Source organism: Bradyrhizobium denitrificans (assembly GCF_013179005.1).
Lineage (GTDB): Bacteria > Pseudomonadota > Alphaproteobacteria > Rhizobiales > Xanthobacteraceae > Bradyrhizobium > Bradyrhizobium denitrificans.
Genome location: NZ_JABFDP010000013.1, coordinates 57,672 through 173,014, shown reverse-complemented (window position 1 = coordinate 173,014; position 115,343 = coordinate 57,672). Strand labels below are relative to the sequence as shown.

Genomic DNA, 115,343 nt, shown 5'->3' with positions numbered 1-115,343 from the left:
GCGAGCGTCTCGCGGATCATCACCTGGTTGGCGCAGATCATGCGCTGGGTGTTGATCACGGCCTTCGGATTGCCGGTCGAGCCCGAGGTGAGCAGGAATTTTGCGATCGTGTCCGGACCGATCTTGTCGTGGACGGCGTCGAGGCCGGCAAACAGCGGCGAGGCGATCAGATCGGCGAGCATCGTGATCTTGCGGCCCGGCACCGACCCGAACGACGCCACGATCTCGGTGCCCTCAGGCACGTTGGCAATGAGCGCGTCCGCGAACTTGTCGGCGTCGTCGACGAAGACGAGGCCCGGCGTCAGCAGCTTCATCAGATAAGCGAGCTTGCCGTAGTCGCGCGATACCAGCGAATAGGCCGGTGACACCGGGCAGAACGGCACGCCGGCATAGAGCGAGCCGAACGCGACCAGGGCATGGTCGATCGAATTGCCCGACAGAATCATCACCGGCCGGTCGGGCGACAGGCCGCGCGCGAGCAGCCCCGACGCGATGTGCCGGCTCGCCGCCAGCAGCGTGGCGTAGCTCAGCTCGCGCCAGCCTTCCGGCCCGACGCGCTCGGCCATGAACACGCGCTGTGGCGTGGTCTTTGCGAAGTGATGCAGCCGGTCCGTAATCCGCAGCGGATAGTCGCCGAGCGGCTGCGTCGGCCGGAGATAGATGGTGCCGTCGTCGCGGCGCTCGACGTTGACGACGGGATCGTTGAACGAGATGGCGCGCAACGGATGAACACTGGCGCTCCGCGCCGTGCTGTCCGTCCCCCCCTGTGTGATTGTTTTTGTTTGCGCGGTCATGTCACGTCGGCTTCACTTTGGCTGTCTTGTGATCGAGGAAGGCGCGAATGCGGCGCTTGGCCTCCTGATCGCTCTGCGCGACGGTGGCCATCAGCGATTCCATCAGCAGACCGGTCTGCGGGTTGGCCTCCGCAATCATCGGCAATGCCTGCAGCACCGCGAAATTCGTCAGCGGCGCGTTGCTCGCAATCTTGCCAGCGAGCTCCATCGCCTTGGTCATCGATGCGCCCGCTTCGACCAGATATTGCGCGAAGCCGTAGGACGAACCTTCGGTCGCCGAGTAGACGCGGCCGGTGAGCATCATGTCCATCATGCGGGCGACGCCGATCAGGCGCGGCAGCCGCACCGAGCCACCGCCGCCGACGAAGATGCCGCGCTGGCCCTCGGGCAGTGCGAAATAGGCGGACGGCTCAGCGACGCGGATATGAGCGGCACAAGCGAGTTCGAGACCGCCGCCGATGACCGCCCCTTTCAGCGCGGCGATCACGGGCACGCGGCAATATTGGATGCGGTCGAACACGCGATGCCACATCTGCGAATGCACGAGGCCCTCGGTAGCGTCGCGCTCGCGCAGCTCGGAAAGATCCAGGCCGGAGGAGAAATTGTCGCCGAGGCCGTGGATGACGACGACGCGAACGTCGTCCGGCAGACCGGCAAAGCAGTCGCCGATGGCGAGGATGATGCCATCATTCAGCGCGTTGCGCTTGGCGGGGCGATTCAGCCCGATCGTCAGGACGGCGCCCTGCTGTTCGATCTGCAGCAGCGACGGATCCCCCGCAGGCGTGGCGGTGTCGGCGTTTCCCATGGGCTCTATTGTGTCCTATCCAGAATAGTTATGTTTTATAACGATCTTGCCAGGAGTCAATAAGCGGGCTCCGATATCATGTTGTGCAATGCAAAAAGAGCGGCGCCGGAATGAACTACGCGATGCGACGCGCGGCGCATCGTACGGCGCAACCGCGCAAAGGCAAATGACATGATCGGGCGTTCCCGCGGCAAAATCACGCCCGGGACGGGCCGAGATCGGCCCGCATCACGTGCCAAGGGCGCAGGCAGGGCCAGGCGCCGACTGACGCCGTCGTCGTCGTCCGCCTACTAACAACAACACAGGCGGCAGCAGGTGCGGCCGGACCGACGCGGCTTTCGGACATGAATGGCGGGCAACATCGCATTCAGCATGGCTTCAAAGCGCGCAAGGTAGAACGTCACCACACTTCCCAATGGAGGGGATCATGGTTTCGCTGAAGAAATCTATCGCAGGCGGCATCGCCGCGCTCGCTGTGACTGCAACCCTGTTCGCCGGCGCGGCGCCAGCGCAGGCCCATGACGGCCGCAATGCGGCGCTGATCGGCGGCCTGGTTGTCGGAGCCCTCATCGGTGGCGCGCTGGCATCGGACGCGCAGGCGTATGAGCCCGCCCCGGTCTATCGCTCCCAATACCACTACCAGCCGCGATACCAATACCGGTCCCACTATCGCGACGCGGCGTATGACGGCTACGGCGACGAGGGCTACCGTTACGTGCCGGCTCACCGCTATCGCAATTGCGACCACGGCTACCGCAGGGCGTCGGATTGGGACGACGAGGATTAGTTCGACGTCTCACCGGTATTCGAGCAACCCGATCGTCTTGCTCAACGCCACGGCGCCCCCCCAAGCTCCGCTCTCGTCCCTGCGCTCGCTGGGACGACAGCAGGGGATTGAGTCACATCTCACAGCCACACCGTCATTGCGAGGAGCGCAGCGACGAAGCGATCCAGAATCCCGCCCACAGCCCTGGATTGCTTCGCTGCGCTCGCAATGACGGAGTTTGTCGCAACGGCGCGGCCTACAACACCACGTGCACGTCGACGATCACGCGATCCGGATGCCGCGCAGCGGAGCCGACAAAGATGTGCTCCATCAGCCAGCGATACTTGTCGTGGCCGGTCTCGAAGCGTGGCTGGGTCCGGAAGTAGATCAGCTTGGGATCGACGGGCTCGCCGCGCTTGAGCTTCTGCAGCAGATCGACCGGTCCGAAGCGAATGCCGCGGTTCTCGACATAGATGGTCGCGCCATCATCCGTTTCCAAGGCGTATTTCGCCTCCAGGTCGATCAGCTCGTTGGGGCGGATGACCTGGAAGTCGGCGCCCAAATTGCAAATCCTGCCGCTGACGCCCTCGCCGCTCAGGCCCGGGCCCTTCACCTCGCCGCCATGGATCGGGATGATCCGGCGCACGCCGACGCCGGTCTCGCCAGCGCTGGTGACGTCGCCGACCATCACGGTGAGGGTGAAAACATACTTCGTGTCGAGAACGGGCGCGGTCATCGGTTCATCATCTGTTGCGGCAGCCAGGTGGCGAGCAGCGGGAAGGCGATCAGGATCACCAGCCGGATCAGATCGGTCGCGACGAAGGGCAGCACGCCCTTGAAGATGGTGGAGAACGAGACATCCTTCACCACGCTCTTGATCACGAATACGTTCATGCCGACCGGCGGGTGGATCAGGCCGAGCTCGACGGTCATCACGATGATGACGCCGAACCAGATCGGATCGAATCCGAGATGCGAGATCACCGGAAAGATGATCGGCACAGTCAGGATGATCATCGCCATGGCGTCCATCAGGCAGCCGAGCACCAGATACATCACCATGATCAGCGCCAGCACGCCGTAGGGCCCGAGGCCGAGGCCGGTGAGGAACTCCGTCACCTTCTGCGGCGTCTGCGTCACCGTGAGGAAGTAGCCGAAGATCAGCGCGCCGATCAGCACCGTGAACACGGCCGCCGCCGTGCGTGTCGCCTGCAGCAGCGAGGCCAGGATCTTGTCCTTGTCGAGCCGACCGGTGAACAGGCCGATCAGGAAGGCGCCGGTGGCGCCGACGCCGCCGGCTTCCGTCGGCGTGAAGCGCGGCAGGAACGGCAGACCGTAGAGGCCGCCGATCACGAACAGGAACAGCAGCACTGGCGCCCAGATACCCTTCAGCCCCTTGATGCGCTCGCGCCACGGCAGCGCCTCACCCTTGGGAAGGAAGTCCGGCCTGACGCGCCCGATCACCGTGATGGTGACCATGTACATGGTCATCGCCAGGAGCCCCGGGATGATACCGGCAATGAACAGCTTGCCGATGTCCTGCTCGGTGATGATGCCATACACCGCGAGCACCGTGGAGGGCGGCAGCATCGCCCCTAACGTGCCGCCGGCGGCGATGACGCCGGTGGCGAAGGATTGCGGATAGCCGAAGCGGCGCATCTCCGGATAGGCCACCGCCGAGAAGGTCGCGGCGGTCGCCACCGACGAGCCGCAGATCGCGGCAAAGCCGCCGCAGGCGGCCACCGTGGCGATGCCGAGGCCGCCCCGCAAATGGCCGACAAAGCCGTTGGCAGCGCGAAACAGCTCGCGGCTCATGCCGGAGTTGGACACGAACGTTCCCATCAGCAGGAACATCGGGATCACGCCGAAGGTGTAGTCCGTGACCGTGCGCATCGAGGTCTGGCCGACCAGCTTCAGAGCCGCCGTGCCGTTGACGAGGTAGGCGAAGCCGGAGACGCCGACGAGCCCCATCGCCATGCCGACGGGCACGCGCAACAGCATCAGGGCAAACAGCGCGACGAAGCCGATGATTGCGACCGCATCCGTGCTCATGCGGCACTACTCCGTGGGCTTGACGTGAGGGTCATGAATCTCCTCGGGATGGAAGATCAGGCGATAGGTCCGGATGGCGATCAGGAGCACAGCCGAGACGTCACCGATCCAGGCGATGGCGAAGAACGGCCAGGTCGGCATGTGCAGGTCGTAGGTGAGGACGTTGTCCTCATAGGTGCCGCGCACCTTGTCGAACAGGGTCCAGGTCTGCACCGTCACGACGAACAGCAGCACCAGGGTGGCAAAGATGTCGATCCAGCGCTGGTAGCGCGGGCCGACATTGCCCCAGATGAGATCCACGGTGATGTGGGTGCCGCGATACGATGTCGCAGCGATGCCCCAGAAGATCAGGATGCCGAGCAGCATGCGCCCGATGTCGAAGGAATCCGGGATCGAATAGTTCAGCGTGTTTCGCAGCAAGACCGACAGGAAGATGTCGAGCGCGACGATGCCGACGAAGAACGCGGCGATCCACTCGATGCCGTCGATGATCCGGTCCATGAAGGCGCGCTGCATGGCGTCCCCGTTCTAACAATTCAGGTTTGCATCTCGAAGATGTGGAGCGAGTTGCTGCGCAGCGCGCGTTGGCCCGGCCTCTCCCCGCCTGCGGGGAGAGGCCGGATTGCATCGTCAGATGCGACCCGGGTGAAGGGGGCGCTCCGCACGGTCTGTGCGCTTGGCTGCCCCTCCCCCCGACCCTCTCCCCGTGAAGAACGGGGAGAGGGAGCGCACCGTCCGCCGCGCAACAGTTTGGCTATCGAAGACTCTACTGCGCCAGCGCGTTGTACTTGGCGAGTGAAGCTTTCAGCTCGGTCATGGCGGCATCGGCGTCGATGCCGGTCTTCTTGACGCCGTCGGCCCAGGTCTTGAACAGCGGCTCGGAGGCCTTCTTCCAGGCTGCGGTCTGTTCCGGCGTCAGCTTGTAGACCTCCTGGCCGGCTTCGGCCTTGATCTTGTCCACGCCCGCATCCTCGAACTTGCCCCAGGGCTCGCCGACCCGCCCCGCGGCCTCGGTGTTGCAATTGTCGTCGATCGCCTTCTTCTGCGCCGCCGACATCTGGTTGTACTTGTCCTTGTTCATGACGAAGACAAAGGTCGTCACGTACATCGGCGCGTCGATGTGGAATTTCGTGACCTTGTCGACGCCGAACAGCACCAGCGAGCCGGCCGGAAAAAACACGCCGTCGGCAACGCCGCGCTCGATGATATCGCGCACTTCGGGCGCGGATGACTGCACATTGGTGCCACCGAGCTGCGTCACGAAATTCGCGATGGTGGCATCCGCCGGGCGGATCTTCATGCCCTTGAGGTCCTCGGGCAGCGTGACCTTCTTGGTCCGCGTATGCAGCGAGGACGGCGTGTGGACGAAGGCCAGGCAGTACTTGACGTCCTTCATCTCCTTCTCGGCATATTTGCGGTACCATGCATCGAGGCCTTCGGAGCCGCCTTTGGCGTCGGAGATCAGGAACGGCAGCTCGCCGGCGCCGATGATCGGGAAACGGCCGGGCTGATAGCCGGGGTTCACATAAGTGACATCAGCGATGCCGTCGCGGGCCATGTCGTAATGGTCGAAGGCCTTGCCGAGCTGCTGCGCCGGGAACACCTTGCCCTTGATGGTGCCCCCCGAGGCCTTTTCGACCGACGCGGCCCAATCCTCCAGCGCCTTCTGCAGCGGATGGCTGGCCGGGACCCAATGCGAGATCTTCAGATCGAACGTCTTGTCCTGCGCGAGCGCGGGGGTGACACCGGCAGCCAGCGCCAACGCCAGAAGCGTCTTCCTCATCGAGATCGTCTCCTTCCATCGGTGGGCCTTCGAGGACCCTTTGCTTCATTGTTATAGCATATAAACATCATTGCAAGCGTGACGGCACACCTGCCATCGCTGCACGCCGCAATGCGCGCGCCCATCGCTTCGGTTGCGCCAAGTATGACAGACCAAAGTCGAAGACGCACGGCATTTCATTAACACGTTAAGGATCTGTCGTGCACCCGAAATTGCACGGTCCGACCATCACAGGACGAAATTGCCGCATCGGAGGGCTGGGCGCCTGCGACATCGTGCGGGGTCCGTCAGAGCGTCTGAGATGCACCGTTTCAAACGCAGGTGCAAAAGACGTTTGAAACTTTGTAGGCGGTGCAAAACGCGCGCTGATGTCGTTGACTGTGGGACATCGCCAGCCATCACTGAGACCCGCATGAGCAGCATTCCCGCCGGCTTCGAACCGCATTTTCGCAAGAGCCCGTTCACCGATCCCTGGGAGCCGCTCTACGCCAAGAAGACCGACAAAGCCGTCATCCTCGGCCTGCGGCTCGCGACGCCGCACACCAATTCGCGCGGGCTGATCCACGGCGGCCTGATCGCCTCGCTCGCGGACAATGCGATGGGCTACAGTTGCGCTCAGGCGCTCGGCTGGGAGGTGTCGCTGGTCACGATCAATCTCGCCGTCGATTACATCGGCAGCGCCGGGATCGGGCAGTGGCTGAGCGTCGAGAGCGACGTGATCAAGAGCGGACGCACCATATGCTTCGCGCAGAGCCTGGTGCTGGCCGATGACACGGTCATCGCGCGCGCGAACGCGACCTTCCGCCTGGTGCCGAAGCCGGCGTGACGCCGTCAGCCGAACCGCCAGTCACAGGTCGTGGCGATCAGGTCGATGAAGGCGCGCACCTTGGCCGAGAGCAGGCGGGAGCTCGGAAACACGATGTGGATGGGGACCGGGGGCGGCTCATATTTCGCCAGCACCCGCTTGAGACGGTCGCCGCGCAAGCCGTCGGCCGCCTGATAGGCCATCACGCGGGTCACGCCGCCGCCCGCCTCGGCATATTGGATCGCGGTGTCGGCATTGTTGGTGACCAGCCGCGGGCTGACCGCGATCCGAAGCTCCTTGCCGTCCTTTGCGAAGCGCCAATCATCGGCAGCGCCGAATTGGATGGTTTGGTGCTTGGCGAGCGCCTCGGGCGTCCGTGGCTCGCCATGATCCTTGAAGTAGGCAGGCGCGCCGACGACAACGCGACGCATGCTGCCGACCTGGCGGGCCACCAGCGAGGAATCGCCGAGATGGCCGATGCGCACCGCACAATCGACGCCGTCCTCCACCAGATTGACCTGGCGATCCTCAAGACGCAACTCGGCGGCGACCTCGGCATAGCGGCTCAGATAGGCCGCCATGACGGGACCGACATGGAGCCGGCCGAAGCCGACCGGGGCCGAAACCACCAGCCGTCCAGCCGGCTGCAGGCGCTCGCTCTCGGCGGCGAGTTCCGCCTCCTCCAGATCGGCCAGGATGCGCCTGGTCCGCTCGAGATAGCGCCGGCCGGCATCGGTCAGCGTCACCGAGCGCGTCGTGCGCTGCAGCAGCCGGACGCCGAGATGCGTTTCGAGCGCGGCGATCAGGCGTGTCACCGCCGAGGGCGACAGCTTCAGCCGCCGCGCCGCCGGCGCAAAGCCGTTCAGATCGGCCACCGTGACGAAGGCCTGCATGGCGTCGATGCGATCCATCCGATCATTGCAGCATCTGCAATGATCCAGTGTCAACCCGCCTGATTATTTCCGACGCCAAGCGGGACCATATTGGCGGGACGGCGGCAGCCATTGCCGCATCGACAAGGAGTCATTGCCATGACCCAGACCGCCACCCGGACGTCCGCCGACGTCATGTTCTCACCGGCCGTCAAGGCGATCCAGGCCCGCAAGGGATCGCGCGAGAGCTATGCCCGTGTCGCGGAGACGCGCGGCTTTCGCCGCGAGGTCGACGCTGATCTCGCCGACCGTCTCGCCGAGGCCACCAGCTTCTATCTCGCCACCGCCTCGGCCGACGGCCAGCCCTACATCCAGCATCGCGGCGGGCCAAAGGGCTTTCTCAAGGTGCTGGACAGCCGGACGCTGGCGTTCGCCGACTTCAGCGGCAACCGGCAATACATCACGCAGGGCAATCTGTCGGAGAACCCACGCGCCTATATTTTCCTGATGGACTACGCGCATCGCCGTCGCGTCAAGATCTGGGGCACGGCCCGCGTCGTCGAGGACGATGCCGCGCTGACAGAGTCGCTGATGCCTGCGGGCTACAGAGCGCGTCCGGAGCAGGTGATCCTGTTCACGATCGAGGCCTGGGACACCAACTGCCCGCAACACATCCCGCAGAAGTTCGATGCGGCCGATGTCGCGGAGGCGATTGCCGTCCGCGACACCCGCATCGCCGAGCTCGAAGCCGAGCTGGCGCGATTGAAGGGCGAGCCCCGACCCGCCGTCTAGCTCAGGCGGCCTGCTGCGCGCGCCCCCAATCGAACTCCGGAAAATACTGCACCATCATGCGGTCGGCATAGGCGACGAGATTGCCAAAGGTCTCGGTGCGGCGGCGAAGCTCGGAGTCGAAGAATGGCGTGAGGATGCCGGCGATGACCGCAAATGCCGTCGCGTCGGTGCCGCAGGGACGATCGCCCATCAGATAGGGCCGGTCGCCGAGCTGCACCGACAGCGCCCGCAGCGAGCGCGCAGCGAGATCGACGTCCTCGTCCGGCGCATGGCGGCCGAGCCCGGAAATCAGATAGTTCTCGGCGACGCGAAACTGCGCGTCCTCGCGCAGCTTCTCGCGCTTGTCCGCCGGCACACCGTCGAAGAAATGCGCGGGACCCTTGGCGAAGTTCACCGGGTCGACCCAACGCGCGCCGACCAGCGCGAAATAGAGATGATGCTCGATCATGCGCTCGAACGCCCAGGCCTGCGCCCGCGCGCGCACATCGAGGCCGGAATCGAAATCGAAACCATAGCGGTGCTCGATATGCGCACGAATGAAGGTCGAATCGGCGATCAGCTCACCGGCATCGTCGATGAAGGGCAGCTGGCCCTTGGGCGAGGCCGGCGGCATCGCGCGCTGCTTCCGAAAAGCGAGGCCCGCCATCGTCAGCTGGACCTCCGTCTTGGTGACGAAGGGGCTGATCTCCGGCAGGCCGAAGCCCGCGCCCAAACCAAACAGCGTGATCATGACAGCACTCCCGACTTCCTGAGCAGACGCCGGAGGCTACGAACATGCTGCTGCCACCATGGTGTCAGCAGCGGCAGTAGCGTGGTGGCAAGGCCAAGGCCATAAAGCATCATCATCGACATCACCCCTTCAATCTCGTTGTTGGCCCGGTATAAGGACAGGCTGCTGCCAGCATCCTGTCAGCATCGGCGGGGTGATCGCTTCCGCAGGACACACCATGAGACGCGCCGACCGGCTGTTCCAGATCATCCAGGTGCTGAGACGCACGCGGCGTCCGCTGACGGCGGATGCGATCGCGGCCGAGCTGGAGACCTCGAAGCGCACGATCTATCGCGACATCGCCACGCTGATCGGCCAGCGCGTGCCGATCCGCGGCGAGGCGGGCATGGGCTACATCCTGGAAAAGGGTTTCGATCTGCCGCCATTGATGCTGACGCCCGACGAGATCGAGGCCGCCGTGCTCGGCGCGCAATGGGTGGCGGTCAATGCCGATCCGGTGCTGGCGCGCGCGGCGGAGGACCTGATGGCGAAGATCGCCGACACCGTGCCGGAGCGGCTGCGGCCGTTCGTGCTGGAGCCGGCGAGCCGGGCGCCGCGGCCCTGGAGCCGCGAGCCGGATCGCATCGACATGTCACGCACGCGGTCGCAAATTCACGAGGGCCGCAAGATCAGGCTCCGCTATCGCGACGAGCAGGGCCGCGACAGCGAGCGGGTGATCTGGCCGATCGCGATCGGCTATCATGACGCGGTCCGCATCCTCGCCGCGTGGTGCGAACTGCGCCACGACTTCCGCAGCTTCCGCACCGACCGCGTGGTCGAGGCGGACTATCTCGACGACAAATACCCCGAGCGCCGCGAAGCGTTGCGCGCCAAATGGCGGCGCAGCCTGGTGTGGGAGGTTCCCAAGGATGTCTGAACAACCGTCCAATCAGACTGACGCCAGCTCTTGTCAGAGCTGTGGCGCCTGCTGCGCCTATTCGTCGAACTGGCCGCGCTTCACAATCGAGGAGGATGCAGCGCTCGATCTGATTCCGGCCGAGCTGGTCAATGAGCGGCTGTCGGGAATGCGCTGCGAGGACGATCGCTGCTGCGCCCTCGACGGCGAGATCGCGCAAGCGGTTACCTGCCGGATCTACGCGATCCGTCCGGAGGTCTGCCGGACCTGCATGCCGGGGGACGCTGAATGCGCCATGGCGCGGCGCAAATTCGGCCTGCCTGACCTGACCTGACCTGACCTGACAATCGGCTCAGGTTGTGACGGGCGCAAGCTCGTCATCGAGCTCGTCGTCGAGTGGCGCGACAGGCGACAATGGCATGGTCGACAGGGAGATCGGCTTGCGGCTGGACAGCGGGGCTGACCGCCCGCTCTTGCGGGATTGGGCGTAGAGCGCCGCGCCGACGCGTCCGCCAGCATCCGACAGATCCTGCTCGCTGCAGCTGGAGGCGATCGCCAGCGCCAGCGAATGCAGATGGGCGCGACGGTAACAGAATAGCGCCAGCATCGCCCTCACATCGGCCGACACGCTCTCGACCAGAGCGGGCAGCCCGTTCTCGTCCGCGCGGTAGAGCGCGCCAAGAAGCTCATCGCCGACCGGGCAGTCGTCGCTGTCGAAGGCATTACGGCTGGCAAACATTGCTCGATCCTCTTGCCGAGAGGATGCGACGCGAATCGCTAACGTCTGGTTAACCATGTTGGAGAACGGAGATCAGGCCGTCAGCCACCGCCCCAGTCGGCAAGGCGAAGGGGGACTCGGCGACGTCAGCCGTTGGCCGCCATGAAGATCGACAGTCCGAAGCCGGTCAGATGATGCAGCGCCTGGTCAACGCCGATCAAAGTCCAGAACCAGGGATGCTCGATGGTCACGCCGCAGCGCGACGAGCAGATGCCCTTGAGGCGATCGACGGTGATGTGAATGGCGAAGTCGACCACCGCGACGAACCAGAACTTCGGCGCCACGATCAGGATCAGCACCATGGCGACCGCAAGGTGGATCAGGCAGTGCACCAGGAGCGGCAGCGCCCAGCCCTTCCGCTGGTCCTTGCCATAGGCCATCCACGCATTTTGCAGAACGAAATCAGCAATGACGTGCTTGAAAGTGAGCAGCAGCATCCAGCCGACCAGCGCACCAACCGGAACCTGCGACGACAAAGAGGGTAAAGACAAAGCTGACGCTCTCGCTACGACTAACCTTGCACGCACCGGGAACTGGAGGCGTTCAGCGCAATCTGTTGAGAAAACCCGGCCAATTCGACGCGTATGGAACGTTTATGACATCTCCGCCGCCGAATTGCACGCGAAAGGGAACCGCAATTCGCACTCCGCTACCCTTCTCAACCCTCGTGCGAAGGATAAGGTTACCGCCCGCTCGCCAAAGCAGATGCTCGCAGAGCGCACGCGCGGCACTCACTGCCGAACTCACTCCGCCGCGTGGCTGTTCGCTTCGACCGAGAGCGCCTGAACGCGGATCTGCGCGATCGCGCGCTTCAGAGCCGCTTGGCGCGGATCCGGCATCGCCGCTGCGCGCGCTTCCGCGATGGCAGCGGCGAGGTCCGAGATCGGTAGCACGCCGTCGAAGGTCGGCTTGACGAGGCCGTCGATGATCGCATGCCAATCCGCAAGGCCCTGGCGATAGCCGTCGCCCTGTCCTTGGATCATGGTTGCTGTCTCGATCACAGCGCTCGCCGCAGCAGGCTGCTTGTCCAGCGCACGCGCGATCATGTGGAGCCACCGCTCGGCCCAGACGCGCTCCTCGGCATAGCGCACCGACTGCAACCGCCAGCGCCGCAGCCCCGCCATCATACGCAGGCGACGCACCGCGAGACGCGACCGGGTCGAGAACCGGACCTTGAGCCGGCGCCGCCCCAGCCATCCGATCTGCTCGAATCCCGTGAGCAGCGAATCGGCAAGCGCCTGTGGCAGCACGCCGATCAGTTCGTCGAGCCGGAACCGCCGGAGATCATCGCCGTCGCGGCCGCGGATCGCCCGCCCCGCCTCCAGTTCGGCCAATCTGAGCTGGGCGATGCGGATCGGATCCTCATAGGCCATGCGTGCGGCCAGGAGCTGTGCGATTCGGCACAGCGCGGCGGCATCGACGTTCGATCGGCGCACAAAGCGCTGGAGGCGATCAACATAAAGCTGGGCGTAACGCGCGCCCTGATAGTCCATCAGCAGATGAATGCCGTCGCTGACGGCGGCAGCGGCGGCGTCCGGCAGGCCAGCCGGCAGGAAAGGCGGCTCGCCATCCGCGTCGCCGATGATGTCGGCAAACAAATATCGCAGCGAGGACCGGACACTTTCCACGGCTGTCAGCGCTCCCCGGTCACGCCGATTTGGCGACCACCGCCGGTGCGGCAGATTGCTGCGCCAGCCGCCGCTCCAGGGTCTCGATGTTCTGGAACAGCCGGGCGCTGGCCAATCGCAGGAAATAGAACGCGAAGGCGGGGTTCTGGACGTAGAGCTGCTCAACCTGATCGTAGGATACCGACAGCACGAGCCCGCCTTCGACGCATTCCAGCGTCTGCGTGCGCGTATTGGACGGCGATATCATGCCGAACTCGCCCACAATCGCCCCGACCGGCAGCTCGATTCCGGATTCAACCAGACGGAAGCGGCCACTGACGATGTAGTACATGCTGTCAGCCTTCTCGTCCTTGTAGAACAGCACCTCACCGCTCGCGCATTTGCGTTCGGTCATGAAGGGCTTCAGCCACTCCATGGACAGGTCGCTGTTGACCGACTGCTTCACGTCGCGAACCAGCTGCAGCATCTGGTGCAGGCGATAGCTGTTGAGCGGCAGCAGCACCCCGTGCAGCACCAGCACGGGATAATTGTGCATCGGCAACGCCGTCGCGATCAGTACGACATTGGTCAGGATGGCAAAGACCCGCAGCGGGATCATCGTCCGCATCGACAGCGTCGCGACCACGAAGATCGACGCGAAGAGGCTGCCTGCGGCGCCTGCATGTTCGACCAGGTGAGAGGTATCCATCGGGATCAACCAGACTCTTGGATGCAGGAGGACGGGCGAGTTGGTTCCGGCCTCCATGGCGAATTTAGCGTGTCAATGCCCACTTGTGATATACGGCGAACAGACGACGTTTGAACCGGTATTCGAGTCAGGACGAAAAAATTCCCACCGCCGATGCTGGCGTGAGGTCGGCCTCCCCCGGCCGAGCCCCTGGCATCGTTGACCGGCCTTCCCTGCTGAGAGCACTTTGCCGCCATGTCCCCGCAGTGCTCGATCCGCGACAGGCGCCCACCGCCGATGGCCTAACCGCAGCCCATCCTGGGCTTGAAGGCCCGCTTTGCCGTGACGACCGGACGACAGACACAGACGACACCTGGCGCGGGCGAGGTCCCTGGCCGTTGCGCTCGGAATGATCGGCCATGGTCCGGCTGACAGTGGACTCCCGCCGGTCGCTGGATCATCGCCCTGCCCTGGAAATGCCCTGCTGTTTTGTCGTCCAACGGGCTGCCGGGGTTCACCAGGCCGCCCGGATCAGCCGTCTCGCGGCGTGTCTCGGGTCTGGGCACGGCCTGCTCGACACGATCTCCGGGGTCGCCGCACCGGTGGTACTCGGCTGAGGCGTGCCCCACGTCGCGGATGGCTGTTCGCGGAGACCGGGATCGCCAAGATCGTCCCCGGCGATCCCCGCCCGCGGCGGGGCTCGTCGTGGAATCATGCTCACTCGTGTCGGTGCTCGCGGCTTTCCTGATGGTGCGGCGGCGCGATTCCTCCGCGCTGTGGTGGGCCGTGGTGACCGGGGCCACGACAGGTCTGGCGACCTGCTGCCGGTCCTGCCGCTGGTCCCGGTCGTCGCCGCCATGCTGATGATCTCGGGCCTCGGCAGCTTCGGTTGAGGACCGCCATTCTCGCTCTGGCGCGCCACCCGGATCTATTGCAGAGCATCGACGCCGAAGACCAACGCCGCGCCATGGAGCACAGGACATGACCCACCAACGGACCGAGGAAGCCGCGGAGGCGCCGAGCACGCCGGTGCTGACCATCGATGGTGCGCGCGCCACGATCCGGCTCAATCGCCCCCGACATCTCAACCGTCTGCAGCCGGAAGATCTCGGTGCCCTGATCGCCCTGTTCGATCGCGTCGAAGCCGATCCCAGCCTGCGCGTCCTCGTCCTGACCGGCACAGGACGCGCCTTCAGCGCCGGCTACGACCTTGGCGCGATCGGTGGCGCAGCCGAGACGAGCCCAGCCGGCGGCACGGGCCCGTCCTTCGAGAGCGTCGTCGATCGGCTGGAGGATCTGGCCCTGCCGACGATCTGCCGGCTCAATGGCGGGGTCTATGGCGGATCGACCGACCTGGCGCTGGCATGCGATTTTCGCATCGGGATCGACGCGGCCGAGATGTTCATGCCGGCCGCGCGGCTCGGGCTGCACTACTACCCGAACGGCATCAAGCGCTACGTCTCCCGGCTCGGCATCGACAACGCCAAGCGCCTCTTCCTCACGGCAGAGAAGATCGGCGCGGCGGAGATGCTGCGCATCGGCTATCTCACCAGCATGGTCGCAAGCGACGCGCTCGATGCGGAGGTTGGCCGCTTAGCAACGCTGCTGGCCGCGAATGCCCCGCTCGCGATGCGCGGCATGAAGCGAGCTATCAACGACTTTGCCCGCGGGACCCTCGACGAGGCGGCAGCCCGCCGCAGACACCAGGACAGCATGGAAGGAGAAGAAATAAAGGAGGGAATGAAATCGTTTGCAGAGAAGAGAAGGCCACGATTCTGAGCGCAATGTACTCGCAGACCTTCTGCATTTTGCATGCATCCTACTGTATCCAGACGGTGTGCTGACACACGTTCAACGAACTATCGCAACAAAGCTCCAATTTGCGGTTGACAGCCTTTTGCGCGCGGCTAGCTTGGCTTCGGGCGGAGACTTTCACATGCAAGTGATAGATGCATATTGGGGGCGACGTGCTCTGGACTATGTCGATGCGATCGAAGCATCGAAGACCAGCGCAAGCGTGCTCTCCCAATTCGAGAAGATGATCGGCGACCTGGGTTTCCACGCTTACATCATGGCCGGCGTGCCGGCCCCCGGGCAGTCGCTGCAGCATACGATCCTGGCCAATGGCTGGCCGAGCGAATGGTTCGACCTGTATGCCCGAGAGCAGTTCCACCGCTACGATCCTATACCGCGGCACTGCCTCTCGACTCTGAATCCATTCGCATGGTCGGAAGCGCCCTATGACCGCAACGATGAGCCGGGGGCGCATGAGGTGATGACGCGTGCGCGCGACTTCCGATTGAACGAAGGCTTCTGCGTGCCCATCCACTATGACGATGCGGTTGGCGCGGTCAGCCTTGCGGGCGAGCGGCCCAATCTCGCGCCGGATGCCCGAGGCGCGCTCCACCTGATCAGCATCTTTACCCATTCGAGGCTCCGCGCCCTCGCGCGTGCAACGTCGGGGGGGCAGAGCCGGCGCCTGTCAAGGATCGAAGCCGAAGTGCTGAGCTGGGCAGCGCGTGGCAAGACAGCGTGGGAAACCGCACGCATCCTCGGTGTGTCGGAGCGGAACGTTCGCTGGCATCTCGAAGAAGCCCAGCGCAAGCTGGAGACCAAGAACAAGACGGCGACTGTTGCGACCGCCCTTGTCAACGGCGAGATCACGATCTGATCTGGCGTTTTTGCCACTGGAACAATCATTGGACATCGGCAATCTGCAGGCCCCAACCGCTCCAGACGACCGGGGGTTTCAATGCCTGAGATTCATGTCGTTCGCAGAGATAATCGCGCGCTCTACGAGAAATACTTTGATCCATACTACCGGCTGCGTCACGAGATCTATGTCAAGCAACGCAAATGGATGGCGCTCGATCGTCCGGACGGGCGCGAGATCGATCAATTCGACACCGAAGATTCGGTCTATCTGTTCTGTATCGACAAGGGCCAACTGATCGGCTCGATGCGCGCGGTGCCGACAATGGTGCCGACGCTGATGAGCGACATCTTTCCCTATCTCAATCTGCGCGGACCGATCCAGCGCCCGGACGTCTATGAGCTGTCGCGCATCTTTGTCATCCCCGAACGCCGTGGCGAGCATGCCGGCCCACGGATTGATCTGCTGCTGCTCACCGCGATCATGGAATATGGCATCTCGATCGGGCTGACCGGTTTTTCGATCGTCCTCGAAACCTGGTGGCTGCCCCGCTTCGAAAAATGCGGCTGGAAGGCGAAGCCCTTGGGAGTGCCGCATATGATGGACGGCATGGCCGTCATGGCCGTCCTTGTCGATTGCGATGAGAGCACCTGGAAGTCGCTGTGCAGCCAGATCGGCCTCACCCGTCCGACCCTGACCTGGCAGGGACTCGAAGGCGTCAGCCGCCAGGCCCTGCCGGATATCTTTCTTCATCTTCCGCCAGCCTTTCAGCCAGCGCAATGAGTTGTTCACGGTGCCGCGTCAGCCTCAGCTTGTGGAAGGCCTTCAGGAGACGGTGACCTAGGATCGTCGCCTCATCCACCTCCAGGGCGTAAAGGTTGGACGGCGTGTTCATAGAATCCATAGCTGACACTTCAGGTTTTGAGCCGTGACTGAACCTTCAATCGAGAAGATCATTGAGCGTCTGCAATTTTGCATTGTCGACGCTCGCGCGATGCAACTCAAAATGTTAGAAAGGATTTTGTCAATATCGTTGCTGGAGGCCCATGAACTCAAGGAAAAATGTTCGCCCCCGTCAACCAACACCAACAATTAGCGGCTCGCAGCCAAGTTTCATATCCCATCGCCCGCCGATCGAGAGCGAGCCTATCTCCGGCTGATTATCAAGCCATTGATTTAGATGCAGTTTGAACATGTGGCCCGATCCACAGCTGGCCGGAGGCGATAAGCCTGGTCGCCTCGGCCCGAATGCACGGCTCAAGTTCGCTGCCGCCAAGCCGCCGCGCACAGTGCATTTGATCCGGGGCGCGACGTCGGCCGGACACACGCAATTGATCTGCGGCGGTTAAGCCGCTTTGAAGAGCGCGCTGGCGGCCGTGACACTGGCCACAAGCGCACCAAGTTATGATCCTATTTGTCGACGAAGCGGGCGGTGTCTGCGATCGCGGCACGGCTGGTCCGGTAGGAATTGGCCTTATGGCTGAGGTCGGGATAGCCGAACGAGATGCCACAGACGATTTTGCGATCGTCTGCAAGGCCGAAATGCTGGCGCACCAGGTCAGAATGAAACGCCAGCGCCGCCTGCGGCACCGTGGCGACGCCGAGCGCCTGCGCCGCCAGCAGGAAGCTCGTCACATAGCCGCCGCAGTCGATCGCGCCATAGGTGCCGAGCGCCTCGTCGCTATGAATGATCGCCACATGCGGCGCGCCGAAGAAGTTGTAGTTCTCCAGCGCTTGCCGCGCGTAGCCCGCCTTGTCGCCGCGTTCAATGCCGAGCGCGTTGTAGAGCTGGAAGCCGCTCTCGCGGCGCCGATCGAGATAGACGCCCTTGTATTCGCGCGGAAACGGGAAGTCGCCTGCGGCCGGCTTGCCGCTCGACGCAGCCGCATACATCACCTTGCGGAACGCCTCCGTCGCCGCCCCCGAGGTGATCTCGACCCGCCAGGGCTGGCTGTTGCACCACGATGCCGTCTTCTGGGCCGCCGTCAGGATGCGCTCGATGGTCGCGCGCGGCACCGCATCGATCCGGAAACTGCGGCAGGAGAACCGCGCGGCCATCAGCTCTTCGAGGATGGCAATGGGGTCTGTCTGCACGGCTTCGGCATCTGTTTGCATTGGATGGTTCTCGCTCCGACCGATGGCCTCCCCTCATGGTGAGCAGGCGCCCAGCGCCGTCTCGAACCATGAGGCGAGATGCTGCTGCGCAGCTCCTCAGAATGAGGGCCTAGCTCCGTCCCCTGGTTGGCACCTTGTTGAACGGCACATCCTTGTCGACACGGATGTCACCGGGCAGACCGAGCACGCGCTCGGCGATGATGTTGCGCAGGATCTCGTCGGTGCCGCCAGCGATGCGCATCGAGGGCGAGGTCAGCAGCATCTGTTGAAACTGTCCCTGCGTGACCTGTTCGTCTGCGCCCGTGAGCACGCCTGCGGCGCCCTCGAGATCCATGGCATAGGTCGCGATATCCTGCAGCATGACACCGGCCACCAGCTTGCCAATCGAGTTCTCCGGCCCCGGTCGCTCGCCCTTCGACAGCGCCGAGATCGCGCGGTAGCTGGTGTATTTCAGCCCGCTCGCCTTCACCGCCCAGGACGCCAGCTTGGAGCGCGTGGCGCGATCGTCGATCGCAAGCCCGTTGTCGGTCATCAGGTTGGTGCAGAACTCGAAGATTTCTGGGAAGCCAGTGGCGAGCCTTGCACCGATCGACATGCGCTCGTTCATCAAGGTGGTCAGCGACACGTTCCAGCCATCACCGACCGCGCCGAGGCGCTGACTGTCCGGGATCACCACGTCGGTGAAATAGACCTCGTTGAACTCCTGCATGCCGTTGGCCTGCTTGATCGGGCGGACCTCGACGCCGGGACTTTTCATGTCCAGGAAGAACATCGTCAGACCCTTGTGCTTGGGCACGTTGGGGTCGGTGCGCGTGATCAGGAGGCCGTAATCGGAGTAGTGCGCGCCCGAGGTCCAGATCTTCTGGCCGTTGATGATCCAGTCATCGCCGCGCTGCTCAGCGCGGGTGCGCAGGCCCGCGACATCCGAGCCGCCGGCGGGCTCGGAGAACAGTTGGCACCAGATCTCCTCGCCGGAGGCGAGCTTCGGCAGGTAGCGCCGCTTGTGCGCCTCGCTGCCATAGGCCATCACCGTCGGGCCGCACATGCCCTCGCCGATCTGGAACGGCTGCGTCAGCTTGCCGTAGACGCCCTCCTCCTGCTGCCAGATGACCCGCTCGATCGGCGTGGCGCCGCGGCCGCCATACTCCCTTGGCCAGTGCAGACAGGCCCAGCCGCCCTCGGCCTTCTTCTTCTGCCAGGCCTTGCCGACCTCGACGATATCGGCATGCTTGAGCCGGATGCGCCCGAGCGAGGAACTCGCCAGCTCCGCCTCGAGGTCCTTCGGCGCATTGGCTGCGACCCAGGCACGCGCGGTCTCGCGAAAGGCGGCTTCCTGCGGAGTGTCATCGAAGTTCATGGTGGCTCTCTTGCGTCAGTGGATAGCTGATCTCGGGTCAGGCCTTTCCCCTCGTGGTGAGGAGGCGCCCCTTGGCGCCGTTTCGAACCATGAGGCCCCGATACGGGCCTCATCCTTCGAGACGCTGCTGCGCAGCTCCTCACGATAAGGGTCTAGGCGCGTCCCTTGGTCGGCACCTGGTTGAACGGCACGTCCTTGTCGACCCGAATGTCGCCGGGCAGGCCGAGCACGCGCTCGGCGATGATGTTGCGCATGATCTCGTCGGTGCCGCCTTCGACGCGGGTGCCGGGGGCGCGCAGCAGCATCGCCTGGAATTTGCCGGCAAGCTCCGCCTCGGAACCGCTCAGCACGCCGGCCGCCCCCTGCAGATCGAGCGCGTAGGCCGCCACGTCCTGGATCATGGGTCCCGCGACCAGCTTGCCGATCGAGTTCTCCGGACCGGGACGCTCGCCCTTCGACAGCGCGGAAATCGCGCGCATGCTGGTGTATTTCAGCCCGCTCGCCTTCACGGCCCAGCTCGCGAGCTTGGAGCGCACATTGCGGTCCTCGATCGCCGGACGATCGTCCAGCATGAGGTTGGAGCAGAAGGCGAACAGCTCGGGAAAGCCGGTCGCGACACCGGCGCCGATCGACATGCGCTCGTTCATCAAGGTGGTGAGGGCAACGTTCCAGCCGTCATTGACGGCGCCGAGCCGCTGCGAGTCCGGAATCACGACGTCGGTGAAATAGACCTCGTTGAAGTCCGAATGCCCGCTCGCCTGCTTGATCGGACGCACCTCGACACCTTTGCTCTTCATATCCAGGAAGAACATGGTGAGCCCCTTGTGCTTGGGCACGGTCGGATCGGTCCGCGTCAGCAGGATGCCGTAGTCGGAGTAATGCGCGCCCGAGGTCCAGATCTTCTGACCGTTGATGACCCACGCGTCGCCGCGCTTCTCGGCGCGGGTGCGCAGGCCCGCGACGTCCGAGCCGCCCGCGGGCTCGGAGAAGAGCTGGCACCACACCTTCTCACCCGACGCCAGCGGCGGCAGATACTGCCGCTTATGCTCCTCGGACGCATAGGCCATCACCGTCGGACCGCACATGCCGTGACCGATGATGAACAGGCCGGAGAGCTTGCCGAACGGCCCCTCCTCCTGCTGCCAGATGACGCGCTCGATCGGCGAGGCGCCGCGGCCGCCATATTCCTTGGGCCAATGCAGGCAGGCCCAGCCGGCATCGGCCTTCTTCTTCTGCCAGGCCTTGGCGACCTCAAGGATATCGGCGTTCTTCAGCCCGACACGGCCAAGCGAGGTGGCGCGCAGCTCGTCTTCATATTCCTTCGGCGCGTTGGCGGCGATCCAAGCCCGGGCTTGGCTGCGGAACGCGGCCTCCTGCGGAGTGTCATCGAAATTCATGGTTCAGACCCTGCTCTGGTAGCAATTGACCGGTCGATCTCGTCAGCGTCATTGCGAGCGAAGCGAAGCCATCCAGGGCCAAACGAAGACACTGGATTGCTTCGTCGCCTGCGGCTCCTCGCAATGACGACGGCATGTTCGGCTCTGACTCACGCCGCATTGCGCTTGCGCATGCGGTCGATCAGCTGGTCTTCCCAGTAGGACAGGCTGCCAAGGCCGAGCGCGAGCGCGTTGGCGCGGCGGTAGTACATGTGGCAGTCGAACTCCCAGGTGAAGCCCATGCCGCCATGGACCTGGATGTTGTTCTTGGCACAGTGCTGATAGGCCTGCGTCGCGCTGATCCGCGACGATGCCGCAGCCTCCGGCAATTCAGGCGCGTTGGTCGAGAGCGCCCAGGCGCCGTAATAGGCGTTCGAACGCGCCAGGGTCGCAGAGACATACATGTCGGCGAGCATGTGCTTGACCGCCTGGAACGATCCGATCGGACGACCGAAGGCGATACGATCCAACGCGTAGTCGCGGCCCATCTCCAGCGCGCGGTCCGAGCCACCGACCTGCTCGAACGCCGTCAGCACCGCGGCGCGATCGAGCACCTGGGTGATGATGCTCCACCCCTCGCCGGGAGCGCCGAGCGGCTCCGCTTTGCAGGTCTTGAACGTGAGCTCGGCCTGGCCACGGGTCGGATCGAGATTGGTCAACGCCTTGGCGTCGACACCGCCGGCCTTCGCATCGACGAGGAACAGTGAGATGTCGCTGTCGCGGCCGGTCGAGGCGGTGCGCGCCGCGACGATGATGAGATCGGCAATGGCGCCGTCAGCGACCGGCGTCTTGACGCCATTGAGGACACCGTTCGCCGCGTCCAGCCTGATCGCCTTCGGAGAGGGATTGCCCGTGCCCTCGAACAGCGCAAAGGTGCCGATCGCCTCGCCGCTCGCGATCTTCGGCAGCCACGCCTGCTTCTGCGCATCGCTGCCGGCCAGCATCAGGACCTCAGCGGCGAGATACACCGTCGATGAGAACGGCACCGGCGCCAGCGCGCGGCCGACCTCCTCGGCAATCACGCACAGCTCGAGATGGCCGGCGCCCGCGCCGCCATATTCTTCCGGAATGGCAACGCCGAGGAAGCCCATTTCGGCAAAGCCCTTCCACAGCGCGCGGTCATAGGGTGCCTGCCCGTCAAGCACGACGCGCACCGCCTTGGGCGGACACTTCTCGGCGAGGAATTTCCGCGCCTGGTCCCGCAACTGCTTCTGGTCGTCGGAGAAATCGAAGTTCATGGGTGTCACTCGCCTTTGATATTCGAAAGTATCTCCGTCATTCCGGGGCGCGCGGAGCGCGAGCCCGGAATCCATACGCCCGATCGGGGTTATGGATTCCGGGCCTGCGTGCTTCGCACGCATCCCGGAATGACGAATAGAGAGAGCGGGGACTCATCACAGTATGATCACGTCGCTGTCGGGCTCGGCGGCATAGAGCCGCTCGACCAGCGCGGCGCGGCGTTCGAGGCCGGCGCGCTGGTTGATATAGCCCTTGTCGGTCAGCTCATGGCCATCGATCGACGGCGGCTCGACCATCAGCATCGCGCGGCCGATGCGCCGGCTGCTTGCACCCTCGCACTCCTTGTTGTGGGCCTCGAGGCCGCGCCGAACGCAATCGATAACGGCCGGATGCTTCACCACGTCCGCGAATGTCGCCTCGGGATTGCCGACCAGCTGCCGGCAGGCATGCAGATTGGGCCACGCCAGCAGTCCGACATAGTCGCGGTCCTGCCCCGTCACCAGCGCATCATGGACGGCCGGGGTGGCGGCGGCGATCGCATCGGTACGCAGCGAACCGACATGCACGAAGGTGCCGGTGGTCAGCTTGAAATCCTCGACGACGCGGCCGGCGAAGATGATGCCCTGCGCCGGATCATCGGGATCGACGAACACGCCGGCATCGCCGATACAGTAGAAACCCTCCTCGTCGAACGCCTTCTTGGTCAGCTCGGGCTGGCCGAAATAGCCGGGCATCACGTTGATGCCGCGCAGCCGCAGCTCGTATTTGTCGCCGGTCGGCACCATCTTCAGCTCGACCCCGGGGAATGGCAGGCCGATCAGGCCGACGCGCTCGGTGTTCCAATAGGTGCCGGTCGAGGTCGGCGCCGTCTCGGTCGAGCCCCAGCCGGTGTAGAACACGATCCGCTCGCCGGTTGTTTTCACGGCCAGCGCCTGCATGCGCTCGTAGAGATCATCCGGCAGGCGCGCGCCGCCATAGGCCATGATGCCCAGATCCTTGAAGAAGGAGCGGCACAGCGCGTCATCCTTCTCCATCGCCGCCGCCAGCGCGGCGTAGCCGGCGGGGACATTGGCGTAGTAGGTCGGCGACACCTCCCGCAGATTCCTGATCGTCTCGTCGAACAGGCCGGGCATCGGCCGGCCATCGTCGATGTACAGCGTCCCGCCCTCGATCAGCAGCGGATTGAACAGCGCATTGCCGCCCATGGTGTGATTCCATGGCATCCAGTCGAGCACCGTCGAGATCGGCGCATCGGGCCCGCGCGGGCGCGTCTGCATCATCATCGCCGCATTAGCGCACATCATGCGCTGGGTGTTGATGACCGCCTTGGGCATGCCGGTCGAGCCGGAGGTGAACAAGAGTTTGCCGACGGTCTCCGGCGTGATCTGCGCGACCGACGCCGCGACCTCTGATGTCACCGGCGTCGCCGCCAGATCGGCGAAGCCGACGCTCGGAACGCCGTCACACGGACGCGCGACATGGATCACGGTCACGCCGTCGAGGTCGAGCGCCTTCAGCGCCTTCTCGAAGGCCGGGCCGTCCTGCACCATCACGACGCCCGGCTTCACCAGCCCGAATAGATATTTGAGCTTGAGATGATCGTGGCTCATCAGCGAATAGGCCGGCGACACCGGCGCCGCCGGCAGCCGCGCCTGCATCGCGGCCATCGTCAGCAGCGCATGCTCGATCGAATTGCCGGAGAGGATCGCAACGGGACGGCCGTCGAGCTTCAGATTGAGCAGTCCTTGCGTCAGCCCATCGACGGTGCGCTTGGCGTCCGCATAGGACAGCTTGCGCCATTGCCGCTCGGGCCCGCTGCGTTGCGCGAGCCAGGTCCGCGTCGGAGCCTCCTTGGCCCAGCGGGCGAGCGGCGCGGCGAGATGCGGCTCATAGGCCTGCAGCGGAATGCGCGACTTGATGATGATGACGCCATCGGCACGGCGTTCGACGTCGATGTCGCGCGCCAGCCAATTGACCTTGCGGAATGCCGGCTTCTCCAGCACCTTCGCTGCCGTCCCGTCCATTTTGCGTCTCCCGAAATATCGTCCTTTACGGATCTTGATATCTAGCGGTTGGTATAGACCGGCTTGCGCTTCTCAAGGAAGGCTTGAATGCCTTCCTTGAAATCCTCCGAGCGGCTGCACAGCACCTGGTTGCGATCCTCCATGGCGATCACCGCATCGATCGATGCGGCGTCGACGCTCATGTTGAGACACTCCTTCGACAGCCGAAGCCCGACCGGCGAGGCGCTCATCATCGCATCGATGAAGGGCGCGGCGGCGCTCTCGAGCATGTCCTCCTCGACGATCTCCGACACCAATCCGACCATCAGCGCGCGCTCGGCGCCGATGAAGCGGCCGGTGAGGATGAGCTCGGAGGCGATGGACACGCCGACGAGGCGCGGCAAAAAGTAGCTGGTGCCGATGTCGCAGCCGCCGAGTCCCAGCTTGACGAAGGCGCAATTCATCCGCGCCGAGCGCGAGGCGATGCGGATGTCAGCGGCCAGCGCCAGCGCGAAACCGCCGCCGGCGGCCGCGCCCTGCACCAGCGCGATGATCGGCTGCGGACAGCGCCGCATCAGCATCACGATGTCCGCAATGCGCCGCTGCGAGTCGAGCGACTCGGTTACGCTGGGCGGCTCGTTGACGCCGCCACGCCGCTGCATCGCGGCCTTCAGGTCGAGCCCGGCGCAGAAATTCTGTCCCGCGCCCTTCAGCACCACGACGCGCGTGGTGCGATTGCGCTGCAGACCCTCGAAATAGGTATTGAGCGCGTCGATCAGCGTGGAATCGAGCGCATTGAGACTGTCCGGACGATTGAGCGTCACCCGGTCGACACCATTGTCGTGCTCGATCAGCAGCGGTTGGGACATGCAAAGCTCGCTCGCTTCAACAATGCGCCGGAGGTCGTTACTGCGCCCTCTCCCCTTGAGGGAGAGGGCATCACCGACATCAGCCCCGGATTCGCTCGGGTGAGCGGTTTATCTCGACATTCTCACGCGCTGAGAGAGACCCCTCACCCGTCGCGCTTCGCGCGCCACCCTCTCCCACAAGGGGAGAGGGGGCACCTTAGATGGAACGACTAGCGCGGCGCCATGCGGATGGCGCCGTCGAGACGGATGGTTTCGCCGTTCAGCATCGGGTTTTCGACGATGTGGACCGCAAGGTTGCCGTATTCCGAAGCATCACCGAGACGGGCCGGATGCGGCACCTGGGCGCCGAGACTCTTGCGGGCTTCTTCGTTCAGACCCATCAGCAGCGGCGTCAGGAACAGGCCGGGCGCGATGGTGTTGACGCGGATCTTCTGGCTGGCGAGATCGCGCGCGGCCGGCAGCGTCAGGCCGACGACGCCGCCCTTCGACGCCGAATAGGCGATCTGCCCGATCTGGCCTTCATAGGCCGCAACACTGGCGGTGTTGATGGCAACGCCACGCTCTTCGCCGATCGGCTCGGCGGTAACCAGGCGCTCCGCAAACAGCCGCAGCACATTGAAGGTGCCGATCAGGTTGACGTTGATGATGCGGGCGAACTTGGCGAGCGGATAGACGCCGTCCTTGCCGACGATGCGCTGCGAGCCGCCGATGCCGGCGCAGTTCACGAGCACGCGGGCGATGCCGTGCGCGGCCTCGGCCTTGGCGATGCCGGCCTTGACCTGGTCCTCATTGGTGACGTCGGCATGCAAGGCGACGCCCTTGATCTCGGCGGCGACCTTCTCGGCATTCTCCAGGCTCTGATCGAGCACGGCCACCTTGGCCCCCTTGGCCGCCATGGCGCGTGCCGTGGCAGCGCCGAGACCCGAGCCACCGCCGGTGATGAGAACGGCAACATTGTTCAACTGCATGATGGTTCCTCCGTCTTTTGTTATTGGCGAATAGCGAGTAGAGAGCAGCGAATAGAGGGAAGCCGCTATTCGCCACTCGCCCCTTGCAATATTCCGCCGCAGATCAGCGCCTCCATATGGGCGATGTACTGGCGGCAGACATCATCGGTGACCGGACCCACGCCGATGGCGCGCGACATCGCATGGCGGCCGAAGAACAGATGATCGCAGGCGCCGATCAGGCTGGTGTAGAACAGCACCGGATCGACGGCGCGAAACTCGCCCTGGGCGACGCCCTCCTCGATCAGCCGGCGGTGGAAATCCAAGAGCGGCGCGACGAAGAACTTCGACACCTCGTCGGCCGCCTCGGCGCTGCTCTCATGCAGCAGATAATGGATCAGCCGGTTCATATAGGGAAACCGGTGATAGGCGCGGATGATGCCGCTGATATGCAGCTTCAGTTTGGCCGTCGGCGAAATCGGCTGCGCCAGGAGGTATTCGAGATTGGCCACCTCGGTCGCGGCGTCGCGCGCGAGCAGCGCCAGCAGCAGGCCATCCTTGTTGCCGAAATGGTATTTGACCAGCGCGGCGTTGGCGCCGGACTTCTGCGCGATGTCGCTCAGCGAAATCTCGATCGAGGAGCGCGCGATCATCAGCTCGCTCGCCGCATCCAACAGCTTCTCCGCGGTGGCATTCCGCCCCGCGGGAAGTTTCTCCGGCACGCTGTTCTGAAGCTGTGGTCTCAAGACGTGTCTCGCTAATGATTGAGCCAGATAAGCCGAAGCCAGAGTTGATCTCAAGAGTTAATTGATCGATTGACTAAGGCTCAATCGCGCATTTAAATCGGCGCCAATTACGAACACCAAGTCTAGGGAGGAAACGTCATGGCGGAAGCCTATATCGTCGCGGCTGCACGCACGGCCGGCGGTCGCAAAGGAGGCCGCCTGGCCGGCTGGCATCCGGCCGATCTCGCCGCGAAGGTGCTGGACGCGCTGGTCGAGCGCTCCGGCGCCGCGCCGGACCAGGTCGAGGACGTCATCATGGGCTGCGTGATGCAGACCGGCGAGCAGTCCACCAACATCGCGCGCAACGCGGTGCTGGCCTCGAAGCTGCCGGAGAGCGTGCCGGGCACCTCGATCGACCGCCAATGCGGCTCCTCGCAGCAGGCGCTGCATTTCGCGGCCCAGGCCGTGATGTCCGGCGCGATGGATGTCGTGATCGCCGCGGGCGTGGAGTCGATGACGCGGGTGCCGATGGGCCTCGCCTCGACGCTGCCGGCCAAGAACGGCTTCGGGCATTACATGAGCCCGAACATGCAGAGCCGCTATCCGAATATCCAGTTCAGCCAGTTCACCGGCGCGGAGATGATGGCGGAGAAGTACGGGCTGTCCAAGGACGAGCTCGACGAATACGCCTATAATAGTCATCAACGCGCGATTGCCGCGACACAAGCCGGCCATTTCAAGGACGAGATCGTCCCGCTGCAGATTACCCGCGCGGACGGCTCGACCGACACCCACCATATCGACGAAGGCATCCGCTTCGATGTCAGCCTGGACGGCATCAAGGGCGTCAAGCTGATCGCCGAGAACGGCAAGTTGACGGCGGCGACCGCGAGCCAGATCTGCGACGGCGCCTCGGGCGTGATGGTCGTCAACGAGCGCGGCCTGAAGTCGCTCGGCGTCAAGCCGATCGCGCGCGTGCATCACATGACGATGATGGGCGGCGATCCCGTCATCATGCTGGAGGCGCCGCTGCCGGCGACGCAGCGCGCGCTGCAGAAGGCCGGCATGTCGATCGACGACATCGACCTCTATGAGGTCAACGAGGCCTTTGCCTCGGTGCCGACCGCCTGGCTCAAGACCACCGGCGCCGATCCTGAGAGGCTCAACGTCAATGGCGGCGCGATCGCGCTCGGCCATCCGCTCGGCGGCTCCGGCACCAAGCTGATGACCACGCTGCTGCATGCGCTGAAGCAGCGCAACAAGCGCTACGGCCTGCAGACCATGTGCGAAGGCGGCGGCATGGCGAATGTGACGATCGTGGAGCGGCTGTAGGTCCCGCCTCAATAACGGTGTCGTCCCGGCGAAAGCCGGACCCAAAGCCACCGAATTGAATGTCGGGCGAGTTGGAGCCACAGCTTGCTCTCACCACAGGCTCCTGTGGTTATGGGTCCCGGCTCGAGGCCGGGACGACAGCTTTTTTCCAGATCAGCGGTGTGCCCCTCATGACCCACCCCTCCATTCATGCCCAGAGCCATCCCGACAAGATCGCCTATCAGATGGCGGCGACCGGCAAGGCCATCACCTATCGCGAGCTCGACGAGCTCTCCAACCAGGGTGCACAGCTGTTCCGCGCTTTGGGGCTGAAAGCCGGCGATCACATCGCCTTCCTGATGGAGAACCGGCTCGCCTTCATGGAGATCGCATGGGCCGCGCAGCGCTCCGGCCTCTATTACACCGCGATCAGCCGCTATCTCACCAAGGACGAGATCGCCTACATCATCAAGGATTGCGGCGCCAAGGTCTTCATCACCTCGCCGAAATGCGCCGAGCAGGTCCGCGATCTCGTGACCGCGGCTAATGGCCCGATGTTTTTCATGGTCGACGAGCCCGAACCCGGCTTCCGCTCCTGGGACAAGGAGGCTGGCGCGCAGCCCAAGACGCCGATTGCCGACCAGGTCGCCGGCTATGACATGCTGTATTCGTCCGGTACGACCGGGCGGCCCAAGGGCATCAAGAAGGACTTTGAAGGCAATCCTATCGAGGCGCCGAATCAGTTCCTGCGCGTGCTCTGCGCCGACATGTGCGGCATGAATGCCGAGAGCATTTATTTGTCGCCGGCGCCGCTCTATCACGCGGCGCCGCTGCGCTTCAACATGATGGCGATCGTGCTTGGCGGCACCTCGATCATCATGGAGCATTTCGACGCCGAGGACTTCCTGCGACTGGTGGAGAAATACAAGGTCACGCAGTCGCAGCTGGTGCCGACCATGTTCGTGCGCATGCTGAAGCTGCCTGACGATGTGCGCAGGCGTTACGACGTCTCGACCTTGAAGGGCGCGATCCACGCCGCCGCGCCCTGCCCTGTCGACGTCAAGGCGAAGATGATCGAGTGGTGGGGACCGATCCTGATCGAGTATTATGCCGGTTCCGAAGGCAACGGCGTCACCGTGTGCACCTCGAAGCAGTGGCTGGAGCATCGCGGCAGCGTCGGCCGCGCCGTCGTCGGCAAGATCAAGATTCTTGGCGAGGACGACAAGGAGCTGCCGACCGGCGAGATCGGCTCGGTCTATTTCGCCGACGCACCTGTATTCTCCTATCACAACGATCCGGAGAAGACGAAGCGGGCCTACAACGACAAGGGCTGGTCGACGCTCGGCGATGTCGGCTATCTCGATGCCGACGGCTTCCTCTATCTCACCGACCGCAAATCCTACATGATCATCTCCGGCGGCGTGAACATCTACCCGCAGGAGACCGAGGACGTTCTCATCACCCATCCCGACGTCGCTGATGTCGCCGTGTTCGGCGTGCCGAACGAGGAGATGGGAGAAGAGGTCAAGGCAGTGGTGCAGCCGCACGACATGTCCCGTGCCGGCAAGGCGTTGGAGGAGCAGTTGATCCTGTTCTGCCGCCAGCATCTGTCGCCGATCAAATGCCCGCGCTCGATCGACTTCGAGCCGGAGCTGCCGCGCACCCCGACCGGCAAGCTGGTCAAACGCCATTTGCGCGAACGCTATTGGCCGAAGAAGGGCGCGGCCTGACCCCCAGGCGGGCTGTCGTCCGGCCTTGCGCCGGGACCCATCGCCACCGTTTTGAATTCTGCGAAGGCTGGAGCTGCCAGCACGCCCGGCCACGTTATCCTGTGGCTATGGGTCCCGGCGTTCGCCGGGACGACGCGAGGAGAGTACACGCCATGTCTCAGTCTCTTGCCCCGCTCCCGCTGCCCCCCTCCATCCGCTCCCGCTTCGTCGACGGCATCAACGGCTTGCGCGTGCATGTGCTCGAGGCCGGCTTCGAGACGCCGGGACGGCCGTGTGTGCTGCTGCTGCACGGCTTTCCCGAGCTCGCCTTCAGCTGGCGCAAGGTGATGCCGGCGCTGGCGGCAGCCGGCTATCATGTGCTGGCGCCGGACCAGCGTGGCTATGGCCGCACCACCGGCTGGAGCCCCGAGTATGGTGGCGACCTCGCCCCGTTCCGCTTCACCAATCTGGTGCGCGATGCGCTCGGCGTCGTCTATGCGTTCGGCCATCGCCATGTGGCGGCCGTGGTCGGCCACGATTTCGGCAGCTTCGTCGCCGCGTGGTGCGCGGTGATCCGCCCCGATGTGTTTCGATCTGTCGTGATGATGAGCGCGCCGTTCGCGGGGCCGCCGGCCGCGCCGTTCGGCATCGCGGATCATCCCCTCACGCCGCAGCAGGACCCCGTGCACCGCGAGCTGGCCGCGCTGTCGCGTCCGCGCAAGCACTATCAATGGTACTACTCGACACCAGAGGCCAACGCCGACATGCATCGGGCGCCGCAAGGCCTGCATGCTTTCCTGCGCGCGTACTATCATCACAAGAGCGCCGACTGGTCGGGCAACGCACCCTGTCCGCTCCAAGCCTGGAATGCAGACGAGCTAGCCAAGCTGCCGACCTACTACGTGATGGAGCTCGACAAGACGATGGCCGAGACGGTCGCCCAGGAGATGCCCGACGCGGCGGCGATCGCAGCTAATCGCTGGCTGCCCGACAGCGAGCTCGCGGTTTATACCGCCGAATATGAACGGAACGGCTTCCAGGGCGGCCTGCAATGGTATCGCTGCGGCACGTCAGGCCTGTTCGACGCGGAATTGCAGACGTGGTCGGATCGCACCATCGACGTTCCGTCTGCATTCATCTCCGGCCTGCAAGACTGGGGCATCTACCAAGGGCCCGGTGTGTTCGAAGCGATGCAGTCCCGAGTGTGCACCAACATGATCCTGTGCGAGCTGATCGATCGTGCCGGCCATTGGGTGCAGCAGGAGCAACCTGACCATGTCAATGAGCTTCTGTTCACGTTCCTGAACAAATCGACAGCCTGATTTCGGACGCCGTTCCGACTTATTAGGCGATTCGAGGAACGAACAATCGGGGTTGACGTTTTTGCATCCGGGCGATGCGCATCAGGAGAGGTTTTATGGATAAGAAGATCGCAGGCTTGTTGGGCGCGGTCGCCGCTGTCGGCGCGCTCGGCACGGCGCAGGCGTCAGCGGCTCCGGCCCCGAGCGACGTGCTGAAGGCCAACTCCTACGCCGACCTGCTCGAGCCGATCCCGAATGCGGCCAAGGTGCTGCAGGCGCTCGACGAGCAGGCGCCGCCGGAGACCGAGCCGAAGGTGCAGCTGGCGCAGTGGTACCATCACCACCATCATCACCACCACCATCACGGTTACTGGCGCGGCTATGGCTACGGCCCTGGCTATGGGTACGGCTACGGCCCCCGGGTCTATGTGGTACCGCGCCGGTACTACCATCACCACCACCATCATCACCATCACCACTGGTACTACGATCGCTATTGATCGCCAGTGCGATGAGAGCCAGAGAGGGCGCCGACCGGGAGGTCGGCGCCCTCTGCGCTTGGGAGAACGGAAGCGTCACGACTTGCGTGCCTTCTCCTTGGCGGCGCGGTGCAGATGACGATAGGTGCCGTCGAACACCGTATTGGTGCTCGAGACCCATTCGGTCTCCTTGCCAAGGGTCGGGCGGCTGGCGTGAATGCGGCGCGACTGCAGCTCGCGCTCCGCCGCCTCGTCAGGGCTCATCGGTTCGACCGTGAAGTTCGCCTCTTCCGGGATCACGATCACCTGTGCGAATGGCTCGCCCGGGCGGAAGATATGCGTGCGGCCTTCGGCGGGCGCCTTGAACACGCAGAAGAACAGCATCGGCCAGAAATTGCGCACCAGCGCCGGCACCGCGATCGGACAGGTATCGGTGCGATCGGTGTAGAAGCGCGGATGCGGCTCGGTCCGGATCGCAAAGCCCTTGGGGACCTTCAGATCGAGCAGGATCTGATAGGTGTAGAATGCATCGCCGAAATTGCGGAATGGCGGCCATTGCAGGCTCGGGCTCGGCGGCTCGCCCCATTCACCGGCGAATTCCAGCTTGCCGTCGCGGGTCGTGACCCTCAGCTCGAAATCATACGGATAGAACAGCTCGATGCCATATTGCGCACCTTCTGAGAATGGTACGCAATGCCAGACCTGCTCATGCGAGCCATTCGCGCGCGGCTGCCGCTCACCGGCCCAACCCGGAATATCCATCCGGGTGCGGCGCGGCGCCAACCCTGGATCGTTCAGCCGGTATTTGACGCTGTCCATTGGAACTCCTTAGCTAGCAAAGCGGAACGCGAACAATGAATTTGCATCGAGGTTCCATGACTGAGGCCTGAATGCGTCGTCACGAAATGTTTCGAGACCGCGCCGCGGCAGCAGTTTGACCGCGCTGCGGCAAATCCGTATAGACTTTAGAAACGTTCTAAACACTCGAATGTTGAGAACGGCATATCCGGGGACCTTGGAATGAAGAATTTTGCCGACCTCACAGAGCGCGAGATCCTGGCGATCGCGATCTCGGCCGAAGAGGAAGACGGCCGCATCTATATGAGCTTCGCGGAGGACCTGGCGGAGCGCTATCCCGACTCCGCCAAGCTGTTCGAGCAGATGGCCGAGGAGGAAAAGGGCCACCGGCACATGCTGCTCGAGCTCTATGAGGAGCGTTTCGGCAAGAACCTGCCGCCGATCCGACGCGAGAACGTCAAGGGCTTCATGCAGCGCCGCCCGATCTGGCTGACCAAGAACCTGTCGCTCGATGCCATCCGCAAGGAGGTCGGCACGATGGAGTTCGAGGCCGAGCGCTTCTACGCCAAGGCCGCCGAGCAGGCCAAGGATGTCGGCGTGCGCCGCCTGCTGGGCGACCTCGCCGAGGCCGAGAAGGGGCATGAGAAGGTCGCGGCGAAACTGACCGACAAGATCCTGAGTCCTGACGTCCGCGACAAGGAGGACGAGACGCGCCGGCGCGTATTCGTGCTGCAATATGTGCAGCCAGGCCTTGCCGGACTGATGGACGGCTCGGTCTCGACGCTGGCGCCGCTGTTCGCTGCCGCCTTCGCCACCCACCAGAACTTCCAGACCTTCCTGGTCGGTCTCGCCGCCTCGATCGGCGCCGGCATCAGCATGGGCTTTGCCGAGGCGCTGTCCGATGACGGCTCGCTGACGGGCCGCGGCTCGCCCTGGCTGCGCGGCGCGGTCTGCGGCGCGATGACCACGCTCGGCGGCCTCGGCCACACCATGCCCTATCTCGTCCCCGACTCCTGGCCCAACGCGTTCTGGATCGCCACCGCCATCGCCAGCCTCGTCGTGTTCTTCGAGCTGTGGGCGATCGCCTATATCCGCGCGCGCTACATGGACACACCCTTCCTGCAGGCGGTGTTCCAGATCGTGCTCGGCGGCATCATCGTGCTTGGGGTGGGGATCTTGATAGGAGCGGCCTAGCCACCTGCCGCGCGGCTGGCTGCGGAACTCCGGGCCAAGCCCACGGATTGCGCCAGACCGATCGCGATGCCGACCGATCACAATGGACTGTTCGCCATGACACCACGCCTGCATTACGGCACGCCTGCGAAGATCCTGCACTGGCTGGTGGTGGCACTGCTCGCCATCCAATATCCGATCGGCTGGCTGATGCCGGACCTGCACGCCAACACGCCGCCCGGCGCGCCGATGATCCTGCACATCTCCTTCGGCCTCACCATCCTGGCGCTGATCGTGGTGCGCTTCGTCTGGCGGCTGACGCATCCGGTCGCGCCCGAGAGCTCGCTGCCGCCATGGCAGCGGCTGAGCTCGGAGGCGGTGCACTGGATGCTCTATGTGATGGTGCTGGCGAGCACCGTCACCGGTTGGCTGTTCGCCTCGTTCCGCGGCTGGAGCGTATCCTACTTCTATCTGTTTCCGCTGCCGATGCTGGCCGGCCGCAACCCGGCGGGCAACCGCGCCATCGACGGATTGCACCAGGCGGCCGAATGGCTGCTGCTGATCCTGATCGTCGTCCATGTCGGCGCCGCCCTGGCGCACATCTTCGTCTATCGCGACCGCATCATGCAGCGCATGCTGCCAGGCTGACGACGGGCCTGCGCAATTTCGGTCAAGCGCCTGCCATTCGCCCGGAGTACAAAGGAGCTCCACGAGCATGGGAGCAGGACCTTGGCTGCATCGCAATGGACGTTCGCGACCGCCGTCGACACGGCGAAGGCTCTGGCGGATCGCGAAATCTCTTCGGTCGAACTGACACAGCTCGCGATCGACCGCATCGCGCGACATGACGACAAGATCAACGCCATCTGCGTGCGCGATTTCGAACGCGCGCTGGAGGCGGCGCACGCCGCCGATGCGAGCCTGGCGCGCGGCGAGCGCCGGCCGCTGCTCGGCCTGCCGCTGACCGTGAAGGAGTCCTACAACGTCGCCGGGCTGCCGACGACCTGGGGCTTTCCGCAGCAGAAGAATTTCATCGCCGCCGAGGATGCGCTGACGGTGACGCGCGTCAAGGACGCCGGCGGCATCGTGCTCGGCAAGACCAACGTGCCGATCGGGCTCGGCGATTGGCAGAGCTACAACGACATCTACGGCACCACCAACAATCCGTTCGATCTCGGCCGCACGCCGGGCGGCTCCTCCGGCGGCTCGGCCGCGGCGCTGGCAGTCGGCTACGGCTCGCTGTCGCTCGGCTCCGACATCGGCGGATCGCTGCGCGTGCCGGCATTCCATTGCGGCATCGCGGCGCACAAGCCGACCTATGGCCTCGTGCCCACCCGCGGCCACACGCCGCCGCCGTTCCAGCCACTGCCGAACGAGGCGGATCTCGCGGTGGTCGGCCCGATGGCGCGCTCGGCGGCCGGTCTGTCGCTGCTGCTCGACGTGATGGCAGGACCTGATCCGCTCGAGGCCGGCAAGGCGTATCGGCTGCAGCTGCCGCCGGCGCGGCATGCGCGCCTGCAGGATTATCGGATCCTGGTGATTGCGAGCAACCCGGTGCTGCCGACCGATGGCGCCGTGCGTGGCGCCATTGAGCGGCTCGCCGCCGATCTCGCCAAGCTTGGCGTCAATGTCGCACGTGAGAGCCCGTTGCTGCCGGACTTCGCCGCATCCAGCCGACTCTATATGCGCCTCCTGCTCGGCTTCCTCGGCGCCATCATGCCGCCGGACGTGCATGCCGGCGCCGGCCAGGCGGCCGCGCAGCTGCCGAAGGAAGCCAACAGCCTCGCGGCCGAACGTCTGCGCGGCATCGCGCTCAGCCATCGCGATTGGGTGCAGGCCAACAACGCCCGCTTCGGGCTGCGCGCGCAATGGCGGGCCCTGTTCGAGAGCTTCGATGCGGTGATCTGCCCGATCATGCCGACGCCCGCCTTTCCGCATGACCACTCTCCGGATCAGCGGGAACGCCGCATCAGCATCGACGGCGTCGCGCACGACTACAACGACCAGCTCGCCTGGCCGGGCATGGCCACCTTGCCCGGCCTGCCCGCGACGGCGATCCCGCTCGGGCTCGCCGGCGAGCTTCCCGTCGGCATGCAGATCGTCGGCCCCTTCCTCGAAGACCGCACGCCGCTCAAGCTCGCCGAGCTGATCGAACGCGAATTCGGCGGCTTCGTCCCGCCGCCGATGTTCGCGGATTAGTTGGCGTCCGCAACGACGTGAACCGCGCCTGACCACAATCACAGTCGCGAGTTTGAACCTCAACTCTCCCCACTCAGTCATTGCGAGGCACTCTTGCACCGAAGCAATCCAGACTGCCTCAACATAGACAGGCTGGACTAATTCGCTGCGCTCGCAATGACGAGGGGAAACATCGCGTGCCCACCCTATTCACCTGACAAGCAGTGGACATGCCCCCGTGGCTCCGCGGCGCGTGACGCCCGGATCATGCGGTCGGCATGTCCCTCGAAAGATGCGAGGGCGCAGGGAAGGCCAGGTGCCGACTGGCACCTGCGGCCCCCGTGCGAAAAGAATGCACGGGGAAGGAACCACAGGCTCAGCCGGAGCAACCGGCCTTCCCTGCGCGATGGTCTTCACCCTTATAGACAGTCTCCCTGGTGCGCCGGCTTGTTGGCCACCATGTCGCACGACGCGCTCAGGCGCGTCATGCTGGACACCAGCTTCGGGGTGTCAGGACCCTGTCACTTCAGGTCCGTGCCGTCTGCGCTCGTCAAGCGCCTCCGGTCGCGGCCACCGCAGCCCACCTCGCGTATCGTGACGACGCGTACGCCCCTTGCAGGAGGCGGGTTGGACAAAGAAGAACACGATTTCGGAAAAATAGCAACGAAAATGTTGTGGGCATGGCTGGGCTGGTCCCGGCCATCCGCGCGCTGAATGCCTGGAGAGACGTGGACGCCCGGGACAAAGCCCGGGCATGACGAGTAAACCAGCCGGCAAAGCGCTGGACGGCTGCCGCCGGCTCGAAATCAAATGCCTTCACGCATCGAAGACGATCACGCTGCGCAGCGTCTTGCCGGCTTTCATATTGGCAAAGCCCTCGTTGATCTCGGACAGTTTCAGCTTGGCGGAGATCCAGTCTTCCAGGTGCAGCCTGCCGCGCAGGTAGAATTCGACGAGGCGGGGCATGTCGACGCGGAAATGGTTGGAGCCCATCGACGAGCCCTGGATGCGGCGCTCGCGCAGGAAATCGAACCCGTGCAGCTCGATCTTCTGGCCGAACGGGATCATGCCGACGATGGTCGCTGTGCCGCCCGGCGCCAGCATCGCGAAGGCCTGCTCGGCGGTCTCCTTGCGTCCAAGCACCTCGAAGGCGTGATGCACGCCGCCCTTGGTCAGCTCGCGCACTTGCGCCACGACATCGCCGTCGGCCGGATTGATGATGTCGGTGGCGCCCAATTTCGTCGCGAGTTGCAGCTTGGCCGGATTGGTGTCGATGGCGATGATGCGGCCGGCGCCCGCGATCTCAGCGCCGTTGATCGCGGCCATGCCGACGCCGCCGCAGCCGATCACGGCCACCGTCTCGCCGGCCGTCACCCGCGCGGTGTTGACCACCGCGCCATAGCCGGTGATGACGCCGCAGCCGATCAGCGCGGCAAGATCGAGCGGCATGTCCGGTCGGATCTTCACGATCGCGTTCTCGTGCACCAGCATCTGCTCGGCGAAGGATGACAGATTGAGGAACTGGTGCAGCTTCTCGCTTCGTCCCCATGACAGCCGGTTGGAGGCGCCGGGCGGCATCTTCACCGTCGTGTCGGTGCACAGCACCGGCCGGCCGGTGGTGCAATTGTCGCAGGTGCCGCAGAACACCGAAAGACAGGTGACGACGTGATCGCCGGGCTTAACATAAGTCACGTCGGAGCCGACCTGTTCGACGATCCCTGCGGATTCATGGCCGAGCACCGCCGGCAGCGGATGCGGATACAGCCCTTCGATGAAATGCAGGTCGGAATGGCAGAGACCGGCGACAGCGGTGCGGATCAGCACCTCGCGCGGCCCCGGCTTGGGCACGCTGATGTCCTCGATCACCAGCGGCTTGTTGACCTCCATCAGCACGGCGGCTTTCATTGGCGTTCTCCCGGTTTTGTTTGTTCTCAGTTGAGGCTCAGCTGTTTGGACGCGGGTGCTGCGCTCCCTCTCCCCGTTCTTCACGGGGAGAGGGTGGGGGTGAGGGGCAGACGCACGGATGGTGCGAAGGGTTAGACCTGTCCCCCCTCACCCGGATGGCATCTGATGATGCCATCCGGCCTCGCCCCGCAAGCGGGGCGAGGTGCACCGACGTCGCCGCGCCTTGTTCGCTCATCACTCGCACAGACCAGAAGCTATGAGCTTCGTCATGAGGTCGCGATCCATCATCGTGACATTCCGAGAGACTACGCCGCTGTTAGCAGTTCGCCAACCTCTCCCATGTTGGCGACGTTCTCGCCAAGTAGCAGCGTTGCGATCGCATCATCCGCCTTGTTTTCCGTAAGCCGGAATGGATCGGACGGCATCAGCCGATGATCGACCACGAGCCTGGCCAGCAGCAGGCGCCGCGCGTCGCCGCGCAGCGCGTGGATGCGCGCGCTTTCCCAGGTAAGAGAAACGGCGCTGGCGACGTGATACAGCAGGCTGGTGGCGCGTCGCGCCTCGGCTTCGTTGTCGGCGCGGCCAGCGACCTCGCGCGCAAAGCCGACGGCGCGATCGACGAGGCGATGCAGCTGATCGCGCCAGGCCTGCGGAACGGCATTGCTGTCGTCGAGCCGCGCATGCAGATCGGCTGCGAGCGCGGCGTCCGCGCCATGGCGGCCGATCGCGCGCTTGAGCGCATCGAGCGCGACGATGTTGCCGGTGCCTTCCCAGATCGAGCCGAGATGCGCGTCGCGCAGCAGCCGCGCGGTGACGAACTCCTCGACATAGCCGATGCCGCCGCGCATCTCCAACGCATCGCCGCAGACCTTGCGGGCATCCCGCGTCGCCCGGAACTTCAAGGTCGGCGTCAGGATGCGCAGCAGCGCTGCCGCATCCTGGCTGCCGGCCTCGGCCCGATCGAGCGCGTCGGCGGTGAGAAAACTCGTCGACAGCGCCTGCTCGGTGGCGAGCAGGATCTTCATCAGCTGGCGGCGCCCGAGCGGCAGGTCGACAATGCGCTGGCCAAATACCACGCGGTTGCGCGCCACCGTGATCGCATCGTGCCAGGCGCGCCGCATCAGCGCGGTCGATTTGACGCCGTTGGAGAGGCGCGACGAATTGACCATCTCGGCCATCTGCACGAAGCCGCGATCGAGCCGGCCGACCGCATAAGCGATTGCGCCTTCGAGCTTGATCTCGCCCGAGGCCATCGAGCGGGTGCCGAGCTTGTCCTTCAGGCGGACGATCCGATACTGGTTCTGGCTGCCGTCATCGAGGAAGCGCGGCATCAGGAACAGTCCGACGCCGCGCGTGCCGCTGTCGGCACCTTGCGGGCGCGCCAGGAGCATCACCACCTTCGCGTCGGCATTCGAGCAGAACCATTTCTCGCCATGCAGGCGCCAATGATGGCCCTCGGGCACCGCGACCGTCGTCAAGGTGCCGACGTCGGAGCCGCCCTCCTTCTCGGTCATGAACTGGCCGCCCTGGGTCAGCTTCCGCATATCGGTCTGCGTCAGGCCGTCGAGATATCTCGCCTTGAGCCCATCGCTGCCGAAGCTCGCCAGCAGCTTGGCGCAGCCATCGGTGACATTGATCGGACATCCCAGCCCGAACTCCGCCTGGTTGAACAGGAAGGTGAAGGCGTGCTTGGCGACGACAGGATATTTGTCGGGCCAGCCGAGAATGCCCTTGCGGATCGACATCGCGTGAATGCCGAACTCGCCGAAGGCGGCGCGCTCCAGTTCGCGATAAGCGGGGTGATACTCGATCCACTGCATGTCGCGGCCGAACCGGTCGCGCTGATGCAGCACTGGCCCGTGGCGGTCGGCGAGCCGGGCGCACTCGTCCAGATAGCCGCCGGCCAGTTCACCGAGCCGGTCGAGATGCGGCGTGAGGTGACGGAACAGGGTGTCAGGCAGATGGATGCGCAGGAGGTCCGAGAGCGCTGGATCGGCGCGATAAAAGTTCAGCCCGGTGGTATCCGGCGCCAGCAGCGCCGGCCTGGCGCCGCCGGTCATGACGTCCTCGCGCTTCAGGAACTGATGCATAGTTAAGCCCTCGTTCGTTGCTCAAGTCTCTGATGGACTCTTCGACAGGTTGCATCTGATCGGGTACACCACGTCCCATGCTCGAACGCGCGAGGGAGCAGATCCATGACCAATCAACCGACCGAGGTTTATCGCATCTTCGGGGCGGAGATGTCGCCCTATTCGGTCAAGGTGCGATCGTATCTGCGTTACAAGGGCATTCCGCATCATTGGATATTGCGCAACGCGGAAAGCGAAGCGGAGTATGCGCGGCACGCCAAGCTGCCGATCATTCCGCTGGTGGTCTCACCGGACGAGCAGCCGATGCAGGATTCCACGCCGATCATCGACGCGCTCGAGCTCGATTTCCAGGAACCGTCGATCCATCCCGGCGACGTGCTGACGAGCTTCATCTCCGCGCTCATCGAGGAATTCGGCGACGAGTGGGGCAACAAATGGATGTTCCACTATCGCTGGGCGCGCGATGTCGATCAGCGGGCCTCCGCCGGGCGCATCGCCCGCATGGTCGCGCCGAAAGCCGATGAGGCCAGCTTTGCAAAGGTCGCCGAGAAGATCCGCGCCCGGATGGTGGAGCGCCTGTGGTATGTCGGATCGAACGAGGTCAACGCGCCGCAGATCGAGCGCGGGTTCGTCGAGATGCTCGGTCTCCTGGAGCGGCATCTGGCGGTCCGGCCCTATTTGTTCGGCGGGCGGCCAGCCTATGGCGATTTCGGTCTGTGGGGCCAGTTCTACGAGCTGTGGACCGATCCGACCGCCGGCGCGCTGATCGAGGGCAACGCGCCCCACGTGCTGGCCTGGATTCATCGCATGCTGTGGCCGCGCGCCGAAGGCGATTTCGAGCTATGGCCCGAATTGTCGCTGACCCTGATGCCGATCCTGACGCGACAGGTCGGCGCGCTGTTCATGCCATGGACGCTCGCCAACGAGCAGGCTTTGGCTGACAATCGCGACTTGTTCACCGTCCAGCTCGACGGCGCCCTTTGGACGCAGAAGCCTCAGAAATATCATGCGCGGTCGCTGGCGATGCTGCGCGGCAAATACGCCTTCCTGCATGACCGCAGCCGGCTCGACGTGGTGCTGGAGGAGATCGGCTGCCTGGCGGGATTGCAGCCGCGTCCGGCCTGACCTCCGGCAGAATTGTGGGGATGAACGGTAGGAAGATGACACCGGCTGCACTAGCTTGAGCGGGCGCATCGCCAGGATTTCGGCCAGGAGTCTGGCCAGGACTTTGCCGAGGACAAGCTGATGGACATCCCTGCCTACAAGATCGCCCTGATCGTCGGTGCCGGCGAGGGGCTCTCCGCCTCATTGGCCCGGCTGTTCGCGCGCGAGAAGATCCGCGTGGCGCTGGCCGCGCGCAAGATCGAGAAGCTCGGCGCGCTCTGCAGCGAGACCGGCGCCCGCGCCTATCCGTGCGACGCCACCAATCCGGATGAGGTGGAACGGCTGTTCGGCCTCGTCGAGCGCGAGATCGGCCCACCTGATCTCGTGGTCTACAATGCCAGCGCCCGGGCGCGCGGCGCGCTGGTCGATCTCGTGCCGGCCGACGTGCAGAACGCCATCGCCGTGAGCGCGTTCGGCGGCTTCCTGGTGGCGCAGCAGGCGGCGCAACGCATGCTGCCGAACAAGCATGGCGCCATCCTGTTTACCGGCGCCTCGGCGAGCGTGAAGGGCTATGCGCAATCGGCGCCGTTCGCGATGGGCAAGTTCGCTTTGCGCGGCCTCGCCCAGAGCATGGCGCGCGAGCTGTCGCCGCAGGGCATTCATGTCGCGCATTTCGTCATCGATGGCGGCATCAAGAGCGCGGAGCGTCAGGAGCCCGCGGAGCGCCCGGACTCCATGCTTGATCCCGACGCCATTGCGGCGAGCTATTGGAGCGTGCTGCAGCAGCCGCGCAGCGCCTGGACATGGGAGATGGAGCTGCGTCCCTGGGTGGAGACGTTCTGAGAACCGATGTCGCTTAAGGGCCGTAGCTGGTCGAGCACCGCTCTCTCACCCCGTCATTGCGAGCGCAAGCGAAGCAATCCAGGGCCGAGCAAGGACTCTGGATTGCTTCGCTTGCGCTCGCAATGACGGGGATAGATGATCGCCTCATAGCAACCGTCATCGCCCGGCTTGACCGGGCGATCCAGTAACCGCAGCTCACAGCGAGAAACACCGAGAGGCCGCGGCATACTGGATGCTTCGGCTGCGCGGGGCATGACGCCCCTCATGTGATGGCATGCGCTGTGTTGCGCGGCTCGTGACCGACCATTTGCAGGCCAGAGCTTGACGACTGCGCGACGAGTCCCGTCAGCACCTTCTCGAACCGCACCAAGGTCCAGTCATCCGGATGCGGCTGGATCGCGAAACCGGCCTTGCGGGCCAGCGCAATCATGACGTCATTGGTGCGCAGCGCGTCGCCCGACAGCACGACGCCGCCGAGGGTGAGCGCGCGCTGTTCGAGATGCGCGATCAGCGCCGGGCCGATGCCGTGGCCATGCCAGCGGTCCTGCACCGACAGGCCGAACTCGACGCGACCGCTGGCGCGATCGAGCGCATAGCGCGCCTCGGCGACGACACTCTCAACGCCGTCCTGCGTCATGATCGCCACCAGGCTGTAACGGTCGTTGCGGCCGAGCGCGACGAAGTCATCGAGCACCGCCTTGGGCAGCTCGCTCAGCGCGCCGAGGAAGCGCTTGTGGCGCGAGCGCGGGCTGAGGCGGCGGATATAGGCCTGCAACAGCTCGGCATCATCCGGCGTCACGAAGCGCAAGTGCACCGCCTCGCCGCGCCGCGTCAGGATGACGTCGGCCACAGCGACGTGGTCGACAATGGCTGATCTCGGCATCGCGGGCTCCTCGCGGCGGGTTGCCGGCGCCGTCCTTCGCGGAGCAGCGCCGGCGGCGGGGCGAGTGAGGGGTCACGCCCGCCAGAATGGCTTGTCGATCTCAGCGGCGATGTCGCTGCGGGACAAACCAAGATCGTGCAGGTCACGCTCCGACCAGAGCGACAGTTCGTGCCGCGTGCGGTAGCGGAAGCGCCAGGCCGCGAGCAGCTCGGCCACCCCGGACCACAGGCCGCGGGTATGATTTTTCGTCATCAGCGAGGAGACGTAAATGGACATGGAAGCCTCCTGGAAATACAATGAAGCTGCAATATCGACCGCAAAATGATCATTCACAAACGACATTTGCTACCGTTTCGGATGAATTAAAATCATGATTGAGGAGGCCTGGAGGATGCCGCGGCTACCCTCTCTGAACGGATTGCGGGCGTTCGAGGCCGCAGCGCGGCATCTCAGCTTCACCCGCGCCGCCTCCGAATTGAACGTGACGCAGACCGCGATCAGCCACCAGATCAAGCGGTTGGAGGACGAACTCGGCATTCGGCTGTTCGTGCGGCAGAACCGCAGCCTCGCGCTGACGCCGCAGGCCCGCGATTATCTGCCGCTGGTGCGCGCCGCCTTCGACGATCTCAGGCTGGCGACCGAGCGGCTGGTGCGCAAGGACAATGGAAAGGTGCTGACGGTCTCCACCATCGCCTCGCTGGCGGCCAAATGGCTGTTGCCAAGGCTGATCGCGTTCCAGGAGGCTCACCCCGGCATCGACGTGCGCATCACGACGTCCACCAGCCTGGTCGATTTCCGGAAGGACGATGTCGACGCTGCAATCCGCTACGGCCGCGGCCATTGGCCTGGCGCCCGCGCCGAATGGCTGATGGCCGACGAACTGTTTCCGGTCTGCAGCCCGGCCCTGCTGCAGGGCGACAAGCCGCTGCGCTGCCCGGAGGACCTTGCCCACCATACGTTGCTGCAAGCGAGCGGCGGCTATGACGACGACTGGCGGTTGTGGCTGACGGCAGCGGGCCTGCCGGTAGAAATCTCGCGGCAGAGCAGCCTCAGCTTCGATCTGCTGTTCATGACCGTTCAGGCCGCGATTGACGGGCTCGGCGTCGCCATCGGCCGCACCGCCTATGTCCAGGACGACATCGCCAAAGGCCGCCTCGTCGTCCCGTTCAAAATGGCGCTGCCGAGCGACGCCGGGTTCTATCTGGTGACGCCGGAGGGCCGCACCGACGCGCCGAAGCTCACGGCCTTCCGGCAATGGCTCAAGAGTGCAGCGCAGCAAACCCGTGAAGCGCGAAATCCTGTTCAGCGTTAGGCATTTGTCCGCAAACCTATTGGCCGACAGGATGTCGCATGGCAAATTGCCGCACCATTTCCGACGGCCGGCGCAGAAATTCTTCCGCACGAGCCATGCGACGGTAGGAGTTTCTTCGCGTGTCACAGCCCTCTGCCTCCCAGGCGCCCACCATCAATTCGCGGATCGGCGCGATCCTGCGCGCCACCAGCGGCAATTTCCTCGAGCAGTTCGACTTCTTCCTGTTCGGTTTCTACGCGGCGGCGATCGGCAAGGCGTTCTTCCCGTCGACCGACGAGACGGCCTCGCTCCTGAACACGTTCGGCGTGTTCTGGCTCGGCGCCCTGATGCGCCCGGTCGGCGCCATCGTGCTCGGCGCCTATATCGACAAGATCGGCCGCCGCCAGGGGCTGATCGTGACGCTCGGCATCATGGCGGCCGGCACCGTCGTCATCGCCTTCTGCCCGACCTATGAGACCATCGGCATCGCTGCACCGGTGATCGTGCTGCTGGGCCGCCTGTTGCAGGGCTTCTCCGCGGGCGTCGAACTCGGCGGTGTCTCGGTCTATCTGTCGGAGATCGCCACGCCCGGCAATCGCGGCTTCTACACCTCGTTCCAATCCTCGAGCCAGCAGGTCGCGATCTTCGTCGCCTCCATCCTCGGCTATCTGCTGAGCGAGGCCATGCCGGCCGCTACCGTGACCGCCTGGGGCTGGCGCATCCCGTTCTTCGTCGGCTGCCTCATCATCCCGCTGATCTTCTTCCTGCGCCGCACGCTGGAGGAGACGCCGGCCTTCCTGGCCATGAAGAAGCATCCCACGGCCCGCGAAGTGTTCGCCTCGGCGCTCGCCAATTGGCGCATCGTGCTGCTCGGCATGATGATCGCGATCCTGACCACGACGACGTTCTATTTCGTCACCGTCTACACCCCGACATTCGGCAAGACCGTGCTGAAGCTGTCGTCGGCGGACGCGCTGCTGGTGACGCTGCTGGTCGCGGTGACCAACTTCATCTGGAACCCGGTCGGCGGCGCGCTGTCCGACCGTATCGGCCGCAAGCCGGTGCTGATCACGATCGCGACCCTGGCGCTGCTGACCGCCTATCCGGCGTTGAGCTGGCTGGTATCGGCGCCGAGCTTCGGCAAGATGCTGGCGGTCGAGATGATGTTCTCATTCTATTTCGGCATGTACAGCGGCACTATGCTGGGCGCGCTGGTCGAGATCGTGCCGGCGCATGTCCGCACCACCTGCTTCTCGCTGGCCTTCGCGCTCGCCGCGGCGCTGTTCGGCACCTTCACGCCGTTCGCCGCGACGTGGCTGATCGAGAAAACCGGCGACAAGGCCTCGCCCGGCTTCTGGCTGATGTTCGCGGCCGTGCTCGGCATCATCGCCGCCCTGACCGTCTATCGCGGCGGCAAGCAGGCCGTGGCGACGCGCGAGCCGGCGACGGCCTGAACCTGGTTGCCTGTGATCGTCGCGGGCGGCATCATCGGATGCCGCCCGCTTTTTTGTGCGGCCGGAGCGGAAATGAGGTCTGTCATGGATGAGCTGATCGCCATCGCCGAGCAGGTTGCGCAGCGCCTCGTCGCGCGCAAGCAGACCATTGCGGTTGCGGAATCGTCGGCGGGCGGGCTGGTCGCGGCCGCGCTGCTCGCGGTGCCCGGCGCCTCGGCCTATTTCCTCGGCGGCGCCGTGGTCTACACCCGCGATGCGCGGCGCGTGCTGATGGACATTCCGGACGAGGCGATGAAGGGCATCCGCTCCGCCTCCGAGCACTATGCTGAGCTGCTGGCGCGGCAGATCAGGACGCGCTTTGCGACCGATTGGGGATTGTCGGAGACCGGCGCGGCCGGCCCGACCGGCAACCGCTATGGCGACGCCGCTGGCCATGCCTGCTGCGCCGTGGCCGGCCCCGCAACCGCCGTGGTCACGTTGGAAAGCGGCCGCAGCGACCGCTTCGCCAACATGCAGCTATTCGCGAGGAGCGCGCTGGAGCTGCTGCTGACGAAGCTTGATCAGTAGGCCGTTCGGTGTCGTCCCGGGCAAGCCCGATGACGCGAAGCGTCGGTGGACGCCGATCCGGGACCCATCCCGCGTGATCTCACTTGGGGCAAGCAGAGCATTGACCTGTCGCGCAAGCCAACGTCCACCGGTGATTATGGGGACGAGAGCGGTATGGGGGTCCCGCCGGTGGCCCTAACTATCAAGGCAGGCTGCGGCCCTCACTTCTCCCGGAACGCCCGCATCAGCTGGTCGTGCAGCGGCTTCATCAGATAGGACAGAACGGTGCGATCGCCGGTCTGGACGAAGGCCTCCACCGGCATGCCCGGGATCAGCTTGACGTCGCCGAGCCGGGCGATCTCCTGCGGCGGCATCGACACGCGGATGGTGTAATAGCTCTGGCCGGTGCGCTGGTCGGTGGTGACGTCGGGCGAGACGCGGCTGACCACGCCGTTCAGCTCCGGCGTTGTGCGCTGGTTGAAAGCGGACAGCCGCAGCAGCGTCTTCTGGCCGACCTGCAGCTTGTCGATGTCCTGCGGGTTGACCTTGGCCTCAACCTGCAGGTCGTCGGCCTGCGGCACGATCAGCATGATCGTGTCGCCGGCGGTGATGACGCCGCCGACGGTGTGGACGGAGGATTGCAGCACCATGCCGTCCTGCGGCGCGCGGATGTCGACCCGGCGCAGCTGGTCCTCGGCGGTGACCTTGCGCTCGACGAACTCGCCGATCTTGTCGGTGGTCTCGCGCAGATCCTTCGACACCTCGCTGACCATGTCCTTGTCGACCTGGATGATCTGCAGCTCGGTCTCGCTGATCTTGCCCTTGGCCTGGGCCCGGGCGGCGATGAATTGCGCGCGCTCGCCGTTGAGGCGGGCGGTGTCGCGCTCCAATGTGGTCAGGCGCGACAGCTGCACCAGATGCTGCTCATAGAGCTGGCGCACGCCCTCGAGTTCCTTCTGCACCAGCGCGATCTCCTGCTCCTTGGCGCTGACCTGCGCCGAGAGGCCCTCGATCTCCTCGGTGAGCTGGGCGACGCGTTCGCGCAGCTGCGCCTTCTGGCCGATGCGGCCATTGACGCGCACCTCGAACAGCTTGGTCTCCGACGCCAGCAGGCCGCTGACGTCGGGGTCGCTCAGCCGCTGCAGCAGCTGCTGCGGGAACAGGATCTTGGCCCAGCCACGCTGCTCGGCCTCCAGCCGGGCGGCGCGCGCCAGCAGCGCATCGAGGTTCTTGGTGACGATGGCAAGACTCGCCTTGGTCACCGTGTCGTCGAGCCGCACGACGATATCGCCGGACTTGACGACATCGCCGTCGCGGGCCCGCAGCTCGCCGACGACACCACCGGTCGGATGCTGCACCTTCTTGACGTTGGATTCGACCACGATCTGGCCGGGCGCGATCAGCGCGCCGGAGATCTGCTGGGTCGCGGCCCAGCCGCCGAGCCCGCCAGCGACGACCGCGACCACGGCCATGCCGACGATCAGGTGCAGCCGGATCGACTGCCGCACCCCGACCGTCTTGCCCGGTCCGATCGCGGCGCCTGTGATGACTTGGCTGCTCATGGAACCTGGCTGCTCATAGGATTCGACGGTTCATGGGATTCGACGGTCATGACTTGTTCGACGGTCATGACTTGGCGACCCCTGCCTCGGAGACGATCTTGATCGGCGACGGCGGCGCGCCGCGTGGCTGCAGGACCTGCGCGAGCACCGTTTCCTTGGCGCCGAACGCCTGCATCCGGCCATCCTTCATCACCAGCACCTGATCGACGGCCTCGATGCCGATCGGCCGGTGTGCGACGACGATGACAATGGCCCCGCGCGCACGCGCCGAGCGCACCGCGCGCGACAGGGCCTCGTCGCCCTCAGTATCGAGATTCGAGTTCGGCTCGTCGAGCACGATCAAGAACGGCTTGCCGTAAAGGGCGCGCGCCAGCGCCACCCGCTGCGCCTGTCCCGCCGAGAGCGCCGCGCCCTGCTCGCCGACCTGGGTGTCGTAGCCCTCGCGCATCTTGATGATCATGTCGTGGACGCCGGCTTCCTTTGCCGCGGCGATGACGGCATCGGCGGAGGCGTGCGGATCGAAGCGGCTGATGTTCTGGGTCACCGTTCCGGCGAACAGTTCGACATCCTGCGGCAGATAGCCGATATGCCGACCGAGCTCGTCCGAGGACCATTGATCGAGCGCCGCACCGTCAAGCCGGACATGGCCGCGCACCGGACGCCACACACCGACCAGCGCCCGCACCAGCGAGGATTTGCCCGAGGCGCTCGGCCCGATGATGCCGAGGCCATTGCCGGCCGAGAGCGCAAAGGTGACATCCTGCACGATCAGCTTCTGGTCGCCCGGCGCCACGATCGAGATGCTCTCGACCGAGAGCTTGCCGACCGGCGGCTGCAGCAAGGTCGGCGCGGGACGCGCTGGCATGGTGTGCAGCAGCTGGCTGAGGCGGTGCCAGCTCTGGCGCGCCGCCACGAAGCTTTTCCAATGCGCGATCGCGAGATCGACCGGAGCCAGCGCCCGCGCGCTCAGGATCGAACCGGCGATGATGATACCGGCGGTGGCCTCCTGGTGAATCACCAGATAGGCGCCGACCGCAAGGACCGCCGATTGCAGCATCATGCGCAGCACCTTGGCGATCGCGCCGAGGCCGCCGGCCACATCGCTGGCGCGCTGGTTGCCGGCGAGATATCGATCGTTGGTCTCGCTCCAGCGCTGCATCATCCGCCCGGCCATGCCCATCGCGACCAGCACTTCGGCGTTGCGACGGCTGGCGGTGGCGAGATCGTTGCGGCGGGCAGCGAGTCCCATCGCCTCCTTAGCCGGGGTCCGGGTGAGGAACTCCGTGACCAGGGTCAGTGTCACCAGAATGACAGCGCCGACCAGCGCGGTGACGCCGAGCAGGACGTGAAAGGCGAAACAGATCGCGAGGTAGAGCGGCAGCCACGGCAGATCGAAGAACGCGCCGGGCCCCTGGCTGCCGAGAAAGCTCCGGATGTTGTCGAGATCGCGCAACGGCTGCAGTCCCTCGTTGCGGCCGCCGACCGCCAGCGGCAAGCGCACCACCGTATCGAACACCCGCGCATTCAGGCTTTCGTCCAACGCCGTCCCGATCCGCCCGAGGATGCGGCTGCGGATCATGTCGAGCGCGCCCTGCGCGACATACAGGCCGGCGGCGATGATGATGAGGCCGATCAGGGTCGGCACACTCCGGCTCGGCAGCACCCGGTCGTAGACCTCGAGCATGAAGATCGAGCCGGTCAGATACAGCAGGTTGACGACGCAACTCATCAGTCCGACGCCGATGAAGGCGCTGCGGCAGCCCCTCAATGCGTCGCGAAGCTCGGAAGGTCCGGTGCCGAATGGGGGCAGCATCGATCTTTTTCCAGGTCAGATGGCTTGATGGTTAGTAGAGCGTGTACGGCAGACGGAGCGCGGCGTCTTCAGTATACCTGCTCCGGTCGAATCCGCGCAACCAAGCACAGCAGTTGGTGAGCAGGAGCGCGGCGCGACGCCGCGCTCCGCAGACCGTCCGTATCAATTCAGCCGGCCTTTATGAGGCGCCAGCCCGGCAAGCCCGGCCGCAGCGCCGGCCGACGATGTCGAGGACCCCAGGGTCAGACTCGGTCGGCCAAGACCATCGCGCCCTACACCCTATACCAGATGAAAGCCGTCATGCAGCACCGCAGGATGGGCGAGCGATTGGAGCTGAGCGTCGAGGCCCAATCCACCGACGGGATGAGCGGATGCAAGATCCGCCCCGTGGCCCACGGCATGGGCGACCGCCAAACCGGGTATGATCGTGTGGAAGCCGATCGCATGAATCTGCGCCAAATCCACCATCGTCAAGAACTGAAACGACTTCTCGTTACCGAACTCGTTGAACGGATCTCGCGGACCCTGCACGCCGGTATTGAGGAAATCCGCCGGGTCAGACGTCTGACCGTAATCGGCAAGCTTGGTCTTGCCGCCATCGAGCGAGAAATAAGCTGCCGGAGACGTGCTGGACTGTGTCGAATACAGGCGAACGCCCGGCGCCGTATAGCGATAGAAGTCGAAGATGGGCGGCAGATCTTCCGATGGCGCCAACTGCATCCGGCCGAGACCGTGGGTCAGCTCGTGCAAGGCGACCGCGACCGGATTGGGCACATCGGCATCGAGATGAATGCCCGCATCGTCGGTGGTGGGATCATTCGGATTGAGATGGACATTGGCTGGCTTCGTCGGATCGTCCGTCACCTTGAGCTCGGGATCGTAGAGCGTGAACAGCTTCACCTGCGCCCCGGTCACCGTAATGAGCGACCTGCCATCGATCGAAGATCCCGAGGGCAGCGAGGCGAAGGTCCGATCACCGGCCGCGGCGCTGCCCGACAGCAGGTCGTGCACCTTGGAATATGACAGGCCCCAGACACTGTCGGGACCCCCGTCGGCGCCCCGGCCGGTCCCGCTGACATCGACCTGAAAGTTGACCGTGATCCTGTCGGTGATTGCACCGCTCAGCATGGCAGCCGCTTGCTCGATCCCGGCGCGGATCGCGGCCGGAGCCTTCATCGCGGCGGCATCGTAGATCAAGTTGAAGACCATGCCTCCCTGGTCGATCGTCACGACGGCGCCGCCAGCGGGCGCCGTCGGCGCAGCTGCCGTCATCCCGCCAGACTGAGGTTCCGGCCCGGGCGCCACGGCATGGAGACGATAGCCGACCGCTTCAGGCAGATCAGATAAGACGAACTCGTCCAACACTGAGTCGAAGAGATCTTGTGAATCGAAGAGATGATGTTGATCGAGCACCCGATGCGGCGCCAGTACAGACTTCATTTGGTCTACTCTGCTTGCTCGACGGACCTTTGCGGCCGTCGCGTGTCATGATGAATGATCCTGAATCAAAGAAGCGGTGATCCAAGACGCATGTTGTCGAAGCGGCCTACGTCCGCATCGCCATTTGCCGGATTTGGATTGACGGATCACGACGGCGCTCGTCGTCTGACCTTCCGCCGTTGACCATCGCATCGCCGCTCACGATTCTGGGGTGGCTGCCGACCTCGTCCCCGATCCTTCGATCGGGTGACTGAATTGCTTCATCATCGCCCTGACAAACAACGACGGCGGGGGAACTTTGTGTTTCATCGACGCAGAAAGCAACACACTTTTAGATTGAATACATCGGATCGCCACGTACCAACTACTTCCGGAAAACAGACGATCCGTGTTCTCACGCAGCGTCAGCCGCGACGCGAAGCATCATCGATCTTTGGCATCCTCGGCAATGACCAAGGCGCCTCGATCGTCATGACTGCCGTCGCGGCGCGCCCCCACGGTCGCGCGCAGCTAGCGATGAGTACGACGTCCCGATGTTCCTCCGATGCGACCACGGCCCGTGCCGCCGCTCGCTGCGCAGGAGCCGTCAACGCCGCAGAGGCACCTTCTGATCTCGGAGCATCCAGGGAGATCATCTGTCGAAGCGCGGCGGGCACCTGGGAGACCGCCGGCATGGCAGCCGGCGGTCCGCTCTGCGTCCTTCCCCTAGACGAGGTGGAAATCGCCATGATGCAGCAAGGGGTGCGCGTTGTGAAACAGCTCATCCCAGCCGCTATGCAAATCCGCGACACCGGGCGCACTCGCATTGCTTCCGCCCGCGGACGCGACCGCGCTCGCGGATGCAGAGTTGCCAACCGGCGTTCCGGTGATCTGCGCGACCGAGAAGGCCGGAATGGACGTATGGAAGCCCAACGCGTGCATCTGCTGCAGATCGACCATCGACAAGGTGCTGGGCGTATCGTTGAAATAGAACTCGTTGAACGGATCCCGATCACCTTGAACGCCACCGTCGAGAAAGTCGGCCGGGTCCGAGGTCTGACCGTAATCGGCCAGCTTGGTCTGACCACCGTCGAGCGAGAAATAGGCTGGCGGTGCCTTTTGCAGATCGGCCGAGTACAGACGCGTGCCCGGACTCGTATAGCGGTAGAACTCGAAGATGCTGGGAGAGCTCTCCGGCACCTTCGTGATCGACAGCGGCATGTTCGTTCGCCCGAGCGCGTGGGTCAGCTCATGCAGCGACAGGGCGACCGGATTTGGGGTATCGGTAGCAAGATGGACGAATCCGTCGTCCGAGGTCTGATCATTGGCCTTGAGAAGGGTGACGTTCGGATTGAACAGATTGAACAGCTTCATCTGCGCGGCGTAGACGGTGACAACAGACGCGCCGCCGATCGTCGACCCCGACGGAAGCGAGCTGAACGTCTGATCGCCCCGCGGCGCGCTGGCGGCGAGCAGATCGTGGACGCTTGAATAATTGATGTTGTTCCAGCCCCAGTCAGGATCGGCTGAGCCGCCGCCGCCCGTACCGCTGATGTCGACCTTGATGTTGACGGTGATCCTGTCCGTCAGCGACGAGCTGAGGATACCGGCGGCCTCCTCGAGGCCCGCGCGAACACTCGCAGGCGCCGACATCGAGGCTGCATCATAGATCAGATTGAAGACAACGCCGCCCGAATCTACCGTCACGACCGAACCACCGGCCGGCGCCGATGGACCAGCCTGCCCCGGCGTTGCTGCAGTCGCTCCTGATCCCGCGGCGGACGCACCGTCTCCACCGTCCTGCAGCGCCTGTGTTTGCAGCTGATTGGCTTGCAGCTGGTAGGGCTGCAGGCCGTGAAATGAGCTGAAGATTGAATCGACCTCCCAAGGCGAATCCCAGAGATCCTGGAAGTCAACGGTCCCTCGCAGGTTGGCAGCCGTTCTCATGTCGTCCTCTCATGCTCTTGATTGAGGTCTGGAACGTCCCGATCGAATGGTCACGGCCATTCAGCGCCCGGACAGCGGCGTTCTGCGCCATCGGCCTCCCGAGCCGATGCGTAGCCGTCGAAAAAGAACCGAAGCGGATGGCTGGGATGGCTCCCGACGTCCGTCAGCGGCTCTACGCAATGCTATTGGGGGCGGCGCTGACGCTCAGAGACACAGCGCAGAAAAGACGTTTCGACAGAATTCATCCGCCTGAATCGAGAGCCGGACGAATCGAGATCTGAGCGCATAGCGCCGCCTGTCGGACAGCGCTGAAAACGAACGGTACATAGCCATGGCCCCCCTGCCCTGGTTATCTTAAGTTGCGTCGCTCTTCCGAACTCGCGGCTGCTTCTGGCCGAAGACACGCTCGGTCGCATGTCGCAATTCATTCACGCGATACAAATGTATCGCGTCACCACAAGTTGGATCGTATGACGATGTCCATTCGTCATCATTTCCTGGCCTAAGCAGGCCCATTCGGCGCGGTCGTATCGTTTCATTGATCACTTATGACCATCTGCGGCCAAAAGTCTGCCTGCTCCGAAATAAGATTGACAAAGTTCCTTTTCCTGATCAGGGGCACAGCCCATCGAAAACAATACTAAGAGCCATCAAAAGCCGGCCCCCGGCATACGATACGACGGCAGCTTCGAACTCAGCCTTTGAATGCTACAGGGAGTGCCAAAGGCTGGGACTGTTTGTACGATCACGCTGATCAGGATGAGGCCAAGCAGCGCTTTTACGTATCGGCCAGCCGTTCGTGCCGCACGATGCGTGCATCGAGGAACGCGCGTTCGGTGCTTGCGAGCCTGCTTCGGGTCCAACCATGAGTCTCACAAGCGACAGCGGCGTCCTCACATGGCCTTGCTGGTCGCGGACTCCGTTGCCCGAACGCAGCGAACACCGCGATCCGCGGCAAGACTCACGGCTGGCGGCAATGCGTTGAGGCAACGCGGTTCGGCCAATTGACAACGCGGCGCGAAGGAACAGTTTTGCGGCGCCTGGTCGAGCGACGGCGGCGTCCCCGGGATCGTCTGCAACCGCTCGCCCCGCTTGGCGGCATGCACGGTCGATGCGAGGAGGCCGCGCGCGTAGGGATGCGCCGGATCGCGCACGATGTCACGCAACGCGCCGTATTCGACGATCTGCCCGGCATACATCACGGCGACACGGTCGCAGATTTCGATCGCCACACCGATGTCGTGGGTGACGAAGATGACGGACATGCCGAGTTCGCGCTGCAGCTCGCGCAACAGTAGCAGGATCTGGATCTGCACGGTGGCATCGAGGGCGGTGGTCGGCTCGTCTGCCAGCAGCACTTTGGGCCGGCACGCCAACGCCAGCGCGATCATCGCGCGCTGCCGCATGCCGCCCGACATCTCGTGCGGATAGGATTCCAGCCGGCGCTTCGCCGAGGGGATGCGGACCACATCGAGCATCTCCAGCGCCCGCGCGTAGCCGTCGGCGTAGCTCTTGCCCTCGTGCCGCATCACGGTCTCGGCAATCTGCTTGCCGATCGTATAGACCGGATCAAGCGCCAGCCCCGGCTCCTGGAAGATCATCGACACCATGCGGCCGCGGAACTGCGACAGCTCCTCATCGCCCATGGCGAGCACGTCACGGCCCATCACCTTGACCTGGCCTGATATCTGCGTCCGCTTCTTCGGCAACAGCCGCATCAGCGCCCGCATCGTCACGCTCTTGCCCGAGCCGGACTCACCAAGCAGCCCGAGCACCTCGCCATCGCCGAGCGACAGGCTGACATCGTTCACCGCATGCACCGTGCGATCGCCAGTGAAGCGGATGGTGAGGTTGTCGATCTCGACGAGGTTGGTCATGGGGTTTTGATCCTCACAAACCCGGTGTCGTGCCCGTATGCGGCGCGCGTTGCTGGTAGCCCGGATGAGCGACAGACGACGCCTCTTCGGCGTCGGCGCCAGCGACATCCGGGTTCAGCAGCGACACCGCGTGAGAACCCGGATGTCGCGTCCGCCTCCGCCCTGCGGGCGCGGGCTTCCGCTCATCCGAGCTACGATTCCCGCTCCGCTTCATGGCAGCGTCGGGACCCTGGCGTGGAAGTCGGTCGCACGCTGGAACGCGGCGCCGATGGTCAGGATGGTGGCCTCGTCGAAGGAGCGGCCGATCAGCTGCATGCCGACGGGAAGTCCCGTCGCGGTGAAGCCCGTCGGGATCGCGAGCGACGGCAGGCCGAGGTAATTCACCGGACGAGTAAAGCGGGTGATGCGCTGGATCACGGCTTCGGCGCCGGGTGCGCCGCCGACATCGCTCTCGGCGATCGACGGCGTGACCAGCGGCGACACCGGTGCGATCACGGCATCGATGCCTTGGGTGGCCGCGACATGCGCGGCCAGGGCCGCGCCGCGCCAGCGCAGCGCCTCGAGATAGGTGACGCCCGAGACGGCCAGCGCGTTCTGCAGCCGCATCAGCACCTGCGGGCCGTAATCCTGCGGCCGCTCGATCATCCAGCGCTTGTGGAAGGCAGCGGCCTCGACCGCGAGCACGAGCTGGCAGGCCGCGGTGAGCTGGCGCTGATCGGGCAGCTCGACCGAGACGACATCGGCGCCCTCGGTCTTCAGGAGGCCGATCGTGGCGTCGAGGCAGCGCGCCACTTCAGGATCGAGGTCATCGACGTAGAACGCCTTGGGCACACCGATCTTCAACCCCTTGATCGAGGCCTGGGTGGCGGCGACATAGTCCTGCACGGGCGCGTGGCTGGCGGTCGGATCCTCCGGATCGGGACCGGCCATCAGGCCGAGCATCAGCGCGCAATCCTCGGCGGTCTGCGCCAGCGGCCCGACCGTGTCGAGCGACTGCGACAGCGGCATCGCGCCAGCGCGGCTGACGCGGCCCCAGGTCACCTTCAGGCCGGTCACACCGCAGAAATTCGCGGGCATGCGGATCGAGCCGCCGGTGTCGGAGCCGAGTGCAGCGAACGTCAGGCGGGCGCCGACCGCCGAGCCCGAGCCGGACGACGAGCCGCCGGTGACATAGCCGAGCTTCCACGGATTGTGCACGGGACCGTAATGCGCGTTGTGGCCGGTCGGGCCATAGGCGAACTCGGCCATTTGCAGGGTGCCGAGCCGAATCGCGCCGGCATCCTTCAGCCGCTGCAATGCGGTCGAGGTCGTTGTCGCCACGAAATCACGCCGGATCAGCGAGCCGCAGGTCGAGACGTGGCCAGCTTCGTAATACATGTCCTTGTGGGCGAGCGGGACACCATGCAGCGGCCCCTTCGGACCGTCCTTGGCCAGAGCCGCATCCGCCTCGGCGGCCGCCTTCAGCGCCGGCTCTGATTCGATCGCCATGAAGGCGTTCAGCTTCGGCTGCCATTCCGCAATGCGGTGGAGGCAGGAGCGGGTCACCTCGACCGAGGACAGCTTCTTCTCGGCGATCGCCTTGGCGACCTCGGTCAGGGTCATCAGCGCGGGTTCGGTGCTCATCGGCCCACCTTCAGCGTCTGGGCCACGACGTAGCTGGACGGCTCGAGATCGAACGGCAGGGTACCTGCAATGGCGGCGAAGCCGTCAAATGCCGGTCCGATCGAATCGGAGATGCGGGTGGCAACCTCCTTGTCGACGGGCAGGCCGGAGGCCTCCGCGATGGCACTGACTTGCTGGGGCGTAGGTCTGGTCATTCCGCTTCTCGCTGCTGGTGTCTGCCGGTCAGGCGGCCGGGGCCCGGCTGTGTCCCGAACGGGGGATCGCCATGTGGCAGGCGGCCTGATGGCCCATTGTATCCAGCTCCGTCAACCCAGGGGCGATATTCGAACACAGCGCTTCGGCGAACGGACAGCGGGTGTGGAAGCGGCAGCCGGCCGGCGGATCGATCGGATTGGGCGGATCGCCTGAGATCGGCGGCACCTCGGTGCGCCGGTCCGGATCGGACGACGGCATCGCGGCCAGCAGAGCGCGTGTATAGGGATGAGCCGGCCTGGCCCAGACCTGCTCGACCGGGCCGAGCTCAACGACTTCGCCGAGATACATCACCAGCACGCGGTCGGAGATGTAATGCACGACATTGAGATCGTGGCTGATGAACAGATAGGTCAGACCGAACTCGCGCTTGAGGTCCATCAGCAGATTGAGCACCTGCGCCTCGACCGATTTGTCGAGCGCCGAGACGGCCTCGTCGAGGATGACGAGCCGCGGCGACAGCGCCAGCGCGCGCGCGATGTTGACGCGCTGGCGCTGGCCGCCAGAGATCTCGTGCGGATAGCGGTTGGCGAAGATTTCGGGCCGCAGGCCGACCTTGCCGAGCAGCTCGCGCGCGAGCGCGCGTGCGGCACCATCGGCCATGCCATGCACCTTCGGCCCGAACGCGATCGACTCCTCGATCGTCAGCCGCGGATTGAGCGAGGCATAAGAATCCTGGAACACCATCTGCATGCCGCGGCGCAGCTCGCGCAGCGTCATTTCGTGGCCAACCTGGCGGCCGTCGAAGATGATCTCGCCGGCATCACGGTCCATCAGATGCATCAGGAGCCGCGCCGTCGTCGACTTGCCGCAGCCGGACTCGCCGACGATGCCGACGGTCTCGCCTTTGCCGATGTTGAACGAGACATCATCGACCGCACGCACCGTCTTGCGCGCGCCGAACAGGCCACCGCGAACGGGGAAGTGCTTCGTGAGGCCATCCACGCGCAGCAATGGCTGCGCCTTGCCGCCGAGGTCCTCGATCGGCTCGAGCCCGGTGACTGCCGTTGCTTCACTCATGATGTTGTACTCGAGCAGGCGCGGCAGAAATAGTGCGCCCCCTCTCCCCATTCTTACGGGGAGAGGGTTGGGTTGAGGGGCAGCCGCACGGGGAGTTTGTGTGGTGAGACCTGTCCCCCCTCACCCGGATTGCATCTTTCGATACAATCCGACCTCTCCCCGCAGGCGGGGAGAGGTGCACTGCCATTGCCGAGCGAGCGGCGTTGATCATCAGCATTGCAAACATCAGCTCCGGATGTCCATGGCGCTGCGCAGGCCGTCGCTGAGCAGGTTGAAGCAGATCGAGACCGCGAAGATCATGGCGCCGGGCAGCGCCGCGACCCAGGGATTGACGTAGATCGCGGTGCGCAGGGTGTTCAGCATCAGGCCCCATTCCGGCTCCGGCGGCTTGGTGCCGAGGCCCAGGAACGACAGGCCTGCGGCGAGGATCATCGACACGGAAATCAGCCCTGTCGCGTAGACGAAGATCGGTCCGAGCACATTGCCGAGCATGTGCGCGCGCATGATCGTGAAGGCGCTCGCACCGGAGGCGCGCGCGGCCTCGACAAAGTCGCGGTTGCGCACGCCGGTCGTGACGCTCTCGGCGACCCGGGTGATCTGCGGCACGAACACGATGGTCAGCGAAACGATGGAGTTGGTGATGCCGGCGCCGAGCGCGCCTGAGATCGCGATCGCCAGCAGCACCGACGGGAAGGCGTAGAACACGTCGATGGTGCGCATGATCGCAGTGTTCACCCAGCCGCCGACATAGCCGGCGACGAGGCCGAGCATGGTGCCGAGGCCGAAGGCAAGAATGACCGGCGAGATGCCGATCAGCAGCGACAGCCGTCCGCCATAGATCAGCCGCGCCAGCATGTCGCGTCCGAGCTCGTCGGTGCCGAGCGGATAGTTCGGCGTGCCGATATGGCGCAGCCGGCGGATCATCGAGCCCTGATAGGGATCGGCGAGATGCAGATAGGGCGCGAGCAGCGCGGAAAGAAGGATCAGCAGCAGGATGGCGACACAGACCATGCTGACCTTGTCCCGGACAATGCGGCGGCCGACGGTCGCCCAATAGCCGCGCGCGTTGGACATGGGCGCGGCCTGCAGCGCGGCGTCGTTCATCGCGTTCGAACTGACGCTCATCACGAGCCCCGCTTGATGCGCGGATCGATCGCGGCCTGCGCGATGTCGACCACGAGGTTGAGGATGACGAAGAACATCGCCAGCACCAGGATCGTGCCCTGCAAGAGCGGCAGGTCGCGCTGGAAGATCGCCGAGTTCAACAACAGGCCCGAGCCGGGCCAGGAGAACACGGTCTCGATCAGGATCGAGCCGCCGAGCATGTAGCCGAGCTGCAGGCCCATCACCGCGAGCGCGGTCGGCGCCGCATTCTTCAGCACGTGGCGGAACACCTGGGTTTCACGCAGGCCCTTCGCACGTAGTGCCTCGACGAAGTCCTGGCTGAGAATGTCGCCGGTCAGCGCGCGCACGGTGCGGGTGATGATGCCCATCGGGATCACCGAGGTAGTGATCGCCGGCAGAATCAGGAAGCGGAGATGCGCCCAGTCCCACGACCACGCGCCCGAGCCGGACGGGCCGGCGCCGACCGCGGGCAGCCAGTTCAGCTCGACCGAGAAGATAATGACCAGGACCATGCCGAGCCAGTAATGCGGCAGCGACACGCCGGCGATCGCGATCGAGGTCGCGACCTTGTCGATCCAGCTATCGCGGAAATAGCCGGCGATGAGGCCGAAGAACAGGCCGAGCGAGAAACCGATGATGGCGGCCGCGATCGCCAGCGTCACGGTGTTCGAGACCGCGCGCAGCACCTCGGCCAGCACGGGACGGCCCGTCGCGATCGAGCTGCCGAGATCGCCATTGACGGCACGCCACAGCCACAGGCCGAACTGCACCGGCAGCGGCTTGTCGAAGCCATAGGCCACACGCAGCTGCTGCGCCAACTCCTGCGACGCATCGGCCGGCAGCACCGCGACCAGGGGATCGCCAGGCGTGATGTGAACGAGCATGAAGCAGACAAGCGCGACGCCGATGATGATCGGGATCGCATAGACCATCCGCCTGGCAGCATAAGAGAGCACGAGTCACCTGCTAAACGTCTATCGACCGTCATGCCCGGGCCTGACCCGGGCATCCACGTCTTTCTCTCCTCGGATCGAAACGTGGATGGCCGGGTCGAGCCCGGCCATGACAAATACTGGGAGATCGTCGCTTACGGCTCCACCGAAATCGGCGAGAAGTCGATGAACCAGCTCTTCGGCTGCACCACGCCCTTGACCTTCGGGCTCATCGCGCGCGGGCCGACATCGTGGGCGACGTAAAGGAACGCGGCGTCGTCGACCGAGGCCGCGTGCAGCTCGGCCAGCGCCTTGTCGCGCTCGGTGGGATCGAAGGTCTGGCGCGCCTTTTTCACCAGCTCGTCGAACTTGGGATTGTTGATGAAGCCCCAATTGTTGGAGACCGGCGGCGCCATCGACGACTGCAGGAAGCGCACCAGCGCGAAGAACGGATCCATCGCCGCATAGGTCACATTGGTGGCGTTGGCGCCGTTCGCCGACGGATCCTTGGCGCCGCGGCGCCAATTGGTGAACAGCGTGTTCCACTCGATGACATCGAGCTTGACGTCGAAATAGCACTCCGCCAGCGCCTGCTGCAGATATTCGTTCATCGGCAGCGGCTGCATCTGGCCCGAGCCCGACGCCGAGGTCTGGATCTTGACCTCGAGCTTCTTGCCGGGTCCGAAGCCGGCCTCCTGCATCAGCTTCTGCGCGGCCGCCTTGTCGTATTTGATCTCGAAGGTGACGTTGCCGCGCCAGGGATGTCCTTTCTCGAAAGTGCCGCTCGCGGGCACCATCAGGCCGGCGAGCAGGCCATCGCGCAGGCCCTCGCGATCGACGCAGAGATTGGCGGCCTTGCGAACGCGGATGTCGTTCCAGGGCGAGCCCTCGACGCGCGAGAACTGCCATGGCCAGACATGCGGCTGCTCATTGGCGTAGAGCTTGAAGCCACGCTGCTTGATCTCCGGCAGCGCATCCGGCGCCGGCGCCTCGACCCAGTCGACCTGTCCGGACAGCAGCGCCGCCGTGCGTGCATTCGCTTCCGGCATCGGCAGCAGGATCATCTTGTCGGCCTTGGGCACGCGCGCCTTGTCCCAATAGGCCTCGTTCTTCACGAGCTCCAGCCGCTCGCGCGGCGTGAACTTGCTGATCTTCCACGGGCCGGTGCCCGAGGCGTCCTTGGCGAACGCGGCCCAGGCGGCCTGTGACTTCGCCTTGTCGTCGGCGCCGCTCGCGGCCTCATAGAGCTTCTGCCACTTGGCCGGGCTCGCCATGAACAGATTGGTGAGATTGATCGGCAGGAAGCTGTCAGGCTCCTTCGTCGTCAGCTCCACGGTGAGATCGTCGATCTTGCGCGCCGACACCAGCGTCGGCATGCGCGAGGCGGTGACGCCGACCTGACTCGCATCGAACTGCGGCGCGTCCTGCTTCAACACCTTCTCGACGTTCCACACCACGGCATCGGCATTGAACGGCGCACCATCATGGAAGGTGACGCCGGGGCGCAGCTTGAACGTCCATTTGGTCTTGTCGGCGTCATCGACCTTCCACTCGGTGGCGAGGCCGGGAATGACGACGCTCGGCTTGTCCGCCGACGACAGGTCCCACATCGTCAGCGCGTCGTACATCGTGAGGCCGGTGAAGCGGTTGCCCTCGAAGCCCTGGTCGGGCTGGCCGAGCGTGCGCGGAATGTCGGCCGCGGTCATGCCGATGCGCAGCACGGAGTCCGCACCGGCCGTCGCCGGCAGCGCGAAGGCCGAGACCGTCGTCATCATCGCGGCCACAACAGCCGCTCGCATGGTCAACGAATTCGTAACGCTCGACAGCACGATCACATCTCCGATCAGTGGCTAATTTCTAAGCAAATGTATGCAACGGCTGTGCCAGCGACCCGGCGCACAGTGCCCCTGCGACGCGTGGTCACAACCGTTTGTGTTCAAACGATCCCCGCGCGGGCCGTGGCACCCGGATTGCAGGTCCGCTTGCGAATTTGATCCGGTTTCGCTGCCGCGGAGCCGACATCGCAACGGAGCTCCCCTGCATGCGTGTCCGACTTTCCCTGCTCGCCACCGCGCTCGCGCTCGGCCTGTCCGCCGTCGCTGCGCGTGCCGAGACCATCCTGCGCTACGGCATCTCGATGGCCGACATCCCGCTGACCACGGGACAGCCGGATCGCGGCGCCGGGGCCTATCAGTTTACCGGCTATACGATCTACGATCCGCTGGTCGCCTGGGACATGAGCGTCGCCGACAAGCCCGGCAAGCTGATCCCTGGCCTCGCCACCGAGTGGAAGGTCGATGACGCCGACAAGACCAAGTGGCGCTTCACCCTGCGCAAGGGCGTCAAGTTCCACGACGGCAGCGACTTCAATGCCGACGCGGTGATCTGGAATCTGGACAAGGTGCTCAACGATAAGGCACCGCAGTTCGACAAGCGGCAGAGCGCGCAGGTAAAGACCCGCCTTCCGTCGGTCGCGAGCTACGCCAAGATCGACGACTCCACCGTCGAGATCACCACCAAGACCGTCGATTCGTTCTTCCCCTATCAAATGCTGTGGTTCCTGATTTCGAGCCCGGCGCAATATGAGAAGCTCGGCAAGGACTGGGACAAGTTCGCCAGCCAGCCCTCCGGCACCGGTCCGTTCAAGCTGACCAAACTGGTGCCGCGCGAGCTCGCGGAGCTCAGCAAGAATTCCGAATATTGGAACAAGGACCGGCTGCCCAAGACCGACAAGCTGGTGCTGGTGCCGATGCCGGAGGCGCTGACGCGCACCAACGCGCTGCTCGCCGGCCAGGTCGACCTGATCGAGACGCCGGCGCCGGACGCTGTGCCGCAGCTCAAGGCCGCCGGCATGAAGCTCGTCGACAACGTCACGCCGCATGTCTGGAACTACCATCTCAGCGTGCTGCCGGGCTCGCCCTGGACCGACATCCGCCTGCGCAAGGCGCTCAACCTCGCGATCAATCGCGACGAGGTCGTGGGGCTGATGAACGGCCTCGCCAAGCCGGCCAAAGGCCAGGTCGATCCGTCGAGCCCGTGGTTCGGCAAGCCGAGCTTCGAGCTGAAATATGATCTCGCCGCGGCCAAGAAGCTGGTCGAGGAGGCCGGCTACTCACCAGCCAAGCCGCTGAAGACGACCTTCATCATCGCGCAAGGCGGCACTGGACAGATGCTGTCGCTGCCGATGAACGAGTTCCTGCAGCAGAGCTTCAAGGAGATCGGCATCGACATCGACTTCAAGGTGGTCGAGCTCGAGACTCTGTATACGCATTGGCGTAAGGGCGCGGCCGACGAGATGAATGCCGGCATCACCGCCAACAACATCGCCTATGTCACGTCGGATCCGCTCTATGCCATCGTGCGCTTCTTCGCGTCAGACCAGATCGCGCCCACAGGCGTCAACTGGGGCGGCTACAAGAACCCGAAGGTCGATGCGCTGATCGCCGAGGCCAAGCAGACCTTCGATCCGGCCAAGCAGGACGAACTGATCGCCCAGGCCCATGCGGCCGTCGTCGACGATGCCGTTCTGGTCTGGGTCGTGCACGACACCAACCCGCACGCGCTGTCGCCGAAGGTGAAGAAGTTCGTGCAGGCCCAGCACTGGTTCCAGGACCTGACGACGATCGGGGCGGAGTAGCTGCGGCAGCGTCGCGCGCGGTCGTCATTGCGAGCGCGGCGAAGCCATCCTGGGCCGGGCCACCGGCCATGGATTGCGTCGTCGCTTCGCTCCTCGCAATGGCGGCCGCGAGACCCTTGCGCCACGGAGCGCGACTACTTCGTCATCAGTGCGTAGGCGCCGTTCCAGTCGTCAGGCGGTGGGCTTTTTTGATAATTGCGGATACGCGCTTCGTAGAGATCGTAGAGCTTCGAGAGCTCGTGCGCCTCGTCGCTCCGGCGTCCGCGTCCGATCGCGGTCAGCGCTTCGTCCCAATCGCGGCTGCGATAGGCCGCCAGCATCTCGATGGTGAGATTGCGCAGGCGCTGAAAGCGCTCGGAATGCATCACGTCTTCACGCCCGGTAATGGCATAGATCACCTCAGGCTCGGTCTTGCCCTTGACCATGACGAAGTCGAGCTCGAGAATCGCCAGCCTGTCCTTGACGGCGAGCGCGGTCTTCGAGCCGACGATGATCGGGAAGCCGTATTCCTTGGACTGCCCCTCGAGTCGGGAAGCGAGATTCACGCTGTCGCCCAGCACCGAATAATCGAAGCGCTGATCCGAGCCGAGATTGCCGACCACGCAGACGCCGGTGTTGAGACCGATGCCGATATTGATCGGAATATAGACGTGACCGCCGTCCTTGGCCTCCTGCTCGCGCGCCTGGTTGAGCTCGTCGACGCGCGCGAGCATATCCAGCGCGGCTTCGCAGGCATTCAATTGATGCCGCGCATCATCGAGCGGGGCGTTCCAGAACGCCATGATGGCGTCGCCCATATATTTGTCGATCGTGCCTTTGCGCGCCAGAATCGCATTGGTCAGCGGCGTCAGGAAGCGGTTCATCAGCCGCGTGAGGCCCTGCGGATCGTGCTTGTAGCTTTCGGAAATCGTGGTGAAGCCGCGCACGTCGGAAAACATGATCGTCATCTCACGCTCCTCGCCGCCGAGCACCAGCTTCTCCGGCGAGTGCGCGAGCTGCTCGACGAGCGCCGGCGAGAGATACTGGCCGAAGGCGGAACGGATCTGCCGGCGCTGGCTCTGCTCGCGCACGAAGCTCGCGAAGATCAGCGTCAGATAGATGGCCGTGGTCGACAGCATCGGGTAGGTGAAATCGATCAATAGCCGGTGCTGGGTGTAGAAGTACCAGGACAGGCCCATCAGCGCGGTCGCAAACACGGCGCCGACCACCACCAACGTGACGGCGCCGAGTTGCGGGGCGAACACGATGACGAGCAGGCCGAGCACCAGCGCGCCGAAAAACTCCGCCGGCAGCCCCCAATAAGGCTGCGTCAAGATCGCGCCCGTCAGCGCGCTCTCCAGGACCTGGGCGTGCACCTCGACCCCCGGCATCGCCGGCGAGATCGGCGTCGTCTTGATGTCATTCAGGCCGGCCGCCGAGGGTCCGATCAGCACCAGCTTGCCGGCGATCCTCTCCGGTGGCACCCGGCCGTCCAGTACGTCGATGGCGGACACGTAGATCGATGGATCACGCTCGGCATAATGCAACCAGAGCTGCCCGTGCGTGTCGGTCGGAATCTGCACGCGCCCGAGCCGGAGCCTGATGATGCCGCTCTTGTCCGTCTCGATGAGGATCGTGTCCGAGCCGGTCGCGACCCGCAGCATCTCGAAGCTCAGCGACGGCATGATGTCCCCCTGGGCCAGCATGATCATCGGGACCCGGCGGATGATGCCGTCGCGCTCCGGCTTGATGGTGAACAGGCCGCGCCCGGCGGCCGCGTGCTCGATCACGGAGACGTTGCGCAACAGCCCCGGGAAGTTCCACATGAACCGCTCTGCATCCTGGCCGCGGGTCGCGATGCCCGTCTTGGGCAATGTCCTGTCGAGATCTGCGCGGGCCTCAGGACCACCGGATTCGCCGAGCACGACGCGCGATCGTTGCAACGCTTCGGCGAGCACCTGGTCATTGGAAGGCAGGGTCCTGAGCTTGTCGCGCGTTGCCTCGTCAAGATTGGGAAAGGTCTCGGCCGCGAGCGCGGGATTGAGCCGGTCCGGCTCGGCAAACACCACGTCGAAGGCGATGACGACCGCACCGAGTCGCGTCAGCCTGTCGATGATCTCCGCGATGCGCGTGCGCGGCCAGGGCCACTGACCGAGCTTGGGATCAGCAAGGCTCTTTTCGTCGATATCGACGATGGTCACCGGCCGCACCGTCTTCACCCGTGGGCTCAGGACCTGGAAGTTGTCGAAGGTCCGGACGCGCAATTCCTGCACCAGGGCCGGATCGGCGACGCGCAGACCCGCAAAGCCCAGCAGCAGCAGCAGGCAGATCGCGCGCGCATAGCCGAACCGGCGCGCGAACCATCTTGGCACGGCCTTCAATCGCTTCATGACAGGACCGCCATTGCGCGCTTGGCTTCGACAGGCCGAGCGTCACGAGGTCTGCGCCGGCATCCACCTTTGTCAAGGGCGATCATGGCGTGCCAAGGACCGCTGCCCCCGCCATGGCACTTCGTCTGCGCATGATGTCTCGCGGAAAGCCGGTTTCCACTTGTCCGGATCATGCTCTAGACGATGTGGAAATCGTTCTGATGGTTCTGCAGCTGCGCGACCGTGACACCCTTGAGCGTGATCGTGTCATGCGCCGCATCGGTGATCACCGTGTCACCATTCACCGTCTTGGCGCTCTCCAGGATCGCCGCCACATTGGCGAACAGCGAATGGTCGATCTCGATCGTGTCCCTGTTGACGTCGAAATCGGCGATCGTGGCGCTGCCGAAATGCGGATTGAAGACGAACGTGTCGTTGCCGCCCTGGCCGAAAATGGTCGCGCCGCCACCGACATTGACGAAATTGTCGTCCTGGCTGGTCCCGGTCACCGTCGCCGCGCCGTTGCCGACCAGCGTCACGGTTAGTGGCTGAATGCCGGAGGTGCCGTGACCATCGCTGACAGCGGCCTGATAGGTCACGGTCAGCGTGTCGCCGGGCTGGAGGAAATCCAGGTCGACGTCACCCGGATGATAGGTCCAGTGCAACACCTGCGAGCCACCATTGGAGGTCGCGCTATCGAACGTGACGGCGCCGGCGGCGGCCAACGCCTCGGCATGCGCATTGGCCGGCAGGGTCGATGAACCGTTGTATTTGACGACAGCGCTGCCGAGTACCGATGCGGTCAGGGTGTCGCCGACATCCCTGTCGATCACGGTGAGGGTGCCCGACATGCCGCTCGCCAGCTTCACCGGCTGGTCGGCGATATAGCCTGCAGACACATTGTCGATCTCGAACGCGTCGACGCTGCTCTCGAGCACGACCTTGTTGAACGGCGCGAGTCCCAGGAACTCGACATAGCCGTTCGAAGCGAAGGAGCCCCGTCCGCCATCCGCGAGCAGCGGCGCGACATCGCTGCCGGTATAGGATGCGACCAGCTTGTCACCATCGTAGAACGAGATGGTGTTGTACCCGTCGACCGAGCCCCAATACAGCCCGAAGCTGTTCTTCACGCTGTCGAAGGTGATGGTCTGCTGACCGTGATTGCCGATGCTCAGATAGTTGGTCTGGTCCTGGCCACCGCCGACATAGGGCGCCGTGGAGACCGACGAGGAGCCGTGAACGACACCGGCCCGCCCTTCCGCCGTGAAGGTGGCGTGCAGCGCTTCGCTGTAGAAGCTGCCGTAACCAGCGCCATTGTCCGAGGCTGAACCGGCGGTGATGCCATCGAACGTCTCCGTCGCCATGCCCTCGGCGTTGACCGTGGTGCCGGCCGGAAGCACGGTCGCCTGCTCCGCCAGGACGACGATCTGAGTGGCCGGGTTCGTTTCGCCGACGATGACGGGTGCGTCGTCTGCGCCGTGCACGGTGACGGTGACCGGCACATCGCGAATGCCGCCATGACCATCGTCGATCTCGACCGTATAGGTCAGCGTCACCTTCTGGTCGGCACGGAGATAATCGAACATCTTGTCAGGGGCGGAGAAGGTCCACGCCTGCGACCCGACAGCGCCCTTGCCGGAATCGGTCAATGCGCCGAGCGAGAGCCAGCTCTTGAGCACCGAGTTGTCGGACGGCAGGCTGCCATCATCGCCGGTCGCGACGACGCCGGTCACCTTGACGATATGCGCATCGGTGGCGTCGGCATCAGTAAAGGTGATGACGCCGCTCGCGCTGTCGGGCAAATCGGAGCCGGACGTGTTCGCCCGCTCGGCGAGCTCAGCGGTCTGCACGTCGCTTGTCACCACGGGCCGGTCATTGCTGCCTGTGATGGTCACCACGATCGTCGCAGGGGCGGTGCCGCCGTGATGATCATCGACTGTCACCGTGGAGGTGACGGTCACGCTCTCACCTTCGCCAAGGAAATCGAGCGTTCCATCGGCGACGGAATAGGTCCAGGCGACGGTGCCATTGTTGGTGTTGCCGCTCTGGCTCAGCTGCAGCGCCTGCTCCAGCGCGGCGATCTGGCCCGACGTCAACTGGCTGGAGAGATCGGTGTGGTGATCCGCCGCGATCCAGCTGACGCTTTGAGAATGAGGCAGAATTGCAGCGGTCGGACGATCGCTCAGGTCGCGATCGCTGAAATGAATCGTGCCGCCAATGCTGTGCGAATCGAGCGATCCGGTCTGTCCGGTCGTTTCCGCGATCGCGCGGGATTGGGCGGGATTGCTGATGACCGGCGCCGAATCTTCGGCGGCCAGCGTGATCAGCGTTCCGCCATGGCCGTCATCGCTGCCGACGAAGTGAGCCCCCGAATAGTCGGCGCCACTCAAGGTCAGGCTGATGCTGTCACCATCACCGTCGCTGACCGTCAGGACGCCAGTCTTCGCGTCGTAGGATGCTTTCGTCGTGGCATTCCAAGCAATCGCCGACAGGTCGATCTTGTCGGAGACGTCGAGACCACTGATCTTGGCGGAGAAGCTGGCGCCGTCGACGACGAGCTCGCTGCTGCCCAGGCCGCTGAAATCGATCGTCTGCGCGTTGCCGCCGCCAAGGTGCAGGATGGCACCGGGATCGATGACGATCGTCCCTGCGCCGGAGATCGAGCCGGCGACATCGAACGTCCCGCCGACGATCTCGATCTTGCCGTCATTGATGATGCTGCCACCGACGCTGCTGAGGCCGCTCGCGGTGATCGTTCCGTAAACATGCAGCGTGCCGTCGCCGCTCACAGTGGTGCCGGCAAGGCCAAGGATCGCCCCGAGATCCACCGTGAAGACGCCGGCATTATCGACATGCATGCCCGACAGGGTCACGTCGCGCCCGGACACCTCCAGCGTTCCGACGATGCCGATGCTCAGTGTTCCGCCGGCCATCGTCGTGCCGCCACCCAGCACCAGGGTCGATGGCACCGCCGCAGCGCCATCATCATCAATGATGATTGCACCGCCCGCATTGTCGATCGCGACGTGATCGAACGCCGTTGCGGCCTGGGTCTCGACATGCACCGTGCCGCGATTGACGAGGCCGCCACCGCTGATCGTGCTGTTCTCGAGCACCAGCAATGAATTCTGGTCGACCTGAACCGTTCCGGAGTTGAGCGCTGCGACGCCGTTCAGCGTCGCGCCGGCCGCCGAGGCAACCTCCAGCATGGCGCCAGCATCGATCGCCAGGCTGGCACCGGTCACGACAGTACCGCCCTTCAGGGTCAGGCTTACGGGCGCCTCGGCCGCGGCGACGGCCAGAAGCTGGACGTTGCCGCCGCCGGTATCGCCGACCAGGATTGCGCCGCCATTCACCGCGCCGCCATCGATGCTGCTGTCCCCGACCACCGCCACGGTGCCGTGATTGGTGACCGTACCACCGGTGATGAGCGCTCCCGACAAAGCCAGCCGGGCCGTATCCTCGATCTTGATGACTCCCGACGCATTGTCGACGCGGGTGTCGAGATCGAGCGTCAGCTCGCCGCCGGCCTTGACCTCGATCAGGCCGACATTCGTGACGCGCTCGTCGGAGACGACGTTGCCGCCCCCGGATGCGTCGAGAGTACCGAAATTGGCTAGCTCACCATTGCTGATCACCGCCCCGCCCGTCAGGACGAGCAGTCCGTCGGCCTTCTGTTCGGGCTTGTCAGTGCCCTCATGCGTTCCGACGACCTGAATGTCCGGCACGCCCTGGATCAGGATGGTGCCGCCGTCGATCCTGCCGCCCTGAACGGTCAAGGTTGCCGCCAGATCAACCTGCAGGAGGCCGGAGCTGCTATCAGAAGCATTTGCGATCTCGCCCAGCACCGAGAGCGTACCGCCGGACAGCTCGATCGTTCCCGTATTGCTGATGCCGGCGCTGGCACCGAATACGCCGCCGCCGGCCAGCAGCACCGTGCCGGCATTGTGCAATTCAGCGTGGTCCAGAAGCTGAACCGCTCCCCCGACGTTGATCGTGGCCTGAGCGTAATTGAAGATGCGCGCGTCGGACTTGGCCGTCAGCGTACCGCCGATGGTCAAGCTGCTGGCATTGTCGAGCTCAGGAACGGCGCCGCCGCCGAGATCATCGAGGCTGACAGTCTTGGCGAAAGCGGCCCTGTCGATGGTGACGGGGAACGCCGGGGTCAGGCCGTGGGTCTGGTCGGTGACGATGCGGACATCGTCCGAAGCGGTCGGCGCAACGCCGCCGCGCCAATTCGCACCATCGCTCCACAACAGAACCTGCGCGCCGCTGCTCTCTCCGGACTGCCCCTGGGTCGTAGCGATCCAGACCAGACTCGGGTCCCCCGTTCCGGCGATCGTCACCGTGATCGTCTGCGTGGCGATCGCGCCGTGAGAATCCGTAACGCTCACCGTGTAGGTCAGCGTCAGGCTCCGCCCCGCCGGGACGAGATCGGCGGCGGCGGCGGGCAGGCTGCCCAAGCTCCAGTTGATCTTCCCCGTGCCGCTGCCCGTGCTGTCCGAGGCCAGGGAGGCCGTGAGGGACTGCTCAAACAGCGCGAGCAGCGCCGGCGGGATGGTGCCGCCGTTTGGCAGCTCTGCGCTCGTCAGCTTGGCCGACACGGTGTGGGTGTCGGTGAGATCGACATCCTTGAAGGTGACGCTGCCGGACGTCGGATCGATGGAGGTGAGCGCGCCACTCGGCGCGTTGCTGCCCGTGAGCTTGATGGTCTGAGCGCTGGTCGTGATGACGGGCCCGTCGTTGGTGCCGGTCACCGTGATCGTAATCGGCACCTCCTTGAACTCATTGGCGCCGGGGTAATTGACGTCGACACGCACGATGTAGGTCAGCGTCAGCGTCTCGCCCGCGGCCAGGAAATCGAAGGCGTTGTCGGGAACGCTGTAGGTCAGCGTCGCAGAGCCGTTATTGTTGTTGTTCGGGTCCGGCGTGACCGAGACCTTCACGGCAGTGGCCAGGACATCCTGCAACTGCAATTGATTCAGAGCCCCGGTGACGTCGGCCTGCTGCGCGCTCTTGTAGCTAAAGGCGCTGAAGCTCACCGAAACTGTCGGCCGATCGAACACGTTGATATCGGCGAAATTGACCCGGCTGAGAACGGTGTCGAGATCGGTGCTGTTCCCGGTCTGGCCGACCCGCTCGTTCACGCCGAATGCCGTGGTGACACCACCTGTGACGTCGAGAACCCTGACCTCCAGTTGACCCGGAATGCGAAAGGGCGGCGCTGACGTTGTGATGGTCGTGGGTGTCGAACTGGTATTGTCGGTGACGAGGATCTTCGGTACCGCGCTGGTGCCATTGGCCAGGGTCAATGGCGTCAGCGCTTCAAGCACGCCGACATCGGTGAAATGGGTCGTTGTCTTCGGGTTGGTGTTGTCGGTGAATTTCAGCGTGAAGACGTCGTTGATCAGCTTCTGGAGATCTGGCGTCAGGGGAACGGCGCTCTGGTTCACCACGCCGTTGCTGATCTGGATCTGCTGCCCGGCCTGGTTGACCACGGCGATCGGCTGCAGCGTCGTCTTGTCGAACAGGACGTAGGAGCCGGTGCGGCCATCGGGCTCGACCAGCACCTGGAATTTGGCGTCGGGCAGAGTGCCCTGCCCCGGCACCGTGAAGTCGATCTCCACCAGCACGGCGGTGCCGCGAATGCCCATGGTGGCCACGGGCGTATCGACCTTCATGTCGCCGTGCTTGGCGGTCTCGCCGGCAACGAAGGAGATGGTCCCGGCGACCAGGCTGATCAACGACGAGTTGTTCGATCCGTTGGGATCGTACACCATTTCATTCAGCACCATCCGCGCATTCGAGGACAGGCCGAAGACCGTGCCGTCAATGAAGGTGATGCCCAGCGTGGAATCCGAGCCGGATTGGACGACGTCACCCTTCTCGACGTTGTCGCCCTGGTGCAGGATGATCGAGACGCCGTTACGGATCGCGGTCGCAGTCCCCTGCAGCTTGGTGACATGACCGATCACCTTGCCGGCCGGCGCGGAAGCCCCGGCCTGACTGACCTGAACGGCTCCTGAGAGTGCACTGACGACGTCACCGGTCAGATGCGCGCCGTCGGGCGACGCGAGCGCGGCCCGCTTCTCGCCCTTGAAATAGTCGGGCAGGACCACGTCGCGGCCGTCGACCGACAGGATCAGGTCAACACCGGATCGCTTGAAATCGGCATTGAACAGAAAATGCGCGTCCGGAACGACGACGGCTCCCGCGGGCGCGTGAGCCGGCGGAGCATCGAACCGCACATGATCATGCGCGGTCGCACCGAGGCTGTCGGAGAAATGCGCGGCGCCAGATTTACCAGCGTAATTCACGGGACCACCGACGTATGGTTAATTATTACATAACAATGTGCGTTCAATGCGTGCATATCACTGGCGAGTCTCGGGCGGAACCATCTTCAGCTTGTGCTGCAGGGCCAGAACAATGGCCTCCGTCAACGGTTTGCTTGAAAATTGCCAATATTCGGCCTTCCGACACGCGATGTCGCCACATATTCGGAAGTATTGAATCACCAAGATTCCGCCCTTCGAAGTAAAATTTAGTATTCGCTCGCATCGCTTTGCTGGGGGCGACCACTGCCGCCACCTGCGCAATCCGTTATCAGCCAGTTTCAAGTGGCCGACTGTGATCGAGCCAACAGATATCTACAGATTGTATGGAATTCGTCGTACCTGCTCGCGCCCGCACATGCGCAACCTAAAAGTGAATTGCCGCACCGCTTGCGATCAACTGAACGGTTAATCCGGCGCTTTCAATAGGATTTGTCGCAGCGAGGCAACACAACGTTCAGCTTAATTCGGCCAATTCTTCAGCGGCTCCCGGGAATTAAGCGGACCACAATACCCAAGCCCCATGTTGGTCCCCAACAACATCCGGGTCCGCAATGCGCGACGTCGGACAGGAGAGATCCGGCACGGGGCGTCAGATGAACATTCGCGCACTGATCCGCGCATCGATCGCGGTGCTGACCGCCAGCCTGTGCGCTGGCGGCCCGGTTGTTGCGGGACCGATTGGGCAGCCGCTGGGATTGACGATCATCCTTGAAGACACCGGAGAACCGTTCGGCCTGCCGCGCCTGGACCTGGAAGCCGGCGCCGTGAAGGCCAAATGGCAGACGCTTGCCCGTCAACTCGCCGACGAGCGCGTCCAGCTCGCGCTGTGCGATGGCGATCGCGAACGCTGCGTCTCGGACGCGGCTCTGCGCCTGCTCGCCATTGTCGACCAGGGCCGCGCGAAAGACGGCCGCGCCCGGCTCGGCGAGATCAACCGCGCGATCAATCTTGCCATCCGGCCCGCCAGTGATTTCGCCCAGTATGGTAGAATGGACGTCTGGAGCGCGCCGCTCGCGACCTTCGACCGCCGCGCAGGCGACTGCGAGGACTATGCCATCGCCAAGTTCGTGGCGCTGCGGCTGGCCGGTATCGCGGCGAGCGATCTGCGGATCGTGATCGTTCGCGATCTTGCCCGCGGTGAGGATCACGCCGTTGCGGCCGTCAGGCTGGATGGCCGCTGGCTGATGCTGGACAATCAGCGGATGGCGATGGTTCGCGATAGTGATGCGCGGCAAATTCGCCCGCTCTTCGTGATGGACGAGACCGGTATCGGCCGATATCAGGCCTCCCCCTTCTGGTCGGAGGCGGGTGCGGCGCTGCCCGTTCCGAGCGCCCTGGGTTCCCGCTAAGGCGGACCGGCGCGCCTCCTGCCGCGATCCTGACTCCAGGCCATGCTGCCATCATGTCCGGGTTGCCCGGGCCAGCGAACACCCTTGCGCAGGACACGGCGCACCGGCCGGCACGGGAACCCGCATCGATCTCGCAATCGCGCGGCCGTTCACCCGGCCGCAACGAGTTGCGTCCAAGTTGCAGACGCAAACCGAACGAGCGGCCATGACCTCAGACAGCCCCGCCCTCGCCGTGCGAGGACTCGCGAAACGTTTCGAACGTCCGGCCGTCGACGGGCTCGACCTCGTCGTGCGCGCCGGTGAATTCTATGCGCTGGTCGGCCCCAACGGCGCCGGCAAGACCACGACCTTGCGGATGGTCGCCGGATTGCTGCGCCCCGATGCGGGCGAGATCGCGATCTTCGGCATTGACGCACTGCGTGAACCCATCGCCGCGAAGCAGATGATGGCGTGGGTCTCGGACGAGCCGATGATCTACGACAAGCTCACGCCACTTGAATATCTCGAATTCGTCGCCGGCCTGTGGGGCATCGATCCCGCAGCGTCCGGCGAGGCAGCCCGCGAGCTGCTGGTCTCGCTCGGGCTGGAAGGCCATTTGCACGAGCGCTGCGAGGGCTTTTCCAAGGGCATGCGCCAGAAGGTGGCGCTGGCCGGCGCCCTGATCCACGATCCCCGGCTGATCATTCTCGATGAGCCGCTCACAGGCCTCGACGCGGTGTCGGCGCGACACGTCAAGGGGCTGCTGGCCGAGCGCGTCCGCCGCGGCGGGACGGTGATCATGACCACGCATATTCTCGAAGTCGCCGAGCGCATGGCCGACCGCATCGGGGTCATCGCGGCCGGACGTGTGTTGGCCGAGGGCACGCTCGCCGAGCTGCGCCAACAGAACGGCCGGACCGACACCAGCCTCGAGGAGCTGTTCATCGCTCTGGTCGACGTCGAGCCGGCGGCATGACACGGACGGCGACGCTCGCATGGTTTGCCCGTCACGAGCTCAGGCTCGCCTGGCGAGAATGGCTCAGCATGATCACGGCCGGGCGGCGCCGCCGCACCCGCGTCGCGATCATTGGCCTGCTGCTGTTTGGCGCCATCATGCATCTGCCGGCCTGGGTGGTGGTCGGCCGCTACGCCGATCTGCGGCCACCGCTCGACAAGACCGCACTGATCGTGATCACCGCGACCATCATGCTGTCCTGGGCGCTGATGCTGTCGCAGGCGATCGAATCGGTGACACGGGTGTTCTACGCCCGCGCGGATCTCGACCTGATCATGTCGTCGCCGGTACGGCTTGCCGAGATCTTCTCGGTCCGGATCGCCGCGATCGCGCTGTCCGTGACCAGCATGGCGCTGCTGCTGGCCACACCGTTCGTCGATATTCTGCTCATTGAAGGCGGCCTGCGCTGGCTCGCGGTCTTCGTCGTCGTCGCGGCTGTCGGCCTCACTGCTGCTGCGATCGCGATCGCGATCACGATCGTCCTGTTTCGCCTGATCGGCCCGGCCCGCACCCGGCTGGTCGCGCAGATCCTGGCCGCCGTGATCGGTGCCGGCTTCGTCATCGTGCTGCAGATCGCAGCCATCGTCTCCTACGGCACGCTGTCGCGATTCGCGGTCCTGACCTCGGACGCCGCGGCCGCGATCGCGCCTGATCCGGACAGCCTGATCTGGCTGCCGGCCCGCGCCGCGCTCGGCGACGGCCAGGCGCTGCTGATCCTGCTCGCCACCGGGCTGCTGCTGCTCGGCGTCGTGATGCTGCTGTTTGCCCCGCGTTTTGCCGACACCGCGATCAGCGCCGCGGCCCAGGGCGTCTCCAGCCGCGCCGGCGCCCATGTCAGGGCCTTCCGCGGCGGGTCGCGTCAACAGGCGCTGCGGCGCAAGGAGTTCATGCTGCTGCGGCGTGATCCCTGGCTGATCTCACAGACGCTGATGCAGCTGCTCTACCTCGTGCCGCCGGCGCTGCTGCTGTGGCGGAGCTATTCCGACAGCTCGCAGGCCGTGATTCTGATCACGCCGGTGATCGTCATGGCCGCCGGCCAGCTCGCCGGCGGACTGGCCTGGCTCACCATCTCCGGCGAGGATGCGCCCGAACTGGTCGCGACCGCACCGCTGACGGCGGGGCGAGCCATGCGCGCCAAGATCGAGGTGGTGCTGATCACCATCGCCGTGATCTTCGCACCGCTCGTTCTGGCACTTGCCTGGATCGCACCGGCACAGGCGATGGTCACGGCGACCGCCGTGCTGATTGCGACCGTCTCCTCCACCGCCATCCAGCTGTGGTTCCGCATCCAGGCACGGCGCAGCCAGTTTCGCCGCCGCCAGACCTCGTCGCGGCTCGCGACCTTCGCGGAAGCCTTCTCCTCGATCGGCTGGGCCGCGACGGCCGCGCTTACGCTGGCGCTGCCGGAGGGCGCGGTGATCTGCGGGCTGATGACGGCAGCGCTGCTGTTCGCCGCCTGGAAGCTCAGCCCGCCCCGAACCTGACATCCTCAGCGCAGCAGCTCCATCACCGCCGCCGCAAAGGCCTCAGGCGCCTCCTGCGGCAGATTATGGCCGGCGCGCGTGATCACGCGATGCGCGATCCGATTGCTGAATTTCGCGGCATGCGCCGCGCCGTCGGTGGCCGGGATCACGCCGTCACTGTCACCATCAAGCGTGATTGTCGGCACATTGATGACGGGCTGGGCCGCCAGTCGCTGCTCCAGCTCCTGGTAACGCGGATCACCGGCGGCGAGGCCGTAACGATGGCGGTAGCTGTGGATCACCACGTCGACATGATCGGGATTGTCGAAAGCCCGGGCCGAGCGCGCGAAGGTCGCATCGTCGAAGCCCCAGTTCGGCGACCATTGCTGCCACAACAGCCGCGCGATCTCGGCGCGGTGGGCGGCCAGCCCGGCGCGGCCGCGCTCGGTCTGAAAGTACCATTGATACCAGAAGGCGCATTCGCGCGGCGCAGGCGCCGGCTCCAGCGCCCGGGCAATGTCCTGGATCAGGTAGCCATTGACCGAGACGAGCCCCTGGCAACGCTCCGGCCACAGCGCCGCAGCGACGCAGGCCGCGCGGCCGCCCCAATCATAGCCGGCGAACACCGCGCGCGGAATCGCCAGCGCATACATCAGCGCGATCAGGTCGGCGCCGACCGCCGCCTGCTGGCCCGAGCGCGGCGTCGACGGATCACGAAAGCGCGTCGGCCCATAGCCCCGCACATAGGGCACGATGACGCGGCAGCCCTGGGCCGCCAGACGCGGCGCGACCTCGACATAGGAATGAATGTCGTAGGGATAGCCATGCAGCAGGATCGCCACCGGTCCATCGGCGGGGCCACTCTCCACATAGGCTATTCTGAGCACCCCGGCATCAACCGCGCGGACCGGCTGCATGTCCTGCGCCTGCGCTGATCCTCCTTGATCCGTCATGCTGTCCTCCGCGAGTGCTGAACCACCTTGCCCATTCCAGCGCTGCGATGATGATAGGTCTGATCCGGTTTCGGCGCTACACTCCCACGCGCTGTTGAAGGGGAACCGCCATGCTGCGCTCGCTGGTCTCGCTGCTTGCCATCCTGGTCTCGTTCGCATCGCCCGGCCTGGCGCAATCGGGGCCTCGCGCCAGCGAGTGCCTGGCGATGGCGGGCAACGCGCCGCGCGCGATGCCGGTGAGCCTGCGCCGGGCCGCCGCGTCCGGCAACGAGGTGACCATCACCTATGCCGGCCATTCGACCTATTTCATCGACACGCCCGAGGGCATCCGGATCGCGACCGACTACAGCGGCGCCTACCAGGTCGGACGGCTGCCCGACGTAATCACGATGAACCGGGCGCACTCGACGCACTACACGCTGGCGCCCGATCCGCGCATCCCGCATGTCCTGCGCGGCTGGGGCGACGACGGCAAGCCGGCGCAGATCTTCGAGCGGGTCGGCGACGTGCTGATCCGCAACATCACCACCGACATCCGACGCTATTTCAGTGACTCGCTCGGCGCCGACATGATCAAGGACGGCAACTCGATCTTCATCTTCGAGGTCGCCGGGCTCTGCATCGGCCATCTCGGTCACCTGCACGTCAAGCTCGACGAGACCCATTTCGCCGCGATCGGCCGGCTCGACATCGTGATGGTGCCGATCGACGGCACCTATACGATGTCGCTCGACGGCATCTCCGAGATCACCAAGCGGCTGCGCGCCTCGGTGGTGCTGCCGATGCACCGTTTCGCCACGCCGCTGGACGAGTTCATGCGCAAGATCGGCCAGCAATTCGAGATCGACCGCCGCACCGAGCGGACCCTGAAGATGTCGCGCGAGCTCTTGCCGTCGACGCCGACCGTGATCATCCTCGACGGTGTCTAAATGTAAGGCAGCAGGCACCGTAAACCATCGCATCACAACCGCGCCAGCACCATAAACGTCACGCGAGCGCCGCAATTTGTTCGCGGCCCCGCCAAACCTCCTGATCTAGTGTTTATCCGCACTGCAAGATGCGGACGCGCTTGTTATAGTCGCGTAACGCAACTTGCAGCATGCTTTCACCTTTTGAGATTTGCCGCCTTCGCAGAGACAAGGATTTGCCGACATGCGCCGACTGAGCCTCACAACCGCCCTCCTGCTGTCGACCGTGACCTTCGCCATGGCTGGCGAAACGCCCGCACCCGACAACGCCAAGGCCTATTTCATCAACCTCAAGGATGGCGATACGGTCACCTCGCCGGTGTTGATCCGCTTCGGCCTGTCCGGCATGGGCGTTGCTCCGTCGGGCACCGAGGCTCCGAACACCGGCCATCATCACCTCCTCATCGACGCGCCTGCGCTCGAAGGCGATGCGCTGAACGAGGCGATCCCGGTGGACGCCGAGCACGTCCATTTTGGCAAGGGCCAGACCGAAGCCTCGGTCAATCTGACGCCGGGCAAGCACACGCTGCAGCTCGTGCTCGGCGATTGGAGCCACATCCCGCACAACAAGCCGGTGATGTCCGAGCGCATCACCGTGAACGTGCAGGCCACGACCGGCAGCGCGAAGCAGTAACGCTGCCTCGCGGACCGCGGCACCGCGGGGCATTCGAAGCAGTCGACAATCTGGGCCGGTGCGGACATCGCTCCGGCCCATGCGGGCTCAAGCCCACTCGCCCTTGCGGAACACCGGCACGCGGCGGCCATCGGCATGGATGCCGTCAATGTCGGTCTCGGCGGCGCCGATCATCCAGTCGATGTGGATCAGGCTCTGATTGCCGCCTTGGGCCGCGATCTGCTGTGGCGACAGCGAGGTGCCGTTGACAAAGCATTTCGAGTAGCACTGGCCGAGCGCGATGTGCGAGGCGGCGTTCTCGTCGAACAGCGTGTTGTAGAACAGCAGGCCGCTCTTGGAGATCGGCGACGAGTGCGGCACCAGCGCGACCTCGCCGAGCCGGCGCGCGCCCTCGTCGGTGTCCAGCACCTTGTTCAGAACCTCTTCGCCCTTCGACGCCTTGGCCTCGACGATGCGGCCTTCCTCGAACTTGACCTGGATGTTGTCGATCAGCGTGCCTTGGTAGGACAGCGGCTTCGAGCTGACGACGTGGCCGGAGACGCGGCGGCAATGCGGCGTGGTGAACACCTCCTCGGTCGGGATGTTGGCGTTGCAGACGATGCCGTTCTTGGCGGTCGACGCGCCGCCCTCCCATTCATGGCCGTCGGCGAGACCGATCGTCAGGTCCATGCCGGGGCCGGTGTAGTGCAGCGCGCTGAAGCGCTGGCCATTGAGCCATTCGGTGCGCTCGCGCAGCACCGCGTTGTGACGCTCCCAGGCGGACACGGCATCTTCCCGATCGACACGCGAGGCGGCGAAGATCGCGTCCGCGAGCTTGGCGACGGCGACCTCCTCCGGTACATCGGGGAACACCAGCCTGGCCCATGATGCGCTCGGATAGGCGATGATGTTCCAGTTGGTCTCGAAATTGGTGATCTTCTCCAGCGCCGGCTGGTAGGCCTTGGAATTGGCCTTGCTGGCGCGTGCGACCTTGGCCGGATCCTGACCAGACAGCAGCATGGGATTGTCGCCGACGATCGCGAGCCGCGCGGTGTTCTCCGAGAACGCCTTGGCCATGCCCTGATAGAGCCAGTCAGCGGCACGATCGAAGCTGTTGTCGTGACCGAAGCGGTAGCGCGCCAGCGTCAGCTCCTCATCGGAGAAGAACGAGGTCACGATGCCCGCGCCGGCCTTGTAGGCGTGCTCCGCGACCTTCCGGACCAGCGGCAGCGCCACCGACGGCGCGGTCAGCAGCAGATCCTGCCCCGGCTGCAGCTGCAGGCCGACCTTCACCGCAACCTCGGCAAGACGGTCGAGCTTCACGGGATCGATGGCGGCATCGAAATTGCGCGGATGTGCGGTCATCAGAGGTATCCAGTTCCGGTTTCTTTTCGCGGTCTTCAAGAGATAGGCCAATGAATGGGACGGTCAATGGCGAAGCAGCGGCAGTGCGGTCATCTCTCCGCCCCGCTGGGGGTGCAGCGGCGGGATGCGGCTGGTCGGGCGGCCGCCGGCGCTTGCCGGGCACCCTCATCGCAGGTGAGCAAGCGCTCGCTGAGTCGCCCGACGACCACCGCGTCAATATCCGATCGCATCAGTCCTCGATGTCCAGCCCGTCACCATGAACATACCAATCGGCGCGTGACGCCCAATGCACGTGACGATCCGGCGCGGCCCCGAGCGATTGATCGAAGCCGCCGGCCGGGACAATGGCCTCCCGGCCGCTGCGCGTCAGATGCGGCATCGGGCTGCCGCAGCGACTGCAGAAGGCCGTCGCGAAGCTACGCGCCTGCGGCAGGTCGAAACGTGCGACCCGCGCTTCGCCCTGCAGCCAGCGCAGCGCCGCGGCCTTGACGATGACCTCACAGGAATGCGCCGTGCCGCTGGCCTTACGGCATCGTGAACAATGACAGTTGAGAAACTTGTCGAACGGGCCGTCGACCTCGAACACGACCTCACCGCACAGGCAGCTGCCACGAAATCTCGCCATACTCATCTCCTCTGAGGCAAGCGCCCAGATCCATGCGCCCTGGTCTGGAGAACCACTGCGCGGCGCCACGCTGCGATTGACTAACAAGTCTCAGCGTGGCGGCCCAACGGGCCGCGATGTCACGCGCCCTCGTCCTGATACAATTCCACGTCCGACCGTGGAGCTGAGAGAACACACCGTACCCAGGTAGTCGTGAGAAAGAGTCAACTACTTGGGTTGAATTGGAACCTGCCTCGATGAGCAGCCCCCTCGCGGTTTTGCATGGCTCACCGGCGATTCCGTCACTTTGAGGACATGATTGCCGGCTGATTGGCACGTGGCAGGGGGATTTCACAGTTCAGGAGTCCTCCAAATGTATCGTGTTGTCATCCTCATCGCCGCATTGCTGGCGCTCTCGACGCAGGCTCAGGCCCGCCCCCGTCACCACCATCATCATTCTCATCACTTTGCGCACCGCCATCACCACTCGGCCATGTATGCCATGGCCTCGATCGCAGGCGAGGGCCGCGTGGTCGGCGGCCGTCCGTCAGGATGCCCGCACGCCTTCTGCGGCTGCGAAGCATCGCTCTACAAGTTCGGCCGCGTCATTCCCGAGCTCAATCTCGCCTCGAACTGGCGTCGCTTTCCGCGGGCCTATCCCGCGCCTGGCATGGCTGCGGTCCGTCCCGGCCACGTCATGATCCTGCAGCAGCAGGTCGCGGGCAATGTCTGGCTTGTGCATGACGGCAACTCCGGGGGTCACGTCACCCGCGAGCACCCGCGCTCCATCGCAGGCTATACGATCGTGAATCCCGATGCGGCGTCGTCGATGTACGGCGCGGCCAGCAGCTTCACCCGCCAGGCCCGCGCACCAGCATATCAGCATCTCGCCCGTGCGCGGACTGATGGTTGGATGGCCAACGCAACGCCGATGGCGTTCAACTAAGCCAGTCCCAGCCCGTCTCTCCTTGACCAACCGAGCCGTCGCTTGATCGCCGTTACACAGGCGCGCGATGCTCGCCGTCGACGCATGCCCGACCTCCGATGCGCACGCCATTGCGCATCGGAGAATCATGGCACGCGCCTATGCGAGCCACTCGGCGGCCAAGAGCGACGGCGCACGACTGAGCCTGATCCGAACGAGGACAGCGCGCTCTACTTCTGCGGCTCCGTCGTCGACCACAGCAAGGTCGTCGCGCCCTTCTCGTAGGCCATGCCCTTTGGGTAGCTGATCAACTCCATCTGCAGATCCCAGGGAGTGAGGAAGTACAGGATCGACTGGCCGCCAGCGGGCCCCTCGGTGATTGGAATGGGGCCCTGCATCGTGCGCACACCCTTCGATTTCAGATAGGCGGCGGCCTTGTCGATGTCGTCGACATAGAGCGCGATGTGGTGGCCGCCAAGATCGCTGTTCTTCGGCTGCGTCTTCGCCTGATCCGGCGCCTCATACTGGAACAGCTCGATATTGGAGCCATAGCCGCAGCGAACCATGCTGATCTCGTGAATGACCGCGCGCGGATGCACGTTGACGACATCCTGCATGAATGTGCCCTTGTCGTCGGAGAACGGCCCGAACGACATCGCCTGCTTGCAGCCGATCACGTCGGTGAAGAAGGCAATCGCGGCCTTTACATCGGGCACCGTGATGCCGGTGTGGTCATGGCCGCGCAGGCCGGGGATGGAATCGGCGGAGGCGACGGTGGTGGAAAGGGCGAGGGCGGCGATCGTGGCGCTGAGGCGTTGACTGATCTTCATCGATGGACTCCCAGGGGACAAACTGATGACCTGATTGCGGGGAAAGATCATCCAGCCGAACACGTGTGACGACCGGAGTGTTGTGCCCGTGAGCCTCCACGTCGTCATGGCCGGGCTTGTCCCGGCCATCCATGTCGCGCGGCGTTCCGGGAGCGACGTGGATGCCAGGGACAAGCCCGGGCATGACGGAGAAACTCACGAGCAACGTCGTGTGCCGCGACAAACCCCTCACTTCGTAGCTGAACCGGTGGAGCTCCACGCGTCACCCCGATGCCAGCTGCTTCTCCACCGCCTTGTGATCCTGCGCCAAGCCAGCAGCGAGACCCTTGGCCATGTCGCCGACATAGATGTCCTCCTCACCGGCTTCGTAGCCGTCGAGAATCTCTTTTGCGGCATCGGCCGGGGTCATCTTCGGAATCGGCAGGCCGGCCGTCATGCGCGTGTCGACCGCGCCGGGCAGTGCACCGACGATGCGCACGCCCTTTGGCGTGAGCTCGCCACGCAGGCCTTGCGTGAGGCTCAGAGCCGCGGCCTTCGAGGCGCAATAGGAGCCCATCAGCGGCAGGTTCACCCGCGCCAGGATGGTGAGGATGTTGAGCACCGCGCCATGGTTCCTGATCAGGACCGGCGCGAAGGCGCGGGTCAGCCGCAGCGGCGCCAGATAGTTGATCTCGATCTCCTCCTTGGCGAAGGCGAGATCGGGCGCGAGCATGAAGGCGGTGTTGTGATTGACGCCCGCATTGTTGATCAGCAGCGTTGCGTCCGATGCCTGTAAGGCGGCGGCCGCCGCGTCGGCATCGCTGGTGACATCGAGCTTCAGCGGCACGATCTTGCCGGTGGCCGCAAGTCCCGAGACGTCGCGCGCGGCGGCGTAGATCTTGGCCGCGCCGCGGGCGAGAAGTTCGGCGATGAGCGCCGTGGCGATCGCGCCGGTGGCACCGGTGACGACGACGACGGAGTCCTTGATCGAAGCACTCATGCGGCTGATCCCTGCTGCTGGGGTTGCTGACGGGACGGGGGGTCGTCGAGCCAGCCCGGCTCGACATCGGGGAGCGGAATGGCGGCAAGAAGCTGGCGCGTATAGGCGTGTTGCGGATGGGAGAAGATGCGGCCGACCGGACCGTGCTCCACCACCTCGCCGCCCCGAAGAATGGCGACCTCGTCGCACAGCACGCGAATCACCGACAGGTCATGGCTGATGAAGACGACCGTGAGACCAAGCTTGGCGCGCAGCTCCTTCAACAGCATCAGGATATGCGCCTGGGTGGAGACGTCGAGGCCGGAGACGATCTCATCGGCGACGATGAAGTCCGGCTGCAGCGCCAGAGCCCGCGCGATGCCGGCGCGCTGGCGCTGGCCACCGGAGAGCTCGTGCGGATAGCGGTCGACGAACGCCGTCGGCAGACCGACGAGATCGAGCAGCGCGGCGGCACGGTCGCGGCGATCACGCCTGCCCTTCAGCCGGCCATAGACCTCGAGCTGGCGCGTCAAGGTCACCGCCAGCGGCAGGCGCGGATTGAGCGACGATTGCGGATCCTGGAAGATCATCTGGATCCGCGCGCGCAGCGGGCGCAACGCAGCTTCCGACAAGTGGCTGATCTCGGTGCCGTCGAACTGGATGCCGCCCGACGTCGGCTCCAGCAGCCGCACCAGAAGCCGCCCGAGCGTGGTCTTGCCAGAGCCGGATTCGCCCACGAGACCGAGCACCGCGCCGCGCGGCACCGCGAGATCGACAGATTTGATGACGTCACGCATCACGGGCTTGCCGAACGGCGATGTCGATCGCGCCGGATAGGCGAAGCCGAGCTGGCCGGTGCGGAGCAGGATGTCGCTCATGCCGGCCTCGTCGCGGTCAGCTGATCGAGCCGGCGCGCCTCGGCCCAGAGGCTTTCGATCAGCGCCGGCGGCACCGGCTTCAGCGCATCCGCCGGGCGATCGGCGCGTGGCGTCGCCGCCAGAAGCGCGCGGGTGTAGGCATGATGCGGCTTCACCAGGACGTCCGCGGTCGGGCCGTCCTCGAGAACGCGGCCGGCATGCAGCACGGTCATGCTGCGGCAGATCTTGGCGACCACGCCGAGATCGTGCGTGACGAACAGGATCGCGGCGCCATGGCGCTGACGCATCCGTTCGACCAGCTGCAGCACCTGGCGCTGCACGGTGACATCGAGCGCGGTGGTCGGCTCGTCGGCGATGACCAGTGCCGGGTCGCAGGCAAATGCCATCGCGATCAGCACACGCTGACGCATTCCGCCGGAGAGTTCGTGAGGATAGAGTTGCAGCACGCGCGCGGGATCGCGGACTGCGACCTCGGCGAGCAGATCGGCGGCGCGATCCAGAGCGGCGCGCTTCGACAGGCCGAGATGCAGCTGCAGCAGCGCGACCATCTGCGCACCGATGCGCCGGACCGGATTGAGCGAGGTCATCGGATCCTGCGGGATCAGCGCGATGCGGCGTCCGAGCAGACCGCGCCGCTCCTTGTCCGGCATCGCCAAGAGGTCGCGGCCTTCGAACTGCACCTGGCCGGCGCGGATCGCAGCCTTGGCCGGCAACAGCCCGAAGATGGTGCGGCCGACCATCGATTTGCCGGCGCCGGATTCGCCGACCAAACCGCGCACCTCGCCGGCCTCGACGCGCAGGCTGACGCCGCGCAGCACATTGGCGGCGCCGATCGCGACATGGAGATTGTCGATCTCGAGCACGGCACTCATCGGCGCTGCACCGGATCGAGCGCGGCGCGCAGACCGTCGCCGAGCAGATTGAAGCCGATGACGCTGATGATGACGGCGAGAATCGGCAGCGCCATGATCCACGGCGCCTGGTAGACGATCTGCCGCCCCTCGGTAATCATGCCGCCCCAGCTCGCGGTGTCGCCGGTGACGGAGATGCCGACAAAGGACAGGATGACCTCGACCAGGATCGCGATTCCCATCTCGACCGCCAGCAGGGTGACGATCAGCGGCACCAGATTGGGCAGGATCTCCAGCCGCAGCGCCTGCGCGCGGGTGAGACCGAGCACGCGCGCGGCCGCGGCATAGTCGCGCGCCAGCTGGGCCTGAGTCTCGGCTCTGATGATGCGGGCGAAGCGGGTCCAATCGACCACGACGATGGCGGCGATGACCGACACAAGCCCGGCGCCGATCACCGCCGCGAGCACGATCGACAGCAGCACCGGCGGGAAGGCCATCCACACATCGATCAGCCGCGAGACCGACTGATCAGGGACGCCGCCGAAGGCGCCAGCGACGAGGCCGAGCGCGATGCCGATGATCGCGGCGAGCAGCGAGGCGATCAGGGCCACCGACACGGCGGTCCGCGCGGAATACATCAGCCGCGACAGGACGCAGCGCCCGAGGCTGTCGGTGCCCAGCGGAAACGCGGCCTCGCCGCCGCGCATGAAGGCGGGCGGCAGTTGCGCCGACATCAGATCCTGCTCGGCCGGATCATGCGGCGCGATCACCGGCGCGAACAACGCGATCAACAGCAGCAAGGCAACAAGGACGCCGCCGATCCACAGCCGTGCCCCGCCGCGCGCCAGCGCGCTGCGCCAGCGCGAGGCCGGCGCGGAGATCGGTCCCGAGAGAATGAGATCAGCCATGACGCAGCCTCGGATCGAGCACCGCCACCAGGAGATCGACGGCGAGGTTGAGGGCGATGAACAGCACCGCAAAGGTCAGGATCAGCCCCTGGATCAGCGGGAAATCACGGTTGATGACCGCGTCGATCGCCATATTGCCGATGCCCTCATAGGAGAAGATGCGCTCGACCAGCACGGTTCCGCCGAGCAACAGGGTGACTTGCACGCCGGACAGCGCCACGGTCGGGATCAGCGCGTTCGGAAACACCTCGCGTTGCAGGATGGTGGTGCGCGAGAAGCCGCGCGTGTGCGCGATCTGGGCGTAATCCTGATCCTCGGCCTCGGCGAGTTGCGCCTTCAACAGCCGCGCGACCAGCGCCGCGAACGGCAGCGCCAAGGCCAGCGACGGCAGCAGCATGTGGCGCAAGAGATCGGCGGCGACGTCGAAGCGCAAAGTCAGCAGGCTTTCGATCAGATAGAAGTGGGTGCGGAAGGCGACCGCGAGCTGCGGATCGAGCCGGCCGGAGATCGGCAACAGCGGCAGCAGCACGCCGAAGCCGAGCAGCAGGATCAGCGCCCACAAGAAATCGGGAATGGCGAGGAAGAAGCCGTTGGCGGTGTCGAGCAGCCATTCGAGGCGGCTGCCACGCAGCAGACTGCCGACCACGGCCACCGCCACGCCCATCATGAGCGCGAGCGCGACAGCGAGCGCCGCGAGCTCCAAGGTCGCCGGCAGCCGCGCGCCGACCAGTTCAAAGACCTGCTGGCGCAGGCTGATCGAGCGGCCGAAATCGCCCGATGCGACCTGGCCGAGCCATGTCACGAATTGCGCCAGCAGCGGCTGGTCGAGGCCATAGAGCGCGCGCAGCCGCGCGATATCCGCCGGCGAGGCGCCCGGCGGGATCATCATCGCGATGGGATCGCCGGGCACCACGCGCAGCAGCACGAACACGATGGCGCCGACGCCGAGCAAGGTCGGCGGGATCAGAGCGAGGCGCTTGAGAATGGCGCTCCAGCGCATCGCCCGCGTCTCCGCTCAGCCCTGGGTGACGAGTTGCGGCAGGATCATGCCGTTGGCCTGCGGCACCACCTTCAGCCCCTTCTTATGGATGATCGGCTGGACATATTGCAGCAGCGGAATCACCTCGCCTTCCTCGGCGATGTATTTGTCGACCGCCTTCCAGCCGGCGATGCGCTTGGCGTCGTCCTTCTCGCCCCACAGCGGCCCGATGCGCTCGATCAGGTCCTTGCCCTTCCAGGCCGAGTGCGGCGACGGGCCGAACATCGCAAAGCCGGTCGAGGTCGTGGGATCGCCGATCGCATTGCCCCAATTGTAGAACGCGGCCGGCGCCAGCGCGTGGCGGGCGCGCAGCTCGAAATGCTGCGCGATCTCGTAGACCTCGATATTGGCCTCGATGCCGACCTTGCGCCACATGCCGGCGATCGCCTGGACCATCTCGTAGTCCTTCGGCTTGAAGCCGCGCGTCGTCTGGATCGTGAACTTGACCGGCTTGGCGGTCGAGTAGCCGCTCTTGGCGAGCAGGCTCTTCGCCAGCTCCGGGTCGCAGGCTGTCTTGATCGACGGATCGAACGCGGCGTAGCCCGGCGCCTCCAGCGTGTCGATCGGCACGCCATAGCCGCGCAACAGCTTCTCGACGATCGCCTTCTTGTCGATGGCGTGATTGGCGGCGAGCCGCACGTTGCGGTCGAGCATCGGGTCGATGTCGGTCAGGAAGATCATGCCGATGTCGGAGATCGGCTGGGTGAGCCCGGCGAGGTTCGGCTTGGCCTTGAGGCGGTCGAACTCCTCATAGGGAATCTCGAAAGTGATGTCGGAGCCGCCGGACTCGATCTCGGCGACGCGGCTGGTCGGATCGGTGACGAACTTGAAGACGACGGTGTCGAACGCCGGCTTTGGCCCCCAATAGCCGGGATGCGCCTTCAGCCGCAGGAAGGCGTTGCGCTCGAACGCATCCACCTTGTAGGGGCCAGAGCCGATCGGCGCCTTCTCGAAGCCCTCGGCGCCGACCTTCTCGTAATACGCCTTCGGCAGCACGTAGCCAGTGAGGAACGCCATCCATTTGAACAGCACGGGCTCGAACTCGACCACATCGGCCGTGATGGTCTGGCCATCGATCTTGAAGTTATTGATCTTCGACCAGACAAACTGGATCGGGTTGCCACCCTTCGGATCGGCGGCGCGGGTCAGCGACCACACCACGTCCTCCGGCGTCACCTTGGAGCCGTCATGCCAGGTCGCGTCGGAGCGCAGCTCCATCGTGACCTTGCTGCGGTCCTCGTTCCAGCCCCATTTGGTCAGGAGGCCCGGCTTGAAGGAGAGATCGGCGGCCTGGCCGATATAGGGATCGAAGATCGCCTGGTAGATCGACTGGATCGTCGGGTTCACCGCCGAGACGCCGACGGTCGGATCGAACGACGGCAGATTGACGTTGTAGGCGATGGTCAGGGTGCTCGCGGCGGCGCGCGCCGAATGGATCGGCAGGCCGGCGGCGAGCGGCAGCGCAGCCGCACCGGCGAGCTGCAACATCGTACGACGAGAGATCTGATGGTCACGCATGGTGATGCAACTCCGGATGCGAAGGACGACGAGCGAATGAGGCGGCGTTCCTGCCGACGCCGCCCGAAGACGTGATCAGTTCGGCGCGCTCTCGGCCCAGCGCTTCATCAGCGTGTTCGAGGGCAGGGATTCATCGACCAGCTTCTTGGCGGTCTCGATGCCCGCGACCGGCAGCTTGGCCGGATCGAGCAGACCGATCTGCACCAGCACCGAGGCCTGATCCCAATAAATGTGCTCGTTGTAGAGCTTGTCGCCGCGGAAGCGGACGATCGCGACCAAGGGGATCTCGACATATTTGCCGGTCGGCGGGATGCCGGGCAGCATCCAGTCGATCTCGATATCGTGGGTGAAGCAGAACAGCATCTCATCGACGACGCGGTCGGCACCGATGGTGCGCGAGATCGGTACAAGCTTGGTGTCCGCGGGCGTCTTCGGGATGAAGTGATTGGCGTAGAAGCGCAGCAAGTCCTTGTAACCGACGCCGCCGGTCATGGTCGGGATGTGGTTGACATAGGGCTCGGCGACCATCGTGCCCATCGTCGCCTCCGCCGAGCGGGTGGCGAATTCGAGCTCGGTGTGGCGATCCCACAGCGACGACAGGTCATAATGCGGACCGAGAACCTTGCGGAACAGCGCGATCGAGCGCGAATGCGCCATCAGCGTCGCCGGCTTGTCGAAGCTGGCGCGCTCCGGCGCGGCGAAGGCGTGGTCGCAGCCGGGATAGAGATAGAACTCGGCATCGTCGCGGCCGGCAAAGCCGGCCTTGATCGCCTCGCGCGCCTCGGCAGGGGCGAACTTGTCGAGCTCCGCAAAGTGGAAGACGATCGGTCCCTTGATGGTCTTGGCCTCGGCGATATCGGCCTCGATGCCGACGCCATAATAGGAGACGGCGCAATCGACATCGGTGCGGGCCGCGGTGAGGTAAGCGAGCTTGCCGCCGAGGCAGAAGCCGAGCGCGCCGACCTTGCCCTTGCATTCAGGCCGCGCCCGCAGCACCTTCAGTGCGTCCGCCGTGTCCTTGATCGCGAGATTGACGTCAAAGCGCTGGTAGTAGCCGAACGCCTTGGCGAAATCCGCCTCGCCATAGCCGAGCTCGATGCCCGGCTCGAAGCGCCAGAACAGCTCGGGCGCCAGCACGACATAGCCCTCTTCGGCATAGTAGTCGGCGACCGCGCGCATCGAGGCGTTGACGCCGAAGATCTCCTGCAGGAGCACGATGCCGGGACCGGAGCCTGATGCCGGCACGGCCAGATAGCCCTTGAACGTGCCGCCATCGGCGGCGGCAATGTCGACCCACTGTCCAGCCATCGTCATGCTCCCCGGTCCTGCCGGCGTCCACAGTGACGCCGCACCTGATGTGTTTTCTTCATTGAATTTTTAATGTAAAAATATCGGATGTAAACAGCAGAGATTGAGCATGCGCTGCACACGCATTGTGCGGAGCGGCATCGGGAGACGGGATATTGAAAAGGGCTGATGGCACCGCGGCGACGCGCAAGGCCGTGGCGGTGAAGGCGAAATCCGCCGGCCGTAGGACAGGTTCACAGCCGGCCAAGGCACGCAACGCCGCGGATGCGAACGGCGACAAGGGCTCCTGGCATCTCGCCCGCAGCGATGCGGAGCGGCGGCTGTCGGATTTCGAATTTGCGCTGGAGCGGCTGGCGCAGTCCTATTACCGCTGGAAGGCGTCCTGCCTCGCAGCGGTGTGCGAGGTACCGCTGACCGGCGACGACGTCGCCGTCCTCAATGTCGTGCGCATGGGCGACGAGCCGAAACGGCTCGCCGAAGTCGGCCAATTGCTCAACCGCGTCGACGTGCCCAATCTGCAATATGCGACGCGCAAGTTGGTGCGCGCCGGCCTGATCGAAACCGAAGGCCGCTCCTCGCGCAAGGAGACGCGCTACCGCGCCACCGCCCGCGGCCGCGCCGTCACCGAGGACTATGCCGCCTTGCGCGCCACGACGCTGCCGCCGCTGTTCGACGCGCTGCCCGGCTGGATCGACAGCTGCGCGGCAACCACCGCGCAACTCGACCAGATGTCGGGACTCTATGGCCAGGCGGCGCGCGTCGCCATCACCAAGCGCCACCAGTCCTAATCGCGCCGCGCATTCAGCGCGGCCCGTCGACGGCCGTGACCTTCCACAAGGTGCAGACCACGCCAGCCCGGCCGACGCTGTGCGCCAGCGCCTCGGCCTGCACCTTGTGCGTGGCACGCAGATGATCGAACCAGGCGCGCCCCGGCGTTTCGATCACCAGGAACTGGGCACCATCGCGCACGACATCGGCCGTGCTCACGATTTGCGGCATCGGCAGCCAACCCTGCAAGGCCTGCAGAATGTGATAGTCGACCGCATTGCCCGGCGACCGCGTCGGATAGGTCATCACCACATCCCAATCGAGCGGAAATCGATAGGCCGCAGCATGCGCGGCATAGGCGGCGCGCGGCAGGAAGACATGGGGCGAGTCCGCGATCACCGGCAGGTCACCGCCGACATGCGGGCTCTCGAAATAGCCGCCATTCGCATCGGCGCAGACGGGATCGCCGTGGAACGGCGTGGCCGCATGATCCACGACGTTGCGCAACATCAATCCGCCGATCAGCAGCGCGGCCGGGAGCGCCAGCGCACGCGGTGCGGCAACGCGCAGCCATTGCGCAAAGGCTGTGAGCAGCAGGTAGGACACCACGATCTGCGGGGTGAAGAACCGCGGCACGAAGATCGGGACAGCGGCGCGCGACACCATCCAGCCGGCGAGCGCGAAGGCGGTAAAGCCGGCCGCGAGGAGGCCGAGATAGCGGGCTGGCTGCCCTTGGTCGCTGGCGACCATCTCCTCGAGCCGCCGCGGCGTTCGTTTCAGCCATGCCATTCCGGCGTTGCCCAGACCCAGCAGCGCGACCACGCTGATCGCCAGCAGCCATTGCGACGAGAACAGGGTCTCGGCCAACTCGCTCCAGCCCGGCTCCGTCATCCAGCCATACGGGCTCGCCACCTGCAATTGCTCGCGCAGCACCGGCGTCCAGGCCAGAAGGAGGAGCACCGCCGGACCTGTCGCAAGCAGCGCCCGGCGCAGCAGCGCACCATCACGCGGCCGGCTGAGACAGCCGGCCAGCGCGATGCAGCCGACATAGGCGATGCCGAACGTATGCGCGAAGGCCAGGCCGACGAAGGACAACGCTGATAGCATCAGATCGGCGGGACGACCGCGCTCGATCAGCCGCTGCTGGCACAGCGCCGCGACGGCCGCCGTCGCGAAATAGGTGGCATAGGTCCGCAGTTCGAAGGCGGCGTAGAGCAGGTTGTCGTTCAGCGTGACGAGGATCAGGGCGCCGGCCGTGCAGGAGACCGCCGAGATCGCACGGCGGGCGAGCCGCCACAGCGCGACAAGGCCGAGGCCGACCAATGCGATATTCAGCAGCTTCAACGCCGCGACAACGGGCACGGCTGAGGGCAATAACCGCGTCAGCAGCCATGCGCCGGTGAGATAGAGCGGCGGATTGCCGTCGATGCCGCGCGCGATCCCACTCCACAGCCTCGGCAGGCTGTCCGCCTGCAGCAAATGCGTCGTCAGCAATTCGTCGGCCCACAACGGATCGTTAACCGAACGGACGGCAAAGGCCGCGAGCGCGCAGCCGCCGAGCCATGCGCCGGCGACCTGGAGAAGCTTCTGGGCTGAGGAACCGGTCGAATCCATGGATGCGCTGCTGCTCGCGCATCCATGACGGAAAATCCTTAGCACCGGCTTTCGTCCTGGTTGCTCCGCGCCGGTTCACACGATCTTAGGGAAGCAAGCCGCAGGATGAGCGCGACGCCAGCAGCGGTGAGAGATGCCACTTCCCTATCAAGACACGACCGGCCCGGGTGACGCCGGCCCACTCCGCGACGCGCGCATGCGCGGCGGCCGGCCGCTGGTCGTCGATGTCGACGACGTGCTGATGCAGACGAGCCTGTCGAGCGAGGCGATCTGGTCGGAGATCGCCCATCGTCCCGCAGCCGCCATCGCCTTGGCCGCCGCCGTGCTGCGCGGTCCGGCCGAGCTGAAGCGACGCCTGGCCAATTCGGCACATTTCGATCCGGCCCGTCTCGCCTACGACACCGAAACCGTTGCTTATATGCTGCGCGTCCTCGGCGAAGGCCGTCCGGTCTATCTCGCCTCCGACACCTATGACAGCGCGCTCGTCGGTGCCATCGCCCAGCATCTCGGCGTATTCACCGCCTGGACCGCCTCGGCGGATGGCGCCAGGCTCGATCCGGAGGCCATGAGCCTGCTGCAGTCCTGGAGTCAGGGCTTCGATTATCTCGGCCATGATTCCGAAGTGCTGCCGGCCGGCGCGACGCGAATCCCGCGCCGCTCACCTGCGGCGCCGTCCGTTGCGACCAGCGATCCCGTCGGCTGGCGGGTCTGGGCGAAGCTGCTGCGCGTGCATCAATGGGCCAAGAACGCGCTCGTTCTGGTGCCAATGCTGACGGCCCATCAATTCGGCCTGTGGCCGGCGATCACGGCGCTGTTTGCGGCGCTTGCCTTTTCGCTCGGCGCCTCCGCGGCCTACATCCTCAACGACCTCGTCGATGTCAGCGCCGACCGCGCCCATGCCACCAAGCGCGAGCGGCCGATCGCCAGCGGCGCGATTGCTCCGGCGCAGGCCATCGCCGCGATGGCGCTGCTGCTCATCGGCGCGATCACGATCGCCGCGGTGGTCTCCCCGGCCTTCCTTGGCGTGCTTGCCGGCTATCTCGCACTGACCACCGCTTATTCGTTCCGGCTGAAACGCCTTGCGCTGCTCGACGTGGTCACGCTGGCCGTGCTCTACACGATCCGCGTCGTCGCCGGCGCGGTCGCCATCGGCGTCGCGATGTCGGAATGGCTGTTCGCATTCTCGCTCTTCATCTTCATGGCCTTGGCGCTGGTGAAGCGTTACGTCGAGCTCGATCGCCGGAGCAGCGGCGACCGGCCGCTGTCACGCGACTACCAGCCGAACGACCGGGCGATGATCGCGGTCCTGGCGGCGGCGGCCGGCTTCAATGCCGTCGTCATCTTCACGCTATACATCTCGTCAGACGCGGTGCGCGCGCTCTACGGTCATCCCCAGATCATGTGGGCCAGCTGTCCGGTGCTGATGTATTGGGTCGCCCGTGTGATGCTGTTCGCCCAGCGCGGCCTGATCGACGACGATCCGGTGATCTTTGCGCTGAAGGACCGGGTCAGCTGGCTCGCGCTCGGCACCATCGGTGCGATCATGCTCGCCGCAATGTAACGACCGGCCATGAGCGACCTCGCCGGCTGGGGCAATTATCCGCGCATTCCGACCGAGCAGCTCGTGCCCGCGCGAGCCGAGGCCATCGCGCCGCTGCTCGCCGGGCGCAGCGGACTCGTTGCCCGCGGCCAGGGGCGCGCCTATGGCGACGCCGCGGTCGGCATGGCGACGACGCTGACATCATCGCGCCTCAACCGGATGCGCCGCTTCGATCCTGCGAGCGGCGAGCTGACGGTCGAGGCCGGCGTCACCATTGCCGACATCCTCGCGACCTACGTGCCGCGCGGCTTCTTCCTGAAAGTCGTGCCGGGTACCAAATTCGTCAGTATCGGCGGCGCGATCGCGGCCGACGTCCACGGCAAGAATCATCATCGTGACGGCGGCTTCGGTGATCATGTGATCGCGCTTCGATTGATGCTGCCGAACGGCGAGATCGTCACCTGCTCGCGGCACGCCAATGCCGAGCTGTTTCATGCCACCGTTGGCGGCATGGGGCTGACCGGCATCATTGTCGAAGCGACTTTGGTCCTGATGCCGATCGAGACCGGCTGGCTGGTGCAGGAGACCCATGTCGCCGAAGATCTCGACGCCGCCATGGCCGCGCTGGAACGAACCGCGGCCCATACTTATTCGGTCGCCTGGATCGACTGCCTGGCCCGCGGACGCGCGCTCGGCCGCTCGTTGATCTACGCCGCAGACCATGCAAGCGCAGCCGACAAGGACCGTTTCGCGCCGGCGCGCGACGCCTTCCCGCCGCAGCGGCGTGCTGGACCTTCGATGCCGGCCTTTATGCCAAGCTTCGTGCTCAACCCGCTCGCGGTGCGCGGCTTCAATGCGCTGTATTTCCGGCGCGGTGCCCGGCAGGCCCTGACGCCACAACTCGTGCACTGGGATCCCTACTTCTTCCCGCTTGACACGATCGGCCACTGGAATCGCATCTATGGTCCGCGCGGATTCCTGCAGCATCAGTGTGTGATTCCCGCAGCCAACGCCCGCCGCGTCCTGGCCGAGATCCTCGACCGCGTCGCGCGCCGCGGCAGCGCCTCGTTCCTTGCCGTGCTCAAGCAGATCGGCGACAGCCACGGCCTGATGTCGTTTCCCTTGCGCGGCTACACGCTGGCCATGGATTTTCCGATTCAGGACTCGCTGTTCGGGTTCCTTGACGAACTCGATGCGATCGTCACCGCCGCGGGAGGCCGACTCTATCTCGCCAAGGATGCGCGGCAGTCGCGGGCCACCTTCGCCGCCGGCTATGCCGGTCTCGACGGCTTGCGCGACATCCGCCGCTGCATCGGCGCCACCGACAAACTCGTCTCCCACCTTTCGGCCCGATTGGGGATCTGAGCCATGACCGTATCCAAATCCGTGCTGGTGATCGGCGGCAGTTCCGACATCGGTCACGCCACGGCGCTGCGCTATGCCGAGCGCAGCTGGCAGGTTGCGCTGGCCGCACGCGACACGATCACGGCCCAGCGCAATGCCGACGACATCAAGGCGCGTACCGGCAACGACGTGGCCGTTCACGCGCTGGACATTCTGGAGACCGACAGGCTCGCCGCCTTCGTCGATGACCTCCCGGCCCTGCCAGACACGGTGATCTCCGTGGTCGGCGAGCTCGGCGACCAGGCCCGCGCCGAACGCGACATCGCGCACGCCGCAATGGTCATGCGCACCAATTTCGAGGCGCCGAGCCTGCTGCTCGGGTTGTTCGCCAACGCCTTCGCCGCCCGCGGCTCCGGCACCATCGTCGGCGTCAGCTCGGTGGCCGGCGATCGCGGCCGCGGTTCGAACTACGTTTATGGCGCCGCGAAGGCCGGCTTCTCGCAGTTCCTATCGGGCTTGCGCAACCGTATGGCGCTGACCGGCAAGGTCCGCGTCGTCACCGTCAAGCCCGGCTTCGTGCGCACACGCATGACCGCGCATCTAAAGCTGCCGGCGCCACTGACCGTGACGCCTGCCCGCGTCGCCGCCGACATTTACGCCGCCGCCGAGGAGAGTCCGCGCGACGTGATTTACGTCGGCCGCCGGTTCTGGCTGGTGATGACGATCATCGGGCTCATTCCGGAAGCGCTGTTCAAGCGGCTGAAGCTTTGACGGATGGTGCCTGCGTCTCCCGCCTGAACAGGACATAGAGCGCCGGCAATACCAGCAAGGTGAGCACGGTCGAGGAGATGATGCCACCGATCACGACGGTCGCGAGCGGCCGCTGCACCTCGGCACCGGCACCGGTCGCGAGGGCCATCGGCACGAAGCCGAGCGAGGCGACCAGCGCCGTCATGAGAACCGGCCGCAGGCGCGCCAGGGCGCCCTCCTCCACCGCCGCCAGCACGCTGCGTCCCTCCTGGCGAAGCCGCTCGATGAACGCGATGATGACGAGACCGTTGAGCACCGCGACGCCTGAGAGCGCGATGAAGCCGACGCCGGCCGAGATCGACAGTGGCAGCCCGCGCAGCAGCAGCGCGGCGATGCCGCCGGTCAGGGCCAGCGGCACGCCGGAGAACACCAGCGCGGCGTCCGCGACCGAGCCCATGCTCATGAACAGCAGCAGGAATACCAGAGCGAGCGCGATCGGCACGACGATCGTGAGCCGCTTGGTCGCCGACACGAGTTGCTCGAACTGGCCACCCCAGCCGATCCAATAGCCCGGCGGCAGCTTGACCTTTTCGGCCACCGTGGCCTGCGCCTCGGTCACGAACGAGCCGAGATCGCGGGCACGGACATTGGCCGACACCACGATGCGACGCTTGCCATTCTCACGGCTGACCTGGTTCGGTCCCGGCGCCGAGGCGACCGTAGCGACTGACGACAGCGGTACGTAGCGCGGCTGGCTTGCGGAATTGAAGGCGGTCCGCAGCGGTGCCCCACTCGCTTCCTCTCCGGCCGGCAGCGGAATCGGGATCGCGCGGATCGCGTCGAGATTGCCGCGCAGTCGCTCGGGCAGGCGCACGACGATGTCGAAGCGGCGGTCGCCGTCGAACAGCTTGCCGGTCGCCTTGCCGCCGATCGCAATCTCGACGACGTTCTGTACTTCGGCGACGCTGAGGCCGTAGCGCGACAGCGCCTGGCGGTCGATGGCCACGGTCAGGATCGGCAGGCCCGCGACCTGCTCTGTCTTGACATCGGTGGCACCGGAGATGCCGCGGATCGCCGCTTCGACCTGGCGCGCCGCGCCCTGCAGAATGTCGAGATCGTCGCCGAAGATCTTGACGCCGACGTCGCTGCGCACGCCGGAAATCAACTCGTTGAAGCGCAGTTGGATCGGCTGCGAGATCTCGTAATTGCTGCCGGGAATCTCGTCGGCCGCCTCCTCGATCTCGGCGACGAGCTGCGCCTTGGGCTTCGCCGGATCGGGCCACTGCTCGCGCGGCTTCAGCATGATGTAGCCGTCGCCCTGCGACGGCGCCATCGGGTCGGTTGCGACCTCGGCGGTGCCGATGCGGGTGAAGACGTCCTTCACCTCGGAAATTCGCTTCAGCCTCGCCTCCAGCGCCTTCTGCAGATCGACCGACAGCGTCAGACTCGTGCCGGGAATGCGCAGCGCCGCCAGCGCGACATCGCCCTCGTCGAGGCTCGGGATGAACTCGCCACCCATGCGCGTCGCCGCGACCCCGCTTGCGGCGACGATCACGACGGCGGCAGCAGCGACCATCATGCGATGCGCGATCACGCCGCGCAGCAGCGGCGCATAGATCCGCCGCGCGCCGCGCATCACCAGGTTCTCCTGCTCCGACACTCTGCCGGTGACAAAGACCGCGACCGCGGCTGGCACGAAGGTCACGGAGAACAGCACGGCGGCACCGAGCGCCATCAACACGGTCAACGCCATCGGCGTGAACATCTTGCCCTCGACGCCGGTCAAGGTGAGCACCGGCAGATAGACCACGGCGATGATCAGCGTGCCGAACAGGCTCGGCCCGATCACCTCGCGCGCGCCGCCGACGATGGTCCGCAGCCGCTCGGCCGTCGTGAGGAGCCCGCCCTTGCGGTGCTGCGCCTGGGCGAGCAGGCGCAGGCAGTTCTCGACGATGATGACGGCGCCGTCGACGATGATGCCGAAATCGATCGCGCCCAAGCTCATCAGATTGGCGCTGACCTTGCTCTCGACCATGCCGGTGACGGTCATCGCCATCGACAGCGGGATGATGCAGGCGGTGACCAAGGCGGCGCGGATATTGCCCAGCAGCAGGAACAGCACGACGACGACCAGCGCGGCGCCTTCGAGCAAATTCTTCTCGACGGTGCGGATCGTCGCCTCGACCAGATGGGTACGGTCATAGAGCGTGCGCGTGATCACCCCGTCGGGCAGCGATCTCGCGATCTCGTCGAGCCGCGCGGCGACCCGCCGCGCCACGGCGCGACTGTTCTCGCCGATCAGCAGCATCGCGGTGCCCAGGATCGTCTCCTCGCCATTGAGGGTTGCAGCGCCGGTCCGCAGGTCGCGTCCCTCCATGACTTCGGCGACGTCGCCGATGCGCACCGGCGTGCCGCCGCGCGCGCCGATCACGATATCCCTGAGTTCGGCGGCGGTGCCGACCTGGCCGGGCGCGCGGACCAGATATTGCTCGCCATTGCGCTCGATATAGCCGGCGCCGACATTGGCGTTGTTCGCAGCCAGCGCGGCAATGACCTCGCGGAAGCTGATCTTGTAGGCCATCAGACGGCCGGGATCGGGCAGCACGTGGAACTGGCGTTCGAAACCGCCGATGGTGTTGACCTCGATCACGCCGGGAACGCCGCGCAGCTGCGGCCGGATGATCCAGTCCTGGATGGTGCGCAGCTCCGTCGGCGAGTAGTCGGCGCCGTCAGGCGTCTTCGCGCCGGGCCTGGCCTCGACCGCATACATGAAGATCTCGCCGAGCCCGGTCGAGAGCGGCCCCATCGCGACCTCGACGCCCGGTGGCAACTGATCCTTGATCTGCTGGATGCGCTCATTGACCTGCTGACGCGCGAAGTAGATATCGGTGCCGTCCTGGAACACGACGGTGACCTGGCTCAGGCCATAGCGCGACAGCGAGCGCGTGTAGTCCAGCCGCGGCAGACCGCCCATCGCGGTCTCGACCGGAAACGTGATGCGCTGCTCGGTCTCGAGCGGCGAATAGCCCGGCGCCTTGGTGTTGATCTGCACCTGGACATTGGTGATGTCGGGCACGGCATCGATCGGCAGCCGGGTGAAATTCCAGGCGCCGAAGGCGGCGGCGGCAAGCGAGACCAGCAGCACCAGCCAGCGCTGGCGCACGGCAAATGCGAGGATCGCGTCAATCATGCTCGGCCTCCCCCTTGCCCATCTCGGCTTTCACCACAAAGCTGTTCTCGGCGACGTAATGCTCGCCGGGTGACAGACCATCGCGGATCTCGATATGGACCGAATCGGACTCGCCGAGCGCGACTGGGCGCGCCTCGATCTTGTCGGCCTCCTCGCGCACGAACACGACGGTCTTGTTCTCCAGCGTCTGGATCGCGCTGGCGCGCACCGCGACGGCGACGCTACGCTTGGCCAGCACCAGCCGCGCGGTCACGAACAGGCCGGGGCGCAAGCGGCCGTCGGCATTTCCCAGCACGACGCGCGCGAGCGCGGTCTGCGTCTCGCTGGCGCCGACCGGGGCGATGTAGGACACGTTGCCCTTGATCGGGCCGCGGCCGTCATCGGGGTCGATCAGCACCTCGTCGTCGAGCCGGACACGACGGAGATCCTGGCGATAGATCGACAGGTCGACCCAGATCGTGGAGAGGTCCGCGACCACGAAGGCCGGCTTCTGCTCGGAGGCATATTCGCCGAGCGAGATCTGGCGATCGATGATGGTGCCGCCGATCGGGGCCTTGAGGTCATAGGCGGTCAGGCTCTGGTTGCTTTCGATCGACGCGAGCAGCTCATCCTTGGCGACGCTGTCGCCGATCCGCTTCCTGATGGCACGGACGATGCCGGGGAAGCGCGGCGTCACCTGCACCAGCGCCTCCTGATTGGCGCGCAGCACGCCGTTGAACGCCAGCGTGTCCGAGAGCGTCGCCGGCCCCGCTTCGGCGAGCGTGACGCCGGCGGCGGCGAGCTTGACGTCGCTGATGCGGATGCGGTCGGCACCGTGCTCGTCCTGCTCGACGTGATCCCTCGGCGTCCGCTCCTGCTTCTCGGCGTGATCGGTGTGGCCAGCCGCCGTATTCCTGTGCGGCACCGCGTCCGCCAGGAGGTGCGACACCCCGGCGCCGGCTGCAGCCGCCAGAATCACGATAACGGTGATGGTGGAGATCTTCATCGCGTGGTCTCCCGAGCCAGAGTGAAGGGGCGGCCGACCAGGCCCTCGATCGTCGCGACCGCGACATGGATGTTCTGCAGCGCCTCCTGTTCGCGCAGCCGGGCCTGCGCCACGCTCGCCTGCGCGTCCAGCACTTCGAGCAGGGTGAAGCGGCCGGCGCTGTAGCCCTGCGCGATCTCGTCCGCCGCCTCCTGCGCCTTGGGGATCGCGATCTCGCGCAGGACGGACAATTCGCGCAGCGAGCCCTGCAGCGAGTCATAGGCACGGCCGGCGACGATAAGCAGCGCGTTGCGGTTGGCCTTGCGCTCGGCCTCGGTCTTGGCGAGGCTTTCCTGCGCGGAGAGGATGTTGCCCTGGTTCTGATCGAACACCGGGATCGGCACGGAGACGCTGAGCCTGACCGCATCGTCCTTCGTGTCGTTGAAGTGGCGCCAGCCGGCGCCGACGCGCACGTCGGGATAGGGTTTCAGCCGCGCCAGCAGCAGCTCGGCATTGCGCTGGGCAAAGACCGCGGTCCAGCGCGCCAACTGCGGATTGGCGTCAATCGCCGTCATGACGCTCTGAAACGATGGCGGCTGGCCGATAGCTTCGAAGCGGCCGCTGACGGAGGCGAATTTGGCCGAGCTGTCACCAGTGAGCACGGCAAGCTCGCGCCGTGCGCTGGCGAACGTCGCCTTGACGCGCTCGCGATCGGCGCGCACCAGCGCGGAGGCGACCTCGGCACGGCCGGTCTCAGCCGGCGACGACGCACCAGCCTCGACCCGCCGCCGCAACAGCGGCGTCAGCCGGTCCAGCGCGGCGACCTGATCATCGAGGATCTGGATGCGGCGCTGCGCGGCGAGGACTGTCACGAAGGCAATCGCCGTTTCAGACAAGACTTCGAGCCGCACCGCCTGGCGTTGCACCTCGGCCGCGCGAACCCCGGCCTGGCCGGCGGCGACGCGCGCGTCGCGCTTGCCGAACCATTCGAAGGCCTGGCTGATCTGCAACGTCGTCTCGGCCGCGCGTGTACCGCGATACGCGCCGGCGCCGAACGAATTGTCCTGCTCATAAGAGAGCTCGGGATTGAGCAGCGCGCCGGCCTGCAGCCGCTGGCCGGAGGCGATGCCGATGTCGCGATCGGCGGCCGATAATCGCGGACTGACGGCGAGTGCGCGCGCCAGCGCCTCGCGCAGGGTCAAGGTCTGCGCAGACGCAGCGTATGCGGACGCCGCGAGCAGGGCTGCGGCGCAGAGCGCGCGCGCAGCCGTCCCAGCAAATGACATGAGAAGAACCTGTCTGGACGAGCAAGAATGGACGGCGTCGGCCGTCCGGCACGCAGCGTCAGATCAGGTGTTTCGGGGGCGGAGACTCCGACTCGGAGACGATGCCGGCGCGAAGCAGCGGAATGGCCCAGTCGGTTGCGGCGACGATGTCGGCCGGAACGGCCGCGAGCTGCAACTGAGGAATGGCCACCGAGAAGCAGCCATGGCAATGGTGATCGGCGATGCCGCGCGGATCGGAATGACTGGCCTTGTCGAGCAACGACGCGATCTCCAGCTTGCCGGCTGGGACATGGGCCACGTCAAGGTCGCAGGTGCCGTGCAGCGCGCCGGCGAGCAGATAGGCCAGCATCACGCACATGGCCGCGATCCGGCGCAGCAAGCGCGGACGGCTTCCGTGAGATCGTCGATCAATGCTGCGCACCGCGCCCCCTGGTCGCGCAGCCGATAGCACGTTGCCGCAGCGATTGTCGATCCGCAACAATGTAACAAGGGGAACCGCGTCACGGCACCGCAAGCGCGGGCGCGAGGATGACGCAGGCCAGCAGCGCCAGCGCGGCAGCGCTGCAACGATAGCCGAGCGTCGCCGGCATGACCTGCCCAAGACCGCGCCGCAGCGTCGCACCGAGCACCAGCCAGCCGCCGCCGATCATGATCGTGGAGCAGCCGAGCGCAACGGCGAATGGCAGCAGCTCGATCCCGGCGCCGGGGGCGGGTAGCAAGGTGAAGGCGAAGATGATGGCCTTCGGATTGAACAGCGTGGTGATGAAGACGCGGCGCAGGGTGACCGCCGCCGCATCGCTGTGGCCGGCACCGCCATGACGCCACAGTGACGTGGCCAGATGCAGCAGATACAGCACGACCACGACACGCAAGGCGTGGCCGACCAGCGGCGCCGTCGCTAGCACCGGTCCGAGCACGACGCGTAGCAGCAGGATCGCCAGCAGATAGCCGGCGAGTTCGGCGAGCAGCAGATGCGCGGAGGCGCGCGCGCCGCGGCTGGCGCCTGCCGTCGCCAGCAGCGTGTTGGTCGGACCGGGTGTGGCCAGCAGGGCCGCGGTCGACAGAACGAAGGTCAACAAATCCATGTTGCCATCGACCATGCCGGCGGACTGGCCGCCTTGACGAAGGTCAATGTCACGCCGGAGGCGGCGGCGCCGTCAGCGGCTCAGGATATCCAGAGCCACATTCGGCGGCAGCGTCGGCGCGAACGCCTTGAGCGCACGCGTGACCTCGGCCGGATCGGCGTCCGGCGTCCGGTAGAAGGCCACGTCGCCTGCGGCGACTGTGACGAACGGCGTGTGCAGCACCGCCACCTTGGTCCAGCTCGCCGGCACGCCTTGCGGGAACCAGCGGTCATAGATCATCGCCATGCCGACCGCGTGCTGCGCGGCAAGTGCGGCCATCTCCGCCGGGCCATAATGGCCGGCGAGCTTGGCCTTGCGCACCGGCTCGGAGCCGAGGCCCCAGAGATCGAGCACGTAGTTCGGATTGCGATAGGCGACCAACCCGAGGTCGTTGACCGCCACGGGATGGCGATAGAACTCCCGGGCAAAGCGGCCCATCTGATATTGCTGCTGATAGATGTTGCGGGACGCCAGTGGCGTCGCGAGCGCGGCAGCAACGTAGGGCCACGCCGCAAAGCCCAGCAGCATCAGCAGGGGGGCGTTCAAGGCCGTCGCCACGCGCGCATCGAGATGGGGCCGGAGGCGAGCGACCAGCCACAGCCACGCCACGGCGGCGAGCGCGATCACATAGACCTCGTAGCGGTGGAACCAGTCATACTGGCCGAAAGCGACGTGGCCGCCGACCGCCGCCAGCACAGCGCCGGCGATGATCAAGGCCGACCTGTCGCCGCGCAGCCAGCAGGCGGTGGCGGCCACGGCCATGCCGAGTAGCAGCAGGCGCTGGCCGTAGGGATTGATCAGGCTCAGGATCAGATTGTCCGTGACGGCGCTGAACGCGGTGGTGCGCTCATACGCCGCTTCGACGAAGCGGGCCTTCAACAGCACCGAGCTCGGCAGCAGCGGCAGGCCGAGCGCGTGCATGCGCGCCGCATAGGCCAGCAACGCCGCGGCGATCAGAGCGGCGGCAAGCGCGGCGGCGCGGCGTTGCCGCAGGAGCACGAGCGCGGCCAGCGCCGCGCAGGCCAGTGCCGCACCTTCGAAGCGGATCAGCGGCAGCAGTACCAAGGCGACGATCTGCAGTCCACTTGGCGCGCGGCCCTGCGCCGCGGCGGCGAGGCCGGCGAAGGTGGTCACCGTCGCCCAGACGTGAAGGCTGTGCTCGAGCCCGGTCATCGCCAGCGCGACTGCGCTGATGATGAAAATCGTCGTCACGCAGAGCGCGCCCACGAGCCAGGAGCCGGCTGCGTCGAACAGGCCGCAGCCTTCCAGCAGCCGCATGATGGTGACGATCGTGGCCGCGGCCGCGGCGGCGCTGATGAGCAGCGGCCCCCAGCCACCGAGATGCACCGCCTCGGTGGCGGCGATCAGATAGGGCCAGATGATCGACGAGCTCGGTGATGAAAACTCGCCGAGATTGACGCCATAGCCGCCCGACAGGATCTGATCGGCCACGGCCAGATGGATGTAGGCATCGTCAAGGGTGAAAACGAGACGGCCGCCGGCCAGGTTGATGCTGACGATCAGCTCGACCGCGAACAGCACAAACCAGATCGACAGGATGACCAGAGAGCGCCGTGACAGCCGCGCCATGAGGCCGTCGCTCGCAGCGCCCCGGTCCGCATCTGCCGATCCAATCGCCTCGGTGGTCATGCGAACGTCCCGTGCCGCGCTCCCTGGCCTGCCCTGTTAACCGCTAAAGCTTAAGTCCCGCTTTCCGGAACGGCGCTCGCGTCAGTCTTCGTTAACACCGGCGAAACGGCGGTAAGCCGTGCCGCATGACGAGATCGAATGAACCGCATGCAGGTCGATTGATTGACTTGGTTCCTTCGGCCACTAAGGTTCGCGCCGCCGGACAATATGAACTGCGCGGATCACGGCCCGGCGAGGCCATGATGATCGCGGCGCGAAGGATCGGACAGCAATGACTTTGGTGATGAGCTGGGACGAGTGGGCCCGGCATGATGGCATGGCGCTCGCGGCCCGTGTGAAAAGCGGCGAGCTGACCGCCGCGGAACTCGCACGGCAGGCCGCCGAGGGCATTGCCAAGGTCGATCCGAAACTGTGCGGCGTCGTCGAAGTGTTCGCCGACGCAATCGAGGATCCGATCAAGGCCGGCGCCAATACGCAGGGTCCGTTTGCCGGCCTGCCGTTCCTGATGAAGGATCTCGGCCCGACCATGGCGGGCCGGCTGCAGGAGCAGGGCTCGCTGTTCATGCGCGGCAACCGTCCCGTCGCCGACACGCACCTCACCGCGAAGATGCGCAAGGCCGGTCTCAATTTGATGGGCCGCACGACGACGCCGGAGTTCGGCGTCTGCAGCTCGGCGGAGAACCCGGCCGTCTATGTCACGCGAAATCCCTGGAATACCGACTACACGACCTGCGGCTCGTCCGCCGGCAGTGCGGCGATGGTCGCGGCGGGCGTGGTGCCGATCGCGCACGCCACCGATGGCGGCGGCTCGATCCGCATTCCGGCCGGCGTCAACGGCAATATCGGCCTGAAAGTCTCGCGCGGCGTGTTCTCGATCGCGCCGCATCTGTCCGATCTTACCGGGCTGGTCTCGATCCAGGGCTGCCAGTCGCGCAGCGTCCGCGACACTGCCGCTTTCGTCGATCATTGCCGCGGCGGCGCGCCGGGCGAATTCATGCCGTATTGGACCACGCCGGAGCCCTATGTCGAGCTGATCAAGCGCGATCCCGGCAAGCTCCGAATCGCGCTGTCGCATCAATGGGGCGACTACCGCGCCACGCCGCATATCGCGGCCGAGCTGGAACGCGTCGGCAAATTCCTCGAAGGGCTCGGCCATCACGTCGGATATGCGCTGCCCGACGTCGATTATCGTGCCGCCTTTGCGGCGCAGACCACCTGCTACATCTCGAACTTCGCGATCGTCATCAGCAACCTGCTGGCACAGCGCAAGCTCGAGCGGCCCCCGGCCGACCTGATCGAGCCGATCAACATCCGCATCTGGGAAGCCGGTCGCAGCACCAGCTTCGCCGAGCGGGCGGCGATGCAGGCGGTGTTCAACACCACCTCGCGCGCCTTCGGCGCGTTCTTCGAGGATTGGGACATCATCCTGACCCCGATCACCGCGCTGCCGACGCCGAAAATCGGCACCACCGAATATCTGACCATCAGCGACAATCCCGACGTGCTCGACTGGTTCGAGAATCTGTGGCGCAACTTCGCCTTCACGCCGCTCGCCAATCTCTGCGGCATTCCGGCGCTCTCGCTGCCGCTCGCGACCAACGAACATGGCCTGCCGCTCGGCATCCAGGCGATCGGCAAGCAGGCGGATGACGGCCTGCTGCTGCAGCTGGCCGCCCAGATCGAGCGCGCGATCGATGGCAAATGGAACGCCGGTGCAACCCCGGCGGTGCATGTCACCAAGGGATAGTTAAGCGGCCCACCTTTTGCGCGAGGCGATGATCCGATCGCGCTCATCAAGCGTTGGTGACCATGGACAGTGCTTGGCCGAGCTGAGCGCCGCCCGTGACCTGCGAGGATGGACGTGGCCGACCAGCTGACAGCGAGCCGTGACGGTGCTGCAGGGCACGACGCGCCCCGGCTCACCGTTCGGCTGGACTCCTTTCCGCACGGTGGCTTGGCCGCCGTGTTCGGGGCCACCGGCGGCATCGGCGCAGCCCTCGGCGCGGCGCTGACTGACAGCGGCCGGTTCGACCGCGTGCTCGGCTTCAGCCGCTGCGGCGACCTCAGCTTCGATCTCACCGACGAGGCGAGCGTCGCAACGGCGGCGGAGACGCTGGCGACCTGCGGCGACATCCGTCTCGTCATCCTCGCGACCGGCATGCTTCACGAGGGCACAGCACTGCCCGAGAAGAGCTGGCGTGAGCTCGATGCCGAGCGGCTCGCCCGCGCCTTCGCCATCAACGCCATCGGTCCGGCGCTGCTGCTGAAGCATCTGCTGCCGCGACTGCCACGCACCGGCAAGGCCATGGTCGCGGCGCTCTCGGCGCGGGTCGGCTCGATCGGCGACAACCGGCTCGGCGGCTGGTACGGCTATCGCGCGTCCAAGGCAGCGCTCAACCAGCTTGTGCATTGCGCGGCCATCGAGCTCGCCCGCCGCGCTCCCGAAGCGGTCTGCGTCGCACTGCATCCCGGCACTGTCGCCACCCGGCTGTCGGCGCCGTTCGCCGCGACGTCGGGCGTCGCACCGGTCGAGGCGGCGCGGCACCTGCTCGGCGTCATCGACCGGCTCGACGCCAAGGACTCCGGCGGCTTCTATGACTGGCGCGGCACGCCGGTCCCGTGGTGAGGCGTCCATGCCGAGGATGCGGCGCAAGGCCGACCTGCCGACCAAGATCTGCGCCACCTGCGGCCGCCCTTTCGCATGGCGGCGCAAATGGGCGCGCGACTGGGACGAGGTGAAATACTGCTCGGACCGCTGCCGGTACGAGCGCAGCCAAATTGCCTCCGCCCCGACCGCCACGCCCCAAGGACGTTAGCCCGATGTTGTCCGGCATTCCCGCACCGATGCGCAGCCTTGGCTTGGCGGGACTGATCCCGTTCATCGGCCTTGCAGCTGTTGTGATCGCCGGCGACGACAGCCTGCACGCAGCCGCCTTGCGCGCGCAGATCGGCTATGGCGCGGTCATTGTGAGCTTCCTGGGGGCGCTGCATTGGGGAGCCGCGGTGCAAACGCCGGCGCTGGCGACTTGGCCGCGGATGAGCTGGGGCGTGACGCCATCTCTGCTCGGCTGGGTCGCGCTGCTACTGCCACCGCTGCCGGCGCTGGTGCTGCTCACGACCGCGCTGCTGGCGGCCTTGGTCTTCGACGAATTCAACTTCGGCAGCGACGATTCCCGTGCCTGGTTTGTCCGGCTGCGGCGGCTGCTCAGCATCGGCGCGATGCTCTCTCTGCTCGCGACGTTGATCAGCATCGTCGTTCGAACCGTGCCCTGACGACCACCGCTGGACAAGGCCGCAATGCGTCAGGCAAGCTCGCGCATCCCCTCGCGAGGCGCCATGAACATCCTGCTGCTCAATCCCAACATCCGCACCGACATCACCGATCTGATGCTGCAGGTCGGCCGCGCCGCCGCCGCGCCTGGCACCAGCCTGATCCCATGCACGGCGCCGCGCGGCGTGCCCTACATCGCAACCCGCGCCGAAGCGCAGATCGGCGGGGCCGTTGCGCTGGAAATGCTGGCCGAGCGCAACGGCAGCTTCGATGCCGCGATCATCGCCGCCTTCGGCGATCCCGGCCTGTTCGCCGCGCGCGAGCTGTTCGACGTGCCCGTCATCGGGCTCGCCGAAGCGGCAATGCTGACGGCCTGCATGGCCGGGCGGCGTTTTGCGATCGTCACCTTCGCGCAGGCGCTCGGCCCCTGGTACGAGGAGTGCGTGCGCATGCATGGGCTGATGGAGCGCTGCGCCGGCATTCACATGCTCGACGGCAGCTTCAAGCAGATCTCCGACGTGCAGCACGAGAAGGAGGAGCTGCTGGTCGAGTTGGCGCTGCGCGCGGTTGAGGAGAACGAGGCCGACGTCCTGATCTTCGCCGGTGCGCCGCTCTCCGGACTTGCCGCGCGCGTCGCGCATCGCATTCCAGTGCCGGTGGTCGATCAGGTGATCGCCGCGGTGAAACAGGCCGAGGCGCTGCTGGCGCTGAAGATGCGCAAGGCCACCGCCGGCACCTTCCGCCGTCCGGCGGCGAAGCCGACGACGGGATTGTCGGAAGCGCTGGCCGCGCGGCTGGAGCACCGCGACGGTTAGTTGGAGTGGCGTGGGGAGAGAGGGGCCCACAAACTGCTTTCTGTGAGCTGCTACGTCAGTCCGGCACACTCGCATACCGGCCGGGAACCTGCTTGTACACAAACAGCCCCCGCTGCCTGAAAAGACGGCACGCTTCTTGCTTTTTCCAATCAGTTGAGCAGGAAGCCCATGGCCAGCGTATCAGAAGCCAAGTCGCTCGTTCTGGATCGGATCACGCACCGCTTTGCCAGCGGCACGATGGCCGTCTCCGACATCAATCTCGATGTCAAAGGCGGCGAGATCATCGCTCTGCTCGGACCGTCCGGCTGCGGCAAGACCACCTTGCTGCGCATCATCGCCGGCTTCATCGGCCAGAGCGAGGGGCGCGTGATCATCGGCAATGACGTTGTCGATGCCTTGCCACCTAACCGGCGCGCGGTCGGGATCGTGTTCCAGAACTACGCGCTGTTCCCGCACCTCTCGATCTCGGAGAATGTCGGCTACGGCCTCGCGGCGCGCGGCGTCGACAAGGCGACGCGCAACAAGGAGGCGCAGCGACTGCTCGACATGGTGCAGCTTGGCCCATTCGGCGAGCGGCTGCCGCGGCAATTGTCGGGCGGCCAACAGCAGCGCGTGGCGCTGGCGCGCGCGCTCGCGATCAAGCCGTCGATTCTGCTGCTCGACGAGCCGTTCGCCGCCCTCGACAAGAATTTGCGACTGGACATGCAGATCGAGGTCAAGCGACTGCAGCGCATGGCCGGGACGACCACCCTGATCGTGACCCACGACCAGGAGGAAGCGCTGTCGATGGCCGATCGCGTCGCCGTGCTGAGCCACGGTCATCTCGAGCAGTTCGGAACGCCATCGGAAATCTACGATCAGCCGCAGACACTGTTTGTGAATACCTTCGTCGGTACCGCCAACAGGGTGACGGGCACGGTAATCGCGACCGACGCTGACGGCGTGAAGGTCGCGCTCGACGCCGGCGGAGAGATCATCGCCCGCGCGCCCAAGCCGGTCCGTGCCTCAGACAAGGTCATCGTCTGCCTGCGTCCCGAGCATCTCACCTTCGTCAGCGACGACAGCGGTTTTGCCGGCGAGATCGGCATGGCGCTGCCGCTCGGCGCCACCGTGGTCCATGAGATCAAGGCCAAGGACGGATCGAGCATCAAGATTTCGCAGGCCCGCACCGGCGGCACGCCGTTGCGTGAGGCCGGCACGCCCGTGCGCGTCGCGCCGCTGGCCCCGGGGCTCGCCACCGTCTTCCCGCAATGAACAACCAACAGACACATCGGAGTGAAACATGATGCTTGATCGCCGCCGGCTCCTGACCAGCGCCTTGACGCTGGGAGCCATGCATGCGTTCCCGGGCCTGAGCCTCGCGCAAGCGCGGCCGCTGGTATTCGCGACCTTCACCGGCAGCTGGGAGGAGGCGCACAAGGCGGTGCTGGTGCCGGCGTTCCGCAAGGCCAATGCGGATGCCGCGATCGTGCTGGATCCGATGCTGTCGGTCGACCAGATCGCCAAGGTCAATGCCGCCAAGGCCAATCCGCCGATCGACGTCATGCTGCACGATCCGGGTCCGGCGCTGGTCGCGATCGGCCAGGACCTCGTCGAGCCGTTCCCGGCCGATAAGAGTGCGTACTTCAAGGACCTGATTCCAGAAGCGCAGGACGCGATGGGCCCGGCGCCGTTCTTCCAGGTCGTCGGCCTCACCTTCAATCCGGAGACCGTGAAGACGCCGCCGACATCATGGGCGGATCTGTGGAAGCCGGAATTCAAGGGCAAGGTCGGCATCACCAATCTGAACTCGACGCTCGGCACCGGCTGGCTGGTTGAGATTGCACGGATGCGCGGCGGCTCCGAGGCCAATGTCGACGAAGGGTTCAAGGCGTTGGAGGAGCTGAAGCCGAACCTTGCCGCCGTCGCCGCCAATCCCGGCGCGCTGGCGACGCTGTTCCAGCAGGGCCAGATCGACATCTCGCCGGGCAATTTCAACGCCATCCAGATCCTGAAAGCGCGCGGCGTGCCGGTCGAGTTCGTGGCGCCGAAAGAAGGCGCGATCGCCTTCAAGACCACGATCCACATCGTCAAGAACTCGCCGAACAAGGAGCTGGCCTTCAAGCTGATCGAGGCGGCGCTGTCGCCAGAGGTCCAGACGGCGCTGATGAACCCGCCCTATCTGATCGTGCCGACCAACACCAAGGTCGCGATGACCGGCGAGATCGCCAAGGTGCTGGCCAAGGACACCGCGGAGCTGAAGAAGAAGTTCGTGTTCCAGGACTGGAAGAAGATCAACGAGCAGCGCGCCTCCTGGATCGAAAAGTTCAACCGCGACATCAAGATCTGACGCGATGAAGAGCGCCACGACAGCAAGCGCGACAGCTCCTGGCGACGTGACCAGCTTCAGCCTGGGGCTCGCGCTGCCCTTGGGGGTGGTGTTCGCGATCTTCTTCGTGCTGCCGCTGGCGCAATTGTTCTATCTGTCGCTGCACAACGACACCGCGGCCACGGTGTGGGGGCTCGGCCAGTACATCAAGTTCCTGAGCGATCCCTTCAGCCTCGCGGTGCTCGGCTCGACCCTGCTGCTGGGCGCCGAGGTGACGCTCGCCTGCCTCGTGCTCGGCTATCCGATCGCCTGGCTGTACCAGCGCTCCGGCAGTCGGGTGCAGACCCTGATCATCATGATCGTGCTGCTGCCGCTGCTCACCAGCGTCGTCGTCCGCACCTTCGCCTGGATCGTGATCCTCGGACGACAGGGCATCATCAACTCGGTGCTGCAGTCGCTCGGCCTGATCGGCACGCCGCTGCGCATGATCTACACGCAGGGCGGATTGATCGCCGCGCTGGCCCAGGTGCAGATGCCGCTGATGGTGCTGCCCTTGATCACCGCGATCGGCCGCATCGATCCCAATCTTGCCGACGCCTCGGCCTCGCTCGGCGCCGGCAGCTGGCGCACCTTCGTCAAGGTGATGCTGCCGCTGTCGATGCCCGGCATCATCGCGGGCTGCACCTTGACCTATGCCGCGGCGATCACCGCCTTCATCACCCAGTCGCTGGTCGGCGGCGGCCAGATGCTGTTCATGCCGATGTATCTCTATCAGCAGGCCTCGACGTTGCAGAACTGGCCGTTTGCGGCTGCGATCTCGATCATCTTCCTGTTCGCGGTGCTCGCCATCGTCGCGCTGTTCTCGATGCTCGGACGGCGCGCCCGTGGCTATGGAGACGCCCGATGAGCGGCCGGCAGCGGAACTGGGAAGCGCTCAGCTTCCAGATCGTGATGACAGCCATCGCCGTGCTGGCGCTGATCCTGATCGTGTCGCCGTCGCTGGTCGTCGTGATTGTCTCCTTCACCTCGGGCTTTTCGCTGAAATTCCCGCCGCAGGGCTATTCGACGCGCTGGTACGTCGAATTGTGGAACGCCTGGCAGCTGCAATTCGCGGCGCGCAACAGCGTCGTCGTCGCGATGTCGTCCACGGCGCTCTCGATCGTGCTCGGCGTCGCCGCGGCGCTGGCGATCTCGCGCTCCAAGGCACTGACGGCAAAGCTGCTGGACTCGCTGTTCATGTCGCCGCTGGTGCTGCCAGCGCTCGCCTTCGGCCTCGCGGCGCTGATGTTCTTTTCGCTGATCGGGCTGCCGATCTCGCTGCTGACGCTGGTGATCGGCCACACCATCGTCTGCGTGCCCTATGTGGTGCGCAACACGGTCGCTGCGCTGGCGCAGCTGGAGCCGACCTTGCTGGAAAGCTCGGCGATCCTCGGGGCCTCCAGGCTCTACACTTTCCGCCGGATCGTGCTGCCGCTGATCCGCCCCGGCATCATTTCGGGCGCGTTCATCGCCTTCATGTCGTCGTTCGATAACGTGCCGGTGTCGCTGTTCCTGCGCGATGCTGCCACCGACATGCTGCCGATCCGGATGTGGCAGGACCTCGAAGGCAAGCTCGACGTCACCATCGCCGCGCTGTCGAGCGTGCTGATCATCGGCACGGTCGCGCTGATGGCGATCATGGAGCGCACCACGGGCCTGTCGAAGCGACTGACCGGCTGAGCTTGCCCGGGTCGCATCGGTGCTGGTTCGTGCCCATCTCCATCAGCGCCGTCATGGCGGGCTCGTCCCGGCACGACGAGCAATATCTTGGCATACAGTATCGTCCAACCATGAGCGTATGATGGCGTGAGGCGTAGTGCGATCAAGCGCCGCGGAAGATCGAATAACCCCAGGGGGTGAATTTCAGCGGCAGGTGAAAATGCTCCTCGACCTTGTCGATCGCGAAGCGAAACGGCACTGTGGTCAGGAATCTCGTCTGAGCGTTGGCCCCGAAGAACTCGCCGATATGAAACAGCACCTCATACTCGCCGGCTGTGACACCATCGCCCTTGACGACCGGCGCCTGCAAGGTGCCGTCGGCGCCGAGTTGGCCTTCCGCGAGCAGAGCCCGATCGGGCGCGAGGCGCCAGATCGCGACCCGCAGTCCCAACGCCGGGCGCCCATTCGCCACATCGACCGCATGAACCGAGATACCACCAGCCATCAGCCACTCCGCTATCAGGTTCTCTCGTCATGATAGACGCGAAGCCGACCGCGGCGCCAGCGCCGCGACTGTGGCCCGGCCTGGTCGCGATGACAGCGTTGCAGGCGCTGGTATCGCTGGCGCTGTTCGCGCCGGGCACGGTCGCGCCGCGCGCCGGGCTCAGCGTCGAGGAGCTGTCGCTGTTTTCGACCGCGGCCTTTGCGGTCAGCCTCGTCTCATCATTCTGGGGCGGCACCTTGGTGCAGAAGGTCGGCTCGCTCCGCGTCGCAGCGCTGTGCGCGGTCGCCGTCTGCGCAGGCATGTCGTTGGCGACGCTCGGCAACGGCTGGGCGCTGCTCGGGGCCGGGCTGGTGCTCGGACTTGCGGCCGGTCCGGAAACGCCGGCAAGCTCGGCGCTGCTCGGACGCCTGGTATCGCCTGAGAAGCGTGCGATGGTGTTCTCGATCCGACAGACCGGCAGCCAGATCGGCGCGGTCATCGGCTCGCTGCTGCTGCCGCCGCTGGCAGTCGGCCTCGCGCCCAGCTCAGCCTATGCTGCCGTGATCGCCTGCGCGGTGATCGGCTTCATCAGCTTCGAGCGGCTACGACCGGCCTACGCGGTCAAAATACCGGCCATGCCGAATCTCGGCCTGCGGCAGCGGCTGCAGCTCGTCAGCTCCGACCCGCGCATGGCATCGCTCGCGGTCGCCTCGATCCCGTTCAGTGGCATGCAGGTGATCCTCAACACCTGCTTCGTCAGCTTCGGCACGTCGGAGCTGGCGCTGAGCCATGTCGAGGCCGGCTGGGTGCTGGCGTCGGCGCAGGGCGCGGGCTTGATGGGGCGTCTGGGCTGGGGCGTCGTCGCGACGCGGCTACGTTCGGCGCGGGCGGTGCTGGTGATGGCAGGCGTCGGAATGGCGGTCTGCGCGCTGCTGCTCGGGCTGTGGGGCGCCATGCTGAGCTGGCCGATCCTGCTCCTGCTCGCCTTCCTGTTCGGGCTCACCGCGAGCGGCTGGAACGGCGTGTTCATCGCCGAGATCGCCAACCTCGCCAAGCCCGGGCGCGTCGCCGAGTCCACGGGCGCTGTGCTCACCGTCTCGTTTATCGGTCTCGTCGCAGCGCCGCCGCTCGTCGCCGTCCTGACGCCACGCGTCGGACTCGGCGGCAGCTTCGTTGCGCTCGGATTGACCGCGGCCGCAGGTGCGGCGGTGCTGCTGATGGAGCGATCTCATGCGCGCAACTGACATCGTCCGCGCCGTCACGGAGCGGCAGACGTCCGCGAGAGACGTGGCCGAGCAGGCGCTGGCGCGGATCGCCGCCGCGCGCGATCTCAATGCCGTCGTCACGATTGATCCCGAGCGGACGCGCGCCGCAGCCGGAGCTGTCGATGCGCGCGTTGCCGCCGGAGAGTGGCTGCCGCTCGCCGGCGTACCGGTCGTGGTCAAGGACAACGTCTGGGCCGAGGGCTGGCGCATCACGCAAGGCTCGCGGCTGTTTGCCGATTTCACCGCGCCGGAAGATTCGACAGCCATCGCGCGACTGCGGCGGGCCGGCGCGGTCATTGTCGGCATCGGCGCGACATCCGAGTTTGCCTGCAAGGGGGTTACCACGTCGCTTCTGTACGGACCGACACGTCATCCGCAGGATCCGCAGCTCACGCCCGGCGGGTCCTCGGGCGGACCGGCGACAGCGGTTGCGGCGGGCCTCGTCCCGCTCGCGATCGGCACCGATGCGGGCGGCTCGAGCCGCCGACCACCCGCGCATGTCGGCGTGGTCGGCTTCAAACCATCCTATGGCGCGATTCCCTACGGCCCTGGATTTGCCGAACCGTTCTGGCGCATCTCGGTGATCGCCCCGATCGCCGCCGATGTTGGCGATGCCCGGCTTGCCTTCGAGGCGATGGCCGGCGCCGATCCGCGCGATCCGGACTCGTTCGATGTCTGCTCGGCGGTTGAAGGGAAGCCATTGCGCGTGGCGTTCTCGCCGCGGCTCGGGCTCGACGTCGCGGTCGATGACGACGTAAGCGCCGGACTGCGGCAGACGATCGATCGGCTCCGCGCCGGTGGCATGTCGATCGTCGACAAGGATCCGATCTGGCCTGCAGGGCTGGCCGAGGATGCCGTCATGCCGCTCCAGCATGCCGGGCTGGCGGCCCTCCATGGCGACGCCTTCCGCAGCGATCCCACGCAATTCGATCCCGACATTGCCAAGCAGATCGAGCGCGGCCTCGGCCTCAGCGGCGCCGACGTCGCTGGCGCGCTGGAGGCCAGCACGCGAATCGCACGCGCATTTGCAGCCTTGTTCACCGATGTCGATGTGCTGCTGACGCCAACCGTCCCCTGCGTTGCCTGGCCGTTCACGCAACTCGGCCCCGTCGAGATCGGCGGGAAACCGGCGTCGCCCCGCGCGCATGCGGTGTTCACGCCGTTCGCCAACCATGCCGGCGTGCCGGCGATCTCGATTCCCTGCGGCAAGAATGCAAACGGCCTGCCATTCGGCCTGCAGCTGATCGCGGCACGAGGCCGCGACCGAATGCTGCTGGATGCCGCCGCCCAGGCGGAGCGGCTGCTCTCGTTCAGCCCTGCTCGAACTTCCTCGCCAACCTCGCCCGCGTGATGTGGCCGATCTGGTCGACGGCGTTGGCGATCTCGGTGTCCAGGTCGTTGCTGATCCGCCGCTCCATTTCGGCGATGACCGAGGCGCGGTCGGCATGCAACGCAAGCGCCACGATCAGCGGCATGCCGAACTTGTCACGATAGCGGCGGTTGATATCGGCGACGCGCTCGAACTCGGCCCGCGACAGCGACGTGAAGCCGAGCCGGCCCTGCTCGCCGATCGAGTCAGTCGTCATCTCGCCCGCCAGCGCCTCCCGCCCTGCCAGTTCCGGATGAGCGCGAACCAGTTTCAGCTTTTCGTCGCGGCTCATGCCGCGCACCACGTTCATGAGCGTCGTATGCAGCGCGTCGGCGGCATCGTCGAACGCCGACAGGCCCGCACGATAGGCACGATCGGCGATCTCGGGCGAATGCTCGAAAATGTCGCCGTAACGCTCGACGAACAGCACGCGCGACATCTGCGACGGGCGCCACGTGCCATCGGGCGGATGTGTCTTGATCCAGTGCCGGGCGATGTCGAGCCGGGTCGCGACCCAGACCTTGTCGTGGCTCATGATGTAATCGAGGAAGCGCGCCAGCGCGGCCGCGCGCCCGGGGCGGCCGACCAAGCGGCAATGCAGCCCGACCGACATCATGCGCGGCGCGTCCGTGCCTTCAGCGTAAAGCGTATCAAAACTGTCCTTCAGATAGGCGAAGAACTGGTCGCCCGAATTGAAGCCCTGCGGCGTG

Annotated in this window: 101 protein-coding genes (2 of these 101 cut by a window edge); 43 read left to right on the top strand and 58 right to left on the bottom strand. The window is 65.4% G+C overall.

Going from position 1 to position 115,343, the window contains the following annotated elements:
- Together HL671_RS16230 and HL671_RS16225 are read right to left on the bottom strand one after the other, a co-directional pair.
- Positions 1 to 794, bottom strand: the 5' portion of a protein-coding gene (locus tag HL671_RS16230) for a feruloyl-CoA synthase (protein WP_172236991.1). It extends 1,108 nt beyond the left edge of the window; only the first 794 of its 1,902 coding nucleotides appear in the window; the start codon lies at positions 792 to 794; the stop codon falls past the left edge of the window.
- A 1-nt stretch (position 795) separates the two neighbouring features.
- Positions 796 to 1,599, bottom strand: coding sequence for a crotonase/enoyl-CoA hydratase family protein (locus HL671_RS16225; protein ID WP_012046904.1), 804 nt, complete (start codon positions 1,597 to 1,599; stop codon positions 796 to 798).
- A 427-nt stretch (positions 1,600 to 2,026) separates the two neighbouring features.
- Between HL671_RS16225 and HL671_RS16220 the strand changes: the two genes are divergently transcribed.
- Positions 2,027 to 2,386: a hypothetical protein gene (locus tag HL671_RS16220; RefSeq protein WP_012046905.1), complete on the top strand. Its 360-nt coding sequence runs from the start codon at positions 2,027 to 2,029 to the stop codon at positions 2,384 to 2,386.
- A gap of 235 nt (positions 2,387 to 2,621) precedes the next feature.
- Here the strand turns inward: HL671_RS16220 and HL671_RS16215 are convergent, their stop codons facing one another.
- From HL671_RS16215 to HL671_RS16200, 4 genes are all read right to left on the bottom strand, one after another.
- A complete protein-coding gene (locus HL671_RS16215; protein WP_172236990.1) occupies positions 2,622 to 3,101 on the bottom strand; it encodes a DUF3237 domain-containing protein in 480 nt (159 codons plus the stop codon).
- Positions 3,098 to 4,417: a TRAP transporter large permease gene (locus tag HL671_RS16210; protein WP_012046907.1), complete on the bottom strand. Its 1,320-nt coding sequence runs from the start codon at positions 4,415 to 4,417 to the stop codon at positions 3,098 to 3,100. Before HL671_RS16210 ends, HL671_RS16215 begins: the two co-directional genes overlap by 4 nt.
- 6 nt (positions 4,418 to 4,423) lie before the next feature.
- Positions 4,424 to 4,933, bottom strand: coding sequence for a TRAP transporter small permease (locus HL671_RS16205; RefSeq protein ID WP_012046908.1), 510 nt, complete (start codon positions 4,931 to 4,933; stop codon positions 4,424 to 4,426).
- A gap of 250 nt (positions 4,934 to 5,183) precedes the next feature.
- On the bottom strand, positions 5,184 to 6,200 hold the full coding sequence (locus tag HL671_RS16200; RefSeq protein ID WP_012046909.1) for a TRAP transporter substrate-binding protein: 1,017 nt from the start codon (positions 6,198 to 6,200) through the stop codon (positions 5,184 to 5,186).
- Between the two features lie 412 nt (positions 6,201 to 6,612).
- On the opposite strand from HL671_RS16200, the gene HL671_RS16195 reads away from it, so the two are divergent.
- Positions 6,613 to 7,026, top strand: coding sequence for a PaaI family thioesterase (locus HL671_RS16195; RefSeq protein ID WP_012046910.1), 414 nt, complete (start codon positions 6,613 to 6,615; stop codon positions 7,024 to 7,026).
- A gap of 5 nt (positions 7,027 to 7,031) precedes the next feature.
- Here HL671_RS16195 and HL671_RS16190 read toward each other — a convergent pair whose 3' ends face one another.
- On the bottom strand, positions 7,032 to 7,916 hold the full coding sequence (locus HL671_RS16190) for a LysR family transcriptional regulator (protein WP_172236989.1): 885 nt from the start codon (positions 7,914 to 7,916) through the stop codon (positions 7,032 to 7,034).
- 120 nt (positions 7,917 to 8,036) lie between these two features.
- On the opposite strand from HL671_RS16190, the gene HL671_RS16185 reads away from it, so the two are divergent.
- Entirely contained in the window at positions 8,037 to 8,669 is a 633-nt protein-coding gene (locus tag HL671_RS16185; protein WP_012046912.1) for a pyridoxamine 5'-phosphate oxidase family protein, read from the top strand.
- A 1-nt stretch (position 8,670) separates the two neighbouring features.
- Here the strand turns inward: HL671_RS16185 and HL671_RS16180 are convergent, their stop codons facing one another.
- The gene (locus tag HL671_RS16180; protein WP_172236988.1) at positions 8,671 to 9,399 is read right to left on the bottom strand and encodes a glutathione S-transferase family protein; all 729 of its coding nucleotides are present in this window, start codon (positions 9,397 to 9,399) and stop codon (positions 8,671 to 8,673) included.
- 217 nt (positions 9,400 to 9,616) lie between these two features.
- On the opposite strand from HL671_RS16180, the gene HL671_RS16175 reads away from it, so the two are divergent.
- Both HL671_RS16175 and HL671_RS16170 read left to right on the top strand, forming a co-directional pair.
- Positions 9,617 to 10,315, top strand: coding sequence for a helix-turn-helix transcriptional regulator (locus HL671_RS16175; protein ID WP_012046915.1), 699 nt, complete (start codon positions 9,617 to 9,619; stop codon positions 10,313 to 10,315).
- Positions 10,308 to 10,628 (top strand): YkgJ family cysteine cluster protein, encoded by a 321-nt coding sequence (locus HL671_RS16170; RefSeq protein ID WP_172236987.1) that lies wholly within the window; start codon positions 10,308 to 10,310, stop codon positions 10,626 to 10,628. The genes HL671_RS16175 and HL671_RS16170 overlap by 8 nt, the downstream gene beginning before the upstream one ends.
- Positions 10,629 to 10,646: 18 nt before the next feature.
- Here the strand turns inward: HL671_RS16170 and HL671_RS16165 are convergent, their stop codons facing one another.
- The 4 genes from HL671_RS16165 to HL671_RS16150 form a co-directional block, all read right to left on the bottom strand.
- Positions 10,647 to 11,033, bottom strand: coding sequence for a hypothetical protein (locus HL671_RS16165; RefSeq protein ID WP_012046917.1), 387 nt, complete (start codon positions 11,031 to 11,033; stop codon positions 10,647 to 10,649).
- A gap of 125 nt (positions 11,034 to 11,158) precedes the next feature.
- Positions 11,159 to 11,509 (bottom strand): DUF3307 domain-containing protein, encoded by a 351-nt coding sequence (locus HL671_RS16160; RefSeq protein WP_012046918.1) that lies wholly within the window; start codon positions 11,507 to 11,509, stop codon positions 11,159 to 11,161.
- A 306-nt stretch (positions 11,510 to 11,815) separates the two neighbouring features.
- Positions 11,816 to 12,700, bottom strand: a complete 885-nt coding sequence (locus tag HL671_RS16155) for a DUF6537 domain-containing protein (RefSeq protein WP_012046919.1) — start codon at positions 12,698 to 12,700, stop codon at positions 11,816 to 11,818.
- Positions 12,701 to 12,719: 19 nt separating this feature from the next.
- Entirely contained in the window at positions 12,720 to 13,388 is a 669-nt protein-coding gene (locus tag HL671_RS16150; protein WP_012046920.1) for a Crp/Fnr family transcriptional regulator, read from the bottom strand.
- 692 nt (positions 13,389 to 14,080) lie between these two features.
- Here HL671_RS16150 and HL671_RS16145 point away from each other — a divergent pair.
- The 4 genes from HL671_RS16145 (at position 14,081) to HL671_RS16130 (ending at position 16,803) form a co-directional block, all read left to right on the top strand.
- Positions 14,081 to 14,260, top strand: a complete 180-nt coding sequence (locus HL671_RS16145) for a hypothetical protein (RefSeq protein WP_172236986.1) — start codon at positions 14,081 to 14,083, stop codon at positions 14,258 to 14,260.
- A gap of 88 nt (positions 14,261 to 14,348) precedes the next feature.
- Positions 14,349 to 15,146, top strand: coding sequence for an enoyl-CoA hydratase/isomerase family protein (locus HL671_RS16140; protein WP_172236985.1), 798 nt, complete (start codon positions 14,349 to 14,351; stop codon positions 15,144 to 15,146).
- Positions 15,147 to 15,303: 157 nt separating this feature from the next.
- Positions 15,304 to 16,038, top strand: coding sequence for a helix-turn-helix transcriptional regulator (locus tag HL671_RS16135; RefSeq protein ID WP_041751056.1), 735 nt, complete (start codon positions 15,304 to 15,306; stop codon positions 16,036 to 16,038).
- 81 nt (positions 16,039 to 16,119) lie between these two features.
- Complete coding sequence (locus HL671_RS16130; protein WP_012046923.1) at positions 16,120 to 16,803, top strand: acyl-homoserine-lactone synthase; 684 nt, start codon at positions 16,120 to 16,122, stop codon at positions 16,801 to 16,803.
- Between the two features lie 627 nt (positions 16,804 to 17,430).
- Here the strand turns inward: HL671_RS16130 and HL671_RS16125 are convergent.
- The 8 genes from HL671_RS16125 to HL671_RS16090 all read right to left on the bottom strand — a co-directional run bounded on the left by HL671_RS16125 (position 17,431) and on the right by HL671_RS16090 (position 26,732).
- Positions 17,431 to 18,078, bottom strand: a complete 648-nt coding sequence (locus HL671_RS16125; protein WP_012046925.1) for a nitroreductase — start codon at positions 18,076 to 18,078, stop codon at positions 17,431 to 17,433.
- Between the two features lie 166 nt (positions 18,079 to 18,244).
- Positions 18,245 to 19,492, bottom strand: coding sequence for an acyl-CoA dehydrogenase (locus HL671_RS16120; RefSeq protein WP_012046926.1), 1,248 nt, complete (start codon positions 19,490 to 19,492; stop codon positions 18,245 to 18,247).
- A 152-nt stretch (positions 19,493 to 19,644) separates the two neighbouring features.
- Positions 19,645 to 20,889: an acyl-CoA dehydrogenase gene (locus tag HL671_RS16115; RefSeq protein ID WP_012046927.1), complete on the bottom strand. Its 1,245-nt coding sequence runs from the start codon at positions 20,887 to 20,889 to the stop codon at positions 19,645 to 19,647.
- 149 nt (positions 20,890 to 21,038) lie between these two features.
- Entirely contained in the window at positions 21,039 to 22,166 is a 1,128-nt protein-coding gene (locus HL671_RS16110; RefSeq protein ID WP_012046928.1) for an acyl-CoA dehydrogenase family protein, read from the bottom strand.
- Between the two features lie 156 nt (positions 22,167 to 22,322).
- Positions 22,323 to 24,191 (bottom strand): AMP-binding protein, encoded by a 1,869-nt coding sequence (locus tag HL671_RS16105; protein ID WP_172236984.1) that lies wholly within the window; start codon positions 24,189 to 24,191, stop codon positions 22,323 to 22,325.
- A 41-nt stretch (positions 24,192 to 24,232) separates the two neighbouring features.
- Entirely contained in the window at positions 24,233 to 25,039 is an 807-nt protein-coding gene (locus HL671_RS16100; RefSeq protein WP_172236983.1) for an enoyl-CoA hydratase/isomerase family protein, read from the bottom strand.
- 209 nt (positions 25,040 to 25,248) lie between these two features.
- Positions 25,249 to 26,007 carry an SDR family NAD(P)-dependent oxidoreductase gene (locus tag HL671_RS16095; protein ID WP_009027628.1) on the bottom strand — a complete coding sequence of 253 codons (759 nt, stop codon included), beginning with the start codon at positions 26,005 to 26,007 and terminating at the stop codon, positions 25,249 to 25,251.
- Between the two features lie 65 nt (positions 26,008 to 26,072).
- A complete protein-coding gene (locus HL671_RS16090; RefSeq protein WP_012046931.1) occupies positions 26,073 to 26,732 on the bottom strand; it encodes a TetR family transcriptional regulator in 660 nt (219 codons plus the stop codon).
- 138 nt (positions 26,733 to 26,870) lie between these two features.
- Here HL671_RS16090 and HL671_RS16085 point away from each other — a divergent pair, with 138 nt between their 5' ends.
- From HL671_RS16085 to HL671_RS16070, 4 genes are all read left to right on the top strand, one after another.
- The gene (locus HL671_RS16085) at positions 26,871 to 28,043 is read left to right on the top strand and encodes an acetyl-CoA C-acetyltransferase (protein WP_172236982.1); all 1,173 of its coding nucleotides are present in this window, start codon (positions 26,871 to 26,873) and stop codon (positions 28,041 to 28,043) included.
- A gap of 170 nt (positions 28,044 to 28,213) precedes the next feature.
- Positions 28,214 to 29,752: an acyl-CoA synthetase gene (locus HL671_RS16080; protein ID WP_172236981.1), complete on the top strand. Its 1,539-nt coding sequence runs from the start codon at positions 28,214 to 28,216 to the stop codon at positions 29,750 to 29,752.
- A 230-nt stretch (positions 29,753 to 29,982) separates the two neighbouring features.
- A complete protein-coding gene (locus HL671_RS16075) occupies positions 29,983 to 31,053 on the top strand; it encodes an alpha/beta fold hydrolase (RefSeq protein ID WP_172237020.1) in 1,071 nt (356 codons plus the stop codon).
- A 95-nt stretch (positions 31,054 to 31,148) separates the two neighbouring features.
- Complete coding sequence (locus HL671_RS16070) at positions 31,149 to 31,532, top strand: hypothetical protein (protein WP_172236980.1); 384 nt, start codon at positions 31,149 to 31,151, stop codon at positions 31,530 to 31,532.
- A 75-nt stretch (positions 31,533 to 31,607) separates the two neighbouring features.
- Here the strand turns inward: HL671_RS16070 and HL671_RS16065 are convergent, their stop codons facing one another.
- Complete coding sequence (locus tag HL671_RS16065; RefSeq protein ID WP_172236979.1) at positions 31,608 to 32,330, bottom strand: hypothetical protein; 723 nt, start codon at positions 32,328 to 32,330, stop codon at positions 31,608 to 31,610.
- A gap of 201 nt (positions 32,331 to 32,531) precedes the next feature.
- Here HL671_RS16065 and mbfA point away from each other — a divergent pair, with 201 nt between their 5' ends.
- The 3 genes from mbfA (at position 32,532) to HL671_RS16050 (ending at position 35,681) form a co-directional block, all read left to right on the top strand.
- On the top strand, positions 32,532 to 33,503 hold the full coding sequence (gene mbfA, locus HL671_RS16060) for an iron exporter MbfA (RefSeq protein ID WP_012046937.1): 972 nt from the start codon (positions 32,532 to 32,534) through the stop codon (positions 33,501 to 33,503).
- Positions 33,504 to 33,599: 96 nt separating this feature from the next.
- Entirely contained in the window at positions 33,600 to 34,130 is a 531-nt protein-coding gene (locus tag HL671_RS16055) for a cytochrome b (protein ID WP_012046938.1), read from the top strand.
- Positions 34,131 to 34,211: 81 nt separating this feature from the next.
- The gene (locus HL671_RS16050) at positions 34,212 to 35,681 is read left to right on the top strand and encodes an amidase (protein WP_172236978.1); all 1,470 of its coding nucleotides are present in this window, start codon (positions 34,212 to 34,214) and stop codon (positions 35,679 to 35,681) included.
- Positions 35,682 to 36,476: 795 nt separating this feature from the next.
- Here the strand turns inward: HL671_RS16050 and HL671_RS16045 are convergent.
- Both HL671_RS16045 and HL671_RS16040 read right to left on the bottom strand, forming a co-directional pair.
- Positions 36,477 to 37,565: a Zn-dependent alcohol dehydrogenase gene (locus HL671_RS16045; protein WP_012046940.1), complete on the bottom strand. Its 1,089-nt coding sequence runs from the start codon at positions 37,563 to 37,565 to the stop codon at positions 36,477 to 36,479.
- Positions 37,566 to 37,870: 305 nt separating this feature from the next.
- Positions 37,871 to 39,655 (bottom strand): acyl-CoA dehydrogenase family protein, encoded by a 1,785-nt coding sequence (locus HL671_RS16040; protein ID WP_172236977.1) that lies wholly within the window; start codon positions 39,653 to 39,655, stop codon positions 37,871 to 37,873.
- Between the two features lie 105 nt (positions 39,656 to 39,760).
- Here HL671_RS16040 and HL671_RS16035 point away from each other — a divergent pair, with 105 nt between their 5' ends.
- Positions 39,761 to 40,780 carry a glutathione S-transferase family protein gene (locus HL671_RS16035; protein WP_172236976.1) on the top strand — a complete coding sequence of 340 codons (1,020 nt, stop codon included), beginning with the start codon at positions 39,761 to 39,763 and terminating at the stop codon, positions 40,778 to 40,780.
- A gap of 120 nt (positions 40,781 to 40,900) precedes the next feature.
- Positions 40,901 to 41,602 carry an SDR family NAD(P)-dependent oxidoreductase gene (locus HL671_RS16030; RefSeq protein WP_172236975.1) on the top strand — a complete coding sequence of 234 codons (702 nt, stop codon included), beginning with the start codon at positions 40,901 to 40,903 and terminating at the stop codon, positions 41,600 to 41,602.
- A gap of 262 nt (positions 41,603 to 41,864) precedes the next feature.
- Here HL671_RS16030 and HL671_RS16025 read toward each other — a convergent pair whose 3' ends face one another.
- Positions 41,865 to 42,416 (bottom strand): GNAT family N-acetyltransferase, encoded by a 552-nt coding sequence (locus HL671_RS16025; RefSeq protein ID WP_172237019.1) that lies wholly within the window; start codon positions 42,414 to 42,416, stop codon positions 41,865 to 41,867.
- Positions 42,417 to 42,557: 141 nt separating this feature from the next.
- Positions 42,558 to 42,761, bottom strand: coding sequence for a DUF1127 domain-containing protein (locus tag HL671_RS16020; RefSeq protein ID WP_012046945.1), 204 nt, complete (start codon positions 42,759 to 42,761; stop codon positions 42,558 to 42,560).
- A 115-nt stretch (positions 42,762 to 42,876) separates the two neighbouring features.
- Here HL671_RS16020 and HL671_RS16015 point away from each other — a divergent pair, with 115 nt between their 5' ends.
- The 3 genes from HL671_RS16015 to HL671_RS16005 all read left to right on the top strand — a co-directional run bounded on the left by HL671_RS16015 (position 42,877) and on the right by HL671_RS16005 (position 45,797).
- Positions 42,877 to 43,797, top strand: coding sequence for a transcriptional regulator GcvA (locus tag HL671_RS16015; protein WP_172236974.1), 921 nt, complete (start codon positions 42,877 to 42,879; stop codon positions 43,795 to 43,797).
- Between the two features lie 119 nt (positions 43,798 to 43,916).
- Positions 43,917 to 45,230 (top strand): MFS transporter, encoded by a 1,314-nt coding sequence (gene tcuC / locus HL671_RS16010; RefSeq protein WP_172236973.1) that lies wholly within the window; start codon positions 43,917 to 43,919, stop codon positions 45,228 to 45,230.
- Positions 45,231 to 45,314: 84 nt separating this feature from the next.
- Positions 45,315 to 45,797 carry a CinA family protein gene (locus tag HL671_RS16005; protein ID WP_172236972.1) on the top strand — a complete coding sequence of 161 codons (483 nt, stop codon included), beginning with the start codon at positions 45,315 to 45,317 and terminating at the stop codon, positions 45,795 to 45,797.
- Positions 45,798 to 45,997: 200 nt separating this feature from the next.
- Here the strand turns inward: HL671_RS16005 and HL671_RS16000 are convergent, their stop codons facing one another.
- From HL671_RS16000 to HL671_RS15950, 11 genes are all read right to left on the bottom strand, one after another.
- Positions 45,998 to 47,338 (bottom strand): HlyD family type I secretion periplasmic adaptor subunit, encoded by a 1,341-nt coding sequence (locus tag HL671_RS16000; protein WP_012046949.1) that lies wholly within the window; start codon positions 47,336 to 47,338, stop codon positions 45,998 to 46,000.
- A 64-nt stretch (positions 47,339 to 47,402) separates the two neighbouring features.
- Positions 47,403 to 49,151, bottom strand: a complete 1,749-nt coding sequence (locus HL671_RS15995) for a type I secretion system permease/ATPase (RefSeq protein ID WP_172236971.1) — start codon at positions 49,149 to 49,151, stop codon at positions 47,403 to 47,405.
- A gap of 279 nt (positions 49,152 to 49,430) precedes the next feature.
- On the bottom strand, positions 49,431 to 50,423 hold the full coding sequence (locus tag HL671_RS15990; protein WP_210263924.1) for an NF038122 family metalloprotease: 993 nt from the start codon (positions 50,421 to 50,423) through the stop codon (positions 49,431 to 49,433).
- 873 nt (positions 50,424 to 51,296) lie between these two features.
- Positions 51,297 to 52,517, bottom strand: coding sequence for an NF038122 family metalloprotease (locus tag HL671_RS15985; protein WP_172236970.1), 1,221 nt, complete (start codon positions 52,515 to 52,517; stop codon positions 51,297 to 51,299).
- A gap of 893 nt (positions 52,518 to 53,410) precedes the next feature.
- Positions 53,411 to 54,394, bottom strand: coding sequence for an ABC transporter ATP-binding protein (locus HL671_RS15980; protein ID WP_172236969.1), 984 nt, complete (start codon positions 54,392 to 54,394; stop codon positions 53,411 to 53,413).
- 210 nt (positions 54,395 to 54,604) lie between these two features.
- Complete coding sequence (locus HL671_RS15975; RefSeq protein WP_172236968.1) at positions 54,605 to 56,017, bottom strand: amidase; 1,413 nt, start codon at positions 56,015 to 56,017, stop codon at positions 54,605 to 54,607.
- A complete protein-coding gene (locus tag HL671_RS15970) occupies positions 56,014 to 56,211 on the bottom strand; it encodes a hypothetical protein (RefSeq protein WP_012046955.1) in 198 nt (65 codons plus the stop codon). Before HL671_RS15970 ends, HL671_RS15975 begins: the two co-directional genes overlap by 4 nt.
- 28 nt (positions 56,212 to 56,239) lie before the next feature.
- Complete coding sequence (locus HL671_RS15965; RefSeq protein WP_012046956.1) at positions 56,240 to 57,289, bottom strand: ABC transporter ATP-binding protein; 1,050 nt, start codon at positions 57,287 to 57,289, stop codon at positions 56,240 to 56,242.
- A 225-nt stretch (positions 57,290 to 57,514) separates the two neighbouring features.
- Entirely contained in the window at positions 57,515 to 58,414 is a 900-nt protein-coding gene (locus HL671_RS15960) for an ABC transporter permease (RefSeq protein WP_172236967.1), read from the bottom strand.
- Complete coding sequence (locus HL671_RS15955) at positions 58,414 to 59,370, bottom strand: ABC transporter permease (RefSeq protein ID WP_041751058.1); 957 nt, start codon at positions 59,368 to 59,370, stop codon at positions 58,414 to 58,416. Before HL671_RS15955 ends, HL671_RS15960 begins: the two co-directional genes overlap by 1 nt.
- Positions 59,371 to 59,501: 131 nt before the next feature.
- Positions 59,502 to 61,145, bottom strand: a complete 1,644-nt coding sequence (locus HL671_RS15950) for an ABC transporter substrate-binding protein (protein WP_172236966.1) — start codon at positions 61,143 to 61,145, stop codon at positions 59,502 to 59,504.
- Between the two features lie 242 nt (positions 61,146 to 61,387).
- Between HL671_RS15950 and HL671_RS15945 the strand changes: the two genes are divergently transcribed.
- The gene (locus tag HL671_RS15945) at positions 61,388 to 62,983 is read left to right on the top strand and encodes an ABC transporter substrate-binding protein (protein ID WP_012046960.1); all 1,596 of its coding nucleotides are present in this window, start codon (positions 61,388 to 61,390) and stop codon (positions 62,981 to 62,983) included.
- A gap of 134 nt (positions 62,984 to 63,117) precedes the next feature.
- On the opposite strand, the gene HL671_RS15940 is transcribed toward HL671_RS15945, so the two are convergent.
- Together HL671_RS15940 and HL671_RS15935 are read right to left on the bottom strand one after the other, a co-directional pair.
- Positions 63,118 to 65,352 carry a CHASE2 domain-containing protein gene (locus HL671_RS15940; RefSeq protein WP_172236965.1) on the bottom strand — a complete coding sequence of 745 codons (2,235 nt, stop codon included), beginning with the start codon at positions 65,350 to 65,352 and terminating at the stop codon, positions 63,118 to 63,120.
- Positions 65,353 to 65,528: 176 nt separating this feature from the next.
- Positions 65,529 to 71,648, bottom strand: a complete 6,120-nt coding sequence (locus HL671_RS15935) for an Npun_F0296 family exosortase-dependent surface protein (RefSeq protein WP_172236964.1) — start codon at positions 71,646 to 71,648, stop codon at positions 65,529 to 65,531.
- 614 nt (positions 71,649 to 72,262) lie between these two features.
- Between HL671_RS15935 and HL671_RS15930 the strand changes: the two genes are divergently transcribed.
- The 3 genes from HL671_RS15930 to HL671_RS15920 all read left to right on the top strand — a co-directional run bounded on the left by HL671_RS15930 (position 72,263) and on the right by HL671_RS15920 (position 75,496).
- Positions 72,263 to 73,018, top strand: a complete 756-nt coding sequence (locus tag HL671_RS15930; RefSeq protein ID WP_012046964.1) for a transglutaminase-like cysteine peptidase — start codon at positions 72,263 to 72,265, stop codon at positions 73,016 to 73,018.
- A gap of 205 nt (positions 73,019 to 73,223) precedes the next feature.
- A complete protein-coding gene (locus HL671_RS15925; RefSeq protein ID WP_172236963.1) occupies positions 73,224 to 73,973 on the top strand; it encodes an ABC transporter ATP-binding protein in 750 nt (249 codons plus the stop codon).
- A complete protein-coding gene (locus HL671_RS15920; RefSeq protein ID WP_172236962.1) occupies positions 73,970 to 75,496 on the top strand; it encodes a permease in 1,527 nt (508 codons plus the stop codon). The genes HL671_RS15925 and HL671_RS15920 overlap by 4 nt, the downstream gene beginning before the upstream one ends.
- A gap of 5 nt (positions 75,497 to 75,501) precedes the next feature.
- On the opposite strand, the gene HL671_RS15915 is transcribed toward HL671_RS15920, so the two are convergent.
- Positions 75,502 to 76,428 (bottom strand): alpha/beta fold hydrolase, encoded by a 927-nt coding sequence (locus HL671_RS15915; protein WP_172236961.1) that lies wholly within the window; start codon positions 76,426 to 76,428, stop codon positions 75,502 to 75,504.
- A gap of 110 nt (positions 76,429 to 76,538) precedes the next feature.
- Between HL671_RS15915 and HL671_RS15910 the strand changes: the two genes are divergently transcribed.
- Positions 76,539 to 77,357 carry an MBL fold metallo-hydrolase gene (locus tag HL671_RS15910; protein WP_172236960.1) on the top strand — a complete coding sequence of 273 codons (819 nt, stop codon included), beginning with the start codon at positions 76,539 to 76,541 and terminating at the stop codon, positions 77,355 to 77,357.
- A gap of 223 nt (positions 77,358 to 77,580) precedes the next feature.
- Complete coding sequence (locus tag HL671_RS15905) at positions 77,581 to 78,030, top strand: DUF4399 domain-containing protein (protein WP_012046969.1); 450 nt, start codon at positions 77,581 to 77,583, stop codon at positions 78,028 to 78,030.
- Between the two features lie 87 nt (positions 78,031 to 78,117).
- On the opposite strand, the gene HL671_RS15900 is transcribed toward HL671_RS15905, so the two are convergent.
- Together HL671_RS15900 and HL671_RS15895 are read right to left on the bottom strand one after the other, a co-directional pair.
- Positions 78,118 to 79,374, bottom strand: a complete 1,257-nt coding sequence (locus HL671_RS15900) for an aminopeptidase (RefSeq protein ID WP_012046970.1) — start codon at positions 79,372 to 79,374, stop codon at positions 78,118 to 78,120.
- 229 nt (positions 79,375 to 79,603) lie between these two features.
- A complete protein-coding gene (locus HL671_RS15895) occupies positions 79,604 to 79,999 on the bottom strand; it encodes a GFA family protein (RefSeq protein WP_012046971.1) in 396 nt (131 codons plus the stop codon).
- Positions 80,000 to 80,351: 352 nt separating this feature from the next.
- Between HL671_RS15895 and HL671_RS15890 the strand changes: the two genes are divergently transcribed.
- Positions 80,352 to 80,924: a hypothetical protein gene (locus tag HL671_RS15890; RefSeq protein WP_012046972.1), complete on the top strand. Its 573-nt coding sequence runs from the start codon at positions 80,352 to 80,354 to the stop codon at positions 80,922 to 80,924.
- Between the two features lie 209 nt (positions 80,925 to 81,133).
- On the opposite strand, the gene HL671_RS15885 is transcribed toward HL671_RS15890, so the two are convergent.
- The 8 genes from HL671_RS15885 to HL671_RS15850 all read right to left on the bottom strand — a co-directional run bounded on the left by HL671_RS15885 (position 81,134) and on the right by HL671_RS15850 (position 89,193).
- Positions 81,134 to 81,733, bottom strand: coding sequence for a VOC family protein (locus HL671_RS15885; RefSeq protein WP_012046973.1), 600 nt, complete (start codon positions 81,731 to 81,733; stop codon positions 81,134 to 81,136).
- 262 nt (positions 81,734 to 81,995) lie between these two features.
- Positions 81,996 to 82,712 carry an SDR family oxidoreductase gene (locus HL671_RS15880; protein ID WP_172236959.1) on the bottom strand — a complete coding sequence of 239 codons (717 nt, stop codon included), beginning with the start codon at positions 82,710 to 82,712 and terminating at the stop codon, positions 81,996 to 81,998.
- Positions 82,709 to 83,569 (bottom strand): ATP-binding cassette domain-containing protein, encoded by an 861-nt coding sequence (locus HL671_RS15875; protein ID WP_172236958.1) that lies wholly within the window; start codon positions 83,567 to 83,569, stop codon positions 82,709 to 82,711. The genes HL671_RS15880 and HL671_RS15875 overlap by 4 nt, the downstream gene beginning before the upstream one ends.
- On the bottom strand, positions 83,566 to 84,441 hold the full coding sequence (locus HL671_RS15870; RefSeq protein ID WP_172236957.1) for an ABC transporter ATP-binding protein: 876 nt from the start codon (positions 84,439 to 84,441) through the stop codon (positions 83,566 to 83,568). The genes HL671_RS15875 and HL671_RS15870 overlap by 4 nt, the downstream gene beginning before the upstream one ends.
- Entirely contained in the window at positions 84,438 to 85,328 is an 891-nt protein-coding gene (locus tag HL671_RS15865) for an ABC transporter permease (protein ID WP_172236956.1), read from the bottom strand. The genes HL671_RS15870 and HL671_RS15865 overlap by 4 nt, the downstream gene beginning before the upstream one ends.
- Positions 85,321 to 86,328 carry an ABC transporter permease gene (locus HL671_RS15860; RefSeq protein ID WP_172236955.1) on the bottom strand — a complete coding sequence of 336 codons (1,008 nt, stop codon included), beginning with the start codon at positions 86,326 to 86,328 and terminating at the stop codon, positions 85,321 to 85,323. The genes HL671_RS15865 and HL671_RS15860 overlap by 8 nt, the downstream gene beginning before the upstream one ends.
- Before the next feature lie 15 nt (positions 86,329 to 86,343).
- Positions 86,344 to 87,885 (bottom strand): ABC transporter substrate-binding protein, encoded by a 1,542-nt coding sequence (locus HL671_RS15855; RefSeq protein WP_172236954.1) that lies wholly within the window; start codon positions 87,883 to 87,885, stop codon positions 86,344 to 86,346.
- A 75-nt stretch (positions 87,886 to 87,960) separates the two neighbouring features.
- Positions 87,961 to 89,193 carry a dienelactone hydrolase family protein gene (locus HL671_RS15850; protein WP_172237017.1) on the bottom strand — a complete coding sequence of 411 codons (1,233 nt, stop codon included), beginning with the start codon at positions 89,191 to 89,193 and terminating at the stop codon, positions 87,961 to 87,963.
- 155 nt (positions 89,194 to 89,348) lie between these two features.
- On the opposite strand from HL671_RS15850, the gene HL671_RS15845 reads away from it, so the two are divergent.
- A complete protein-coding gene (locus tag HL671_RS15845; protein ID WP_172236953.1) occupies positions 89,349 to 89,981 on the top strand; it encodes a winged helix DNA-binding protein in 633 nt (210 codons plus the stop codon).
- A gap of 13 nt (positions 89,982 to 89,994) precedes the next feature.
- Here HL671_RS15845 and HL671_RS15840 read toward each other — a convergent pair whose 3' ends face one another.
- Positions 89,995 to 91,575, bottom strand: a complete 1,581-nt coding sequence (locus tag HL671_RS15840) for a glycosyltransferase family protein (RefSeq protein ID WP_172236952.1) — start codon at positions 91,573 to 91,575, stop codon at positions 89,995 to 89,997.
- Positions 91,576 to 91,708: 133 nt separating this feature from the next.
- Here HL671_RS15840 and HL671_RS15835 point away from each other — a divergent pair, with 133 nt between their 5' ends.
- From HL671_RS15835 to HL671_RS15825, 3 genes are read left to right on the top strand one after another with little or no spacing between them, the layout of a single operon-like run.
- Positions 91,709 to 93,136, top strand: coding sequence for a UbiA family prenyltransferase (locus HL671_RS15835; protein WP_172236951.1), 1,428 nt, complete (start codon positions 91,709 to 91,711; stop codon positions 93,134 to 93,136).
- A gap of 9 nt (positions 93,137 to 93,145) precedes the next feature.
- Positions 93,146 to 94,480 (top strand): FAD-binding oxidoreductase, encoded by a 1,335-nt coding sequence (locus HL671_RS15830; RefSeq protein WP_172236950.1) that lies wholly within the window; start codon positions 93,146 to 93,148, stop codon positions 94,478 to 94,480.
- 3 nt (positions 94,481 to 94,483) lie between these two features.
- Positions 94,484 to 95,230 (top strand): SDR family oxidoreductase, encoded by a 747-nt coding sequence (locus HL671_RS15825; RefSeq protein ID WP_012046986.1) that lies wholly within the window; start codon positions 94,484 to 94,486, stop codon positions 95,228 to 95,230.
- Here HL671_RS15825 and HL671_RS15820 read toward each other — a convergent pair.
- From HL671_RS15820 to HL671_RS15795, 6 genes are all read right to left on the bottom strand, one after another.
- Positions 95,211 to 98,399, bottom strand: coding sequence for an efflux RND transporter permease subunit (locus HL671_RS15820; protein ID WP_172236949.1), 3,189 nt, complete (start codon positions 98,397 to 98,399; stop codon positions 95,211 to 95,213). The two genes, HL671_RS15825 and HL671_RS15820, sit on opposite strands and share 20 nt — an antisense overlap.
- Positions 98,392 to 99,384: a divalent metal ion exporter adaptor subunit IhpB gene (ihpB, locus tag HL671_RS15815; protein WP_172236948.1), complete on the bottom strand. Its 993-nt coding sequence runs from the start codon at positions 99,382 to 99,384 to the stop codon at positions 98,392 to 98,394. The genes HL671_RS15820 and ihpB overlap by 8 nt, the downstream gene beginning before the upstream one ends.
- Entirely contained in the window at positions 99,381 to 100,649 is a 1,269-nt protein-coding gene (gene ihpA / locus HL671_RS15810) for a divalent metal ion exporter subunit IhpA (RefSeq protein ID WP_172236947.1), read from the bottom strand. The genes ihpB and ihpA overlap by 4 nt, the downstream gene beginning before the upstream one ends.
- A 58-nt stretch (positions 100,650 to 100,707) precedes the next feature.
- Entirely contained in the window at positions 100,708 to 101,007 is a 300-nt protein-coding gene (locus tag HL671_RS15805; protein WP_246579559.1) for a hypothetical protein, read from the bottom strand.
- A 142-nt stretch (positions 101,008 to 101,149) separates the two neighbouring features.
- Entirely contained in the window at positions 101,150 to 101,734 is a 585-nt protein-coding gene (locus tag HL671_RS15800; RefSeq protein WP_246579560.1) for a LysE family translocator, read from the bottom strand.
- 72 nt (positions 101,735 to 101,806) lie between these two features.
- Positions 101,807 to 103,423 (bottom strand): hypothetical protein, encoded by a 1,617-nt coding sequence (locus tag HL671_RS15795; RefSeq protein ID WP_246579561.1) that lies wholly within the window; start codon positions 103,421 to 103,423, stop codon positions 101,807 to 101,809.
- Between the two features lie 271 nt (positions 103,424 to 103,694).
- On the opposite strand from HL671_RS15795, the gene HL671_RS15790 reads away from it, so the two are divergent.
- The 9 genes from HL671_RS15790 (at position 103,695) to HL671_RS15750 (ending at position 111,536) form a co-directional block, all read left to right on the top strand.
- Positions 103,695 to 105,170: an amidase gene (locus tag HL671_RS15790; protein ID WP_172236945.1), complete on the top strand. Its 1,476-nt coding sequence runs from the start codon at positions 103,695 to 103,697 to the stop codon at positions 105,168 to 105,170.
- A gap of 114 nt (positions 105,171 to 105,284) precedes the next feature.
- Positions 105,285 to 106,049: an SDR family NAD(P)-dependent oxidoreductase gene (locus tag HL671_RS15785; RefSeq protein WP_012046994.1), complete on the top strand. Its 765-nt coding sequence runs from the start codon at positions 105,285 to 105,287 to the stop codon at positions 106,047 to 106,049.
- Positions 106,050 to 106,056: 7 nt separating this feature from the next.
- Entirely contained in the window at positions 106,057 to 106,239 is a 183-nt protein-coding gene (locus tag HL671_RS15780; protein ID WP_172236944.1) for a DUF2256 domain-containing protein, read from the top strand.
- A gap of 4 nt (positions 106,240 to 106,243) precedes the next feature.
- Entirely contained in the window at positions 106,244 to 106,696 is a 453-nt protein-coding gene (locus tag HL671_RS15775; protein WP_012046996.1) for a DUF3429 domain-containing protein, read from the top strand.
- Positions 106,697 to 106,759: 63 nt separating this feature from the next.
- Complete coding sequence (locus HL671_RS15770; protein WP_172236943.1) at positions 106,760 to 107,509, top strand: aspartate/glutamate racemase family protein; 750 nt, start codon at positions 106,760 to 106,762, stop codon at positions 107,507 to 107,509.
- Between the two features lie 168 nt (positions 107,510 to 107,677).
- Positions 107,678 to 108,763 (top strand): ABC transporter ATP-binding protein, encoded by a 1,086-nt coding sequence (locus HL671_RS15765; RefSeq protein WP_172236942.1) that lies wholly within the window; start codon positions 107,678 to 107,680, stop codon positions 108,761 to 108,763.
- 28 nt (positions 108,764 to 108,791) lie between these two features.
- Positions 108,792 to 109,838 (top strand): ABC transporter substrate-binding protein, encoded by a 1,047-nt coding sequence (locus tag HL671_RS15760; protein ID WP_012046999.1) that lies wholly within the window; start codon positions 108,792 to 108,794, stop codon positions 109,836 to 109,838.
- A gap of 4 nt (positions 109,839 to 109,842) precedes the next feature.
- A complete protein-coding gene (locus tag HL671_RS15755) occupies positions 109,843 to 110,724 on the top strand; it encodes an ABC transporter permease (protein ID WP_172236941.1) in 882 nt (293 codons plus the stop codon).
- Positions 110,721 to 111,536, top strand: a complete 816-nt coding sequence (locus HL671_RS15750) for an ABC transporter permease (RefSeq protein ID WP_172236940.1) — start codon at positions 110,721 to 110,723, stop codon at positions 111,534 to 111,536. Before HL671_RS15755 ends, HL671_RS15750 begins: the two co-directional genes overlap by 4 nt.
- Positions 111,537 to 111,678: 142 nt before the next feature.
- Here HL671_RS15750 and uraH read toward each other — a convergent pair whose 3' ends face one another.
- Positions 111,679 to 112,020 (bottom strand): hydroxyisourate hydrolase, encoded by a 342-nt coding sequence (gene uraH, locus HL671_RS15745; RefSeq protein WP_012047002.1) that lies wholly within the window; start codon positions 112,018 to 112,020, stop codon positions 111,679 to 111,681.
- 29 nt (positions 112,021 to 112,049) lie between these two features.
- Between uraH and HL671_RS15740 the strand changes: the two genes are divergently transcribed.
- Both HL671_RS15740 and HL671_RS15735 read left to right on the top strand, forming a co-directional pair.
- Positions 112,050 to 113,243 carry an MFS transporter gene (locus tag HL671_RS15740; protein ID WP_172236939.1) on the top strand — a complete coding sequence of 398 codons (1,194 nt, stop codon included), beginning with the start codon at positions 112,050 to 112,052 and terminating at the stop codon, positions 113,241 to 113,243.
- Entirely contained in the window at positions 113,230 to 114,615 is a 1,386-nt protein-coding gene (locus tag HL671_RS15735) for an amidase (protein WP_172236938.1), read from the top strand. The genes HL671_RS15740 and HL671_RS15735 overlap by 14 nt, the downstream gene beginning before the upstream one ends.
- On the opposite strand, the gene puuE is transcribed toward HL671_RS15735, so the two are convergent.
- Positions 114,575 to 115,343 carry the 3' portion of an allantoinase PuuE gene (gene puuE / locus HL671_RS15730; protein WP_012047005.1) on the bottom strand. The gene runs 659 nt beyond the window's last position, so the window shows 769 of its 1,428 coding nt (coding positions 660-1,428); the start codon falls outside the window, past its right edge; the stop codon is at positions 114,575 to 114,577. The genes HL671_RS15735 and puuE overlap by 41 nt on opposite strands.

Coding starts and splice junctions, on each gene's coding strand:
- HL671_RS16220 (WP_012046905.1), top strand. CDS start 2,027: ATGGTTTCGCTGAAGAAATCTATCGCAGGCGGCATCGCCGCGCTCGCT.
- HL671_RS16150 (WP_012046920.1), bottom strand. CDS start 13,388: ATGGATACCTCTCACCTGGTCGAACATGCAGGCGCCGCAGGCAGCCTC.
- HL671_RS16035 (WP_172236976.1), top strand. CDS start 39,761: ATGACCAATCAACCGACCGAGGTTTATCGCATCTTCGGGGCGGAGATG.
- HL671_RS16170 (WP_172236987.1), top strand. CDS start 10,308: ATGTCTGAACAACCGTCCAATCAGACTGACGCCAGCTCTTGTCAGAGC.
- HL671_RS16055 (WP_012046938.1), top strand. CDS start 33,600: ATGACACCACGCCTGCATTACGGCACGCCTGCGAAGATCCTGCACTGG.
- HL671_RS15770 (WP_172236943.1), top strand. CDS start 106,760: ATGAACATCCTGCTGCTCAATCCCAACATCCGCACCGACATCACCGAT.
- HL671_RS15930 (WP_012046964.1), top strand. CDS start 72,263: ATGAACATTCGCGCACTGATCCGCGCATCGATCGCGGTGCTGACCGCC.
- HL671_RS16160 (WP_012046918.1), bottom strand. CDS start 11,509: ATGCTGCTGCTCACTTTCAAGCACGTCATTGCTGATTTCGTTCTGCAA.
- HL671_RS15760 (WP_012046999.1), top strand. CDS start 108,792: ATGATGCTTGATCGCCGCCGGCTCCTGACCAGCGCCTTGACGCTGGGA.
- HL671_RS15910 (WP_172236960.1), top strand. CDS start 76,539: ATGCTGCGCTCGCTGGTCTCGCTGCTTGCCATCCTGGTCTCGTTCGCA.
- HL671_RS15925 (WP_172236963.1), top strand. CDS start 73,224: ATGACCTCAGACAGCCCCGCCCTCGCCGTGCGAGGACTCGCGAAACGT.
- HL671_RS15735 (WP_172236938.1), top strand. CDS start 113,230: ATGCGCGCAACTGACATCGTCCGCGCCGTCACGGAGCGGCAGACGTCC.
- HL671_RS16140 (WP_172236985.1), top strand. CDS start 14,349: ATGACCCACCAACGGACCGAGGAAGCCGCGGAGGCGCCGAGCACGCCG.
- HL671_RS15875 (WP_172236958.1), bottom strand. CDS start 83,569: ATGAGCGACATCCTGCTCCGCACCGGCCAGCTCGGCTTCGCCTATCCG.
- HL671_RS16130 (WP_012046923.1), top strand. CDS start 16,120: ATGCCTGAGATTCATGTCGTTCGCAGAGATAATCGCGCGCTCTACGAG.
- HL671_RS16070 (WP_172236980.1), top strand. CDS start 31,149: ATGGATAAGAAGATCGCAGGCTTGTTGGGCGCGGTCGCCGCTGTCGGC.
- HL671_RS15880 (WP_172236959.1), bottom strand. CDS start 82,712: ATGAGTGCTTCGATCAAGGACTCCGTCGTCGTCGTCACCGGTGCCACC.
- HL671_RS15945 (WP_012046960.1), top strand. CDS start 61,388: ATGCGTGTCCGACTTTCCCTGCTCGCCACCGCGCTCGCGCTCGGCCTG.
- HL671_RS16125 (WP_012046925.1), bottom strand. CDS start 18,078: ATGGCCGCGCGGTTCTCCTGCCGCAGTTTCCGGATCGATGCGGTGCCG.
- HL671_RS15775 (WP_012046996.1), top strand. CDS start 106,244: ATGTTGTCCGGCATTCCCGCACCGATGCGCAGCCTTGGCTTGGCGGGA.
- HL671_RS15970 (WP_012046955.1), bottom strand. CDS start 56,211: ATGACCAGACCTACGCCCCAGCAAGTCAGTGCCATCGCGGAGGCCTCC.
- HL671_RS16045 (WP_012046940.1), bottom strand. CDS start 37,565: ATGAAAGCCGCCGTGCTGATGGAGGTCAACAAGCCGCTGGTGATCGAG.
- HL671_RS15850 (WP_172237017.1), bottom strand. CDS start 89,193: ATGGCTGGACAGTGGGTCGACATTGCCGCCGCCGATGGCGGCACGTTC.
- HL671_RS16100 (WP_172236983.1), bottom strand. CDS start 25,039: ATGTCCCAACCGCTGCTGATCGAGCACGACAATGGTGTCGACCGGGTG.
- HL671_RS15915 (WP_172236961.1), bottom strand. CDS start 76,428: ATGACGGATCAAGGAGGATCAGCGCAGGCGCAGGACATGCAGCCGGTC.
- ihpB (WP_172236948.1), bottom strand. CDS start 99,384: ATGAAGATCTCCACCATCACCGTTATCGTGATTCTGGCGGCTGCAGCC.
- HL671_RS15830 (WP_172236950.1), top strand. CDS start 93,146: ATGAGCGACCTCGCCGGCTGGGGCAATTATCCGCGCATTCCGACCGAG.
- HL671_RS15960 (WP_172236967.1), bottom strand. CDS start 58,414: ATGAGCGTCAGTTCGAACGCGATGAACGACGCCGCGCTGCAGGCCGCG.
- HL671_RS15870 (WP_172236957.1), bottom strand. CDS start 84,441: ATGAGTGCCGTGCTCGAGATCGACAATCTCCATGTCGCGATCGGCGCC.
- HL671_RS15950 (WP_172236966.1), bottom strand. CDS start 61,145: ATGCGAGCGGCTGTTGTGGCCGCGATGATGACGACGGTCTCGGCCTTC.
- HL671_RS16030 (WP_172236975.1), top strand. CDS start 40,901: ATGGACATCCCTGCCTACAAGATCGCCCTGATCGTCGGTGCCGGCGAG.
- HL671_RS15800 (WP_246579560.1), bottom strand. CDS start 101,734: ATGGATTTGTTGACCTTCGTTCTGTCGACCGCGGCCCTGCTGGCCACA.
- HL671_RS16020 (WP_012046945.1), bottom strand. CDS start 42,761: ATGTCCATTTACGTCTCCTCGCTGATGACGAAAAATCATACCCGCGGC.
- HL671_RS16085 (WP_172236982.1), top strand. CDS start 26,871: ATGGCGGAAGCCTATATCGTCGCGGCTGCACGCACGGCCGGCGGTCGC.
- HL671_RS16195 (WP_012046910.1), top strand. CDS start 6,613: ATGAGCAGCATTCCCGCCGGCTTCGAACCGCATTTTCGCAAGAGCCCG.
- HL671_RS15980 (WP_172236969.1), bottom strand. CDS start 54,394: ATGACCAACCTCGTCGAGATCGACAACCTCACCATCCGCTTCACTGGC.
- HL671_RS16005 (WP_172236972.1), top strand. CDS start 45,315: ATGGATGAGCTGATCGCCATCGCCGAGCAGGTTGCGCAGCGCCTCGTC.
- HL671_RS15965 (WP_012046956.1), bottom strand. CDS start 57,289: ATGAGTGAAGCAACGGCAGTCACCGGGCTCGAGCCGATCGAGGACCTC.
- HL671_RS15890 (WP_012046972.1), top strand. CDS start 80,352: ATGTATCGTGTTGTCATCCTCATCGCCGCATTGCTGGCGCTCTCGACG.
- HL671_RS16110 (WP_012046928.1), bottom strand. CDS start 22,166: ATGAACTTCGATTTCTCCGACGACCAGAAGCAGTTGCGGGACCAGGCG.
- HL671_RS16165 (WP_012046917.1), bottom strand. CDS start 11,033: ATGTTTGCCAGCCGTAATGCCTTCGACAGCGACGACTGCCCGGTCGGC.
- HL671_RS15765 (WP_172236942.1), top strand. CDS start 107,678: ATGGCCAGCGTATCAGAAGCCAAGTCGCTCGTTCTGGATCGGATCACG.
- HL671_RS15985 (WP_172236970.1), bottom strand. CDS start 52,517: ATGAGAACGGCTGCCAACCTGCGAGGGACCGTTGACTTCCAGGATCTC.
- HL671_RS15805 (WP_246579559.1), bottom strand. CDS start 101,007: ATGTGCGTGATGCTGGCCTATCTGCTCGCCGGCGCGCTGCACGGCACC.
- HL671_RS15740 (WP_172236939.1), top strand. CDS start 112,050: ATGATAGACGCGAAGCCGACCGCGGCGCCAGCGCCGCGACTGTGGCCC.
- HL671_RS16095 (WP_009027628.1), bottom strand. CDS start 26,007: ATGCAGTTGAACAATGTTGCCGTTCTCATCACCGGCGGTGGCTCGGGT.
- HL671_RS15835 (WP_172236951.1), top strand. CDS start 91,709: ATGCCACTTCCCTATCAAGACACGACCGGCCCGGGTGACGCCGGCCCA.
- HL671_RS16180 (WP_172236988.1), bottom strand. CDS start 9,399: ATGATCACGCTGTTTGGTTTGGGCGCGGGCTTCGGCCTGCCGGAGATC.
- HL671_RS16065 (WP_172236979.1), bottom strand. CDS start 32,330: ATGGACAGCGTCAAATACCGGCTGAACGATCCAGGGTTGGCGCCGCGC.
- HL671_RS15840 (WP_172236952.1), bottom strand. CDS start 91,575: ATGGATTCGACCGGTTCCTCAGCCCAGAAGCTTCTCCAGGTCGCCGGC.
- HL671_RS16015 (WP_172236974.1), top strand. CDS start 42,877: ATGCCGCGGCTACCCTCTCTGAACGGATTGCGGGCGTTCGAGGCCGCA.
- HL671_RS16080 (WP_172236981.1), top strand. CDS start 28,214: ATGACCCACCCCTCCATTCATGCCCAGAGCCATCCCGACAAGATCGCC.
- HL671_RS15860 (WP_172236955.1), bottom strand. CDS start 86,328: ATGCGCTGGAGCGCCATTCTCAAGCGCCTCGCTCTGATCCCGCCGACC.
- HL671_RS16190 (WP_172236989.1), bottom strand. CDS start 7,916: ATGGATCGCATCGACGCCATGCAGGCCTTCGTCACGGTGGCCGATCTG.
- HL671_RS16000 (WP_012046949.1), bottom strand. CDS start 47,338: ATGAGCAGCCAAGTCATCACAGGCGCCGCGATCGGACCGGGCAAGACG.
- HL671_RS15990 (WP_210263924.1), bottom strand. CDS start 50,423: ATGACGGCAGCTGCGCCGACGGCGCCCGCTGGCGGCGCCGTCGTGACG.
- HL671_RS15885 (WP_012046973.1), bottom strand. CDS start 81,733: ATGAAGATCAGTCAACGCCTCAGCGCCACGATCGCCGCCCTCGCCCTT.
- HL671_RS16185 (WP_012046912.1), top strand. CDS start 8,037: ATGACCCAGACCGCCACCCGGACGTCCGCCGACGTCATGTTCTCACCG.
- uraH (WP_012047002.1), bottom strand. CDS start 112,020: ATGGCTGGTGGTATCTCGGTTCATGCGGTCGATGTGGCGAATGGGCGC.
- HL671_RS15995 (WP_172236971.1), bottom strand. CDS start 49,151: ATGCTGCCCCCATTCGGCACCGGACCTTCCGAGCTTCGCGACGCATTG.
- HL671_RS16175 (WP_012046915.1), top strand. CDS start 9,617: ATGAGACGCGCCGACCGGCTGTTCCAGATCATCCAGGTGCTGAGACGC.
- HL671_RS15755 (WP_172236941.1), top strand. CDS start 109,843: ATGAAGAGCGCCACGACAGCAAGCGCGACAGCTCCTGGCGACGTGACC.
- HL671_RS16135 (WP_041751056.1), top strand. CDS start 15,304: ATGCAAGTGATAGATGCATATTGGGGGCGACGTGCTCTGGACTATGTC.
- HL671_RS15790 (WP_172236945.1), top strand. CDS start 103,695: ATGACTTTGGTGATGAGCTGGGACGAGTGGGCCCGGCATGATGGCATG.
- HL671_RS15795 (WP_246579561.1), bottom strand. CDS start 103,423: ATGACCACCGAGGCGATTGGATCGGCAGATGCGGACCGGGGCGCTGCG.
- HL671_RS15750 (WP_172236940.1), top strand. CDS start 110,721: ATGAGCGGCCGGCAGCGGAACTGGGAAGCGCTCAGCTTCCAGATCGTG.
- HL671_RS16215 (WP_172236990.1), bottom strand. CDS start 3,101: ATGACCGCGCCCGTTCTCGACACGAAGTATGTTTTCACCCTCACCGTG.
- HL671_RS15900 (WP_012046970.1), bottom strand. CDS start 79,374: ATGACCGCACATCCGCGCAATTTCGATGCCGCCATCGATCCCGTGAAG.
- mbfA (WP_012046937.1), top strand. CDS start 32,532: ATGAAGAATTTTGCCGACCTCACAGAGCGCGAGATCCTGGCGATCGCG.
- HL671_RS16225 (WP_012046904.1), bottom strand. CDS start 1,599: ATGGGAAACGCCGACACCGCCACGCCTGCGGGGGATCCGTCGCTGCTG.
- HL671_RS16120 (WP_012046926.1), bottom strand. CDS start 19,492: ATGAACTTCGATGACACTCCGCAGGAAGCCGCCTTTCGCGAGACCGCG.
- HL671_RS16205 (WP_012046908.1), bottom strand. CDS start 4,933: ATGCAGCGCGCCTTCATGGACCGGATCATCGACGGCATCGAGTGGATC.
- HL671_RS15905 (WP_012046969.1), top strand. CDS start 77,581: ATGCGCCGACTGAGCCTCACAACCGCCCTCCTGCTGTCGACCGTGACC.
- HL671_RS15820 (WP_172236949.1), bottom strand. CDS start 98,399: ATGATTGACGCGATCCTCGCATTTGCCGTGCGCCAGCGCTGGCTGGTG.
- HL671_RS15940 (WP_172236965.1), bottom strand. CDS start 65,352: ATGAAGCGATTGAAGGCCGTGCCAAGATGGTTCGCGCGCCGGTTCGGC.
- HL671_RS15865 (WP_172236956.1), bottom strand. CDS start 85,328: ATGGCTGATCTCATTCTCTCGGGACCGATCTCCGCGCCGGCCTCGCGC.
- HL671_RS16105 (WP_172236984.1), bottom strand. CDS start 24,191: ATGGACGGGACGGCAGCGAAGGTGCTGGAGAAGCCGGCATTCCGCAAG.
- HL671_RS16040 (WP_172236977.1), bottom strand. CDS start 39,655: ATGCATCAGTTCCTGAAGCGCGAGGACGTCATGACCGGCGGCGCCAGG.
- HL671_RS15975 (WP_172236968.1), bottom strand. CDS start 56,017: ATGAGCACCGAACCCGCGCTGATGACCCTGACCGAGGTCGCCAAGGCG.
- HL671_RS16115 (WP_012046927.1), bottom strand. CDS start 20,889: ATGAATTTCGATGACACTCCGCAGGAGGCCGCGTTCCGCAGCCAAGCC.
- HL671_RS16145 (WP_172236986.1), top strand. CDS start 14,081: ATGCTCACTCGTGTCGGTGCTCGCGGCTTTCCTGATGGTGCGGCGGCG.
- HL671_RS16200 (WP_012046909.1), bottom strand. CDS start 6,200: ATGAGGAAGACGCTTCTGGCGTTGGCGCTGGCTGCCGGTGTCACCCCC.
- HL671_RS15895 (WP_012046971.1), bottom strand. CDS start 79,999: ATGGCGAGATTTCGTGGCAGCTGCCTGTGCGGTGAGGTCGTGTTCGAG.
- HL671_RS15920 (WP_172236962.1), top strand. CDS start 73,970: ATGACACGGACGGCGACGCTCGCATGGTTTGCCCGTCACGAGCTCAGG.
- HL671_RS15825 (WP_012046986.1), top strand. CDS start 94,484: ATGACCGTATCCAAATCCGTGCTGGTGATCGGCGGCAGTTCCGACATC.
- HL671_RS15780 (WP_172236944.1), top strand. CDS start 106,057: ATGCCGAGGATGCGGCGCAAGGCCGACCTGCCGACCAAGATCTGCGCC.
- ihpA (WP_172236947.1), bottom strand. CDS start 100,649: ATGTCATTTGCTGGGACGGCTGCGCGCGCGCTCTGCGCCGCAGCCCTG.
- HL671_RS15855 (WP_172236954.1), bottom strand. CDS start 87,885: ATGCGTGACCATCAGATCTCTCGTCGTACGATGTTGCAGCTCGCCGGT.
- HL671_RS16210 (WP_012046907.1), bottom strand. CDS start 4,417: ATGAGCACGGATGCGGTCGCAATCATCGGCTTCGTCGCGCTGTTTGCC.